Here is a 115,343-nt window from a genome sequence, read left to right as displayed (position 1 = left end):
TTTTGCACTTTAAGTATAAAGAAATTCCACCACAGTAAGTGTGATGGAATTATCTTTATTATTCTTATTGTAGAACTCTAATTATGCAATAAATCATGTGTAAAAACTATCATTAAAATACATAATTTTATAATTCTGCATCGATTTAAATCCTTTATTGAAACTAGCATTAATTATTTTTTAGTAAGTCTTAGTTGTTAACTTTTTGTATTTTCATCGACATAAAATAAGTTTATTAATTCCTCCAAAATCTCCCCTTCAGAAGTTAATTCATAATTTTCATCAAATCCATAAATATCTAGTTTATCGCAGCATAGATCCCGTATACTATCGGCTTCATCATCTGCTACATCAACATAATATAAATTATTTTTTTGAGTGATGTTTGCAACTATACTTAATAACTCACTATCATTTAGTAAGTTTTTCAACAAATATTCTTTTTGACTACAATTTAATTTTACTCTCACTTTTATTCCCCCGGAAACAACTTTAGTAATTTTGCGACTTTGCTTGAAGAAGTAGGATTTACAGAAATTATATTTCCGCTGTCTGGATTTAGTACAACTTCTGCAAATTTCCCAATCAATCTTTGACTTGGTCTTCCTAGCTCATCAAACTTAACTGTATATTAATGCTGATTAAATTTATAGCCTATTACTTATTAATCTGTTTTTTGTCTACTAATATTGCTCCTTTACTTATAGGATCAAATTCCTGAGGCCATTTAGTATATTCATCAAAATAAGTACCTTCAAAAATTGCTTCGTTAATTCTATGGCATAATAATTTTGCACCAAATAGTTTTGCACCTTTAAAATTTGTACCTCCTATATCAGCTCCAGTCAGATCTGCATATTCCAAATTAGCATTATTTAAGCATGCTCCGATTAATCTCGCATTAACAAGCCTTGCATTGCTAAGATTAGCGTTTTCTATAAATGCCACAATTAAGCTTGACTCTGACAAATCCGTATTGCTTAAATTTGCACTATCTAACTCTGCTCCTCTTAAATCAGTTTTTATTAGACTAGCATTTTGTAAATTTTGCCCAATTAATATTGCTCTATGTAAATATAGATTATCTAATTTTGCACCGACCAAAGATGAAATATCAAGAATAGTCGGTTCAATATGACTCTCAATTCTTATCATTTCATTCCCTCCTTATATCACCTATTTCCCCAATCCGTTGGATCTAGGAATATTTTTATTAAATCTATTGCCTGATTAACTCTTCCACCTGAATAAGCTTGTTGCTCAATCTCAACACCAACTATTCTGCTTGCAATATAACGATGATTACCATCAATAATTATGCCTTTATCAACCCGTATTGCAGGAGGTTGCTCTCCTTTTAAAAGCCTATCTACATATCTTTGTATCGCTGGTAAACTCACAGCTTTTTGTTGCGTTTTTAATGGAGCATCTTTAATTGCTTTCTTAGCAACTTCTTCAGTAACTTTAATGGCACCTTCTCCAACCTTACCAACAGTTGCAGCTGATGCTGGTGTCCCTCGAACAATATTGGTTACTGCATTCATAGCCCTCCAACCAGCAACCGTTACTGCAGCTCCAGCAGCATAATACGCATTACTAACCGCAGTGGCAATTGCAGGTATTACTCCTGGTGCAACTACTGCAACAGTAACCACTGCTACTACTGCAACTGCCACAATTGCCATAGTAGCCCACTTTGGCCAATATCCACTAGGGTCTTCTAAATTTATTGGATTGTTGAAACAATAGGCAAATACATTATGTGACAGAAGTTCTCCTACCTTTCCACCTACTGAATCAGCGTTCAAAAACCTTCCCCACTCCGGATTATAATACCTACTTTGTAGATAGTATAGCCCAGTCTCATTATCATACCTATAACCCCTATATCTATAAGGATTCTTATATCCAACATGGGTTTTATCAGTTATAACGTCCTTACCATCTTTGTCTTTAATGCTGATTAACTTACCCCAACTATCATAAGCATAACTTACTACCCTAACTCCATCACTATCTATTAACCCTATAATATCTCCTTGTGCATTTCTCACATAGAAATATTCTGCTCCATTTAGATTCATTGAAGTAAGGTGTCCAGTGGAATCATAAGTATAGTATATCTTATCTGTTCCGCTTTCTTCTAGTGTTACCTTATCTCCTTGAAGATAGTATTTTGTTACTACTCCATCTAAGGTTTTATCTGTTCTTATGCCTGAATCATTATATTTATAGGAGATATCCTTGTTATTTCCTTTTATTAAGAATATTTGTCTTCCAAATTCCCAAGTGTAGGCACAAATAATTTATAATTGATAATGGATAATTGCCTGTTTATACTTTCGCTTCATCTCTAAGTATTCTGAATTAGGCTGACGCCTTCTCACTTTTTCTCCCAAACTTTCGTTTCTTTTAAGCGAAAAGTCAACAGATTTTAAATATAACCTGTTGACTTTTTTTAGCTTTAATATATTATCAATGTTTTAAAGTATGTTTAATTGCTATTATTCTACTGGTTATATAAGATTTATTTCTATAGCCGCCTGTTCCTTTATTTCCCTAATTAAATCAACATCAACTTTTTTAGTCATTAACTTTAAGATAGCAGAAGTTATCTTTGAAAAAATTAGAATACTAGAACCTACATATCCATGTGCACCCAAATTGAATTGCAAAATTCCTGAAGGCAAGCCTCCAATTTCTTTGATAACACTTATAGATGTTTGCATTATCGAATGTGCATATTCTTCTGGTATGCCTACATGAACTTCATCTTCTGGCATAGCTATTGAATCTTTTGTTATATCTCCATTATATTGACTGACATCTACTTGAATTTCCAATAATCCTTTATTAGTTGGAGTAAATTTTGCTCCTAAAAGGCCATAGTTACTTGTATGTCTTGGCATAAGCAATAGCTCAAGTGTAATATTATAAATATTAATTTTATTGCAATTATTTGATTCAACAATAGTTTTAATAGTTTTAATAGTTGTACATTGAAAGTTAGGAAACGTATTTATCCATAACCTTCCTTTTCTAAACTCACCTAAATTATCAAGTATTATCATTATTTTATCCCCCAAAAGTTTCTCCATGCTGAATTAAATACTTCTGGCATTAGCCTTATAACATCTGGATGATATACGCTAAATGGAGAAACACCATATTTTTGTAATGAAGCAGCATGAGCCACATCATATTGCATGCCGTTTTTCATTAATGTAGATTCTGCTAATTCATGCATATAAAAACTAGCATCTGCTCCGGTAATCTTATTTCCTTTCGCCATTGCAGTTTCAAGTCTATTTATCATAGAATTATTTTCCGGAACATTTCCAAATCGTGAAATATGATTTTTCACAATATTGAGTCCTTTTTCAGATACATTTATAGCTTTACCTGCAAGTTTACCTAACCCATTACCAACTGAACTTGAATAGCCCGGGTTATACGCGCCTGTTGCACTGGCAGCTGCTACACTACCAGCTGCAACAGCAGTATATGCAACCTCTGCAAGATAGCCTACTCCTGCACCAACTAAAGCTCCTGCTGCTGCACCAGCCAACATATACTTCCAATCCCAATCTGTATATGCTCCTGCAATTACTGCACCCGCAACTGCTCCAATAACTGCTCCAACTATCTGCCATAGTTGACCGCTTGGGTCTTCTCGATTTACTGGATTATTTCCGCAATATGCAAAAGCATTGTGTGATAATAACTCACCTATTCTTCCACCTAAATTATCAGCATTAATAAATCTTCCCCACTCCGGATTATAATACCTACTTTGTAGATAGTACAAACTAGTCTCACTATCATACCTATAACCCCTATATCTATAAGGATTCTTATATCCAACATGGGTTTTATCAGTTGTAACGTCCTTACCATCTTTGTCTTTAATGCTGATTAACGTACCCCAACTATCATAAGCATAACTTACTACCCTAACTCCATCACTATCTATTAACCCTATGATATCCCCTTGAGCATTCCTCACATAGAAGTATTCAGCACCATTTAGATTCATTGAAGTAAGGTGTCCAGTGGAATCATAAGTATAGTATATCTTATCTGTTCCACTTTCTTCTAGTGTTACCTTATCTCCTTGCAGATAGTATTTTGTTACTGCGCCATCTACAGTTTTCTCTGTTCTTATGCCTGAATCATTATATTTATAGGATATATCCTTATTATTCCCTTTTATTGTGGCTAGTTGTCTTCCAAATTCCCAGATATAAGCATAAATAATTTATAATTGATAGTGGATAGTTGCCAGTTTTATGTTTTTAGTTTGTTAGTTTTTCTTTGTTGCTTTTTTATACTTTTGCTTCGGCTCTAAGTATTATGCATTGGGCTGACGCCCTATCACTTTTTATTGTAGTACTATAACTTTAATTATATAGAGAAAGCCAATGGAGTTTTTAATTTCCATTGACTTTATAGAGTAACCCTTTTTAGCCTTACTATGAACTTTTGTATTTCTATGCTGTACTTACTTGACATTCCTCATGCCCCCAAGCTTGCTTATGGTTACATAGTCGCTTTTTTTGGTATCTTTATCGTTGGTTTACTGTATTATTTAGATTATTCAGTCATCAAGCTTAGTACATTATAAAAATTTATTTTTTATATCATATAATACTCTTCATTAGATAAATGTGTCCACTTCACCAATATCTTGTATCCAGAATTTATACAACTAATAAAATATATTTATCATATTTATACCATTAATCATATAACTACATCCATCAGAATTTATGGATGCTAGAGCTTCATCAATCGGTAAGCCAAAAAACTGCCACTTATCTGATATTTTATGCAGAAACTCTTGAAATTGCATGTCATTTGGCGTACAAGTTAGAATTATAATAGTTTCTATAACATACATATCATCATATTTCCAATAAGGCTCTATCTTTATATTTTTCTCCTCTTCAATAAAGTTTCCTATTTTTTCAATGAATTCATTATACACTTTTATAGCCTTAACCTCAGTATCTGCATTAATAAATATTTTTATTAACAAGCTTTCACCCCTTTATTTATGTGTAATTCTTCCGTCCAAAGACACGTTTAGATGTGATCCATCTCTGCTAAACTGACCTAACTGACTTTGACCAGTTTTCGAAAGTTGGACATCCCATTCAAATGCCTGACCTGCTGTACGTGACGGTCCCTTAGTCCAAACATTACCGAACTTATCAATAAATCCACCATTCAGTTTAGGTAGAGGTTGTGAAGATGTCCAATTCTTAGGTGGTACATATCTTATCTTTCCTGCTGTTGGTAATTGAGCATTTTTCAATATTCCTTTTTTTGTCAACTTACTTGTTGCTTGTATTGCTTTATCAACAACACCTGATTTTTTAATTGCCTTTGATATTCTGCCTCCTCCGGCAGGTAATGCTGGAATAACAGCACTAGCAATGTCTATTCCTAAAGCAATTTTATCTCCTTCTTCTATCTCCATTGAAATAGCAGCTATATCAGTATGCAAATCAGGTGATGATAATACGGCTGTTGCCCAAGTAGCAAGAAACGCTACTACTGGAACTAAAATGAGCCATGGGAATTTTCCACTTGGATCACTCATATTTATCGGATTATTCATGCAATATGCAAACATATTGTGTGATAACAATCCACCAGTTACGCCAACCAATCCATCTGCATTCAAAAACCTTCCCCACTCTGGATTATAATACCTACTTTGTAGATAATACAGCCCAGTCTCATTATCATACCTATAACCCCTATATCTATAAGGATTCTTATATCCAACATGGTTTGTATCAGTTGTAATGTCCTTACCATCTTTGTCTTTAATGCTGATTAACTTACCCCAACTATCATAAGCATAACTTACTACCCTAACTCCATCACCATCTATTAACCCTATAATATCCCCTTGAGCATTTCTTACACAGAAATATTCTGCTCCATTTAGGTTCATTGAAGTAAGGCGTGCAGTTGAATCATAAGTATAGTATATCTTATCTGTTCCGCTTTCTTCAGTGTTACCTTATCTCCCTGAAGATAGTATTTTGTTACTGCTCCATTTACGTTTTTTTCTGTTCTTATGCCTGAGTCATTATATTTATATGCTATAGCTTTGCCTGTTCCATTAATTCCTGCTAGCTGCCTTCCGAATTCCCAAGTATAAGCACAAATACTTTATAATTGATAGTGGCTAGTTGCTTGTTTATACTTTTACTTCAACTCTAAGTATTCTGTATTAGGCTAGCGCCTTCTCACTAATATCTATATCGTCAAATAACACATCATTTTTAGATCTTTTCTTAAGGCTTAAAACCGCCCTTGCTTTTTACAAAGGCGGTAATACACAGGTTAACTGTTACGAAAATATATTTTACTTATTTTTATTAAACATCAGATAATCATCAATTAATGTTTTTTCAAAAGCAGACCAATGACAAGCTGGTATACTAATTTTATTTTCTGGAATATATTCATCCCTTGGTGTAGGTAAGTCAACGTAATTTCCTATAAATGTTAATCTCTTAGTTGGAATTACTCTTTTTGACGTAGATATCATTGTAGTTAAATATTTTGGTAATCCTTCTGATCTAGATGTTTGAATATATTCTAATTTTGAAACCTCATCCTTTGAAGTTGGTATTTTTTCATCTTTTGTTATTTGAACATATATAATTGGTACTGTATGCCCCGGCCACCAAACATCCTCATATGCTTTTCTAATAAGTAAATATTTATTACTTAATCCTTTTTCTTTTGCATAATCACTTTCTAGCTTATATGCAAAAATATCACCTATAGTCCATTCACATTTATACAGCTTATGTTGAGATACCTTTTTTTCTGGCGGCATTGGTGACATTATTTTTTGCTCTAATTCTTGTAATACTTTCTCTCTAACTTTATATTCTCTTTTATTAATAGCTTCTTTTTCCCATCTCGTTAAATTTATACCACTCTTTAAATATTCAAGAGCTTTTTCTTTTACAAATGGCAAAAGTCTTCCTAAATTCCATTGAGTGTCCGCTAATGCAAACCAAAACACTGGTGCCTCATCCTCATCCGAAATAATATCTTCATTATCCTTTATCAATTCTTTGGTTACTTCCTCATTTGTTTTTCCACGTTTCAATTGGTCTTTGTAATAATCTCTTACATCTTCTGCTAAATCATCTTGATACAATTTTGCTCCCCAAGATGCCATTTGTCACCCTCCTTACTTTCCAGTCCAATATAGTATTTCATTTGATATTTCGTTGCCTACATAATGTGCAAGTTGTCTTCCTGCCGCCATATAAATTTCTCTTCTACCATTGTTAGGACTAATACCATTTACAGAGTTCAAGAAATTCTTAGTGTTATATTCTAACATAGCTATCTGCTCCAATCCTCTTGCCTCAAAATAGGTCAAATTCGATGCTATTGGTGTAAACTCTAGTCCTGATGTTTTACTACCTTCAGCATTATGAGCATTTTTTCTTGCTGCTGGATTTTTTGTTCTACCTACATACTTTGTCTGCCCACTACTTTTGTCAACCAATTTATAAACAGTGTGCTCTCGTCGTGATAATTTATCTGATACATTTTCGACAACTTTGGCCGTGGTGGCGGCGACCCCTGCACCAATTGCTACAATTCCGGCTGCCATAGCTACGCCTGCAGCTGCTACAGCAACCACAGTTGCCACAACTGCCACAGCTGTTAATATTGTACTTAACTTTGGCCAATATCCACTTGGATCATCCATATTTACAGGGTTATTGAAACAATACTGGAACATATTATGACTTAGTAAATTTCCAACTTGGCCTACAGCAGCATCAGCATTAATAAATCTTCCCCACTCTGGATTATAATATCTTGAGTTTAGATAATACAGCCCAGTCTCACTATCATACCTATAACCCCTATATCTATAAGGATTCTTATATCCAACATGATTTGTGTCAGTTGTAACGTCCTTGCTATCTTTGTCTTTAATGCTGATTAACTTGCCCCAACTATCATAAGCATAACTTACTACCCTAACTCCATCACCATCTATTAACCCTATAATATCTCCTTGAGCATTTCTTAAATAGAAATATTCTGCTCCATTTAGGTTCATTGAAGTAAGGTGTCCAGTTGAATCATAAGTATAGTATATCTTAGCACTACCGCTTTCTTCTAGTGTTACCTTATCTCCTTGCAGATAGTATTTTGTTACTACTCCATCTACGGTTTTCTCTGTTCTTATGCCTGAGTCATTATATTTATATGCTATAGCTTTGCCTGTTCCATTAATTCCTGCTAGCTGCCTTCCGAATTCCCAAGTATAAGCACGAATAATTATTAATTTTATATAATTGCTTATTTACGCTTTCGCTTCAGCTCTAAGTATTCTGAATTAGGCTGGCGCCTTCTCACTTTTATATTATATATTCCAAGCTTTTGCAACTACATAGACTATAATGTATTTAATGAAATATGATTTTTAATTTCTTAGATAATTAATTTTAAAGGACTATCTTAAAATAAATAAAATGTACAAGAAGTATTGAAATAGCCTCAATATTATATAAAAAATAATAATTTAACATGATGATTTGGTAAGTAAAGTTATAATATCAATTAAGTAATGGAAACAGGGCTCTCACAATATATGCATATATCTTGAGACAGCCCTTTTCCTTATAAATATTTAACTTTTTTAAATGTTTTTTATTAATTAATGTATATTACCTTTAGACCACTCATCTAATGTTATTTGTGCCGTAAAACCCAAAAAACCAGGTTTTTTAGTAAGGCTTAGTAATGTTTGCTTAGCCTTAACTTCTTTATCTAAAAGTAAATACCTAGCACTCCATAATTTAACATAATCTGATTGATGCTCCAATAAGTTCTCTAACTCATCAATTCCCTTCTCCATTAACTTTAATTCAGTTATACTTTTTTCTATTATTATGTACTGCTTATTGGCTAATTTATAGTCTCCATCTTCCGTACATTTACCATGTTTTATTGATGCGTTTATATACTCTTCAACTAATTTTTCAATTTTACTCATCATTTTTCTCCCTTTACTTATCTTGAAAAAATCTAATAATTTTCATTCCAAATTCGTATTGCTCTTCAAAACTTTTAGAGCTTAACCATTGCCTTACTGTTTGACCATTTGTAAATGGTTGTATAGATGAATAATATCCGCTAATCTTGGCATGTATACTGCCTTTTCCATGATCAAGTTTCATTATATTAGCTATATTATGTATTAATGGGGCCGTAAATTTTCCAATGTTAGCTGGTGTTTGTTCTACAATATGATGCCATGCCTTACCAGCCCCTGCTGGACCTAAATATTTCTTCAATTTACGGAAAGAATTAAATCCATTAGGCTTATTATTATTAGAATTATTGGAAGCTCCACCACCGCCACCAGTTCCGCTAGATGCCTCTTCTACACTTCCACTATCTGTAACTTCTGCTGAATAGCTAGCTGAGCCCGAAGATGAAGTGTAATATGTATATACTGCATATCCTAAAAAGGCGGTTGCCATAATAGCTGCTCCTGCAATAACCACTGGTGATGATAATATTGTAGCAGCTGTTGTTAATATTCCTCCAATAACCTCTGCTGCAAAACTAATTGCTATAGCCCAATTCCCATTAGGATCTACCATATTCACGACATTATTATTACAATATGCAAACACATTATGCGATAATAATACTCCTATTTTCCCACCTAGGGAATCCATATTTATAAACCTTCCCCACTCCGGGCTATAATACCTACTTTGTATATAGTATAAACTTGTCTCAGCATCATAACGGTAACCACGATAACGATAAGGGTTCTTCACTCCTACAGTATTAGCAAGGGAACCAGTTACTCCATCTTTAATTGTATCATTAACATCATTTTTCTCTGCATCAGTTACAATTGGTTTGCCCCAACTATCATAAGCATAACTTATTACCCTAACTCCATCACCATCTATTAATCCTATAATATCCCCTTGAGCATTTCTTAAATAGAAATATTCTGTCCCATTTAGGTTCATGCTTACTAGGTGTCCTGTACTATCATAGGTATAGTATATCTTATCTGTTCCACTTTCTTCTAGTGTTACCTTATCTCCTTGCAGATAGTATTTTGTTACTGCTCCATTTACGTTTTTTTCTGTTCTTATGCCTGAGTCATTGTATTTATAGGAGATATTCTTACTATCGCTTATTCACACTTTCGCTACAACTTTAAGTATTCTAAAATTAGGCTAGCGCCTTCTCACTTTTTTGTTAGTTTAATTTATTTATTATAAAAATCGGCGATTATTATCGCCGACCTTCTATAATAAAATATTTTTCAAGAAAAGTTAAAAAATTATTTTTCTAAATATAAGTTTCTTAAATTCGATAAAAATTGTGTTTCTATCGACAAATAATATTTCATGTGACATTTTTGTATTATCTACTGGAAGTATCTCGCTATAAAGAAATGTATTATCATGTATATCATTTATTACGGATACATTTAATGAATATTTTGTAACACCAGTATACTTTATTAAATATTTAATATCATCTAAGCTAAGCTTTAGTTCAACACTAAGACAGTTTCTTTTCTTCTTTCCTTCTTTATAAAACATTATAGATTCAATATTATAATCATGAAAAGCATGTTTGTAATATTCTTTTATAAACCTAGACGGCAACCTATCTTGGTAATTCTTAAACTGATTCCAATAATCTGTTAAATTTTTTTTCCAAAGCTCATCAAATATTTCATATTCAGAATTGCTCATATTAGATGCCTTATCAAGCAATTCTAAGGTAAAGTATTTCATTTATATGTGCACCTCCATAAAACTCTATAATATTTACGGGAAGATAGGTATTGGCATTGGCATTGGTACTGGAGCAGACACCGGTGATAATACTGGCATAGGTAAGAACGGCAGTGGGCGGCTGTATACATCCTCAAACTGCACTTTAGCAGGCTTTATTTTTCCATCCCAATCCCAACCAGTCTTTTCCTTTAATTTCTTTTTTACGCTATTTCGAGGTTCTCCAGGCTTATTTTTTTTAGGATGATGTGGAGTACCATCATCATTTTGATTAGCTACCTCTTTCCCCTTTTTATAGATATGAACATGATCTTGATCATTCGCAACATGAGGTTTGTCAAATCTTGCTTCATATCCCTTATCTAAATCTATAAATTTTCCCCAAATAACTGTTGCCGCTCCTGCGATTGCATCCACTTCATCATCTTTTTTATTTCCACCAAATATATTATTGAAAAAATCCATTACTTTTTTCCAAAAATATCCGTTAGGATCTTTTATATTTATAGGATTATTTCCACAATATGCAAATATATTATGGCTTAGCAAATCCCCCACTGTTCCTGCTAATGCATCCGCATTCAAAAACCTTCCCCACTCCGGATTATAATACCTACTTTGTAGATAGTACAAACTAGTCTCATTATCATACCTATAACCCCTATATCTATAAGGATTCTTATATCCAACATGATTTGTGTCAGTTGTAACGTCCTTGCTATCTTTGTCTTTAATGCTGATTAACTTGCCCCAACTATCATAAGCATAACTTACTACCCTAACTCCATCACCATCTATTAACCCTATGATATCTCCTTGAGCATTTCTTAAATAGAAATATTCTGCTCCATTTAGGTTCATTGAAGTAAGGTGTCCAGTTGAATCATAAGTATAGTATATCTTATCTGTTCCGCTTTCTTCTAGTGTTACCTTATCTCCTTGAAGATAGTATTTTGTTACTGCTCCATTTACGTTTTTTTCTGTTCTTATGCCTGAGTCATTATATTTATATGCTATAGCTTTGCCTGTTCCATTAATTCCTGTTAGCTGTCTTCCGAATTCCCAAGTATAAGCATAAATAGTTGATAATTGATAGTCTACAGCTGTTAGTTTTATGTTTTTAGTTTATCAGTTTTGCATAGTTGATTATTTATACTTTTGCTTCATCTCTAAGTATTCTGAATTAGGCTGACGCCTTCGCACCTTTATAAAATAGCACTCAAACTCCTACGGAATTTATATAAAAAGTCAACAGATTTAAATATAACTGTTGACTTTTTTATTATTAGCTTCAATCAGCCCTGTTTAGCTTATAAATTTGCTTATTTTTTATGTTCAATCAGAGTTTTCAGAACACTTTTTCATCTGCCTATTGGTTTTTACTGCAGAATTCTAATTATGCAATATAGCTAAAAGGTACTTTGCTCAACAAAACAGAAAACTTGTGCCGTTCTTTCCACAATATTATTTTCCATCTAATTTTTGTAGTTACTTTTTACTTAAAATGATTTATTATACTCTAACTTCATCCCAAATTTCACTTAATTCCCTCGACTCAATTACAGCATTTTCCAACAAGTCTTCACAATCTTTAAACGTTTGATATTCTTGATTTCCGTACTTTGATAAATACCAGCCTTGAGTGTTGTGACTTATAGAATATAGTTCATCTTTATAATAAAACTCAACTTCTCCGCCACCCAAAAGATACACTTCTAGCTCCTCAAAAGTTTTGCACATTACTATACCTCCTCAAGCTTTTTTACTTAAACCAGTCCCACGTGTGCACATGCGGAACTATTGGATGTTGAGTTGGATTACCATGGTTTGTAAAATCTACATCTCTTAGTGCACGTCCTAACTCATCAAAAAATCTTCTTCTTATCAACTCACCATTATCGCCTAATTTGTCAATTGAAGAGCTTGGTGGTTGCCCCTCTATAGGTGGCTCAGATTTAGTAGTTTTATGATTACGACTAGGGGTTAATTCGTGTTCCCCTTCTGGTGGTCTACCCGGTTCACTTCGTTTGAAACGTGGCACTTTCTTTTTCTTTTTAGTATTGGTTTCTGATTTAGGTTGAGAATTAGCTGAACTATCAGAACTTTCTATTAGATTACTTATATCAGAAACAATAGGTTTTACAACTGTATAATAAGCGTATACTGCTGTTAATGTTGTTGCAACTACAATAATTGCCTTTACAATAAATGGTGCCGCTACAAGTGCAGCAATAATAGCAAATCTACCATCCGGGTCAGCCATATTTACTGGATTATTCAAGCAATAAGCAAACATGTTATATGACAGCAATTTTCCTTGTTCGCCTAATATTCCATCTGCATTCAAAAACCTTCCCTACTCCGGACTATAATACCTACTTTGTAGATAGTATAAACTTGTCTCAGCATCATAACGGTAACCACGATAACGATAAGGGTTCTTCACTCCTACAGTATTAGCAAGGGAACCAGTTATACCATCTTTAATTGTATCATTAGCATCATTTTTCTCTGCATCAGTTACAATTGGTTTACCCCAACTATCATAAGCATAACTTACTACCCTAATTCCATCACCATCTATTAACCCTATAATATCCCCTTGAGCATTTCTCACATAGAAATATTCTGCTCCATTTAGGTTCATTGAAGTAAGGTGTCCAGTTGAATCATAAGTATAGTATATCTTATCTGTTCCACTTTCTTCTAGTGTTACCTTATCTCCTTGAAGATAGTATTTTGTTATAACTCCATCTACGGTTTTCTCTGTTCTTATACCTGAGTCGTTGTATTTATAGGAGATATCCTTATTATTTCCTTTTATTGAAGATAGTTGTATCCCGAATTCCCAAGTATAGATATAAATAATTTACATTTTCACTACAGCTCTAACTATTCTGTATTAGGCTAACGCCTTCTCACTTTTTTTACCAACCTTTCGTTCCTTTAAGTGAAAAATCAACAGATTCTAATTGATATGCTCCTCCTCATGGTAACAGTTTTTATTATTTTAACTGTCTACCATAAGGGGAGCATATAATTCTATATAACCTGTTGACGTTTTGTTGTAAGCTTTAAGTAGCCATTATATGGAGTTTTTACTTAACTTTAATACAGTGTTACCATATATACTACACTTTATCTATCTCTATTGATTAATCATTAATACTCTACACAGCTTAAAACAAGTGTACAATTTCGATTTTTTTCTTAAAATAAAATTCTAGCTTAGGAAGAACTTTATGTAAAAAATCACCTTTATTTTTTTCTCTGATACTCAAACTGTTAAATTCATCATCTTCATTACTATTTAATATATATGTAGCTTCTTCTATGATACAATTATTAGGAATTAAAGCACAATTAAAGTTCTGTTCAATCTTTAAAGCATCTATAAGTTCCTCATTGCTTCTTACTATATACCAAATAATATTAGGACACTCATCACTAAAGAGGGGAGTATTACAAATCCACACCTTATTAGTTAATATGATTCTATCCCTTATAAAAGAACGATTTATTTCATATTCCTCATCATTAAAAAAATGTTCCTCAATCGGAAAAACAATTACACTATCATCTATAAAACAATTTATAATATTTACTATATTTTGTAGATAATCAGAATAATCACAAAAATCCCCTTCATCATATCCTTCAAGTCTATATGCTGAATCATAAATATATAATTTCATACTTTCCTCCCTTTATGGTAAATAATGCATAGAATCTCCATTTAAATGATAATGCTCTGGATAAACCCTACCTGTAGGGGTTTTAGTTCCATTAGAATTATAATTATATTCAGGTTGCCCTATATGCATTTCTCCAATTTGATTTCCATTACTATCTATCACTGGCTTCTTTACCATATCTCGAGATGGTAATTTTTTATTTCCAATACTAAATCCCTTAGGAAGAGGTCTGCTTTTCCATTTTTTTCTTCCATTTACATTCACAGTTGGTTTTGTATTTGTTCCAGTTTTAGAATTTGAACTATTATTTGAGCTATTACTTGAACTCTGCGAATTGCTATTGCTTGATACTGTTAATCCAGAACTATCAGCATATTGTACATGTGTTCTAGAATACCAATCATAAGCCATATACCCTATCCAACCAATTGTTGCTACCGTTACAACTGCTGCTACCACAACTATTTCTACTGGTATAAAAACTGCGCTAATAGCTGTTGCAATGAATCCCCAGAAATGTCCATCATGATCTTCTCTATTTATAGGATTATTATCACAATAGCTAAACATATTATGTGACAGTAATTCGCCTACTTTACCCATTACTATATCCGCATTAATAAACCTTCCCCACTCCGGATTATAATACCTACTTTGTAGATAATATAGCCCAGTCTCATTATCATACCTATAACCCCTATATCTATAAGGATTCTTATATCCAGCATGGTTTTTATCAGTTGTAACATTCTTGCCATCTTTGTCTTTAATGCTGATTAACTTCCCCCAACTATCATAAGCATAACTTACTACCCTAACTCCATCACCATCTATTAACCCTATAATATCCCCTTGAGCATTTCTTACATAGAAATATTCTGCTCCATTCAGATTCATTGAGGTAAGGTGTCCAGTTGAATCATAAGTATAGTATATCTTATCTATTCCACTTTCTTCTAGTGTTACCTTATCTCCTTGAAGATAGTATTTTGTTAATACTCCATTCACGGTTTTCTCTGTTCTTATGCCTAAATCGTTGTATTTATAGGAGATATCCTTATTATTTCCTTTTATTGAAGATAGTTGTCTCCCGAATTCCCAGGTATAAGCACAAATAATTTATAATTGATAGTGGATAGTTATCAGTTTTATGTTTTTAGTTTATTAGTTTTACATAGTTGATTGTTTATACTTTTGCTTCAACTCTAAGTATTCTGAATTAGGCTGACGCCTTCTCCCTTTGTTTCCCAAGATATCGATTCTTTTAGATAAAAAGTCAACAGATTTTAATAAAACCCGCTGACTTTTTATTAATTTGATTTAATTATTAAATATAACCTTTGTATATAAGTTCATTAATAACACTAATTATTAAACTTAAAATAATACTCTTAACAAATCAAGATACTCATAATTTATATCTTTTAATATAATCATAAAAATAGTCTCACTCTAGACCGACTTTCAATAACTAGAACTTCATGTTTGTTTTGTATCTATTTATTCATTGATAATACTCATTCCCTTGCATTTAGCCGTTATGGTATTATTCCAACTTTCTTTAATAAGACTAATATTACCACTATTACTACTCCAATTAATATTAAGATTAGTAATACTTTCGTGAATATTACTTCTCCTTTGTTTGCTAACTTAATATAATTAATAGCGCTTGATACAATCATAATTATAACTATAATACTTCCTAATAACATAATATACCTTCGATATCCTAAAAATTGAGGGTATTCATATATAATTATCTCATCTACAAAAAGTATAATAAATGTAAATAAGATTAATATACTTAACACTATCGAATTTTTACTATCTTTATTTTTTATACTTCGTATCGTATATAACATTACTACTAAAAATGCTATAATTATAAACAATAGCCTAAAACCTATTGGGAAACTCCCCAAACAAAAATATCCAAAGGCACCTCCTAAAATAGACAGTTTAGTCATTAAATCTTTCTTATTTTTCATATATATACTCCTTGCATTGGTATAATATTTTTATTATAGTAGCAAATAAAAACCTAGGTTTTCTAGAGTTTAACCCATAAATATTTTCAATTCATCTTTCAATGTCTTTTATGTACATTCCATCTTCACTTTATCATTTACTTCTAACAATATATTAAGCACTCCACAAAAACTTTAGTCATATTTTTTACTTCCGAATAAAGCATCTTTTCCAAATCCACTTATTTTATTTACAAGAAATCCTACCCCTACAGCAGCTGCTGTTCCCACAATAAAGCCAGTTGCTGTAGGCGCCCATATAGGAGCTGTCCATATAGCAAATCCAATCGTTGCAGAAAAACCAATTCCATCTATTACAGACCTACCTACAGCATCCCATGCGTTATAGTGCAAAATATTATCTCTTACACTTAATCCAAATGAAATTGAATTTAAAACACCCACTTTTCCTGCAAAACCCTTCGCATAAGCTATCTTAGGCTTCGAAAACAGGTAATCAATTGGTTTGGTTATCTTAGAAACAATTCTATCTATTCCTTGAGCAATACCTGAATCTCCTATTCCTCCTAAAGCATTCCCTTTATTACTTCCTAGTGCATTTGTAAAGCTATCTAAAATTCTATGTGTAGTAGAAGCTTTAGATACAGGTTCACTTACATCAGAACTAGGCATATATACAAAATAAGAAGTCCCACCCACATCTGCATATGTAACCATAAATCCTGTTGGATCAGATGCATTTATAGCATTATTTTCACAATATGCAAACAGGTTATGTCCTAATAAATCTCCTGTTTTTCCAAAAATTCCATCCGCATTCAAAAACCTTCCCCACTCCGGATTATAATACCTACTTTGTAGATAGTATAAACTTGTCTCAGCATCATAACGGTAACCACGATAACGATAAGGGTTCTTCACTCCTACAGTATTAGCAAGGGAACCAGTTATACCATCTTTAATTGTATCATTAGCATCATTTTTCTCCGCATCAGTTACAATTGGTTTGCCCCAACTATCATAAGCATAACTTACTACCCTAATTCCATCTCTATCTATTAACCCTATGATATCTCCTTGAGCATTTCTTAAATAGAAATATTCTGTCCCATTTAGGTTCATGCTTACTAGGTGTCCTGTACTATCATAGGTATAGTATATCTTATCTGTTCCACTTTCTTCTAGTGTTACCTTATCTCCTTGCAGATAGTATTTTGTTACTACTCCATTTACGGTTTTCTCTGTTCTTATACCTGAATCGTTGTATTTATAGGAGATATCCTTACCGTTTCCTTTTATTGAGGATAGCTGTCTTCCAAATTCTAAAATATAGGTATAAATAGTTATTAATTTTATATAATTGCTTATTTACACTTTTGCTACAACTCTAAGTATTCTAAATTAGGCTGACGCCTTCTCACTTTATTTCCAACCTTTCATTTCTTTTAAGTGAAAAGTCAACAGATTTTAAATACAACCTGTTGACTTTTTGTTGTTAGTTTTAATCATTTATAATTTAGAGCTTTTCTAACTAGCTTACAACTTCTCATTAAAGCATCCTAGTTGCTCTTCTTTTACAATTAACTAAACTCTATTGTTTTTTCTACCTAACAGTTAATCTTACTACAAGATTATAATTATGCAGATTTACTAGTATCAGCAAATCCACAGCATTACATAAATTTATATTATGTTTTCATTAAATTTTATAATTTTAGTTATTTGTAGTCAGTACTCACTATTTTATGAGGTTAACTATAGGTGTTTTCTGTATGTTTATTCTGTATAAGTCTTTTCAAATTTTTTGAGTATATCTAGCTATTTATCCCCCTCATGACATCTAGTATCAATGATTTATCAAAATCATTATCATATATGAATATTAAGTTGTCTCCATCATGTCCTTTTATGAATACTGAGTTAGCATATTTACTTTTAACAAAATCTATTGCTGACACTTCTGGCTTTTTTCTGTTGAATTTTTTATCAAAATCCTGCCAACTAAATGTAGAATTAGGATTGAAAAATACAAGTGTCTCAAAATATTTCCATAATACAATAATCTGATTATAAGTTTCTTCATTTATCGGCAGATATCCTATACTACGAAATCGGGTTTCATCAAGCTCAAATTTTACTTCATAGTGTCCATTTTCCTTGAGATACTGAGGTACTTCCCTTCTATATTTCACTAGTTCTTCTTCTTCCAAAAAGAAATTCTCTCTAACGAACTCAAAATAGAAACTATCACCTTTAGTTAATATTTTTATTATTTTCTTTAGATTTTCCATTGAGTTATCATCATAGGTTTTTATATCTCTTATAGTTAGTCTATTTAGATTATATCCATACTCTTCATGAATTAACTTCAACTTTATCACCTCATATTATTCATCTAAACTCTGTCCAAAGTTCCATGGCCATATACCTCTATGAGCGGTAAAGGCTGCTTTACCTGCTCCCCAATGCCCATGCATCCCATGTGCTGGATCCCAATCTATTCTCCATTTGGTTCCACTTAGCTTATTATTATACGCAACAAATGTTCCACCTGGACCACCGTCTGCATTTGGATTTGAATACAGAGCTTGTATATTCTTACTTGGCTTAAAACCCCAACCACCATTACCTTTAAATATTGCAGGTGCTTCAGTTCTTGTATAGGTATTATTTGCCGCCACACTCAGCATCCCCGTTCCCGCAATATTAAATGCTGCTTCTGTTACATTATAAGCGGTCTTATTACCTCGAAATACGGTTTTAGCTACATAGTTAGTTCCTGTAACTGCCTCTACAGCCCGATTAACTCCAAAGACTCCTATACCTACTCCAACACCGATAGCTGCTACTGAGACAATCGTTGATGTTGCGGCTATCGTTCCAGCCCCCAACGTCATTCCAGCTGCTATTGCTGCTGCACCTGCAACGGCTGGAGCAGCCAAAATAACTGATGTAACAACAACCGCCGTAACTGCTACAATTGCGGCAGCTTTAAATATTTGGCCTAATGTCGGCCAGTTCCCACTAGGGTCTTCCAAATTTACAGGATTATTAAAACAGTATGTAAACATATTGTGAGACAATAATATCCCAACTTCTCCACCTATACCATCCGCATTCAAAAACCTTCCCCACTCTGGATTATAATACCTTGATTGCAAGTAGTATAATCCAGTCTCATTATCATACCTATAACCCCTATATCTATAAGGATTCTTATATCCAACATGATTTGTGTCAGTTGTAACGTCCTTGCTATCTTTGTCTTTAATGCTGATTAACTTGCCCCAACTATCATAAGCATAACTTACTACCCTAACTCCATCACCATCTATTAACCCTATAATATCTCCTTGAGCATTTCTTAAATAGAAATATTCTGCTCCATTTAGGTTCATTGAAGTAAGGTGTCCAGTTGAATCATAAGTATAGTATATCTTATCTGTTCCGCTTTCTTCTAGTGTTACCTTATCTCCTTGAAGATAGTATTTTGTTACTGCTCCATTTACAGTTTTCTCTGTTCTTATGCCTGAGTCGTTGTATTTATATGCTATAGCTTTGCCTGTTCCATTAATTCCTGTTAGCTGTCTTCCGAATTCCCAAGTATAAGTAACATCTTTATATTTTACTGGGTTTCCTATGTCGTCATAGTCTATAGGGTCTCCATTATAGGAGGTTAATTTATCCTTCCAGTTAGCCTCTCCATAGCCGTAATTTATGGTGGAGGTAGCTGTGCCTAAGGCTCCTTCTGTGTAGTTATATTCTGACCTAGATAGTATATTTCCTCCTATGTCATAGCTATAGGTTATGGTTTTGTTTAATATTTGATTGTTTTCTCTCATCAATTCATTGAGCTCATTATACTGGTAACCTATAGCTTTGTTGGTTATAGTTCCATTATTGTTTATGGAGGTAGTTACGTTTTTGATATTGCCGTTTTGGTCATAAGTATATTTTACAGTTTCAGTACCGTTTTTAACCTCTGATACCTTTGTGGTAGCAGAGCCATTAGCTCCTGGGGCATATTGGTAGGTTGTATCAAAGGTAGCCTTAGTAGTGTTTATGGTTTTATTTTGAAGTCTGCCTAAGGTATCATAGCTATTTAGAACACTCATCATGGGTGTATCCTTTAAACTAGGTACTGTGGCATCTGTAAGTGCTCCTTTGAAGATGGAAATTTCATCTATCTCTCCCTTAAATAGATCTGAGGGGCTAGCGCCATCCCATTCTTGACCTATAAGCCATTTTCTGCCTTGGGTATCGTTAAATACTGCACCTATCTCTTGTTTCCAAAGCAATGTACCATCTCTAAATACCTTTACCTCTGATTTGCTATTATCTATCTTCCTTACTACCACCACCAGGTGCTGATATACATTTACTGTGGCTGATCCTTCATAATAGTCTTTATCCTTTATGGTTACATCGTAGCCGCCATTCCAGTAGCCAAAGTAGAATTGGTTGCCTCCATCATTGGTGTTTTTACCTATAAAGGCTTGAGCTTCCTTGCTTTCTGGTTTTATCAGCATGCTTATGGTGAAGCTTTCTGGAACATTTAGGTTATTTAGCTCTATCCATTGACCTAATCCATCCAGCTTTATAGCTTTTCCTTTAGGACTAGGCACAAAGATAGCATCTCCATTAATCACACCGGTGTTATCATTGCCGCTGGAGTCTGATGCGTCATTGTTGTCAAAGGTATAATGGGCTATAAGACTATTTTCAAGCTCATTATTGGTTCTGTTATACATCGTATTTAAAGGTCTATTATCTTTGTCATAGCTGTATCTGGTGACATAGTTAGTATTGTTTAAATTTTGCTTTAGTACATTTAGATTGTTATTTATGTCATAGCCATAATTTGTCTTATTGCCCTTGGAGTCTATTATCTCCCTTACTCTCTCTAGGAAATCATATTTATAGCTGTATTCTACACCATTTACTAAATCGTTATGCTTATTTATNAGTCTCATTATCATACCTATAACCCCTATATCTATAAGGATTCTTATATCCAACATGATTTGTGTCAGTTGTAACGTCCTTGCTATCTTTGTCTTTAATGCTGATTAACTTGCCCCAACTATCATAAGCATAACTTACTACCCTAACTCCATCACCATCTATTAACCCTATAATATCTCCTTGAGCATTTCTTAAATAGAAATATTCTGCTCCATTTAGGTTCATTGAAGTAAGGTGTCCAGTTGAATCATAAGTATAGTATATCTTATCTGTTCCGCTTTCTTCTAGTGTTACCTTATCTCCTTGAAGATAGTATTTTGTTACTGCTCCATTTACAGTTTTCTCTGTTCTTATGCCTGAGTCGTTGTATTTATATGCTATAGCTTTGCCTGTTCCATTAATTCCTGTTAGCTGTCTTCCGAATTCCCAAGTATAAGTAACATCTTTATATTTTACTGGGTTTCCTATGTCGTCATAGTCTATAGGGTCTCCATTATAGGAGGTTAATTTATCCTTCCAGTTAGCCTCTCCATAGCCGTAATTTATGGTGGAGGTAGCTGTGCCTAAGGCTCCTTCTGTGTAGTTATATTCTGACCTAGATAGTATATTTCCTCCTATGTCATAGCTATAGGTTATGGTTTTGTTTAATATTTGATTGTTTTCTCTCATCAATTCATTGAGCTCATTATACTGGTAACCTATAGCTTTGTTGGTTATAGTTCCATTATTGTTTATGGAGGTAGTTACGTTTTTGATATTGCCGTTTTGGTCATAAGTATATTTTACAGTTTCAGTACCGTTTTTAACCTCTGATACCTTTGTGGTAGCAGAGCCATTAGCTCCTGGGGCATATTGGTAGGTTGTATCAAAGGTAGCCTTAGTAGTGTTTATGGTTTTATTTTGAAGTCTGCCTAAGGTATCATAGCTATTTAGAACACTCATCATGGGTGTATCCTTTAAACTAGGTACTGTGGCATCTGTAAGTGCTCCTTTGAAGATGGAAATTTCATCTATCTCTCCCTTAAATAGATCTGAGGGGCTAGCGCCATCCCATTCTTGACCTATAAGCCATTTTCTGCCTTGGGTATCGTTAAATACTGCACCTATCTCTTGTTTCCAAAGCAATGTACCATCTCTAAATACCTTTACCTCTGATTTGCTATTATCTATCTTCCTTACTACCACCACCAGGTGCTGATATACATTTACTGTGGCTGATCCTTCATAATAGTCTTTATCCTTTATGGTTACATCGTAGCCGCCATTCCAGTAGCCAAAGTAGAATTGGTTGCCTCCATCATTGGTGTTTTTACCTATAAAGGCTTGAGCTTCCTTGCTTTCTGGTTTTATCAGCATGCTTATGGTGAAGCTTTCTGGAACATTTAGGTTATTTAGCTCTATCCATTGACCTAATCCATCCAGCTTTATAGCTTTTCCTTTAGGACTAGGCACAAAGATAGCATCTCCATTAATCACACCGGTGTTATCATTGCCGCTGGAGTCTGATGCGTCATTGTTGTCAAAGGTATAATGGGCTATAAGACTATTTTCAAGCTCATTATTGGTTCTGTTATACATCGTATTTAAAGGTCTATTATCTTTGTCATAGCTGTATCTGGTGACATAGTTAGTATTGTTTAAATTTTGCTTTAGTACATTTAGATTGTTATTTATGTCATAGCCATAATTTGTCTTATTGCCCTTGGAGTCTATTATCTCCCTTACTCTCTCTAGGAAATCATATTTATAGCTGTATTCTACACCATTTACTAAATCGTTATGCTTATTTATATTTCCTTTAGAGTCGTAGGAATAGGTAAATTTTGTCACTTCATTATACTTCTTTTCAGTAACCCTGTCTAAGGCATCATAGATGCTGCTGACCTTTTGTCCATTACCATAGGTTGAGGATAGAAGCTTTCCTGTTTTAGGTTCAAACTCGTTAGTTATTAGCTTTTTACTTCCCACTAATACCTCTTTATTGTTTCCTGCTAGGTCATAATTAAAGGTATATTTAACATCGCCCTCAGGTTTATCAGAGGTATTATGAGCTATGGTTTTTATTCTGTCATTTTCATAGGTATAGCTATTTCGGGCAGTTTGAGTGGATGTCAGACCTATAATTGTAGATTTAGTAACCTGCAGCAGCTCTTTCATGGTGCCATAGCCGTATTGTGTATAGCTGCCTTTGGCATCTTTAACTGTTCCTAAGGTGCCTTTTTGCTCATTATAGTTGTATTCTACGGTGTTGCCGGAGGCATCTGTCATAGTTTTAATATAATTACCGGTAGTTGTATAGGTGGCAGAAGAATCTATAAATAGGGTATCGTTGCCTACTTTAGCGGTCAGCGGATTTCCTGCTTCATCATAGCTAAAGGAGTACACCACATTTTCTGCTGAGGTAGCAGTCTTCACATTGTTTTTATCATCATAGGTGTATCCAAAAGAACTGCCCTTTGGATCTATGGATTTTGTCAGCTGATTGTTGCTATCATATTCTGCTTTAGCTTTCTGCTTCGATAGGTCCTCTGTGGATACCACGTTACCTTTATCATCATAGGTGTAGCTGTTTCCATACTCCTCCTTATAAAGCTGAAGCCCATCAAAATAAGCATCGTTAGCATTATTATAGTACATCACATAGTATACTAGCTCCACATAATCCTTTTTTGCTACTATAACATTAGAGGTATACTGCCACTCATTGGAATCCTCATTAAAGTATGCTCCTCCATACCATTCATAATCCCCATTAGCCATTTTAAAACCTAAGGATAAGCCAAAGTTTACTCCTCCCTTAGTAGGTATAGAGTCAGCCTTTGCCCAGCCTGACATAATATAGGTATCTCCTGCTTTTCCTCCCTGCTTTATGGTTTGGTATATAGCTTTTTGCTTATTACCTTGTCCCACCATCTTGAAGGTATTATTGTTTAGTACTAAAGGAGTATTGCTGGCAGTAGCAAGGTTGTCACTACCCTCTAACTGATTATTCCTATTCCAGTAGTTAAACCTTCCATAGTTAAAGTCTCCATTTTCTATGAGATTATATCTATTAGCGCTAGCAGCTTTTTCAAACTGAGCATTGTCATAATATACAGTTCCTTTAGAGGCATTTAGACATAAATATGCATATACATCATTAGTAGCTGCATCACTAGGCACCTTAAAACTTATCTCTTCCCTTCTCCAGTCCGTAACCTCGCTTATATACTTAGCTTGAAGCACCTGCCAGTTATAATTTTTGTCTACATAAGCCACAATAAGGGCTGCTCCTGTGTTAGGCCCATTGGTTTCTATATCAGATATTTTTACGTAGGAAGAGAAGGTATAATCCTTACCTTTATCTACAGTGAACTGCTGATAGTAGTTTCTTCCTCCAATATTGTTTGTGTTGTTTATTTTGATGCTTTGACTGCCTAGATATTTTTCTTCTAAAGTGTAGCCTTGAGTACCAGTATTTCCTCCCCAGTCCTGAGGTATCCAGTGCTCATTGGTTTCAAAGTTATGATTTAGAAGATAGTTTGATACCGTAGTTTGCAGCTTAGAGTTTAAGGATAGTTTATTATTGGTGTTACTTGTGTTCTTTTCATCCTCTATATATTTATAATATTCTGCTCTATCTTCCTCATCCTTTATGGATATGGTGTTTCCAGAGTAATTAAACTGGTATACATTTTTGTAGTTAGTATTTCCTTTAGCTTTTTTAACCTCATCTATAAAGGTGCTTTGGTTAAAGCCATAGGCTATGGATAAATCCGCACCATAGCTGCCATCGGATAGCTGCTCCCATATTCTGTTTACTCTGTATACGGAACCATTACCCATATAACCATAACCTATTTTATACCCATCTATATTGGCAGCTCCTAGCATGTAGCCGCTGGCATCATAGTTATAGGTAGACTTATTATTATCTGCGTAGGTTATATTCCAAAGCTGATTATTACCTCCATAACCATAGGTTAGGCGTTTTTCTCCTTGGTCATAAATAGCTGTAAGGATTCCACTAGTGTATTCTAGTGTTACTGCTCTTTGGGAAGGATCTTTTACTGTAGTTAGTAATCCTCCGCTATAAGTCAGTGTTATCCTATTTTGATTCTTATCTACTATCTGCACTAAGGCTCCAGTGTCATTAAATATAAGCTGATTCTTATCCTTATCCTCTATCTTATATTTTTCTGAAGCGGTGCTTCCTATGGTCATGGTAAGATCTATACCAGACTCTTCCTTGTATTTGCCTAAAGCGGCATCCCACCTAAAGTAGTGTCTTGTACCATCCTCGTCAATATACCTATAATAATCTATATCATTTATCTTTCCATGATAATTTATGGTCTGGCTTAGGTTTAATCTCCAACCCTTGCCATAGCCTATATTGCTTTCAAAATCATTGCTGTTATATATGTGCTTTATGTTTATAGGAAGTTTGTTGCCTGTCATAGCTATATCTTCATGGGCTAAAATAAGATTTCCGTTATAATCATTCACATAGCTGGTTCCAGCTCTTCCTATGCTTTGAGAATGGTATGTCCAATAATTTTCAAGACCAGAATTGCTCACATAGAAAAATTCCACTACAGGGCGTACATAGGAGTAAGTATCACTGACATCTGAGGACCAATAGGTGGTATGTCCTGAGGCTTCATCATGTCTCTTAAGCATTAGTCCATAGTTATTTCCTCCATTGTACCAATCTCTAGCTGCTGAGGTTATATCCCAATAATACCATGGGTTATTTGGTGCAGAGGATCTTTGATAATCTTCTATTTTATAATTGTAGCTAGGCTTATTATTCCAGTTTAAGCCATAAGCATTCCAGTCACTGGTTACTTTATGTACATCTACCTGGCCATCTGTGCCGCTTTCACTGCTTTCCTTAGCCAGCCATAATACCGCATTTATCACCATATCTCCTGGGGATAGCTTAGGCAGATTGACAAATCTTATAAAAGATCTGGTAGTATTTATTCCTGGATCGTTACCCACTCTTAAAAACATATTATTGCTTTTATCACTTAGGTCTCCATAAGCCACAAAGGTCTCCTTAATATCCTGCTGAGCTAAGGAGCTTTTTATAGGTGGATCTATGGTTATGGGATATTTTCTTTCACTAGCTTTAAGCCAGCTTTCCTCTGGTGTTATGGCTAAAATATATCCATTTCCTTTTTGAGTTAACTCTATTTTTATATTGCTGCTTTCTGCTCCATTAGCATCATACATATAAGGAGCTTCCATTCTAAATACTTCTTTATTATCCTTTGCATCATAAAATATGATCTCATTTTCCTTGCTAAGCTTTGGGATTAATTTCTTTAGGTTTAGATTAAAGGTAAACTTTACATTATCCTGAGGTGTCTTTAATACTATGTTTTCCTTTAATTCATTAGAGATTAAAGTATAGTTAATGTCTATATTGCCATAAACATCCTTATACTCTACAGAAGAAGATAGGTTGGGCAGTGATGTTTTTTTAAGCTTATCTATTTCCTCGGTATTTTCAGGGTTTATTCCTTTTAGTAAAGACTCTAAATCCTTCTCGGAATTTTTCTTGCTGTTTATAATTGCTTCCTTATTAGCTTTAATGTTCCAAGATATTTCGTAGCCATCCTTCTTGATGGAAACCAGCTTGTCTGCATTTAAATTCTTGGCAAACTTTACATTAAACTCACTATTATTGTTTTCATATATATTTTTGTCTACAGCTTTTTTGCTAGCTTGTAGAGTATTAAGCTGAGACTCTTCTATTATGGCTTGATCATTTGTCTCTTCCTTAATACTAAAGCTGGTGCTTTCTCTTAATAACTCCTCCTTAGATTCGTTAACATCTTCAGTGTCCTGTTTTTCCGTTAAAGAGTTATCTATATCCTCCCATTTGCCATTCTTGGAATAATGCACTGGACCTTTGTACATAACTGCTTGGTAGGTGCCATCAGACATTAAGAAATGCTTTACATTCTCCTCCCTTTTTTCCACCACTTCCTTTAGTATTTTTGCCTTACTGTTAAGCTTTTGGCTTTGTTCCTTGCTGCCTTTTTCATTTGGCGGACCAGTAAGCCCTGTAGCACTCACTGGTACTATGGTGGAAAACATAGTGATAGCCAGTATAAATGCTAATTTTGAAAAGTTTTTTTTCATACCTTATTATTCCCCCTTTTTTGGAAAGTATATGGTAATTATAAGGTATATTTAGCTCTCTTTTCATTATGATTCTAATGGGTGGTTGTCCATAATTATCCGTAAAAAAAGACAGCAAAATATGCTGTCAATACTGCTGCTATGAACTTTTTGCCTCGGTAACTCTAATTTCTTTCCCTTTAAATACAATGGCGAGCTTTATTAGATTGCTTATTCCTCTTTCCAATAATTCTGCCTCATATTTCTTGTCTTCTATTTGCTTTAATGCAGCATTAGTAGCCTCTTCTATAGTATAATTTAAGAAGTAATCAATTTTCTTAAATTCAATAATAATGCCCAATTTAGAAGTATCTTTTGGAATTATCATAACATCATATCTTCCATATCCGCTTTCTTTATTAGATTTAACTTCATAATCTTCAGAAAGTGAAACAAGCATTCCAAGGACAAAGGCGTGGTAAACTCTTTCTGGTTCTTTCCCTGATAAATCAAAATAACTTAAATTGTTTAGTACAAACTCTTTGAATAATCCTTGAAAAATTTCTATATCTCCATTTATTAGGGCACTTAGCATTAATTCATATCTTTGATTTGTCATGGATTCTTGAAACCATCTTTGAATTAAATTTTCATAAAATATATGAACTTCTTCATTAGGAATTTTAAGTTCACAGTGTAATTTCCCTCTTATATTTTCCATGGTTACCGGTTTTAAATATCCACTTAAGGTTAAAAAACTCCAAATATTTTCATTAGAATCTTCCACCTCTGCCATTACTATGCTATCATCAATTACTTTATTTATAGAATTTCCTTCTATGAGCTCTTCTAGTTCAATTTTTATATTATTATCACCTTTAATTAATAATCCTTTGATTAAATCATTGCTACTGCTATTAATCCAGTAAGGTATAAAACCTTCCTTTCTCTTTTTCAAATAATTTAGAACTGACCAAGGATTATATATTATTTTCCCGCCAAAGATATATCCATTATACCAATCTCTAATATTTCCCAAATCCCCCTCTGCATTATAGTACTTCAATAATTGTTCAATCTCATCTTCTATAAAGCCAAATTTATCATTAAAATCATATCCTAAAATAGTATTCACCTCTAGATTATTAAGTCCTGAGAAGATACTTTCCTTTGCTACTCTAAGTATTCCTGTGATCATTGATTTCTCTAAATATATATTATCCTTTAAAGCTGAGGTTAACAGATTCCTTATTAGAGACATCATTTCATCATAATACCCACGGATATAGCCTTCTTGAATTGGCACATCATATTCATCTATAAATAGCATTACTTTTTTTTCATAATGCTTATTTATATATCTCATAAGATTGCTTATCCCCTCTGATAAAAGAGCTATAGATGCACTTCTTGAAACTATCTCTTTAAAGTCTTTTTTATCAAATTCCGATAACTTATCACTATGTAATAAGTACTCATGATCCTTATATAGGTTTGACAGTAATAGTTTAATCCCCTCTTTAAAATCCTCATAGGTTAAATACTTTTGATTTTTAAAAGTAAGAAAAATAACTGGGTACTCTCCCTGAAGCTTCATTAATCCTTTTTCATTTTCTATTTTTAGCCCATTAAATAATTCTTTAGTTTCTTCTTTAGTCCTTATGTCAAAGAAATATTTAAGCATACTTAAATTTAATGTTTTACCAAATCTTCTTGGCCTAGAAGTTAAAATTATTTTAGCTCCATTTTCTAAGAATTCCTTTATTAATAAGCTTTTATCTACAAAATAATGATTTCCTTCTATTAATTCTTTGAAGTCAGATGCTCCTATTTGTATACTTTTCTTCATTTAATGCACCTTCTTTCTTTTCTGAACTTACTTTTATTATATCCAATGGTAACTCTATAAATCCACTCCTATATTTCTAGAAGATGACTGAAGTCTGTTAGCAAGCTTCAATTTAATAAACAGGTAAGGAGCTCCAGCAGTAGCCCAAAAGCCTATAATAGCATAGCGAAACACATCGCTTATCTGAGAAATTGGAAGTATCTCCTTGACAAAAACCTTTATTATAACAATTACACCTATGCCTAAGATAAGCTTTATGGCATGCATCCATAGTGCTCCTTGGACATTAAAGTTTATATATTTGCTTTCTACCAGGTATCCTCCATAAAAGCCCAGCATCACAGCCACAGACTTTGTATAATCAGCTATTTTAGAGTAATTAACATCTTTGATTAAAAACAGCCCTGCTATAGCCGGTAACATAATCCATAAGAATGCTAATCTATTGCCACTTTTCTCAACATGCTCAAATATAAAATTGCTTATGAACACACTGATTACTCCAAAAACAATGCCAGCTATTACGTCTCTAGGCCAGTGAACTCCTAGATAAAGCCTAGAAGCGGCCACTAGCATTATTATTATGCTTGCCAAGATATATATCCAAGCTTTCTTAAACTTTACCATCATAGAGGTAAAGAAGGTGGTAACCCCTTGGGTATGTCCACTTGGGAACGAATAGCCTGTAGCAGTATTAACTCTTAAAGAAAATATACCCTCAGCTTGAGTTTCAAAGGGTCTTAAAGCTTTAATGCTACATTTAACAGCTCCGTTTAAAGTAGTACTTATAAATAGAGCGAAGCCTAGCTTATATCCAAACTTTTTATTTAAACACCAAAATATTATGGATAGTACGACTACAAAAAATGTTTCCTCTCCTATTATAGTTATCCCTTGAGAAAGGTTGTCTAGAAAAGGGTTAGAAAATTGCTGCAAAAATTTAATTATTTCCATATATTCCTCCTTTGTAAATGCATAGCTTATAAAAATTACTTCTCATGTCTATCTCTAAGCTCTTATGCTATTCTTTGATCATTTCTTTATCCAAAATCATACCTTCATATCTTTTGATAGCGTAGCAAGCTTATTTATAGTTTTCCAATTGCGCACAGTTCCGGGAACATCTACCCTTTGAAGGTTGTTGGCTAACTTAGAGTTTCGAATGCTATTATGGAATAAAAGAAAGATATCTCGTCCTTGGGCTCTATATTCATTATTTTCATCACTGTAAGCATCTAAAACTTGAATTTTCTCTGGTGAAGGGCTATTAGTCAAAAGAGAAACATATAGACTTTCCCCTTTAGAAGAAGCTTCAGCTTCTAATACTGCCTCCTTTGAAAATGGACAATTATGAATAATCCTTTCTAATTCCTCAGCAGTTCTCAAAATAACTACAGTGGAAACTCCAAAAGCAGCCTTAATTTCCTCCTCAATTCTTTTTCGTAATACCTCTTCCTCTTCATTTGATTTAAATAGTACATTTCCACTTTGAATATATGTTTTCACTTCACAAAATCCCATTGCTTCAAGTACTCGTTTCAAATCAGCCATCTTAATTATGTTCTTTCCACCTACATTAATACCTCGTAACAATGCAACATAAATATTCACTATAATAATCTCTCCTTCTGATATAAATCCGCTGCCACACTTCAATTCCACCAAATATTAATACATATATTTTATTACACTTAAAATCATCTATTATTTTAAGATATCTTTAATAACTCGTCCATCTGTATTCTGCATGTTAATGCCTAATATTTTGCCTAAGGTAGGCCCTATATCTACAAGGTTTATTTCCTCTAACACTACCCCTTCTTTAATGCTGGCGCCGAAGGCCATGAAAAAGGTATTATAATTTAGCTTCATAGGGTCATAGCCATGAGTAGCTACATGCCTCTCTCCCTCAGACTTGGTCAAATCCTTGGCATCAATCAATGTAACCAACTCTTCTTTATCCCAATCCTTTGAAAAATAGTAGCCTTCCTTGGCTTCTACCATGAAATCAAAAGGACCATCTATTCTTTTCTTTAAAAATTCTTCTCTTGTATATATTTTCTCTATGCCATTACTCTCGTCCTGAGCAAAAGCTTTCAATATACTGCATACCTTCTTTTTTAATGCCTTATCCTCTCTATTCTTTAAATATATTTGAGCGGAACCATCACAGTAGTTGCAGTAGGCTTGCCAGCTTAATAAATTCCCATGCTCATCTACTTCAAGGAGCCCTTCTTTTCTAAAGGCAGTATTTAAATTTATTCTATATTTAACATCTAAGAAGCCATGGTCCCCTAAAATTACAAAGGTGGTATCCTCATATATACCTGCTTCCCTAGCAGACTTTACTATTTCTCCTATTCTTTCATCCGCTCTTAGCAGGGCTTTTTCTGATTCTTTTGAGAAGGTTCCATACATATGTCTAAAACTATCTAAATCAGTTAAATGTATAAGTGATAAATTAGGTTTCTTTCTTTTGATTAGATACTCTGCGGTCTTAGCTGTAAAATTATCTAAATTAGGCTGCTTTTTGCCGTTAAGCAGCTTTCCATATCTAAAAAAGGAGTCTAGGGCAAAGATTGGAGTAGATGCTTTTAGTACCTTTAATATCAAACCCTCTCTTTTCTTAGTGGGGAAGATTTCCGTTATATTATAATCTATATTGGCTTTTCCCATTACAGGCCAAAATAACGCTCCTACTCTCATCTGACTCTTCTTAGCCAAATCATATAAAGTAGGAACCTTTATATAGCTACTATACCAAAACCACTCCTGCTCATGAACCCCTGGTTGATTGAATTCATTAGAATAAACACCGTGCTTATCAGGATAAACCCCAGTAACAATACTAACATGGCAGGGATAGGTCAGAGAAGGATATATACTCCTCACTCTTTTAGCATAGGAGGCTTTTTCAAAATAGCTCTTAAAATTAGGAAGCCCTTTTATTATGTCTAAATCCTTGGCATTTAAGGCATCTAAGGATATAACCACTAAATATTTAGATTTTTTTATCTGCACCGCAAACACTCCCATCAAAAATCTTCCCTATATAAATTCTTTTTTTTATATAAAAATCCCTTCAAATTTTTGTAAACACAGTATGAATTTTTTACAATGCACACAATTCACAATTGAGAAAAATAAAAGAAGTGGCTTGCACCACTACTTTTATTTTCCTTTATACATATTTAAAACCAATGCTATTATTTGGTTTCCTAAAGAGAAATTCTTATATTGTTGATTTACCTTTATAACATTCTTACTTCTTAAGAAGAAATTGCTTCTCAATCTATAAATTATAAGCAGTGTAGCTAAAAATCTATCTCTCTCTGTAGTTTTGCTGCTTAATAAAGTATTTTGGATATACTCCTTTACGCATACTTCTTTTTCATCTAATTTAAAGGTTTCTGTAACATTCATGGTCATTCTTTCAAAGATGGCATTAGGTTTTCCATTTTCTATATATCTTTTGTTAAAATGACTATAATAAGCATCTATAACACTGGAGGCCGTATTTTCCTTACTCACCTTTAACTTCTCTTCTATAAAGTTTGCTATAGCTTGGGCATTGGCTACCCCGTCACAAGCTTTAGCTTCAAACATATCCCACATAAAGGCAAAGGTTTTAAGGTGCTCTAAATCATTTTTGTTAAGTAGATACTCTGGCTCTAGATAAGTATTAATCCACTTTAATTCATCAAATTCTATGCTATACATAAAATCACCCCTCCAATATATTTTTACTACAAAATTACCATTATTATACACCAAATTGAGCTTAGTTTCAACACTGAAAGCATTAACATTATTTGAATATTAAGTAAATTGCATTTAAGATTATTTAGATAAACAACTTCAACTATTAACTTATACATGCACCATAATGGCTTGAAGATGCCATTTTGGAACATGTATAAGTTAAGTTTACGTAATGTTTATCTATTGATTAAAGCACATTCAAGCTTTAGTTGAATGTGCTTTCCATTTCCATTGCTCCAATATTACTATTAAATATATGGAATTTATTAATTTTATTATAATCTTTAAGCTTTCCTTCGTATATAAGCTCTAAGTTGTCCAAAAGCCTGAAATCTGAAGGTTTAACCAAAGATGAAGGCTTTTCAAAGAGCCTTATGCCTCCTCTTTTAAGCATCTCCGCTGCAAACTGTGAACAAAAATAAGCATTATTTCTTGAAAGTGGTATGTTAAAAGCCACAGCCAATAACCCTAGCATATTATATCTATAATTATGAGCTATATCTTTAAATTGATCTATGGAATTTTTAAGATTTATATATTGCTCTTCGCTAATTCTTAGCTTGTACAATGCACAATGGGTATTTATAAACTTTAAATATAATCCTTTATTTATATCCTCACAGACAAACCCGCCTATTAAAGGATTGTTTATTCTCTTTCTGCCGAAACTATAAAGCTCTGTTAAATCCTCTCGAAAGCTTATAGAAACATGAGAAAAAGGTTCCCTAGTATAGGCTTTTATTATTCTTGAAGGAATGGTTCCTGTATGAGTAAGTAAAATATACACATCTCTGATATCTCTTACATCTTTTACAGATCTGTTATCTCTTAAATTTCTTACATCTCTATTTTTTCTCATATACCTCTACTCCCGTGTATTATTTTATATATTATAACATTAAATAATATGTTTTGTAATATAAATAATACACCAAAAAGGAGTTTTTTTTCCTTAAAATTACCTTAAATTATCATTAATAGTTATTTAATTTTTCTTAAATATCTGTTGAGCCATGGCATAAGACTCATGAGTACCTATATCATAGCACTGTCCCTTAAACCTATAACCATATACATCAATCTTCTTATGAAGCCAAGCCACAAAGTGCCCTGGAGCATCTGGATTGCCTCCTTGTTTTAAGTACTCATCAATGAATTCTATGGTAGCCTTATTATATATGTAGAAGGCGGTAACCCCTATGTTAGATTTAGGATTTTGCGGCTTTTCCTCAAAGTCTATGACTTTATCTTTTTCATCTAATAAAGCTACTCCCATTCTTCTCAGCATATTCATGTCTTCAATTTCTTCCACACATATGCAATCTTTTTTATGGATCATATAGTGGTCATAGAAATCCTTTAATTTAAAATCAAATAGTATATCCCCTGCAGTTATTAAGAGCTCATCCTCTATATTTTCCTTGTCTATTACTAGCTTTATATCCCCTATGGCTCCTAATCTCTCATCCACATTATTGGTGCCATCATCAATTATAGTTATAGGCTTTCTTGCTCCTTTCATTTCCTTCCAATTCTCAAACTGATGATAAAACTTATGATTTGAAATTATATATACTTGGTCTACAGCCTCAATTTCCTCTATTTCATCATAAACATAATCTAAAAGAGTCTTCTCTCCAACCTTAAGCAGTGGTTTTGCAGTAACCTCTGTGAGAGGATAAAGTCTTGTAGCATAGCCTGCGGCTAATATTATAGCTTTCATGTCATTTCTCTCCTTGCATTTATTAGGCATCTCCAAAAAATAACTAGTCATTTTTTTACGATGCCTTAGTGAATGTATTTTTTAAAACACTCATTTTTATTATTTATCATATTTATAAATTTTATGTTCTTTAAATAAAGTTTCATCTGATATTAATATATCATCTATAGGAGGATGTGAAAAAAGGTGTTCTATAGGTTTCCCTACACCGCTCGTGGAGCCCCACGAGCGGCCCGTGAAAAAGAACACCTATATTTTTCACATCCGCCTATAAATGAACATAAAAAATCCCTGTAGCATCTCCTATAAAGATAATGCTACAGGAATATATTTCTACAAAGCTTTTATAAACTCCTTTATTCTATATTAAAATAACTGTTTTGCTGCTTTACTTGCAAACTGACTGTTATAAAGCTCTTCATAAAATCCTTTTTTATCAATGAGCTCTTGATGTTTTCCTTGCTCAATAATCGTTCCCTTTTGCATTACTAAAATTAAATCTGCATCACGAATAGTAGACAGTCTATGAGCAATCACAAAGCTAGTTCTACCTTTCATAAGATTCTCCATTGCTTTTTGAATTTCTACTTCTGTTCTTGTGTCTATGCTGGAGGTGGCTTCATCTAGAATAAGAATGAATGGATTAGCAAGTATAGCTCTTGCTATGGTAAGAAGCTGTTTTTGTCCCTGAGACACATTGGATCCATCCTCGTCTAAAATTGTTTCGTAACCCTGGGGCAATGTTCGGATAAAATGATCAGCACGAGCCGCTTTCGCAGCAAGAACTACCTCCTCAAAACTAGCATATGGACAGCCATAGCTAATATTATCCTTTATGCTTCCGTGAAAAAGCCAGGTGTCCTGCAATACCATTCCAAACATAGTTCTTAATGAACTGCGGCTCATCTCCTTAATATCTACGCCATCAATGGTAATCCTTCCCCCTTGAATTTCATAAAACCTCATAAGCAAATTCACAAGGGTTGTTTTTCCTGCTCCTGTAGGTCCTACAATAGCAATCTTATCTCCGGCCTTTAAGTTGATATTAATATCCTTCATAAGAATAGCGTCATTGCTATAGCCAAATTTCACGTGTTCAAATACGACTTTTCCTTTAGGATCTTCAATATACTTAGTATTTGGTATATCTGGAGTTTCCTCTATCTCATCCATTATTTCAAAAACACGCTCTGAAGCTGCTACAGCGGATTGAAGCATATTTAAAATATATGAGATTTCTGTCATTGGTTCAGAGCACATGTTTACATATTGAAGAAATGCCTGAATACTTCCTAAGGTCATAGTCCCCTGCACAGCGAAAATACCACTGACAACGGCAATGATAACATAGCCAATTTTTTCTATAATCCTGATAAGAGGAGCAATGGAGTAAGTATAAAACTGTGCTTTTCTATTTGCATCATACAGCTTCTCATTCATGTTTCTAAAGGCTTCCAAGGACTCCTTTTCTCTGCTGAAGGCCTTGATAATAAGCTGCCCTGTAAATGTTTCTTCAATGGAGCTGTTTAATTCACCAAGAATCCTCTGGTTATCTGCAAAATAGCCTTCTATCTTATGGGAAATTCTCGTTGTTAAAACCATGGACACGCCAAGCATCATCATGGCAATTAATGTAATAATGGGATTGATTGCCACCATAATAATTATGGCGATGGTGATAGTGACCACGGAGGTAATAAGCTGCATAAGCCCTTCCTGCAGGCTATCAGAAATTCTTTCTAGGTCGTTGGTGGCACGACTTAATATATCCCCTTTTTTGTGGGAATCATAATATTTTAAAGGCAAATGATTGAGTTTATAGCTTAAATTCTTACGCAGGCTTAAGGTAAGATTTTGTGCTATCCCTGACATCATATATTGCTCGAAGTATTTAAATAGTGAAGTTAAAAGGTAAATTATCAGTAAAATACCAATGGTTTCTGTTATTCCACTGATACTCACGTTGAATTTTGTCCCATATTTAATAGATTCTTTAGTTACCTTATACAGCTGATCTATAGCTTTTCCCATGACCAAGGGCGCCGCAATGGTAAGGGAAGAACTGAGCAGCACTGAAATTAAGATCGCCAAGAACTTAAATTTTTGCTTTGATAAATGCTTTATCAGCCTTCTGGTAGTCTCTTTTGCATTTTTTGCCCTTTCTATTGAAATATCATCAATACCATTATCCGTTGTTTTGATTTCTTGATTTGTATTCTCTTTCATAATGACCTCCATTACTGCTCAGCCAGTTCAGCTTCGCTAAGCTGAGAAGCCGCTATCTGTTTATAAACATCACAGCTTTTGATTAATTCCTCATGTCTTCCCATACCTACGATTTTTCCATCCTCTAGTACAATAATTCTGTGAGCATCCATGATGGTGCTGATACGCTGTGCCACAATGATAACAGTGGAACTGCCAGTTTCACTTTTCAATGCTTTTCTAAGCTTTGCATCTGTCTTAAAATCAAGAGCAGAAAAGCTGTCATCAAAAATATATATTTCTGGCCTGCGAATCAGTGCTCGTGCTATTGACAAACGCTGCTTCTGCCCACCTGATAGATTATTACCGCCTTGTGCAACATAAGATTCATATCCCTGTTCCAGATTAGTAATAAAATCATGAGCCTGAGCCACCTTTGCCGCATGCTCTATCTCTTCTTGTGTGGCATCATTTTTTCCATATCTAATATTCTCTGATATGGTTCCGCTAAAAAGAAATGCTTTTTGGGGAACAAGTCCAATTTTATCTCGAAGCTCTTTTTGTGACATATTCCTGATATCTATACCGTCCACCATAATAGAACCATTTTGAATTTCAAAGAACCGTGGAATCAAGCTTGCTATAGTTGATTTTCCTGATCCGGTGCCTCCTATAATGGCTGTAATTTCTCCCGCTTTTGACTCAAAACTCAAATTGTTAAGCACTGGTTCCTCCGCATTAGGGTATTGGAAGGTAACATTGCGAAACTCAAGATGGGCATATTCTTTTCTTTCCAAGGCTTTTGACTTTCCATCTGTGATTTCAGTAGTCGTATCAAGTACTTCATTGATTCTGTCGGCGCAGACCTGTGCACGCGGAATATACATAAACATCATGACCCCCATAATAAGGAAGTACAAAATGAGAAAACAGTATTCTATCATAGCCATTATATCGCCAATCTGCATATTGCCATTCAATACTTTTTTTCCACCAATCCATAGAATAAAAATAACCCCCAAATTTATAATCATCATGACTAATGGAAGCAGAGCAGCAATTATTTTGTTTATTTTGATAGCATTATCTGCATAATCAGCTGCAGCTGCATCAATTCTATTTTTTTCATATTTCTCGCGGTTAAATGCACGAATAACGCGGACCCCTATAATCCTTTCACGAAGAATACGATTAATATTGTCCATTTTAACTTGTATTAGTTTAAACAGAGGAATAACCATTTTACCTAATAGAAGGGCAACCAACAGAAAAGCCATCATGGTCGCTACAATAATAAGAGCCATTACCTTATCCTTTGAAAAAGCGAGGAATAAGCCTGCTATGGTCATAACCGGTGCTGGCAGTAGCATTTGAAGAAGCATTATGGTAGTTTGCCCAATTAAGGTAACATCGCTGGTAGTTCTTGTAATTATGGAAGCCGTGCCTATTTTATTAAAATCATTCATGGAAAACTCCTGAGCCTTCATAAACATGGCTTCTCGAATATTCTTCGCAAATCCTGAAGAAACATCAGCAGACAGCTTTGAACCTAACACAGCAACTATTCCTGTTATACCTGCCGTCACCAGCATGAATAGTCCGATTTTCATAATATATGATATATCTCCTTTTGCAACACCGCTGTTCACAATTTCAGCAGTAAGGGTTGGGATATATAAGGTACCTAGTGTCTGTATAAATGTAAATATGAATACAGCTATGATTGATTTTTTATAAGGCTTTAAGAAATGAACCAATCTTAACATATAAAGCTCCTTTCTTGCTTTTGTTTGCTATGTATTTTATAATAAAGTATAACGTAACCAGACAGTCAAGAGGAGATGTGGAATTATGAATAAAAATTCACAGAACTATTTTTCTACTGGGGAATTCGCAAAGCTCTGCGATGTAAATAAGAGAACACTTTTTCACTATAATGATATAGGGTTATTTTGTCCTGCTTTCACAGATGAAAATGGCTACCGATATTATTCCCATCATCAGCTTGATGTTTTTTTAATAATATCTATATTAAAAGAATTGAAGGTTCCATTAAAAGAAATAAAAACATATCTTGACGAGAGAACCCCTAAACAGCTGCTTGATTTATCCAAACAAAAAATCTCCGAGATTAATAAAGAAATAGATAAGTTAAGCTATATGAAATACTTATTAGAAGAAACAGTTTCTTTTACAAATAAGGGAATAGCTGCTCCTTGTGATGAATTTATAGTTGAAGAGCAGGAAGAGGAATATATAGTCCGAAGCAATTTACTAAAGGATGAGAATAATAAAGATTATATAGAATGGATATCTGAGTATAAAAACTTCATAAACAATACTCAAGCAAAGGATATTTCCTTTATAGGTAAAATGCTTAGTAAAGAAAATATCATAATGGGTAACTATAACTATTACTCCTATTTTTTCTCAAAAACTAGCAGCAAAAATATAATTCCCCCAATTGCTGTAAAGCCAAAGGGAATGTATGCTATTGCTTATCACCATGGAAGTTATGAAACCACCTATAAAACTTACGATAAACTCTTAGATTTCCTTGAAAAAAAACACTTAAGGGTGAAGGGATTCGCCTATGAGGAATATCTTATAGACGAAGTTGCTGAGAAAAATGAAAATGATTATATTACACAAATTACAGTTTCAGTTGAAAATAAGCATATATAGGAGGATGTGAAAAACATAGGTGTTCTTTTTCACGGACCGCTGGTGGGCCTCCACGCGCGGTGTAGGGAAATCTCATAGAACACCTTTTTTCACATCCTCCTATAAATATACAAATTATATTGCTTTTAAAGAATAAAAAAGATTGATTCAAATTATTATCTGAGTCAATCTTTTTAGTATTTTTGTGCTCATATGTTTTATTATATTAATTGGTGATAAAACGAACTTATAGATAATGTGCATGCTTTATAATCAATTCATAAATATAACTCCATTATTTTGCACAATAAAATCACTTAAAGCATTTGCAATTTTATCTATTTTACCATAATCTAAAATATCTGGGGTATCTGTAGGCCTATGGATTGATTTCTCTATATTCTCTTGTGCTATATAAGCATTAGGTACTCTGGCATTTTCAAATCTAGTATGGTCACTTGAACCGAAGGCCGCTTTATCTGAAAAATCAATATTATTCTTTTTAAAGCTAGCTTTTAAAGCATCATATAGCTTATTAGATACCTTACTTATATTCTTTAAAGCAAGTTTCCCTTCTTCTTTAGATCCTATACAATCTATGTTGATATTATACATACTATAATATATACCGTTAATTTGGCTAACAAATGCATTGCTTCCACGTAATCCAGTTTCTTCTCCATTAAAGGCACAGAAGATTATATCAGCATCAAAGGATTTTTCTTTAGATTTTTCTTTTAGCGTATGGGCTATTTTTATTAAAGCTGATACTCCTGAAGCATTATCTAAGGCTCCTCTAATGATCTTTCCATCCTTATAGCCTATATGATCAAAATGTGCAGATACCACCACTGCCTTTGTGCTATCTTTGCCTTTTATGACTCCTGCAACATTATTAACCATTTTAAGTTTAGTATCACTTCCATCTCCTCCATAAGCACTTATAACTCCTTCATAATAATTTTGATAATAACTACCGTCAAAGTAAGGCTCTAACCCTATATCTTTAAAGGTTTTCTCAAGATATTCCCCAGCTTTTTTATTCCCTTCTGAACCTGATAGCCTTCCTTGAAATTCATCAGAGCATAAAGTATCAACTACCTCCTTGGTTGTGGGGATTTTTACAGGAGCTTGAGTTTGTATGGACTTCGATGATTGTCCATCACTATCAATAGATTTCTTGATTTTTTGATTATCTGAACAAGCTGAAAAAGTTATGGTTATAGCAAGAATTATAGCTAATTTTAATATGCGCTTTATAATAATCCCTCCTTACAATTTTATTTATGATTATTGCCATATCTTATATTATTATCCAGGCAATCTTGGGATTATTACTTATTTTACAATAGACAGTTTATTTGGAATTATAGGAGAATAGCTGAGCTACTATGCAGCCTAGGAGAAAAAATGTGAAATCCGTATAAGATGTTTCCCATAATTTCATAATCGAGAATTCTGTTTTATTCTCTGGAATTATTAACCACATTGCTTTATACTATAGTTAAGAAATTAGTTACTTCTACATATGGAGGAAAAACAATGGGTATATTTAATAGATTTAAGAAATCAAAAGAAAATACTAACGAAATAATAGAAGTTAAAAATTTAAAAAAGCTATTGGAGTTTTGCGCATGTAAAGATGCACATATTAAAGCAAGAAACCTTTACGAGGCCAAACACAAACCACAAGAGTTTTTTAATCATCATAAAGAATTGTATAATGTAATAGTTTATCCTTCTAAACATTTGTTTGTTGGGTTATTACAGCATTATTTAGAGGAAAACGGTAACTTATGCACTGTTGATTGGAAAGCTGGAGCAAAGTATTTTTATTACGCATTGGCAAAGTGTGGCATGCCACGTGAAATAGGTGAAAAGATCAATTTTGATAGTATGGAGCAATATGCCAATGAATCAATATTATGTAGGCTTGGTATATGGTTAGAGGAAAATACAGAGTATCGCCTTTTTATAGTGGCACATGAATTTGATGATAATGTTGTTTTAGGTTTTATACCTAAAGATGATATGAATATTCTTATTAACCTTGCTAAAGAAATAGACTTAACAATCAAATGTGTTAACAAGAATTATGCAGAAACAACAAACTGTAATTTAAATGAAAAGGCTGAAGAAAATCGTGAAGGGTTTGACAGGATTTACGAAAAGACAGATAAGAATGGAGAATGCATTGGTTATCTACTTGTTGAAAGTAAATATTGTGAAACCGGCAGAATTAAACTTGAAGAAACTCCACTTGGAATAAAGATGAGTCCGAAATGGATAAAAACAATCCTGACACATATGCCAGATACTGGAGCAGATATTCTAAAAGCCTATGAAGAAGGTAATGTTGATACTTTGTTATTAATTACAACTTCTCCTAATGCAGACCCTATTAAAATAGAAAATCCATATGAACGTTTTGGAGTATAAATATTTTAAAATATTCAATTACTTAAATAAAATTACTGGTATGCATATTAATTAGGCGATTTATTAATAGATCGCCCTAAACTTCCTTTAATCTTTGTTTCGTAAAATCTTACAGAGATGCCTTAACTTACCTCAAGGAATATTATACTAAATATTTCATTAAGATAGAATAAAGAGTGTAATATTTAGTTATTGAAGAATATTTTTTAAAAGCGACGTAATTTTTAACTAACGTCGCTTAATTAGAATATTGTTTATCATGCTTGTGTTGATATTTGATATGCATAATATGGGTTAGATACGTAAAACGACCTTCCAAAACATTTGAATCTCTTTAATATTTTTTAAGAGAGTATTTACATACATATATTTACGATGTGGTTTTACATAATGAGCAAGCCGTAGATTTTGGTTTGATAAAAACTAATAATATTTTTCTATTTCAAAAACTTATCTATAGCCATATTTAGCTTATTTAATGCCTCCGCATCATCATTTTTAGCAGCATCTATTATACAGTGATTTATGTGATCTTGTAATATAATTTTACCTACATTATTTAGTGCAGACTTAACAGCGGCTATCTGAATTAATATCTCACTGCACTCTTTTTCTTCTATACACATTCTTTTTATTGCTTCCGCATGTCCGATTATTCTTGATAATCTATTTATTACCTGCTTTTGATTTGGATGGTTATGGTTATGATTATCCATATTTAACTCTCCTTTAAACTTTAGTCTATCTTTACATATTTCCATTTACCGTTTAAGAATCTTAATAATAGTATTATACCTCTTACAACTATATCAAGGGAATAAGCTAACCAAATACCTACTAATCCAAATCTAAATACTATGGCAAATAAATATCCAAATACAACTCGTATCCCCCATTCAAATATCCCTGTATGGGGGATATTCGAATTATAAATCTTCTCTATAATTATTGTCAGCATATTACCATATACTAAATTTAACAAATATTTCGTACAACAACTGCAAATTTCTTATTGAGATTTATCTATATTGTTATCGCAAAAGCAGAGTATGTTACATTAAATTATGGTAAAAAGATATCTAACCCCATCAAATAAGCATATGCCTTTTATTGTGGAAACTACTGTAAAACCCTCTTTAATTTTATATATAATCATTGACAATAGTATTTTCAAATATTAATATATACCTATACCCCTATAGGTATAAAATAAATCTTATTATGTTGGAGGATAAAAATATGCGTCAATGTATGGACATTCCAAAGGTTCAAACAAGAATTAAAAAAATAGAAGGTCAGCTTAGAGCTATTTCCGAAATGGTAGCTAAAGATGTTCCTTGTGAAGATATTTTGATACAGATTAATGCTGCAAAAAGTGCATTACATAAGGTTGGTCAGGTAGTTTTAGAAGGACATCTACAACACTGTGTTCGTGATGGTATAGAGCATGGCGATGCCGACAAAACAATCGCTGAATTTGCTAAAGCAGTAGAACATTTTTCAAGAATGGGTTAGGTGACAAAATGAAAAAGTTAATAGATATTTTTAAAGTTGAAGATAAACGAGTTGTACTCTTTCTAGTAATCTCAGCTATATCATTAGTTATCAGCTTTTTACATATTGGTAGTTTAAAAATTGATGCAGCCTGGATAGCAATTATTCTCTGCGGTATACCTATAATTAAGGGTGCTGCAGAAGGTCTTATACAAGAATTTGATATTAAAGCAGACGTTTTGGTTGCACTTGCTCTTATTGCCTCTGTTTTGATTGGACAAACCTTTGCGGCAGGCGAGGTTGCGTTCATTATGACATTAGGGGCTTTATTAGAGGATCGCACCGTTGCAAAAGCTCGTGCTGGTATCGAAAAACTGGTACATCTTACTCCTCGTACTGCTAGAGTTATTCATGAGGGAGAAGAAAGCATAATACCTGCGGAGAAAGTTCAAGTTGGCGATACACTTCGCGTGCTTGCAGGAGAGACTATTGCTGTTGATGGTGTTATTATTTCTGGCCAAACCTCTATTAATCAAGCAGTAATGACCGGTGAATCTCTGCCCGTTGATAAAGGCGTTGGCGATGAGGTTTCCAGCGGTACAGTAAATCAATTTGGTACATTTGATATGAAGGCTACCAAGGTTGGTGAGGACAGCTCACTTCAGAGGATGATTAAACTTGTAGAGTCTGCTGATGCAAGTAAGGCTAAAATTGTTGGCATGGCAGATAGATGGGCCACTTGGATAGTTGTCATTGCTCTTTTATCTGCAGCTGGTACATGGTTTGTTTCAGGAGAGATAATTCGTTCAGTTACCATTCTTGTTGTATTCTGCCCCTGTGCCTTAGTACTCGCAACTCCTACTGCCATTATGGCTGGTATTGGTAACGCTACAAAATATGGTATTCTTGTCCGCGAAGGAGATGCATTAGAAAGACTATCAAAAGTAACTAGAATTGCCTTTGACAAAACTGGTACTCTCACTTATGGTAAACCTGCTGTTATAGCGATTGAAAGCTTTAATACGAATATAAGTTCAGAAAAGTTGTTGACACTTACAGCTTCTGCTGAACTTCGTTCCGAACATCCGCTAGGCAAAGCTATTGTTTCGCATTTTAAAAATATGTCCAGCATAACTTTAGAGGATCCACAGGAATTTGCAATGATTGCAGGTCGTGGCGTTAAAGCAATGGTTTCAGGTAATACAATTTTTGCAGGAAATGCAGAATTACTAGTTGAAAACTCAGTAGCAATGTCTCAGGATGTGTTGGGCAAGGCATCTGGCTACAGAAATGAAGGTTGTACAATTATCTATATTGCTATAGATGGCTGCGAGGCTGGTTTTATAGCTCTGTCTGATACATTACGTAAAGATTCTGTAGACATGATTAAAAAGCTTAAATCCATCAATGTAGAAAGCATACTGCTAACTGGTGATAACCCACAAGCGGCTTCTCATATTGCTAAGAGCGTTGGTATTACTAATTTTCATTCAGAATGCTTACCAGAGGATAAGATGTCTGCAATTGAAAAATATCAAAATGAAAATAATATGATTTGCATGGTTGGTGATGGTATTAATGATGCACCTGCTCTTAAAAAAGCATATGTTGGTGTTGCAATGGGAGGTATTGGTAGTGATATTGCTGTTGATGCAGCAGATATTGCCCTTGTTAGTGATGACATTAAATCTATTCCTCACCTATTAAGTTTATCACAAAAAACTATGAATACAATTAAATGGAATTTAGCTCTTTCCATGCTGCTAAATTTTGCGGCTATTATATTAGCAATGACAGGTATTTTAAATCCAATACTTGGTGCCTTAGTTCATAACGTGGGTTCTGTTGCAGTTATTATAAATTCAGCATTATTATTAAATTTTAAAAATAAATAAAAACTTTATTATATATAATAGTAGAGAAACAAGGTAGAAAAAATGCTCTATCTTGTTTTTATTAATTTTTAGCTAATCATACTATTTGTTATAAGTACTATTAATAATAGCAGGATAAATAGTTATATACTAAACTATCTATCCTGCTATCATTATACTATAGCGAACTTCAACAAGGAACACAATGAAGCCTAAATTCTGAGCATGAGATTATTGCTTTTTTGATCCTAATTATTATTCTAGTTAAATATTTAGTTATTCATTTCAGGTGACTTATAGTAGCTAATCAAAAGAGTAACGAATAGAATAATAAAAAAGATTTTTTCACAGGAAGGCACTACAGCTGCTGGAGTTTCTAAGTTTACTTTTCCACGTTATGATTTAAAAGTTAGAATCGATGACATTATATTAGATCCTGATTTGGCCCTCACTTCCTGGGTAGCATTTAGTCAATTACAAAATCACAGTATGATGATGGGGGATTTGGTTTTATTAGAAGATGAGGTTGATCCTGTCATGTCAAGCTTATTTGAAAGTGGAATTGAAGTAACAGGACTCCATAATCATCTATTGCATGAACTACCAAGAATTATGTATTTACACATTAAAGGTGAAGGAGATCCTATTAAGCTTGCCCAAAGTGTAAGGAGTGCACTTGCTTTAACATCAACTCCATTTAAAGCAAAACAACAACCCCAGTCTAAAATAAATTGGAGTTTAATAGAAAATATTTTAGGACAGAAAGGTTCTCATAAAGACAATGTGCTGCAGTTATCATTTCCTAGAACCACAATAATTTCAGAGGATGGTCATCAGTTATCGCCAGCAATGGGAATATCTCATTCTATTAATTTTCAATCTGTAGGAGAGAAAGTGGCTGCCACAGGTGACTTTGTTTTATTAGCTAATGAGGTTAACCCAGTTGCAAATATCTTAAAGAAAAATAATATTGCAGTAACCGCTATTCACAATCATATGTTAACAGAAATGCCACGACTTTTCTTCATGCACTTCTGGGCAGTAGATGAACCAGAACATATAGCTCATACTTTACGGTCGGCTCTTGATTTAGCAAAATAAATCTAATATATTTAATTAATAAAAATCACCTCTGGCAGCATCATGCTGCCGTTTTTCTTACAATCTCCATCTGCATGATCTATATATACTGTTACATAAATCCCATGCCTTTTTTACAATAATGCCTTCAACTATAATAGTTTCATAAAATTTATATAATATAAAAAATCTGTAGAACTATAATTATAATCCTACAGATTTTATTTATACATTCACTATATCACTTTTTCTATTTATATATAGAAAAAGCGTAAGCTTTTGACTTATACCTGCACCATAATATCTTAAAGATATCATTTCTAAAGCTTTTTTATATAGTTAATCCTCTATATATCCGCCCTTTATAGCAGAGTTAGCTAGTTTAGTGTACATCCCTAGTACTCCCCCCTTAAATCTAGGAGCTCTTGGTACTAGCTTTTGCCTTCTGCTTTCTAAGCATGTTAAAACCTCTTGAGGAGTCTTTTCTTCTCCCTTTATACCTACGATGTTTATGCTTCTATGATCTATATTTATGTTTATTAAATCCCCATCTTCTACTAGGGCAATAGGACCACCGCTGGCTCCCTCTGGGGATACGTGTCCTATAGCCGGCCCCCTGGTAGCTCCTGAAAATCTTCCGTCTGTGATAAGGGCCACGGTAGAGTTTAGACTTTCATCGGAAGCCACGGCCTCTGTAGTGTAAAACATCTCTGGCATACCGCTGCCTCTAGGCCCTTCATATCTTATGATTACCGCATCTCCAGGCTTTATATCCCTAGTTATCACAGCCTCAAAAGCATCCTCTTCTCTATCAAAAACTCTGGCCTTTAGGGTTATATCCCACATGGACTTTGGTAAGGCAGAGTGTTTTATGACGCAGCCCTCTGGAGCTAAATTTCCCTTTAGAACTGACACTGCCCCACTTTTGCTTATGGGATTTTCTATGTCAAAGATAACCTGCTTAGGATCAAAGCCCTGCTTAATCTTATAGTAATCTCCATAAGCCTCTTCTGGGTTAAACTCTTCAAGATTCTCCCCTAAGGTTTTTCCTGTAACGGTCATAACCTCTAAATTCAGATAAGACTTAAGCTTTTTCATCACAGCGGGCACTCCACCAGAATAAAATAAGTATTCTGCAGGCCAAGCTCCACTAGGTCTAAGATTTAGCAGGAAGGGAATGTTTCTATGAATTCTATCAAAGTCCTCTGCAGTTATCTCTATACCTAGCTCCTTTGCAATGGCTGGAATATGAAGCATGGCATTTGTAGATCCTCCTATGGCAGCGTGGACAATAATTGCATTTTCAAGAGCTTCCTTTGTTACTATATCTGAAACCTTTATCCCCTTATTCACTAGGCTTACTAGTGCCTTGGCAGATGCTTTTGCATAAAGCTTTAGTATATCTGAATTAGCTGGAAGCAAGGCTGCTCCTGGCAATGCTAAGCCTAGGGCCTCGCTCATAACCTGCATGGTAGCAGCGGTACCCATAAAGGAGCAAGCACCACAGCTAGGGCACGCATTTTCCTTATAGAAGCCATATTGCTCCTCTGTGATCTCTCCTCTTTTTAGCATAGCACTATAGGTGCCAATTTGGTTTAGAGTAAGTAAATCTGGGCCTGAAGCCATTACTCCCCCTGGTATGGCTATGGCAGGTATATTAACTCTAGCCATGGCTACTAAATTAGCTGGCATCCCCTTATCGCAGCTGGTTATAAAAAGCCCTCCATCAAAGGAAGTAGCATTGACATGAATTTCTATTAAATCTGCTATGATCTCTCTTGAAACCAAGGAATAATTCATGCCATCATGACCTTGAGCTTGCCCATCACATATATCTGTAGCATAATAATCTGCAGGTTTTACTCCAATTTCATATAGCTCCTCCATGGCTTCCTTTACTAATATATTTAAATGAGCACTGCCAGGATGGCTTTTTCCATAGGTACTTTCTACTATTATTTGTATCTTTTCTAAATCCTTTTTGCTCCAGCCCATGCCCATCCTTAGGGAATCCATCTCTGGGGCCATAGCTCTTACTTTCTGTGAATTTAACATTACCTCACCTACCTGTTAATAGAATTTTTACTATAAATTATATTGTCTATTTCCTCTAGACTTGCTATCATGTGATCTCCCTTAATGGTGCACTTTAAGGTGGCCGCAGCCACACCTCTATCTAAGCTTTCCTTTAAGGTACTGTTATTCATTATAGAATATATAACTCCTGATACAAAAGCATCACCGCTGCCCACTCTCTCCACCATCTTAGTGGTTATCTTTAGAGATTCCTCGAAGCTATCACCTAAGCCATAGGCATAATAGGTATTATTATCTTCAAAATCATTGATTCTTTCTGTGTGAAAGATATATTTAAAGCCATATTTGTTTTTTAAGCTTTCCATCCTATGCTTAATATTTTCTTTGGTAGCCTCTGTTCTATTAAACATATTAACATCTTCCTCATGTGCCATTATAGGTTCTATGCCAAAGCAAAGATCTACATAGGGTGCCAGCTCACTCATAAAGCTTTTGGCTTCTGCTGTACTCCACATCTTACTTCTGTAGTTTAAATCCATGGATATAAATATTCCTCTACGCTTTGCTTCTTTTACTAATGCCTTAAGAACTTCTCTTACGGACTCACTTACAGCCGCAGTTATACCGCTAAAATGAAACCATTCTACCTCATGAAATATTGTGTTCATATCTATATCTTCTAAAGAAAGCATTGAAAAGGAGCTGTGCTTTCTATCATAAATCACATTGCTTTGCCTAAGTCCTGTGCTTCTCTCCACAAAATAATAGCCTAGCTTGTCACCTTTTATAATTATATTATTCATTTCTACTCCAGTACTTTTAAAATACCTATAGGCCTTTTTACTCATATCATTATCAGGTAAAGCTGACAGCAAGGAGGTTTTAACTCCTAGGGAAGACAAAGTGGCCGCTATATTGGCTTCGGAACCTCCAAAGAAATATTCTAATTCATTGCTGTTTTCAAAGACATCATAGTTTTTGGGTGTAAATCTTATAAGAATCTCTCCAAAGGTTAAAAGCTTTCCCATACTATTCACCTTTAACCTTAGCTAGGAAGCTAGCTGCCTTTGCTTTGATTTTATCGTAGTTATTATCTATACCTTCAGTGAGCACGCTACCTAGTCCCACAGATTGTACTCCAGCCTTAAACCACTCCTCTATATTATCTAAATTTACTCCTCCTGTTACCATTATCCTCACCTCAGGCATAGGGGCCTTTATGGCCTTTACATATTTAGCCCCCACTAAATCCCCTGGGAAAAGCTTTATGATATCTACCCCTGAATTAACAGCCTTCATGATTTCCGTAGGAGTTAAGGAACCTGGTATATATAATACATTGTTACTCATACAAAATTCATTGATAGCCTCATCATAGTTAGGCCCTACTATAAATTTTGCTCCGCTTTCTAAGGCTGCCTTAGCTCTTTCTAGAGAAATGACGCTACCTGCACCAACTAAAGCTTTCTTGTTATTCTCACATAAATGCTTAATTATCTCTGAAGCATCCTTATTGGTGTAGGTCACTTCTATTAATTTTATTCCCCCTTCAATGCAGGCTTCTATTATATTTAAGGCTTCTTCCCTATCTTTTCCTCTAACCACTGCTACCAATTTATTTTCTAATATTTCTTTTAATACTTCTTTTTTGCTTATCATTATAAACCTCCTAATAACATAGCTTAAAAGCAAAGCCTCAGGCTAAATATTAGCCCAGCTTTGCTTCTAAATATTATAATTTTTTCGCAATGCTAATTAAGAAAAAATTTCCCTAATTGTGCATTATTATTTAAGCTCTGGCCAATATGCCTTGTTAGCTTCTATTAAATCATCTAATATTTGTTTTGCTTGGAAAGCAGATCTTACAGTTCTATTCATAGTAAAGGCTTGTAATGCCTTTTCATAAGAATTTTCAAGAGCCGCATCCACTACTAATTTTTCGCAAGCTAATTGTTGCTCTATTAAGCCCTTATAGAAGGTTGGTATTTCTCCTACTCTTATGGCCTCTGGGCCATTGGAGGTTATATAAGCTGGTATTTCAACCATAGCATCATCTGGTAAGTTCTTAACCGCTCCATTGTTCTCAACTATTACTAAAAATCTCTTTCTTAAATCAAAGACTAAGGACATAGCTACTTCCACTATAAATTGACCATGAACTCCTACATAGAAAGCTGAAAGATCCATTTCTCCTGTAGTATTAAACTTGTCTACCGCATCAAATATCTTCTTTTCTCTTCCTTCCATAACCTCATTAGCTCTTGTTCTTTCCTTATTCATATGAGCTACTATATGGTCTGGCAATAAATAATATTGCATATAAGGATTTGGAATATATTCTGGAAACATATCCACCATATATTTAATATTTCCATAGGTCTTTACCCAAGATGGCTCTGAGTGCTGAACATCAATCTTGGACATATCTTCAAGCAGTAAACCATGCTTTCTAGCATGCTCTCTTACCTCTGCTGTTCTGTCCTCTCCCTTTACCATTATCTTTGTAAACCAGCCATAATGGTTTAATCCAAAGTATTCTACAGTTAAGTCTTCTCTGCTACAGCCTAATATAGCTGCAATATTTCTCATTGTTCCCACAGGCATATCACAAATATTCATAATTCTAGCCCTTGGTCTTAATCTCTTTACCGCCTCAGCCACTATAGCTGCTGGGTTTGAATAGTTAACTATCCAGTGAGTTCTCTTAGCATATTTTTCTACTAGGTCTATAAGCTCTATCATTGGGAATATTGTTCTTAGTCCATAAGCCATTCCTCCTGGTCCACAGGTTTCTTGACCTACTACGTCATATTTTAGAGGGATCTTTTCATCAAGCTCACGCATCTTGTATCCGCCAACTCTCATTTGAGCAAATACAAAGTCTACATCCTTAAAAGCCTCCTCTGGCTCAGTGGTTAAAGTAACCTTTACCTCTGGGTCAAATTCCTCTACTACCTTTTTTACTATAACAGCTACCTTGCCTTGTCTCTCTCCGTCAATATCATAAAGTCTTAACTCTTCTAGCTTAAATTGCTCCTTGTTTAATAATAAGCTTTTTACAATACCTGGTGTATAAGTACTTCCTGCACCTGCTATTGTTAGTATGAATTTCTTCATAATTGCCACCTCTCTTGTTATATAAAAAATTTGTTTTTTGCTGCTAAATATAAACATTACGTAAACTTAATTTATATATGTTCTAAAATGCCAATCTTCACGGCATTTTAGAGCATGTATAAATCTATGATGGGCCTTATGCAGGCCCTTAACTCTACTCTGCTGAAATTCCTAAATATTTATCTACCACTTTTCTAACCCTTGTTACCTGAAGTCCATAAACTACTTGAACATTTTCACCCTTAACGATAACTCCGTTAGCTCCAGTTTGTTCTTTTAAAACTTGCTGATCTACTTTAGATACATCTCCAATTATGAGTCTCAGTCTTGTATAGCAGTTATCCACCTTTTTAATGTTGTCCTTGCCTCCAAGAGCATCTACAATAATTGCCGCCATATCCTCTTCGTTGTCTTTACTTAATGCCTCTCCTTCCGCCTTAGCCTTATAATCCTTCTTTGTATAAAGCTGTACATCTTCCTTCTTGTCTTCTCTTCCAGGAGTTTTTAAGTTAAGCTTTTCAATCAGGAATCTAAATACTACATAGTAAACTACAAATTGAACTAATCCAATAAGTATGAATTTAGGCCATCCTGTTTTTGCTATACCTAATGGTAAGTTATAAAGTAGGAAATCTATGAAACCATTTGGTCCTATGGCTCTAACACCGAAGATATTTAAAAATACCATTCCAAGTCCGCTTAAAACAGCATGGATTACAAATAGCAATGGCGCTGTGAACATGAAGGAGAATTCTATAGGCTCTGTAACCCCTGCGATGATAGAAGTAACCGCCGCTGGTAATATTAAAGCCTTTATTTTCTTCTTGTTTTCTGGTTTAGCAGTATGATATAAAGCTAAACAGGCACCTATCAAACCAAACATCTTTGATAGTCCACGAGCATCCCAGATTACAGAGCTTGAAAGCTGTGCTATAGATGGGTCTGCCATTTCTGCAAAGTATATATTTCTTGCTCCCTCAACTAACTTGCCACCAATAGTAGCTGCTCCTCCTAATTGGCTATAAAGGAAAGGAGTGTATACTAAGTGATGTAACCCTGTTGGTATTAAAAGTCTTTCTAAGGCTCCATAAGTGAATATTCCAAAGTTTCCTGTAGCATGAATAAAGTTTCCTAGGCTGGATATTCCACTTTGTATTGGAGGCCATATATAGGAACAGGCTACTGCAAGAAGCACTACTACTGGAATTAATATAATAAATACTAATCTTGAGCCACCATATATTTGCCAAGCTCCTTGGAACTCTCTGTTACAGAACTTGTTGTGAACATAAGCTACTAGTATACCTAGTATTATTCCTAAGAATACTCCCATATCAAGCACTTGTACTCCAAGCACCAAAGCTTGACCAGATCCTCTTAGCTTATCTACAGGTACTAGTTTTCCTGTGATACTTAAGAATATATTCATGGCGTTAATAAATACTAAATAAGATAATAGCGCTGTAAAAGCTGCATCTGCTTTTTTCTCTTTTGATAGTCCTAAGGCTAAGCCTACACAGAATATAATTCCTAAGTTTACTAACACGGATACTAAAGAACCAGATAGCATTTTACCAAAGCCATTGATTAAAGGACTCTTTAAAAATGGTAAGTAAGTTGCTAATCTAGCGTTAGTAAGTATATTTCCAATAGCTATTATGATACCTGCTATGGGTAATATTAATACTGGTACAAACATACCCTTGGAAAATTGTTGTAGTGAGTCTACAATTTTCTTTTTCATTGCTCCCCCTCCGAATCTAATAATATTTTAAACTGTTTTCATGAGTTCATTATAGAAGCTAAATTTATAGAATAAAAGGTTTTCAGGGCATAAAGAAACCTGTTACCATCATAAATAACAGGTTGTCATAAAACACATATTATTCAATTATTACTCCTGTTTATCATAATATTTATAAACTAAGTACTCCATGAGCATACAGGTATTAGGGAAAAAGGTATTGGGATACATATTTCTATCATCCAGCTTATGCATGTCGTACACCTTTAAGTTTATATCAGATAGCTCAGAAAGGCTGTTTTCAACTTCTCTTGTAAAGGATATAACCTTTATACCTCTATCTTTAGCTACTTTAACCTTATCCAAGGCTTCTTTGGTTTCTCCAGACTTTGAGATCACAATAAAAATCTCCATGCTGCTGATATTGTTTTCAAAAAGACCTATAGAATCGCAGAGAATACATCTTAAACCCATGGTTAAAAGCTTTCTGCTCAAGTATTCTGCAAGGATTTTAGAAAAGCCTGCTGCATATATGTATATAATCTTATCTTTAGCTTCTCTCAAGATTTCTATGCAATGGTTTATTTCTTCCTCAGAAGTATATTTTAATAGATAGGATAGGTCTACTCCCTGTAAACTTGCCACCCTTCCACTGGAAGGCTCTTCTCTATCCTTTACTAAGGGCATTATGTTATAAACCATATCCACAAAGCCAGTATATCCAAGCTTCTTAGCCAATCTCATTATGGTAGAGGTAGAAGTAAAATTCTCCTTAGCCACTCCTCTTACTCCCATATCCATAACTAAGTCTATATTTTCTATAATGTACTCCAGCACCTGTTGCTCTAGGGCTGTAATATCTTTATTTTTTACTATTTTCTTTAAATCGAATTTCATATGCGTTTCCCCTTTATCATAGAAACTTTTAATAATTATTATAGCATACTTTATCAACTTGCAATTTGCTTTCTCAGTGCATAGTGCCTATTAATTATTACCATTTTATTATAAACTATGCTAATAAAAAATCACTTGTAAGCCATGGTTGTTACAAGTGATCTTCTTTGAATTTAGGGTTATTGAATTGTTTATAAAAAATACTTTTCTCCAATGGAAGCTATTCTTCTTAAATGCCCCATAAGCTTTTCATAATTAAACCTCTTGGCAAGTCCGTATCTATCATAAGAACAATAGTGGCAAATAGCATCATTCATATCACATTCTGTACGACATTCTTTGCATACCCACATTTCCTTTTTGGTAAAAGCCCCTACTAACCTTGTCTTAACAGTATCATTAAAATTACCTTCAAAATAATCTATTAAAGCCTTTATGCCTTTAAAGGAATTTTCAGTTATGGTTTTAGGCAGTGCAAAAAGCACGTTAAAATATGGCCATAGCTCTTCCTTATTCTTTACCCTTTTAACGCCCTCTAGTATGGCTTCATAATCTAAAAGCTCAAAATACATAATAGCTCTAAAATTATCTTCATTAATATTACTGCATAAAGGTTTACTTATCTCATCATAGGGGAAAGTCTGAAAATATTCCTTTAGTACCTTAAGCTTCTTCTCCTTAGAGGAAGTCGTAAATTGAAGCTTTAAAGAGGGAAGCAGCTTTATTAATCCTTGAGCAACCTCCATATTTTTATAGGAAGTAATGGAGTACAATTCTTTTAATGTAGCTTTATTTAAATCCTCAGGAAACCTTACAATACTTTCTATACCCTTTATATTATTAAGCTCTTTTTTAATATTTTCTATTTTTATTTCCTCTTCTGTCAAAGGCGTCTCACGTTTTTTTCTAACTCTAGCCGCAGTTCCGCTGGCTGATAGTAAAAACATAGATGCACCTTGACCAAATATAGGCTCTAAATCTACTTTTATCCCTAGGACACAATTCATCCCTAGAGACCTAATCTTATTTTTTAATTCCTCTAATACCATATCCTTTAAAATTTCCACTTCCTCAGAATAGGTCTCAGATATACCTCCAGCTATTTCCCTAAAGGATGCTAAAAAATCTTGAAAAACAGAAGTAGCTGTCACCAATTCTACAGAAACAAAACCATGATATTTCTCAATTACATACTCATCACCTAAGGTTGGTGTAGTGGCTATCAATATATTTTCCATATTCATCCCCTCCCTTTAATAACCATATAATTTATTATACAACAATATACCTATCTTTGTATTAATTAACTTATATTTATATCTTATGTTATAATTAGTATATAATCAGTTCTAAAGATAGTAAATCATCTCTTTCTTCTAACCCTTATGATTATATTAAAGGCTTAGATAGTAATAAGGACTTTAAATATGTTGTTTCACAAGGTGAAAAGTCCTTAAATTATATGCTCAGTAAATTTGAAAACAGCAATAAGGATGGATTAGAAGAATATATTATGGCCATATCCTGTTCAGAGATACTTAAAGAAAATCCCTCCTCTAAAATCTGGACTTCAGGACGACAATGGTATGAGAATTATATAAAACAAAAGAAATAAACAGTAAAAGCCAAAGCCCATGGTGTTTTCCACATGGTCTTTGGCTTTTATTAATACTATATAGGGAAACAACTAAAGGGTTTCTCTATCGAAACTTAACTTATACATGCACCAAAATCACAGCTTTAAGTGATTATGGTGCATGTATAAGTTAATAGTTGAGTTAGAAACCCAATAAAATTAATCTAAACCATTTTATAGCTTAGCATAGCATCCTCTGACCCTTGTACTTCCTGCCCTGCAAGAGCTTCAATGCTGCTTACTATATCTTTATTGGTTATAAGCACTGGAATTATAAGAGGACATCCCTTTGATTTTATAAACTCTCTATCTATTTTAATTATAGGAGTGCCTTTTTTTACTCTAGTGCCTTCTTCTACTAAACGTTCAAAACCCTCTCCACCTAGCTTTACTGTATCAAGTCCTATATGAACAAGTAACTCTACACCATTATCTAGCTCCATGGCAAAGGCATGATTAGTTCTAAAAACTACTTTTAGCATACCATCCTCTGGAGCGCAGATTAAATCTCCTACACTGTCTATGGCAGCTCCGTCCCCCGCCATACCTTGTGCAAAAACTTCATCTGGCACTTCTTTTAATGGAATTACTTTTCCCTTTACAGGAGCATATAATTTATACTTTTTCTTAAATAATCCAAACATCTCTATTTCACACCCTTCCCTTTTTCTCAATTCACTTCTTCAATTCACAATTCACAGTGCACAATGCACAATTGAGGAAGATTTTTTCGTTACACGAAAAAATCGAACTAATTTTAATTTTAAATTTTTTCAGTTTCACTGAAAAAATTATCCTTAATTGTGAATTGTGAATTGTGCATTGTGCATTAGCTTAAGTCCTGTTTTACTCCTTTAACAAAGACATCATAAATATTAAAATCCGCATCTATAACTAGCATATCCGCATCCTTACCAGGCTCTAGGGTTCCTTTTCTGTCTATGACTCCCACATACTTTGCAGGGTTTTCAGAAGCCATAGTTACAATGTCTCCTATTGATGCATCGATATTTCTAACCACATTTTTTACAGAGCCTAGGAAGCTTAGTTCTAGTTCTCTTATAGTTTCTACATCTTTATGAGATATAAACTGCTCTCTTCCATCATCATATTTTAGCTTTATTCCGTCTCCTACAGGAGTGTAGGTACATTTTCTTATATAGTTATAGAAAGGCTCATTAGAAAAAGCTATGCCTGAGCAGTCTGTTGATAATATCACCTTTTCCTTACCTTTTAGCCTATACATTATATCAAAGGCCTCTGGTTTTACAGTTAGTCCTGTTTGTTTAGCGAATTCTACATACATATCTTTAAAGTACATAGCTGCTCCCACCACTCCAGGTCTTCTATGATGGAAGCCTCTCATACCGCTATAAACATGAGTAAAGCCACCTATGCCATAATCCTTTAATTCTTTTATATCCTCAAAGTCTGCAGAGGTGTGTCCTGCAGAAATTTGAATGCCTTTTTCCTTAGAATAAGCTATAACCTCTTTAGCTCCTGGAAGCTCTGGTGCTATGGTCATAAGCCTTACATTTTCCTCTCCAGAAGCCTCTAGTAATTCTTTGTATACTTGTAAAGAAGGATGGATACAATATTCTTCCTTTTGCATGCCTCTATATTCTTTGCTTAAGAAAGGTCCTTCTAAATGAAAGCCTATAGGTTCAGATCCAGTTTCAGGCGTCCAATCTTTTATAAATCTCTTGCCCTCTCCTAGCTGTCTTTTAGTTTTATTTAAATCATCTGCTCCAGTAGTAGGGAGGTAGGAGGTTACCCCTACCCTCACCAATTCCTTTGACATATTTGTTAAGGATTCATAGTCTCCGCGCATCCAGAAGGAACCTGTGGACCATCCATGAATATGAATGTCAATAAACCCTGGAATTATTATCTTATTTTCATAGTTTATTATCTGTCCACCCTCAGCCCTTTCATAAATATCCTTTATTTTCCCATCTTCTATTTTTAAATAGCCCTTGGTTACTCCCATGGGAGTGTATATTCTATTGGAATATATAAAAAATGTATTATCCATTATTTTAACCTCCAATAATCTTTATTTGCATTCATAAGATCATCTAAAACAGCTTTTGCCTTCACAGGATTTACAATAGTCCTGTTAAGAGTAAGTGCTTGCAGTGCTTTATTATAATCCTCTTCTAAACAAGCTTCCACTGTTAAAGTTTCATAGGCATATTGTCCTTCAATAAGTCCCTTATAAAAAGTTCCGATTTTTCCTACTTTATAAGGTACTACACCATATTTGGTTAATTCTCCAGCTACCTCTATCATAGCATCCTCTGGTAAATTGCTTATGATTCCTTCATTTCTTGTGATTATTACAAAAAGCTTCTTTAGATCATAAGCTATGGATTCTGCTACCTCTACCATCATGTTGCCATGAACTGCTCCAGTAAGCAGTGGAATATTCTCTAGAGATTGCTGCTCCTTAGCCTTTTGGCATAGATCTAATACCTGTTTCTCTCTTCCTACTAAAGCCTCATCCGCTCTAGTAAAATTAGGATCGCTCTCTTTAACTATCTCCTCTGGGAAGAAATAGTACTGGAGATAGGTATTAGGTATATAATCTGGGAAGAAGGATAGAATCTTATTTACATTTTTATAGGTATTTAACCAAGAAGCTTCCCTTTGCTCAGCATTATAAGGTTTAAAATCATGACCCTCCATAAGGAAATCCTTTAGCCTTGGCAATAAGTCCTCTCCTGTAGGAGTGTAATATAAATTAGTAAACCATCCAAAATGATTGAGACCGAAGTATCTAGGCTCTATATCATACATATCAACATCTAATATCTTTGCAAAGGATTTTATCATGGAGTAGGGCTGATCGCATATATTTAATATTCTCTTATCCTCTGGGAAAACCTTATCTAAAGCTACAGCTACTATGGCCGCTGGATTTGTATAGTTTAATATCCAAGCCTCAGGAGCATATTCCCTTACCTTTTTAACCATGTGAATCATGGCTCCTATGGATCTCATTCCGTAGGCGAAGCCTCCTGGTCCACAGGTTTCCTGGCCAACTAAATCATATTTTAGAGGAATTTTTTCATCAAAGCCCCTCATTTCAAAATTACCTGCACGCATATTGCATAGCACAAAATCCGTACCAATATAAGCTTCATCCTCATTATCAGTAAACAGAAGCTCTACCTCAGGATAATATTTCTTCATGGTGAGCTCAATATAATCCTTCATCAATTCCATACGTTTCATATCTATATCAAATAAGATTAGTTTTTTAAGAGGAAATCTGTCCTTATAATTAATAAGGCTTCCTATAAGGGCAGGTATTCTAGTGCTTCCACTTCCTACTATTGTTGCTACAATACTTTTACGATTCATACTCTCTACTCCCTTTCCTTGGTTATGTTCTATTATTTACTTAATTCATCATCCACTGCATTTCTAACAAATTCAACATGAGGTCCAAACACTACATGTATGTGATTTTTAGCAGGGAAGAATATACCTGAAGTACCTGAGTCCTTTATCTTATCTTTATCTACTAAGTTTTGATCCTTTAAGTCCACTCTTAATCTTGTTATACAGTTTTCCACATGTGCTATATTTCCCTTTCCACCTAGGGCTTCTATAACAATTTTAGCTATTTCATCATATTTCTTTTCTTGAAGCAATGTATTAGTTGTCATTTCCTCATCTTCACGTCCAGGAGTTTTAATATTCCATTTCTTTATAGCCCAAGTGAACACAAAGTAATAGATAGCAAACATTATAACTCCCACAATAAGGATGTTATACCATCTAGTGTTTTCATACATTAAACCAAAAATTGCAAAGTCGAAGATTGTACCTCTTATATAACCTACCGCAGTACCCATTAGATATAGCGCTACTCCAGATACTCCAAGCATTACAGCATGGAATAAGAATAAAGCAGGAGCTATAAATAAGAAGGAGAATTCCATAGGCTCTGTAACATTACCTAATACAGCAGTTAAAACTAAAGTTACGATTATACCTTTTACATATTTCTTGTTCTTAGCATAAGCTGATTTATACATAGCAAGTCCAATAGCTGGTATCATGAATAAAGTATTAACCATTTGAAGCTGTGCAGAATATCTTGTAAGTTTAGGCATAAGGCTCCAAGCTTCGTTAGTAGGTCCTAGCTTAAACAATATTTCATTCATAGCTGGCAATATTCCTACAAAAGTTTTTCCACCTATTACATAACTACCTCCAGCCTCAGTAAACCTTAACATAGAGTTCCAAACATGGTGAAGACCTAGAGGAATAAATATTCTGTTAACAAATCCAAAGAGGAATGTACCAATAATATCCTGAAGTAATACTTTAGAAAGATAAATTAGTGCTACAGTTAAAGCCTGCCAAACAAATGGTATTGTCAATCCACAGACAATAGTAATTACCATTGATATAATTGGAACAGATTTCTTACCACCAAAGAAGGCAAAAGCTAGAGGTAGTTCTAAATTATAATATTTATCTGCCGCCCAAGCTGCTATAAGTCCTGAAATAATACCTCCTAAAGCATCCAACCTTAAGGTTTGAATACCAAGCACCATGGCCTGTCCTTTATTAGCCATATCTGCTGCTGGTGCCAAATTTCCTGTAACAGTTAGCCAAACATTAATTGAAATATTTAATACTAAATAAGATAATACCGATGAGAATACAGCGATACCTTTTTCTTTTTTGGACATACCATAAGCCACACCCATCGCAAACATAAGAGGTATATTAGCGAATATAACATTTGCAATATCTCTTAAGCTTATTAATGCAGTGTTTAACGCTTTGTTTCCTAAGAAAGGCAACTTAGCGATCATATAGCTTTGAACCAAAGCACCTGCAAGTCCTAATACCATTCCTACAGGAGCCATGACAGCTATGGGTAATAATAGTGATCGACCAAAGCGCTGAATTTCTTCGTTAAACTTTTTTCTTTTTGACATTTTAACACCCCATCCTTATAAATTTTAACTGTCTTATAATTAATACTACTCTTTTTGATAACCTTTTCAATACATTAAGCCCACATAGTACCAAGTAAGCATTAAAGTACTTTGGTAAATTCTTGTGACCAAAGTAACTATTTTATCTTTAACATTTTCTATTCTTATATATAAACATATCTATTTGCAATATGATTTCCCCATAGACTCTTTTATTTTACAGGGTTTAATAGACTTAAGCCTTCTTCTCGGAAATATTGACACATTCACCTAAATACTGTATATTATAATAGGTTTTTGCAAATTTATAAGTTATTTATTTTGGAGGTATTATATGATTAATATTAGTTCTAGATATTATAAAGAATCTGGTAAAATCCCGCCTTTTGCACCCCTTATTATAATCTTAATAGGAATCCTTGCTGTTCCTATACTAAGTTTCATTTATAGCTATGCTACCTTTTACATTCCATTTATATACGCCAATTTATTTATAGCAATAGCTTTTGGTATTCTTATAGGTATAGTAGTTTCTTTTGCAGGCAAATTAGGAAAAGTAAGAAATAAAGCCCTACTTATCATTTTTGCATTATTATTTGCAATTTTAGCTGAATACTTTGCATGGGTAGCATGGATATATGCATATTCAAAGCAGACAGCTTTTATATGGCATCCTTTGGATGTTTTAGAAGTAATGAAATTAATACTTCCCGAAGGAACCTGGAGTATAGGAAGGTCACACGCTCCTGTAAGGGGAACATTCTTAGCCCTAGTATGGATAATTGAAGCTATTATAATTTTAGTCTCATCAATAATATTTCCTTCCATGACCTCCGTATTCTGTGAAGAATGCAATTGCTGGATAAAGGATGAAAAAACCCTGTCCCATTTAGAGCCTATAGAGAATGTAGAAGAATTTAAAAATCAACTTGAACAAAGACAATACTCAGCCCTATTAAATTTACAAAAGGTAGATGAGGGCAGTGCTGTTTATACTGAAGTTGACTTTGGTATCTGTGATAAGTGTAAAAATTTATCCTACATGACTGTAAAGACTATAACCGTAAAGAAGGATTCTAAAGGAAAAGAAAAGAAGAGCGAAGAAGATATAGTTGAAAAACTAATTATTGATACGGATACTTATAGAAGCTTAGAGGCTTTAATTAAATAGTATTATATAATAGTATAGGGTATAATTTTTTTGTAAAATGGTATGTTTTAGCCTACTAATATTTCACCATAAATCCCCTACTTCTCGAAGTTCGGGATTTATTTTTTTGCACAAAAAAGGAGCTACGCACTAATAACTTAGTTCGACAGCCCCACTTTAAAATATTAATGTTTACTTTATCATATTATCTTAATATTTATTTCTTTATTTTCCACTTACAAAAAATAGATAGCAACCCTTCATTATATTCCGCATAAATTATGCCCTTCATTTTATCCATAAGACTTTTTGCAATGGTCAAGCCTAACCCAGTATTATTAGCTGATCTAGAGTTATCACCTTTGTAAAATCTATTAAAGATTAAATCCACATCACTATGCTCCAAATTCTTAGCTGAATTAATGGTAGTTAATACCGCTCCATCCTTTTCTGCTTCTAAATTTATAAAAACTTGTCCCTCTGAGTGCTTTACTATATTAGCAATCAAATTTTCTATTACCCGTCGTGTTGCCACTTTATTTCCTAGCACTAGGATGCTTTCCTTTGGCATATTTATTTCCGGCTTTATATTTTTCTCAATGAAACCCTCATAAAAGGAGGTGATGACCTCGCATAAAATACTATTTAGATTTATAGCTTCAATCTGCAATTCATATTCTGGAGTTTCTATAACGGATAGCTCAAAGAAGTCACTTAATAAAACTTGTATGGACTTTGCTTGAGCTTCCACTATATTTATGTACTCACTCTCTACCACCTTTGGCAGTTCCTTGGATTTAATCATTTGTATATATCCTATGATAGAAGTAAGGGGAGTGCGCAAATCATGAGATATATTAGCAATAGCTTTTTTAAGCTGCTCTTCTGCCTGCTTCTGCTTTACTTGGGCCTCAAGGTTCCTATCCATATTGTCATTGATGCTGCAAGCCAGCTCTTCTAGTTCTTTGTTTAGGAGTGTAATATCTATATTCTTACGGGTTTTATTGCTATTATAATCCTTTAGCTGACTAATAATATTTTTAATTTCTTTCCTTATAAGAAATAAATGAGCAAGCAAAAATAGGCAGCAGATTATTAAAAATGCTATTATAAGCCAAATCATATACCTCCCCCTTCCTGTTTATTTTATATCTTGATTTTTAAAGATAATATTACCTAATAAGATTGTCCCCATAATTATAATACTGCAATTAATTATTAAAACATAAATAGTATGTGCACTGGGAGGAACCACACCAATATCCATAAGCATAAATAAAGGAGCATGTCTTTGATATTTGAATAAACTTGGAATCCCTCCTGTAAAAATACTTACAAGCACATAGGACATACCAAGCCCTACTAGTAGAGATTTTTTCCTTAAATAGATTCCTAATAACATATAAATGCTAACCATAGCCGCAAAAATGAAATATGATACCAAAATAAATTTCATCATTTCTAAAATAGCTTCTAGGGAAATAGACTCTAGAATGCCGCTTATAAAGGCTGCAAAAACTGTTCCAAGCAATAAAAAAGAAATCAGAATGCATACAGCTAACGATGTTACAAACAATTTTGACAGGTATATCTTTACTCTGCTATGTCCATAAGCCACTATATTTTTTACTGTGCCATTAGAATACTCATCCACAAGAGCTTCTCCTACTAAAAACATGGTCAATATTACTATAATAAGGCTGAAACCAAAGGCTGAATAAAGAAATTCTACTGCTTGGGGATGCAGTTTATCTTTAAAATTGTTAACCCAAAAGCCATATTCCCTATCATTTACTTGGAAATTAAATATCATCCATTTTGCTTGATTTTTGAAAAATAAGTTCACTGTATAAGCAATTAAGGCCGCCACGACTATAAGCGAATTCCTAAAGGTTTTGCTATGTCTTAATTTATAAAATTCAAATTTAACTAAATTGTACATTACTTATCTGCACCTCCTACCAAATTCATAAAATAACCTTCCAAATCCTCCCCCTTGGGCATAATTTGCTCAATTATAATTTCTGATTTAGTTAAGGTAGAAGATACAAGTTTTGCATTATCAGTATAGTCATAAAGGCTTATAGTTCCATCAGGCAACACTCTAAAATTCTTTGTGTTAAGCTCCCTTTCTAAAATAAAAACAGCTTTATTCAGATCATCAACCTTTATATTTAAACTTCTCTTACATTTTTCATCTAGTTCTTTTAAGGTAAGCTCCTCAAGCAGTCTTCCCTTATGAATAATGCCATAGCAGGTTGCAAGCTGGTATAATTCTGTTAAAATATGACTTGAAATAAGGATAGTTATGTTTTTTTCCTTATTTAATCTTTTTAAAAGCTCTCTAATCTCTATGATACCACTAGGATCTAAGCCATTTATAGGCTCATCCAATATTAAAAGCTCTGGATTACCTAATAAAGCCATAGCTAATCCTAGCTTTTGCTTCATCCCTAAGGAAAAATCCTTTACCTTTTTACTTTTGGTGTCCTCAAGGTTCACCATTTCCAAAGCTCTTGCTATGCTTTCTCTTCCTGGAATGCCCTTTTGTATCCTGCAAGCTTCTAAGTTTTCATAAGCTGTCATAGTTGGATAAAAGGCTGGTCTTTCTATTAAGGCTCCAATGCTCTTCCTAGCTCTACTTAACTCCCCTGGAGTATCTTGTCCAAATAATTCAATGGTTCCACTAGTAGGTGTCACAAGACCTGTTACCATACGAATCAAGGTAGTCTTTCCTGCTCCATTTTCTCCAATAAAACCGTAGATTTCTCCTCTTTTTACATTGACGTTTAAATCGCTGACTACAAAATCTTTTTTATACTTCTTGTTTAAGCTCTTAGTTTTCAAAACATACTCTTTCAATTTTATATCTCCCTTCTCTATGGTTTTATATAAAATATAAGCTTTAATTAATAAGTAACCATAAAGAAAATCTTAAGAAAGTCTTAAGTTTAAACATCTAGTTTATAGCCAATCCCCCAGATAGTTTGAATATATTCAGTGTTTGCTCCCGCCTTTAGCAATTTATTTCTTAGATTGCTTATATGAACCATCACGGTGTTATCATCGCATAAATACTGACTATCCCAAATGCTTTCAAAGATATTTGCCTTTGAAAAAACTTTTTTAGGATGGCTCATCAACAGCTCCAAAATATCAAACTCCTTTGAGGTTAAAATCACTTCAGCACCCTTTACAAATACTTCTCTAGTATCTTTATCAAGAGAAATTTCCTTGTATTTTAATATATTCTGAGCTGGCACTGTATAAAACTCCGTATATCTTCTAATATGCGAATCTATTCTAGCTGACACCTCTTCAATGTCGAAGGGCTTTGTTATAAAGTCATCGGCACCTATTCTAAGTGTTTGTATCTTGATATTTTTGTCTTCCTTAGCTGAGATTATTACTACTGGCATATTCCTAGTCCTTCTTATTTCCACTAAAAGCTCCTCACCGCTGATGCCAGGCAGCATTAGATCTAAAAGCACCATATCCCAATTCTGTTCCTTTAAATATATAAGAGCCTCTGTCCCAGAATAGGCAGGCTTAACAAAATATCCGCTGTCTTTTAACATATGGCATAATAATCTGCTTATATCACTATTATCTTCAACCAATAATATCTTAATATCTCTTCTCATCTCTTCATCTCCTAAAAGAGTTCCTTTAAACCCAATGATATGTTAATACGCTCCATTTATTTAATGCTATTAATTATACTCGCAGTTTATTCTATCATGTATATTGTTAACTTTAAAGTTTTTGAGATTCTTGATCTATAGGGAAACAAAGGTGAAACTTAACTTATACATGTTCCAAAATGGCATCTTCAAGCCATTATGGTGCATGTATAAGTTAATAGTTGAACTTGTTTCCCTATAAACACTCCTGTGTAATAAAACAAGCCATAGAGCGAAATTACTCTATGGCTTCTTTACAACAGGTTCTCCTTATGAGCTCAATTAAATCCCCATCTTTAATGTCTAAATTTCTTTGTGAATTTAATAGTTGCAAAAGATTAACTAAATCTCTTAGCTTAGCTAGTTCCTTATAATCCTCCGGTAACCTTTTATTAGCAGCTTCATTATAACTTTCAATAAATATATTTTCCTCTTCTCTAGATACTTGTTCTTCTATTCTTAAAAACTCACCTATATCTCCTAAACTATGTCCCGCCATGGATCCTTCCCAATCAATAAAATATGGGGTATCTTGTTTATCTACCATTATATTTATGGGACGAAAATCATTATGAACGAGAGTTATATCCTTCTCAATACGTTCAATGTTTTTATCATTGTCTTCTATATATTTTCTTACAGCCTCTGTTAATTCCTCCCCTAATTTTCTCATGGCATGTTCACCTAAAAACATAGGATACCATAACCTTAATTCCGGCAGCTTTTCGGCTACTTCTAGGTTATCATCGAAAAAGCCTCCCTCCTTATAAGAAGTACTATGGAGCAAAGCTAAATTATGCCCTATATCACTAAACACCTTCTTTTTATATCCTGCCTGTTTTGAATATTGGTCTAGGTTCAAGCCCTCTATATATTCAAATATAGCATAGGGCTTATCTATTATATCTAAGTTTCCATCTAACCAGAATAATTCAGGGGCTTTAACTTTTTCTTTTATATAATGATAAATTACTTCTTCTTTTTTCCACCAATTATCCTCTACTCCGTATATTCTTAAAAGAAATTTTTTGTCATCATATTCAACACAATAGTTACTGTTTCTCAATCCATTTCTTATCAAGCCTATATTTTTAATACTTCTTTTGGGTCTAATGGCTCCCATCATTTTTTCAGCAATGTTTTTATCTATTTCTATGTAAGGTTGTACTCTTTCCCATCTTGAGTCCATATTTTTCTCCTTTCTTCTCACGCTTACTTCAAGCCTGCAGTTTTTAGATATTTCTTAGTCCAAGGACACACTACAATGCACTTCCCACATATGGTGTGGTCTATTCCAATGGCTGAAGCTTTTTCTCGTGCTGTTTTCCGACATTCATAAGCATTGAAGAAGGTATCTCGCTCTTTATTAACGTTCCAATTGTCTCCTGAAGGAGCATTTCCAGGGCAATATAATTTACAATTACAGCAACTGCCACAATTCGATTCATTTATTGGAGTCCCTACCTTTAAGGGTGCATTTGTTAGCACAGAGGAAATTCTTATGCCCGATCCAAATTCCTTAGTGATAAGCAAAGCACATTTTCCTATCCATCCTAGCCCCGCTCTTGTAGCCACAGTTTTATGAGGTAAAATTGTTCTATTAGAATTTGGTTCAATAACTACCTCTGTGGTAGTCTTCAAAATTGCTTCATATCCAAAGCTGTTTAAAAGCTCCCCAGCATATTTAACTAAATCGTCTAATTGCTCATTAAGTCTTTTATATTCCTCATAGTACTCCTTTGTGGGCCCAGCTTCAATATTAGATATTATAGCTGGATTCAAGGCTACTGCTATGGATATCCCATAATCCATAGCATTTCTCTGTTCTTTTGGTAGTTCCCTTAAATCCGCAAATCCAACCAATGAAGCTCCTTTATCTACCAATGCTTTTTTTAATTTTAGAGTTAAGTCTTCCATATTATTTATCCCCCTCTCTTATGCCCTATGAATCCTTGATATTTCGCCATAACATATTTCGATAATACCTCTTCCTCTATTATAAAAATATCAAAAGAATTTAACCTGCGTCTTTGGTAATATTTGTTCTTCAATTGAATTCCTATAATTAAATTATAAGTTACATTTTTACATATTTCTATATATGCTATACTTTTATTTAATAAAATTAAATATAAAAAAATCACTTTAGAACAACATCCAGAGTGACTTTATTTTTATATTAATCCTTGGTATAGCAAAGTAGGCGGCTCCTCTCGAACCATCCTATCCTTTAGATTATACTCCTCTACAAAAGCCTCTAGCTCCTTCTCTTTTTCAAAGGCTTCCTCCAAGGAGGCTGCAGTTTTTTCTATCTCTAGAAGTAATGGATATTTCAAAGTATCACAGTACATTAACTTTATTGCCAAGTCCTCATTTTCATATTTTCCTAGGAGGCTTTTTCCTTCAAAGGTCATAAACTCCCTATAACCTAGAGTTTCAAATATCTCCATGACATTTAAAGCATCAACCGCTCTGCTCTCTCCATGGACACTTTCAAGAACCAAGCTCCTACGTACTCCCATGGTTATATCCTCATCCACTTCACTTCTTATATTACATACTCTGCCTTGGTCCCTGTCTTTATATCCTAAATATATTCTTCTTTCTCCCTTCTCAAACACCTCTGAAAATCTAAGAAGTTTACCTGCTTTAAATACCTCTAGCCCTAAGGTTTTTGTTTTCCATGCCACTTCCCTCTTAAATACTTCCTTTAAAAAGAGCAGTCTTTCAAAAACCTCTTCTTCTGAATTGAAATAAAATCTGGTTTCTACTTCATAAGATGTTACCATACCTTTCCTCCTATCCGTCTTATCATAAACCTTTCGACTATCTTACTAATAAGCATTCGTATAATAATTAATTCTATAACTATATTATTATATTATCAAATTTAATATAGTTACGATTTTAAAATTACTTAGAAATTTATCGTCTATAAATTAGTTGAAATCAATAAATGAAGTTGTTGTTAGGCTAATAGGTCTTTTTCTTTTATTTCTTATTATCTGATTTAATATTAGAAACTTTATTAAATATAAACTTATATATCCGTGATTAGCACTAGTATTTATGTGATATAATACCAATATAAATATATAAAATTTTAAATATAAGAAAGTTGGTGTGTTTATGGATATGGATATTAGATGGAAACAGCGATTTTCTAATTTTAGAAAGGCAACTATTCAACTAACGGAGTTTATACAAAAAGAAAGTTTAAATAAATTTGAAGTTCAAAGTTTAATACAATGTTTTGAATATACCTTTGAATTAGCATGGAAAACTATGAAGGACTACCTAGAACAAGAGGGTTTTGATGTTAAAAGTCCTAGATCAACTATACAAACTGCCTTTCAAACGCAATTAATTACAGATGGTCATTCATGGATTGATGCCTTGGATAAGAGGAATCTAATGGCCCATACTTACGATGAAGAAAAAGCAATAGAGGCTGAAAAGCTTATTAAAGAAAAATATTATATTATTATTAAGGACCTATGTTCTAAGCTGGAGGAAGCATTATGAATTTCGGTTTAACAGAAAGAGACTTAGACTATATAATAAATGCCATTAAAAACTTTAATGAGATAGAAAAAGCTGCGATTTTTGGCTCTAGGGCTAAGGGAAATTATAAACCAGGCTCAGATATCGATATAGCTATATGGGGAGACAATTTTAATTTTGATACCTTATCAGCCCTACATTCAAAGTTAGAAGATCAAAGCCCCTTACCTTATTTTTTTGATATTGTAGATTATACTCACTTATCAAGCAAGGATCTTAAAGATCACATTGATAGAGTAGGAAAATTTATTTTTATTAGAAAATTATAATTTGTATTTTTTGTCCTTACTTTAATTTCTCAAAGGCAAAAGTAAAAGCAAAAATCAATATATCAATAAAGAAATCCATGGATGCTTACAGATAGAGTTAAAGGTTTTATACGATTTTACAATAATAAATCATAGTAAGAGGTGATTATATTGAATGTAAAAGCCCTTATTAACAGAAGTGGAGTAATTATTTATATAACTATTATTGTTTTAGCTATCATATTCAATATGCTAGGTTTTGCCATAATCAATACCGCTGTTAGTAATGTTTTTAAGGTTTCATATTTCATTCTTTTAATAGGCGCCATTATGTCATTTTATAAAAGTGAAAAGAAGAATAGTGCTGCATTAATTTTTATTTTATTGCCAGTCCTTCTTTTGTTTACTGGAATACCTTTTAAAGTCGTTACTATGCTTATAGTATGTCCTTTATTTTTCTTTAAGGATATAAACTCATTGAGAAAAGCAGCAGGAATTTTAATTTATTCAATATTTATTACAATTGGAATATTAGGCTTGTTGATTAAGCTTGAACAATTTGGATCAAATACAACCATTGATCAACAATACTCATCTAATAAAGCCTATAGAACAGTAACAGTGGATAATGACCAAGGAGCATTAGGTGGAAATACCTTGGTTGATTTGGAGAAAATATATTTTGGAACTATTAAGAGACCTGTAAAAACTTTATATTATGGTCGGTGGGGTGAAAAACCAAAAGTCCTATGGTTAGATGAAAATATTGTAAGCATTAAGGGAAGAGAAATGGACATACGCACAAGTGAAGCTTGGGATACTAGAAAGTAATTTAAAAATCAACTTAAATTCTAAATATAAAAAGTATGCTAACGCATCAAGTTTAGCATACTTTTTAATTTTCAATTTTTCTCAACAATAGTTGAGAAAAATTTTCCTTAAATTGTGTACTGTGAATTGTGCATTGTTTCTAGTATCCCTTAGGATGATTCTTATGCCAATTCCACGCAGTTTCTATTATAGTTTCTAAGGAATTAAATTTAGGTTTCCAGTTGAGCTCCTCTAAGGCCTTTTCTGAAGAAGCTATAAGCACCGCTGGGTCTCCTGCTCTTCTTGGGGCCATGTCAGCTTTTATGTTTACTCCTGTAACCTTTCTTGCTACCTCTATAACCTCTTTTACAGAGAAGCCTTCGCCGTTTCCAAGATTATAAACTCTGCTTTCTCCACCCATCTTTAATCTATCTAAGGCTAGTAAATGGGCTGATGCTAAATCCATTACATGAATGTAGTCTCTCACGCAAGTACCGTCTTTAGTATCATAGTCATCTCCAAAAATCATAACCTTTTCTCTTTTTCCAAGGGCTGCTTCAAGTATTATTGGAATAAGGTGAGTTTCCGGGCTATGGTCCTCTCCTATGTTTCCGCTAATATGTGCTCCTGCTGCATTGAAATATCTTAGGGCAGTATACTTTATGCCATAAGCATTGTCGCACCATTTTAATATTTTTTCTACAGTAAGCTTAGATTCTCCATAAGGATTTGTAGGAAAGGTTTTGTCCTCCTCCATTATAGGAATTCTCTCTGGCTCTCCATAAGTAGCCGCAGTAGAAGAGAATACTATATATTTTACATTATGATCTCTCATAGCTTGAAGAAGGCTAACAGTACCCCCCACATTATTTTCAAAATATTTTAAAGGCTCATTAACGCTTTCTCCTACTAAAGAATCTGCAGCAAAATCAATAACAGAATCTATTTCATTCTCTGAAAACACTTTATCTAAAAAGCTTCTGTCTCTTAAATCTCCCACATAAAGCTTTCCACCTAATAGGGCCTCTCTATGCCCCTTTTGTAAATTGTCCACTATAACTACTTCTTCACCTTTTTCTAAAAGTGCTGCTACCATATGGCTTCCAATATAGCCAGCGCCTCCACATACAAGAATAGCCATTACCTTCATCTCCTTAAATTTTATTAAGTCATCTCCAAAAAATAACCAGCCAGTCTACTCGTCTATTTTTTTACGATGCCTAATTCTATTTCAATGTTAAAGTTTAATTCTTCCTTTGGGTGTAAAACATACAAAGCATTATTTTTTTCTGCAATATCAATGCTGTCATAATATCCATTACAAGGCTCTAAGGCACAATTGTAGTCTCCTCTAAAACCGCCCTCTGTAACCCAAAAACCCACATAAGGAAGTATCTCTTTATTAAAGTATACATTATAATGTACGTCTTTTGAAGGGTAATAGGCACCGCACTGCCCTTTTTCCACCTTACCTAAAGCATAATATTTTTCTGTATTATTTGAGCTTAGAGGAAGAACTTTATTTAAATTAAAAGCTTCTCCCTGTGTAGTCTTTGCTATAGGATAGCTATGCGCTGTACCTATTTCTCCTAAATGTTTACTTTGATGAACATTCAATACCTGTTCTGTGCCCTCTGGAAAAATTATCTCCATATCCTCTTCACAATTTATTAGACAATGAAAGGCCCATAGGCAAGGTATATCATTCTCTCCTGTATTTTTTATGCTATAGCTTACCTTTAACCTATCTTCTTCAAGTTCAAAACTCTTCTCATAGCTATACTCTAAAATCTTGCTATGATATTTTAATACTAATTTTTCTCCTTGGACTTCATAATCAAAAGCGGCAGACCATATCTCTCCATGGTCTGGATAAAGCACTTCTCTCTCCCCTACCATGACCTTACAGCTGTCAATGGTAGGGAAGGCGTCGTCAAAACCGGAAGCATCAAAAAGTTCAAAGGGGCCATACAATGTGGATTTTGTATAGATTTCTTCCTTGTTTTGAAAGAGAAGTTCAAAGGCTTTATCCTTTCTATATAAGGAAGCTACTTTACCTCCAATGTCAGGAAGTATTATAGCCTTTATAGCAGCGTTTTCTAATTCAAAGCTTTTTACACCTTTAAAAACAGATTCTCTAATCATTTTAACTCTTCTGCTCCTTCACCAATTCCGCTGAAATAAAAGTCTGGTGCATAGCCTATGATGTTTTCATAATTTGTTTTAACTTGAGCTATAAAATCTTCTAATAAAGCTTTATCTACTAAAGCTATGGCACAGCCTCCAAAGCCTGCTCCCGTCATTCTCGCTCCAATACAGCCTGGGGCTTTGATAGCTTCATAAACTAGGGTGTCTAATTCCTTTCCTGTAACTTCATATAAGTCTTTAAGAGAGTCATGAGATTGTATTAAAAGCTCTCCAAACTCCTTTAACGCTCCTTTATTTAAACAGTCATAAGCTTTTTTAACCCTTTCATTTTCATACACAGCATGCTTAGCTCTTTTTCTTACATTTTCTTTTTCAATATTATGAGCTAAGGCATTGAACTCTTCCACGGTTAACTCACAAAGAGCCCCTATGTTTTTTAACTTTTGTAATATGCTTAAGGCCTCATCACATTCTGCTCTTCTTTCGTTATATTTTGATTCACTTAGTGCTCTTCTTTTATTGGTGTTCATGATAACAAGAGAATAATCACCAATGTTCACCTCTGCATAATCATATTTTAGACTATTGCAATCCAATAAAATTGCCTTGTTCTTCTTTCCCATGCCTACTGCAAATTGATCCATGATGCCACAGTTTACCCCTACAAAATGATTTTCTGCCTTTTGAGAAAGCTTAACTATTTCAACCCTATCAACAGCTCCATTATTGAATAGCTCACTAATCACTACTCCCGTTAAGACTTCTAAAGAGGCTGAAGAAGATAACCCTGCTCCATTTGGTATGTTTCCACTGACAAGTATATCCATACCTCCTACTTTATAGCCTGCATCTACCATTACTTTCATAACACCCTTAGGATAATTTGCCCAATCATCTTTTTCATCATATATCAAATTATCTAGGTCTGCAGTTACCTTTAAATCAAAATTAGTAGAAGCTAAATTTAACTTATTATCCTCTCTTTTTCTAACACAAGCAAAGGTTCCGAAATCTAATGCGCAAGGAAATACATAGCCCCCATTATAATCTATATGCTCCCCGATTAAATTAACCCTTCCTGGTGAATGAAATACTCTTATCTTGCCCTCACCGTATAGCCTTATAAATTCACTTTTTAATGCGATAATATCCATTTTAAATCCCCCTTCTTTAATTCACAGCTCACAATGCACAACTGTGAACTGTGCATTGTGCATTGATTATAGACTCTTTTTAAACCCTAAGGTTTCAAAAAACTTATTAAAGGCTTCTCTGCCCTCTTCATCTCTCTTATATACTCCACAGTGCTCTAGTACCTTTAAAAATTTATTTCCCACTGCTTTTTTAACTAAGGCTTCTGCTTCTTTCATACTATTGATAGTGATATAGGTTCCTTTCAATTCTTCTATCCAGCCTAAGTGCTTAGCTAATTCTTCCTCTTCTCCAGCTTTTACTTTTTTATAAAGTTTTTCATCTCCAGAGATTATCCTTGCTATACTCTTGAGTTCCCCTTCTAGCCTTCCCGGCAGAACTGCTAGTCCCATAACTTCTATTAGTCCTATGTTTTCCTTCTTTATATGATGGAGCTCTTTATGTGGATGGAATATTCCATCTGGATGCTCTAGGCTTGTTCTATTATTTCTTAATACTAAATCTACTTCAAACTCTCCTAAAGCATTCTTTCTAGCTATAGGTGTTATGGTATTATGAGGTACTCTTTCTCCCTTAACTTCACTATAAGCAAAAATACCAGCCTCATTATCACTATACTCTCTCCAAGCACCTAATATCTCACAGCAAACCTTTTCTATAATCTTTCTATCATGAGAGCTGACTCTCAGCACAGACATAGGCCATTTTACTATACCAACTTTTAAATCCTTGTAATCATCGCTAATATAAACTGCCTCTATAGGAGCTTTTTCCATAGGAAATACATGTCTTCCTCCTTGGTAATGCTCATGGCTTAATATAGAGCCGCCTACTATAGGCAAATCTGCATTAGAGCCTATAAAATAGTGAGGATATTGCTCTAAAAAATCTAAGAACCTTACAAAGGTTTCTGGAGATATTTTCATAGGACAATGTTTTTCATAGAATAGTATGCAGTGCTCATTATAATAAACATAAGGTGAAAATTGAAGATACCATTGCTGCATACCTACTTGAACAGGAATAACTCTATGATTTTGTCTTGCAGGGTGATTTATATGTCCTGCATAACCTACATTTTCAAGACAAAGCAAGCACTTAGGATAATTAGCTTCAGGTCTTAATCTTGAAGCTGCTATGTCTTTTGGGTCTTTTTCAGGCTTTGAAAGATTTACTGTAATCTCTATATCTCCATAGCCTGTAGGTGCCAACCAATATAGATTTTTTTCTATTCTATCCATTCTTATATAATTTGAAGCCTTTGATATTTCGTAAAAATAATCTGTGGCCTCTTTTGGATTTCTTTCATATCTTTCAGCAAACTCTCTAACCACTTGTGATTGCTTAGGTATTAATATTCCCATAATTTTAGCATCTAGAAGATCTCTATAGGTGGTAGTGTTATGCTGTATAAGTACCTTTTCTGCGGCGTAATCTAAAAGCTTATTTAAAATAGGCACAGCACTTTCAAAAGCTATTTCTTCTAGTTCTCCATCGTAGGGCTCCTCTATTTGCAATAAATCTATAAGTTCATTTCTGGCGGGAATCACATCTAAAGGATGCAGCATATGTTGTTTTAGGGCAAATTTAATTAAATGCTCTAAGGCTTTTGATGGATTATTCATCTTTATGACCTCCTTTACAGAAAACCTTTTCTATTTTCATTATATTATTCTTAATTAAATTTGTCCATAATAAAAATGTTTTTAAAAACTTATTTTTTCAGAGCCGCCTTATCCTTAAGTTCTTTAAAGCACTGGTAGGTTAAAGTTAATAGCCTTATTAATTCTCTGCTATCCTTCTCCCCCAATGAAATAGCTAAATCTTTAAAATTATTTAAGAAATCTTCCCTCATACCATTAATTATATCTATACTCTTCTCTGTAGGCCTTACAAACACCACGCGTCTATCCTTTGGATCTGATAACCTCTCTACATATTGTTTTTTTTCTAAAGCATTAATCATATGAGTAACTGCCGCTGGTGTAATTTCAAGCTTTGAGCTTAACTCAGAAGGCTTAACCCCCTTGTCCTCTGGTCCCATATTATCCATCATGGTTCTTAGAAGCATAAATTCACTTTTTTTTATCTGTTTAAAGGCACTGTTATGCCATTGCAGCTTTTTAAATTGAGTAAAGGCATCCGCCAATTCCTTTGCCAGAATTGTTTTCTCATCCATTTGTACTCTTACTCCCTTTTCAATAAATATTTTATCACACTAAATATTTTACTATATAAATAGTATTCACCTAATAAACTTTTTTGTCAAGGCTTATAAAAATATATATACTAACTCGTTGATGGATATTCAATTAGTTATAATAGCTTGAAATGAAATATAGACATATTCTTCATAATAAATAGACCATCTTCAAGTGACTTTTAAATTATTTGAAGATGGCCTATTTTAAAGTAAATTAATATTATTTTGCACGCACTTTACTTTCAAATTTTCCTTGATGAGAACCGTCGCAATATGGTTTATTTTTTGATAAGCCGCACCTGCATAGATGAAGTTCAGAAGCAGTTTCAATAACCTTACCTTCCCCATCGAGTAATTCTACTTCACCTTTTACAATAAGTGGCGCATTGTCAAGTACTTGAATTTTAGCATTTGCCATTATTTTGTACCTCCTTAATTATTTGGTTATTAATATTCCTCAAATTTTTTTAACTATACTCCAATAATGTAATATAAGAAGATATCCTCAATTGTAAATTGATGCATTGATTAAAGTAACTAAATCATAAAAAAATTCATACCTTATAACTATAATAAATAATCTGAGGTGTTTTATGAAAATAGATGCTGTTTTTGAAGGTGGAGGAGTTAAAGGTATGGCTTTTGTAGGCTCTATCTGCTGTCTTGAAGAAAAAAACTACAGCTTTGAACGATTTGCCGGAACTTCTGCAGGCTCTGTAATAGCCGCTTTATTAGCCGTTGGTTACACTGGTAAGGAGATAAAAAACATAATGCTTAATACAGATTTTAGGCGCTTCATAAACAATAAAAAATCTATAAAAGTATATAAATTATATGGATTACTTAAGAATAAAGGCATTCACACTAACGATTATATAGAGCAGTGGCTTAGGGAATTGCTCTCTAAAAAGGGAAAGCTTAAATTTAAAGACGTAAGTGTAAAGGGGGAATCTAAATTAAAAATTATAGCTTCAGATATCACCAGACATGAGATGCTTATACTGCCAGATGATCTAAAAAACTATGGCTTAGATCCTATGGAGTTTGATATTGCAAAGGCAGTGAGGATGAGTACTTCCATCCCCTTCTACTTTGAGCCTTACAAGCTTTACTACAAAGATGGAGTAAGCTTTATAGTAGATGGTGGGCTTCTCAGTAATTATCCTATATGGATTTTTGATATAAAAGGTATTCCACGCTGGCCGACCCTTGGCTTTAACCTTATAGGTGAGGGGCAAAGTTTAACCTCTCAAGGCAAAAACGATATTTTTTCTTACTCCTTAGATATAGTTTCAACCATGCTAAACCGCAAGGAAGATATTTACATAAGAGAAAAGGATAGAGTGAGAACCATATATATTCCTACCTTAGGGGTAAAAACTACAGACTTTGATATCTCTAAGGAGACTAGTCTTAAGCTTTTTAATGAAGGCTATAGCTCCACAGAAAACTTTCTCACTAACTGGAGCTTCAGTGCTTATGTACGAAATCACAGGATGATATAAAAAATCCCCTTTAGCTGCGCTTCTCTGGCTAAAGGGGATTCTTTTATTTATTTCTCTGACTTATAAGTTCCTTTATTCCGCTAGTAGCATCTAGTAAAGGTGAAATAGATTTATCATGATTTAAATAATCTATAATATTAGCTATGAATTCAGACATATCCACTTCTCTAAACCAGGCCGCCCTTTTTACCTCTTCTGGAATATAAGTTAAATTGGTAGAATAAACTCTCTTAATTAGACCTTCTTCATAAAATCTATTAAACTTTTGAATACCTTCTGTAAATAAAGCAAAGGTAGCGGATACAAATATATTATTTGCTTTTCTCTTTTTTAACTCTCTTACTATGTCAAATACGGACTCCCCTGAAGCAATCATGTCGTCCACAATGAGTATATCTTGTCCTTCAACATCCCTACCTATATATTCATGTTGAACTATAGGATTCTTTCCGTTAACTACAGTGGAATGATCTCTTCTCTTATAGAACAACCCTATATCTAATCCAAGGACGCTGGAATAATAAATAGCTCTATCCATAGCTCCTGTGTCTGGGCTTATTACTATCATCTTATTTTTATCTACTAACAAGTCTTGTTCTTCTCTTAAAACAGTTTTTACAATCTCATAGGTAGGATATAAATTGTCAAAAGATATTAAAGGTATTGCATTCTGCACATTAGGATCATGAACATCAAAGGTTATGATATCATCTACCCCTAGTCTCTCTAACTCTTGAAGTGCTATAGCACAATCTAAAGACTCTCTGCCCTTTCTTCTATGCTGCCTGCTGGCATATAGCATAGGCATTATAACTGTTATTCTTTTAGCCTTACCACCAATAGCAGATAAAACCCTTTTTATGTCTTGAAAGTGATCATCCGGGCTCTTGTGGTTTTCATATCCAAACATCTTATATGTACAGCTGTAATTTCCTACATCGCATAGTATGTATACATCTTTACCTCTTACGGTATCCTCTAATACCAGCTTTCCTTCCCCATTAGAAAAACGTATTTCATTTACGTTTACCAAGAAAGAATTATCCTCTCCTCCAGCATTATAAGGGCTGCCTTCCCTTTTTCTAATCAGTAGTTGATTAATCTTGTGTCCAAGCTCCGCACTGCTTTCTAATGCGATAATACCTAGATTGCAATAAGGAACATTTGTGGGCGACTTTACCTTCATCATAAACCTCCTGCAAAAACTTTAAAATTAAAGTTAACTAATTGTACTATACCCCATAATTAAGGCCTAGTCCATAATTATAAAAATTTTGAGCTATTCCTACAAAATAAAACGTTTACATTTTGTGCATTTTATCTTTTTACGAAATCTTTATATTTCAATTATATTATATATCAAATTATATTAAATGGAATACTCAATATCACTTTTTTTACGTTAATTTGAGGCAAAATGCTAATAATGCATCATAAAAAAAAGCTTCAGAAAGAAAATTTTCTAACTAAAGCTTTTTCTATTGTATATTAATTTATGATTATAGTTTCTACCAAACATAATTATCCTCTAACTATACCGCTAAGCTATTTTGCATTGAAAACAAATTGTTAGAAGCCTCTAAAGCATACTTTTCATCCATTTCAAATACGTTATCTATAATCTCTATATCATTTTCAGTTGCTTCAAACATGTTTTGTACCTTTTCAAATAATCTCTTTAACATCTAAACCACTCCTCTAATTTAATCTATCTATAGGAGGATGTGAAAATCATAGGTGTTCTTTTTCACGGGCCGCTCGTGGAGCTCCACGCGCGGTGTAGGGAAACCTATAGAACACCTTTTTTCACAGCCTCCTATATCAATTAAGATTTTATTGCTTAATTCATCTTACAATATTATTATAGCGGTTTAGAGTTATTTGAACCATTTATCTAAATTACATTTGCTTCATTTTTCATTACAGTTTTGTAAGGATAAAAATTTTTCTATCATTCTTCTATGGCTCTTTACCATATTTTCTGGTAACTCATATATACTTATATACTCAAAGCCTAGAGATTCACTTTCATCTATTTTAAGCTTTCCACTTACTTCTTTAGTATAATAAGCAGCAGTAACGGAATAAAACTCGTCTCCATTAGGAAGTTTTAAAAAATTCTCTGCTCCAGAGAATATATCAATGAGCTTTAGATTACCAACAGTTAATCCAGTTTCCTCCATGACTTCCCTTCTAGCAGTTTCTTCCGTGGATTCTCCCAGCTCCATAAGTCCCCCAGGTAATCCCCATAGCTTAGGGGGTGAATTTCTCCTTTGAAGCAGTATTCTATTTTCCTCATCCATTATAATAACCACTGAGCCTACTAGGATAAGTGGTCTATGTCCCACTAGCTTTCTCAATTCCTCTACATAACTCATAGCAATATATCCTTCCTTTTAAACACCACTAAACTTAATATATAAAATATCAAACCTTCAACTAATACTACGAAAACACCGAAGATTAAGTGCGGTAGTCCTAAGTTAGAGGTGGCTAAATTATATATATTAAAATAGTTATTTATAAAAAATGGTGACAGCTTATGAAATATCTGGTTTGCCACAGAAAGCATAATAAGCAGTGCTACTCCCGTGCCTACCACAGTTCCCTCATTGCTAAAGGCCACTGCTAGCAGCAAAATAATCATGCCGAAGGACAGCAATGGAAGCAAGGAAAGAGAATATACTAATAATGTGAACATCACTCCATAGGCCGGTGATAGCTCTACCCCCTTAAGCATTAAGCTGTTTCCCCAGCCTAATAAAATTGCGCCTAAAATATATCCTAATAGCATTATATATAGAATTAAGATCATCAAAGTTAAGGCTAAGGCACCTACCTTACCAAGCAATAGCTCAGCTCTTGATACCTGACGAAGTAAGGAAAGCTTTAGAGATCCATCGGTATATTCACTGGTTACTATATCTGCTACCAGTATTATAATCATAATAGGAAGGACTAATCCCGCTAAGCTATCCAGTAAATTTATAGGGAAGGACTGCCCATTAACCCCGAGCTCCATAAAGGCTTCATTTTGAGCCATTTCCGCACTTTGATTTAGATTCCCTGAATTAAACATATTATTAGTGGCTAAGGTACTAATAGCTATAAATATAGATATAATTCCAATAACAGCCATGAATATATATATCTTTTTACGTGCAAATACTTTATATACTTCATTAAATAAAATATTAATCAAGCTGCTTACCTCCTTTGATGCTATCTATGAAAAAGGATTCTAGAGACTGTTTTTGAGGAATTATATAACTAACCTCTATATCCCTTGATACTAAACAACTGTTTAATTCAGAGCTATAGCCCTTTTCTATATCCAGTTTTATACCCCCATCAAACTCCTTAGAACTCTTAACAAAATGCAGCTTTCCTACCTCTTCTAAAGCTCTATCTATATGCTTAGTATGTATTTCAATGGTTTCAAAATCTTTATTGAGTAGATCCTTAACTTCTCCTTCTATAACTATGCTGCCTTGATGAAGAATGGATACTCTATTGCATATTTGTTCTACTTCATGAAGAAGATGAGTAGATATGAAGAAAGTAATATTTTGATTTTTAGATAAATCCACTATCATCTCTCTTATTTCCTTCATGCCTTGAGGATCCAAGCCATTGGTAGGCTCATCCAGTATTATAAGCTCTGGATTATTTAATAAAGCGTTAGCTACTCCTAACCTTTGCTTCATGCCTAAGGAATAAGTTTTTACTTTATCCTTTGCCCTATTTAGCAGCCCAACCATTTCTAATACCTGCTCTACTCTATCCTCATCTATATTAGGCACGAGATTTGCCATCAATTCTAAATTTTTTCTTCCTGATAAATAAGAATAAAACTTAGGGGTTTCCACTATAGCACCCACGGATTCAATAGCCTTACGAAAATCCTTTTTTACATCAAAATTCTTTATTTTTATAGTACCACCATCTGAATGTATAAGATTTAAAAGCATCCTGATAGTAGTGGTTTTCCCAGAGCCATTTTGACCTAAAAAGCCGTATATATCCCCCTTTTGTACCTTTAAGCTTATTTCATTAATAACCTTTCTCTTACCAAAATATTTTGTGAGATTATTAACTTCTAAAATATTATGGTTCATTGAAGCACCTCATCTCTCTTATATGCTTTTACTATAATTATAGACATAATAAGTTAATTATACTTTATTATACTTATATAATAAAAGTTAAATATACAATTTACTTTTTATTCAAATACATAAAATTCATACCAGTTCAAGCTTTTGTATTGCTACAATATTAAGAATACTATAGAATTTATTATATAAACATTTCCAATAGGACGTTCATCATACCTATGTTTCCATTAACTTCACCATATAGAGAAACCACTTCAGCTATTTGCTTGTACATACACCATAATGGCGTAAAGATACAACTTGGGAACATTTATGGGTTAAGTTCCGATACAGAAACCCTATATAGCGTTTCTAACTCAACTATTAACTTATATATGCACCATAATGACTTAAAGATGTCATTTGGGAACATGTATAAGTTAAGTTTCGATATAGAAACCCTATAAATAACAAAGGAGGATTTGTATGAAAAGTGCACTTAAGATTACAGCAAGAATAGCTCTATGCTTGTTTTTTTCCACCTTTATTATACTTGAAAATCTAGGCTTTAAATATAAATTATACAATTCTGAAAATGATCTTTCTCAAAAAGTCAGCGCCAAAATAAGTGAAGATAATTATGATTTGTTGATAAAAAAATGGATGACTACTCTTATACCTTTAGATATTAATATAGATATATATGATAAGGAAATTAAGGGCTCTATAGATTCCTTAGCAAAAAATGCTGATAGTTTATGGAAGTCCATGAATAAAGAATATAATAGAAACTACTTATGGCTCAATGCTTCCAGTACAACAAATGCCGCTCATATTAGTCTCAGCTATAGAAATCTCTTAGAAATGTCTAAGGCCTTTATGATTAAAGGCTCTTATCTAAAAGGTAATAAAGACTTATTAAAAGACATAATCTACGGCTTAGATTGGATGAGCAATAATCGTTATAATTCTAGTAACTACTATGGCAACTGGTGGGAGTGGGAGGTTGGAGCTCCTCAGCTGCTAAATAATATAATGGTATTGCTTTATGATTATCTTCCCTACGAAAAAATCAAAAAATATACAGACATTACAAAAGCTTATGTTTCTTCTCCCTACAAGCTATGGAAGGGGCAGTATGAATCCACCGGTGCTAATAGGGTAGACCTATGCAAGGTTGTAGCCCTAAGAGCAATCCTTACAAAAGATCCCTGGGAGCTAAATATTGCAAAGAATGCCTTAAAACCAGCTCTTCAATTAGTAACTAAAGGGGATGGCTTTTATGAGGATGGTTCCTTTATTCAACACGGCAACATACCTTATACAGGAACTTATGGTGCTGTGCTGCTAGAGGGTATGGGTGAAATGCTCTATCTTCTAAAAGACAGCAGTTGGTCCCTGGATGAAGCAGATGCCAATAGTCTATATAAACTTATAAAAAACTCCTTTGAACCCTTAATATATAAAGGCTTGATGATGGATATGGTAAATGGAAGAGCCATCTCTAGAGGAATAGAGGATTTTGGCTATGGTATAGGTGTGATAAGTCCTTTGCTTCTATACTATATACCTTCTATGCCAGAAATTACTAGAGATTATTACAGATCCATGATAAAAAACATCATAATTTCTAATAAATATAGAGATGTTAAAGCCTTCACCACAAACCTAAATTTTAAAACAGAGGTTAAAGAATTACTAAAAGATATGACCCTTAAACCCTATAAAGAGCCTACAGGTACCTTTAACTTTGCTAACATGGACAAATTTCTTCACAGAAGAGAGGATTATGCCTTTGCAATAAGCATGTACTCTGAAAGAACTGGAGCTTATGAAGGAGATATGAATGGGGAGAATCTAAAAGGCTTCCATACTGGGGATGGTATGACTTATCTATACAATGAATTAGATCAATTCTCCGGAGGCTTCTGGCCTACAGTAGACCCCTATAGACTACCTGGCACTACTATAGATACAAGGATGCTAAAAGCTGGAGATGGCACAGCTCTCTCTTCTCCAGAAAGCTGGGTGGGAGGTACAATTCTACAGAACGCCTATGGTACCGCTGGCATGCAATTAAATAAGCTATCTCCCCAGGGTAAAAATATTTTAGGTATGGACTTAAAAGCAAAAAAATCCTGGTTTATGTTTGATAATGAAATAGTAGCTCTAGGCTCAGGCATTAACAGCTCCAGTGAAAATCCTATTGAAACCATCATAGAAAATCGCAAAATCTTAGATAATAATCAAAATCAATTTATTATAGATGGTATTAAGCAATCTAATACCTTAGGGAAAAACTATAATATGCAGGGAATATCCTGGGCCCACTTATCTGGCAATACTACTTACACTGGCATAGGGTATTATTTCCCTAATAAATCTAATATAAATATAAAAAGAGAAGCTAGAACAGGCTCCTGGCAAGATATAAATTCTAATAAGTCTAAGGACTCTATCACAAGAAACTATTTAACTCTTTTGCTAAACCATGGCATAAGGCCTTATGATGGAAAATATGCTTACGTGCTGCTTCCTAACAGCACAAAGGAACAAACAGAGGCCTATGCCAAAAATCCGGATATAAGAGTACTAGCCAACGACTCTAGTGTACATGCCGTTAAAGAAAATAGATTAAATATAATAGGAGCTAACTTTTGGAACGACAAGGTGCATAAAATGGACATAATAACCGTAGACAGAAAAGCTTCCATCATGGTGAGAGATGCCTTTGGCTACACTGAAGTTTCTATTTCAGATCCCACTATGAAAAATAAAGGCTTCATAACAGTAGAATTAAATAAAATCAGCAGGGGAATTTTATCTAAGGATGATAATGTAGAGATACTACAAACCTTCCCTACTATAAAACTTAAGGTTAATGTTAATAATGCTAGAGGGAAGAGTTTTAATGTGAGGTTTAGATAATAATATTTATATATGGTGGTGAAACTATGTTAAATTTAAATTTTAATTCAGAAGTCCTATACTCTGCTGCCTTTAGCAGAATATCTGCAAGAAACTATAAAAAACACCCTCTATCAAAGGACGACTATAGCTATATAAAGGAAAAGGTGGATTATGTGAACAGCCTAAACACTGGCATTAAGGTGTGCTTAATTCATCAAAGTGGAGAAGATGTATTTAAAGGTATTATAGGCTCCTACGGAAAAATAAATAATGCTCCTAGCTATCTAATGCTAGTAGGTGAAACTGAAAGAGAAAACATTGAAACTATTATTGGTTTTCTAGGAGAATATCTAGTGCTAGAATGTGAAGCTAGAGCTGTGGGCAGCTGCTGGGTAGCCGGTACTTTTAAAAAATCAAATTTGCCAGAAGAAGTGATTATAAAAGATAATGAAAAATTATTTTCTTTGATAGCTTTAGGCTATAACGGTGATCCTGAAGAAATGGCTAAAAAAGCTGCTAATTCAAGAAAAAGAAAACCTCTTTCTAAAATAGTAACTAATTTTGAAGAGCTATCAAAAAGTCCAGACCCTATACAAAAAGCCATAGAGCTAGCGCAAATAGCTCCCTCTGCTATAAACCTTCAGCCTTGGAAATTTAAAGTGTCCACTAAATCCATAGAAGTGTTTATAGATCAGGGCTTGCTACCTATAGAAAGACTTAAAAACTTAAAAAAGATTGACTTAGGCATAGCTACTTTTCACATAATAACAGCCCTTCGCTACTTTAATGAAGAACCTGCCCTGTCCTTTGGTGATGGTGAGAGCTTTGCTAAAATTACAATATGAATGAAAAGCGACATTGGTCGCTTTTTTCGCGTTAATTATATAGAAGCAACTTAGTATATTTAATATGCAACTTAGTTATAACTATATTTACATTATAAATTTATAGGATTATATTTATAATATCAACATGATATAAGTTACTACTTAGCATAGATTAGAATATCTCTATATGTAGTACTTAGGGGGTGTTAAATTGAAGATAATTATTGAGGAAGCTTCGGAAAATAAAGAAATAGAGATAATAATCAGGTGCAGCGTTATTAACGAAGAATTGCAAAAAATCCTATCTCTGCTTAAAAGTACGGAGGAAAAAATTATTGGCAATCTAAATGGAACACTACACTTGGTAGAACCAACAGACATCTACTATTTTGAAAGTGTAGATAAAAAAACCTTTATTTATACAGAAACACAGGTCTTCGAAACCCCTATGAGGCTATATGAAATAGAGGATAAGCTATCCAAATACGATTTTTTTAGAGCTACAAAATCCACAGTAATAAATATATCAAAAATTAAAAAGCTTACTCCTAAATTTAATGGCAGATTAGATGCATTACTAGAAAATGATGAAACTCTTACTATTTCAAGACAATATGTTCCTGTAATAAAAGAGATATTAGGATTGTAGCGAGGTGAATTAAATGAAAAAAGTTATGGAATTCTTATTTCAATTTAAAATGGTGTGGGGGTTGTTTTTCGCTTCTACAGTTATCATTTATACCATTGTTAATATGCTGCTGGGCAAAACCTCCATGGAGCTTGTTGTAATATGGCAACTCTTTTTATTATCTATAGTACTGGTGGTTATTCAATATATAATATTTGGAGAATTTATGCTGACTAAGCTATCATTAAAGCAAAAATTCCTCATCCACTTTACATTATGCTATTTTACTATTCTTACATTTATAATCACCTACGGATGGATGGATTATAGAAACTTTTCTTCCTTAGGGTTATACAGTGCAGTATATACACTATTTTATCTTGGAATACTTAACTCTCTGCGTTGGTATAATAAAGCAACTGGAGAAGAGTTAAACAGCAAACTAGCAATTTATAAGCAAAAAAGGAATATTAATTAAGGCATGTTCAAAATGCCTAATATTATAAGGAGGCCCTACCATGAGCATTATTGAAATAAAAAATTTGACCAAAACCTATGGCAAAAGCCGCGGAATAGACAAGGTAAACTTAACAGTGAACAAGGGTGAAATTTATGGGTTTATAGGTCCTAACGGCGCTGGAAAATCTACTACTATTAAAACTCTTTTAAATCTAATTTTTCCTACTAGTGGTGAAGCTAAAATCTTCGGTTTAGATTGTGTGAGCCAAACTACTAAAATAAAAGAGGACATTGGTTATGTTCCTAGTGAAGTTAGATATTACGACAATATGTCTGTTAAGGAAATTATAGATTATGCTAAGTCCTTTAAGAAAAATGTGGACAATGGATATGTAGACGAATTAATCAAAACCTTTGATGTAGAGCTTCATAAGAAGATCTTCGAGCTTTCTCTTGGAAATAAGAAGAAGGTAGCAATTATACAGGCTCTGCTTCATAAACCCAAGGTATTAATACTGGATGAGCCTACCAATGGGCTAGATCCTTTAATTCAGCAAAAGCTATTTAATGAGCTGCTAGAATTAAAGAAACAAGGTTCTACCATATTCTTATCCAGTCATAACCTAGCAGAGGTGGAAGAATTCTGTGACAGAGTGGCTATTATTAAAGAAGGAAAAATCTTAGAGGTAAGAAAGATAGAAGATTTCGCTAAGAAAACCGTAAAAAAGGTTGCATTAAAAACTTCTAAAAATATAGAGGCAGAGCTTAAAAATATAGGTGGAGAAATAGTTAGTAACGAAAATAATACTATAGTTTTTAATTATAAGGAAGATATAAATAAGCTCATTTCTTTATTATCTAAATATAATATAGAAAACTTGATTATAGAAGAAAAGAAATTGTCAGAAGTATTTATGAGCTACTATGAAGGGAGGAAAAATAAATGAATATTTTTAAGATGGAGTTTAAAAAAGGCTTTAAGTCATTAATGCTATGGAGCATTATTTGCGTAGCCCTAACTATTTTGTTCATGTCCATGTTCCCTTCTATGAAGGACAGTGGAATGCAGGAGCTAGTAAACACCAAAATGGACGCCTTACCTCCTGCCATGCTTGAAGCTTTTAATTTAAAGGATATTCCTGATTTTACAAAACTAAATCAATACTTTGCTTACGTATTTCAATATATAGTTATCGCAGGATGTATTTACGCAGGAATGCTTGGCGCTAAAGCTCTTATTAAAGAGGAAAGTGAAGGAACTATAGAGTTTCTTTATGCACAGCCTGTGAGCAGAAACAAGATCCTAACCATGAAAATACTATCTTCCTTGCTTTTATTTTATGTCTTTATAATGATAACAGCGGTGGCCTCCATGGCAATAGCTTTAGCTGTAAAACCATCAGATTTAAAAGTAATAGATGTTATAATGGATTTTAAACTTCTATTTGGAAGCTTCTTCTTAATTGGAGTTGTGTTTATGGCTATGGGATTCTTGATTTCGGTTTTGATAAGGAACGTAAGAGCTGCTATGCCAATATCTACAGGAATTTTCTTTATAACTTATCTTCTAGGTATGTTCTCTGGTATGATAGATAAACTTGAGTTTTTAAAATACTTTTCACCTTTCCATTATGCTGTGCCTTCGGAGATTATTAAGAAGGGTATTCACACTACAAATATAGTATTATCTATCCTAATCATACTCTGCTCTATTGCTGCTACTTACTTTATTTATAGGAAAAAGGATTTTAAAATTTAAAGAGATGCCAATTTGGCACCTCTTTTTTAGCAGATAGTTTTTAAAGCTTGATCTAAATCACTTATGATATCTTCTATATTTTCTAAACCTACGGCAATTCTTATCATTCCATCGCTGATTCCAGCCTCTTCTCTCTCTTCTTTAGTGTATGGAGAGTGAGTCATGGATGCAGGATGTTGCACTAGGGTTTCCGCATCTCCTAAGCTTACTGCTAATTTGCATAGCTTAACATTATTTATTACCCTCTTACCTTCTTCCATACCGCCCTTAAGCTCCACGGCAATTACAGCTCCAGGTAGAGACATTTGTTTCTTAGCTAGTTCATATTGCTTAAAGCTTTCTAAGCCTGGATAATACACCTTATCTACCGCTGGATGACTTTCTAAGAATTTAGCTACTTTCATAGCATTTTTGCAGTGTCTTTCCATTCTTATTTCTAAAGTCTTCATACCTCTTATGATAAGGAAGGCATCAAAAGGACTTAAGGAAGCTCCTGTCATATCCTTTATTCCAAACAATCTTACATTTTTTATATATTCCGCACTTCCCACTACAAAGCCTGAAATTACATCTCCATGGCCATTTAAAAACTTTGTTCCGGAGTGAATAACCACGTCTGCACCAAGCTCTAAAGGTCTTTGAATATATGGAGTACAGAAGGTGTTGTCTACCATAACTAGACAGCCTTCTTTTTCGTGAGCTATTTTGCTTATAGCCTCTATGTCAGCAATATCAAGATTTGGATTTGCAGGGGTTTCTAGATAAACCACCTTAGTATTATCTCTCATGGCCTTTCTAACATTTTCTGGATCTGTGGAGTCTACAAAGGTTACCTCTACCCCATATCTGGTTAGTCCATGGCTTAAGTAAGCATAGGTACAGCCATATAAAGTCTTCGCTGCTACTACGTGATCTCCAGCTTTTAACGCTGTCCAGAAAGCAGAAGCCACTGCACCGATGCCTGAAGCTGTAGAAACTGCTGCCTCTCCGCCTTCTAGCATAGCCAGCTTTTCCTCTAGCTCTGTGTTAGTTGGATTTCCAAGTCTAGTATAAATGTAACCATCTTCTTTAAGCGCAAATCTGTTTCCGCCTTGCTCAGCAGAATCAAAAATAAAGGTTGCTGTTTGATGAATTGGAGTAGCTAAAGCTCCATACTGATCTTTCTTATGTCCCCCATGAATTGCTCTAGTGGCAAAGCCCATAGTTTTTAAAGTATTTTTATCCATAAATATCCCCCTTAAAATAAAGCTTTTTCCCTTATGCTTCTCAATAGAGCAATAGCCATGCCAACTAAAATAAAAATTAAAATTCAGTAGCTTATAATTCTTAAAATTTGTAGCAACATGAGCATTAGAGTATGTTAAAAATAAAACAACTTTCTTTAGTTAAACCTTTACAAAATAAAAAATGTAAATATTTATTTACACCACTCCATTTAAGTGTAAAAATATATTTACATTTGTAAAATAATATTTACATTTTGATATTATATTTCTTTATCTTATTCATTATGGTCGTATGAGACACCTTTAATATTTTTGCTGTCTTTCTATAGCTTCTATTACTTTTTAAAACCCTTGAAATGATTTCCTTTTCCTTCTGCTCTAGCTCGTCCTTTAGCGAAGGCTGTTCTTTTTCCATATTAGCTATGATATTTGGAACATAGCCTTGATTCTCATTTTTAAAATCAATAATCAATTCTTTAGTAGTTAAAAACTGTCCTTCACATAAATTCATAGCTCTCTCTACCACATTTTGGAGCTCTCTAACATTGCCCGGCCAGTGATATTTCATTAAATCGCTGATGAACTCTAGCTGCGCTCCTTTAATATCTCTTTTTATTCTTTTGTTAAGCTTATCTATAAAAAATTGTACTAAGCTAGGTATGTCCTCTAATCTCTCCCTTAGGCTTGGAATACATATAGGTATAACATTTAACCTATAATATAAGTCCTCTCTAAATAGTCCATGGCTAATCATGTCCTCAAGATTTTTATTAGTAGCAGCTATTATTCTTACATCCACAAATTCTTCTTTATTGCTGCCTATTTTTCTTATGGTACCTTCCTGTAATACTCTCAAAAGCTTAGCTTGAAGCACCATGGAAAGTTCCCCTATTTCATCTAAAAACAAGGTACCTTCGCTAGCCTCTTTAAAAAGCCCGTCCTTCCCATTTTGCATAGCACCAGTAAAACTTCCTTTCTCATAGCCAAATAGTTCACTCTCTAGTAAGCTTTCAGGTAAAGCCGCACAATTGATAGTAACAAAGCTTTTATTTTTTCTATCACTAGAATAATGAATAGCCTTTGCAAAAAGCTCCTTTCCGGTGCCGCTTTCCCCTCTTAAAAGTACCGTTGAATTGCTTTTAGCCACCGCGCCCGTGATCTTCTTAACTTTTTCAATGCTCTGACTGCTTCCTATGATATCCTTAAAGGCACTGTGCTCTACGGTGGAAATTATATCTACCAACTGCCTTGCTTTGTTAAAATCCTTTATAGAGGCCACAGCTCCTATTACCTCATCATTATCATTTTTTATGGTTCTTCCCGTAGATATATAATCAATCTCTCCACGATCATTTTTCAAATTAAACTCCAAATTGTCATACTCCACTCCACTTTTAATCAAGTTAACAATGGGGGTTTCCTCACCTATGAGTTTCCTTATATCTCTTCCTATAACTTCCTCTTTTTTATAGTTAAATAACTCTTCACAATAGTTGTTAAAAATGCTGATGTTAAAATTTCTATCCATAGAAATGATTCCTTCGTCTACTGAATCTATCACCGCTAAAAGCCGCCTTTCATCCTGTTCATGATACAGCAGTTCCATTTCATTTATGGAGATAACATCTTCAATTTCACAAAGCTCCTCTTTTAAAGCTCCCTTTATTTTCTCATCTATATCCTCTATCTTCACACATACTCTTTGAAAGAACACTTCCATAGAAATTAAATTAATATTTCTCTTATAGATTTTTTCTAATAGTTCTACGGTTATTCCTAACCTATCTCGGGTGATAATTTCAAATCTAATCATTTAAACCATCCTCTTAATATAATAAAAATCCAATTACTCCCGCTACCACAGTCATTAAAATAGGATCAGCCTTAAACTTATATGATGCTATAAAAGCCGCGGCAAAAATTATAATGCTTTTATAGTCTATAAAAGATCCCTTAGTAACTAATAGGGCCGCCGCTGCCACTAATCCTACTACCGCAGGGCGCAATCCTAAAAAGGCATTTTCTACATATTTATTATTTTTGAATTTGAAGAAGAAACGGCAAATTATAACCATTATTATTATAGAAGGCGCCACAACTCCTAAGGTAGCCAAGGCAGATCCAAAAATTCCTGCTGTTTTATAACCTATATATGTAGCACTATTAATGGCAATAGGTCCTGGAGTTACTTGAGATATAGCCACTATATCTATAAATTCCTTAACAGAAACCCACTGATTAGTAGAAGTTACTTCCTGCTGAATGAGAGGCAGCATGGCATAGCCTCCACCAAAGCTGAAAAGTCCTATCTTAAAAAAAGTTATAAAGATTTTTGTTAATAATCCTATATTCACTGCTGCCTCCTCCCTTTATACCAGCCATATATGTTGCCTCCTATAGCTGCTAATATAATTATATAAATAGCTGTTACCTTTAAAACTCCTACCACCACTGCAATCAAAATAGGTATTATTATGGTGTATTTATTTATTTTTGCACTTTTGCCCATCCTTATAACAGGAGCTGCTATAAGGGCTACCACTGCTGGCCTTATACCTTTAAAGATTCTCTCTACTACAGGGCTATCCTGAATGCCTACAAAAAATGAAGCAATAATCAGTATTATTATAAAGGAAGGCAGCACAGAGCCTAAGGTTGTAAATATAAGCCCTGGCACTCCTCCAACTTTATAACCCACAAACACTGCAGTATTTACCGCAATAGGTCCTGGAGAAGACTGGGCTAAGGCTAACATATCTACGAACTCCTCTTTTTCTACCCACTGTTTTTTATCCACTACTTCTTTTTCAATTAGAGGTACCATGGCATAACCTCCACCTATGGTAAATGCTCCAATCTTAAAAAAAACTAAAAACATATCTATTAATTTGTTCATAGTTACATCTCCTAAACATTATTTGTATATATGTTTACCATATATATTATACTTCTTTTACACTTTTATTTTACAGATAAAAAATGGTTAAATCTATATTAATATATATCTTATATATAGGTTAATATTCTTCCTTTGTTTTATTCCTGTTTTAATTCTTCCTTAGTCTGCCCTGTCATCTAATAAATAAACAACCTGTCTTATCTAATACGACATAAATTTTCCTTTATGGAATCAATATATATTTTTTCAAATTATTTCTGTGGATAACTCTTGTGGTTTTTTATACTTATCCACAAAACAATGCACACCTTGTGCACAACTTTTAATTTAACCTCTGATAAATCAATAACCCACATTACTATGTACAATTATCCACAGTTTGTGGATTCTATAGTGTATTATAAAAACAAAAATCCCCAGATAATATATCTCTGGAGATTTTTAGTCCACCACAAATAGACCTATGAAAAACAATCATAGGTATCCTCTATTTATAGGAGGCTGTGAAAAAAGGTGTTCTATAGGTTTCCCTACACCGCGCGTGGAGTCCCACGAGCGGCCCGTGAAAAAGAACACCTATGTTTTTCACATCCTCCTATATTTCTTTATTTTTTATTTATATAATTTCTCAGCATTATATTCTTCTTGTCCTAAGAGCATATTTTCTAAGCACCCAAAATCATAGCTTCTCTCTTCTATATTCCAATTGCTTTTCTTTGATGGATAATTATAGCCATAACCTTTATGACTTTGAGCTTTAGTATTCTTATCTTTCATATCCTTAACTTTTTCCACTAGAGCATTAACCTTTTGAGTCACTACTTTTAACATCACAGTATATAAATTTGATATGCTACCTCTTCGCTGCTTCTTCAAAAGCCCAGCATTAATAAGCTCTTCAATATATCTTTGAATAGTTCTTACAGATTTATTCAATTTCTCTGCCAAATAATTTTGTGAAGGAAAGCATTCTGTCTTTTCGTTATAGCACATGCTCTGAAGCAAGAAAAACAGCTTAAAAGCCCCATCAGATATATTAAAGCTCATTATACTATTATCTATATTAGTGTATGACATAAAAAAATCCCCCTTTTGCACTAGTGCTTGCTCTGTAACCTTAAAACAGAGTGTTATCACTTAGATATGCAGTTTAGGGAGATGTTGCAGAAATTTTTATAAACTTTTAATAAATTTTATTTATTATGCTGTCTTAGTTATAATAAACTCTTATATTTGTATAAAAATTTATAATTTGAATTATAACTATTTAAATACTATCATTATTACTGTACTAAATTAGGAGATGATTTTATGGAATGGTTCAAGGAACATATTATAGGAATATTTATATCACTATTATTGGCACTGGTTGCTACAAAATTAGGGTCTTTATTTCCCATTATAGGTGGTCCTGTATTTGGTATTGTAATGGGGATAATCATAAACAATACTTTGGGTAAGCCTAAAGCTGCCTCTAAAGGCATCGCCTTTACATCAAAAAAAATACTTCAATGGGCAATAATTGTATTAGGAGCTGGTTTAAACCTCATGCAGGTTTTAAATACAGGATTAAGTTCCTTTTCAGTAATGATATTTACGCTTTCCGCTGCCTTTATAACTGCTTATGTCTTTGGAAAACTACTTGGGATTCCTAAGAATTTAAGAAACTTAATAGGAGTAGGTACTGCTATATGCGGTGGTTCTGCCATAGCTGCAATTTCCCCCATTATAGAAGCGGAGGATACTGAAATAGCTTATTCTGTTTCCACCATATTTTTATATAATATAATAGCTGTATTAGTCTTTCCTCCTATTGGCCATATCATAGGCTTCTCTGATAAAGCCTTTGGCCTTTGGGCAGGCACTGCTATAAACGATACATCTTCAGTAGTAGCAGCAGGCTATGCTTTCAGTAACGTGGCTGGAGCTTATGCTACCATTGTGAAGCTTACAAGGACTACCATGATTATACCTATATCCCTTATTTTTGCCTTTATTACTTCCTATAAAAAGAAAAAAGAATCTACACAAGATTCAAAGGTTAATTATAATATCAAAAAGATATTCCCTTGGTTTATCCTAGGCTTTCTCCTAGCTTCCTTGCTTAATACTATGGGACTTTTTACTGGAGCTAGTATTAAGTATATAAACCTTACAGCTAAATTTATGATAGTGATGGCTCTTTCAGCTATTGGTTTAAATACTAACTTTAAAGCTATTATTAAAAACGGACTAAAACCCATGTTACTTGGCCTTATTGTATGGTTTTCCGTAGCTATAGTAAGCATATTGGTTCAGTTTTCTACAGGGCAAATATAATTTTTTCTAAGTGGTATGGATGTAGATCACAAACTATATCCTTCACCACTTTTTCTTTAAACTATTTATCCGTACTCTTTTTCCCAAAAATCTTATAGAGCACCTTATCATACTCTCCTAGCTTATCCGCTAGCATGTGCCAATTTTTATGTTCTGCATTAGCCACCTGTATTTGGTTAGCTTCTATATTCTCTACTCTTTCTTTAATTTCTTTTATGTCTGAAGCCATTTGCTCTAAAAGTGCCTTTATTTCATCCATTCTCATAAACCTCCTTAAAATACAAGTTAATTGTATTTATAATAGGTCATCTGTTTGATATTGTCAATTTATATAACGTAACAAATATGAATAAATCATTTTGGAAAGAATATCTATAATCATTCTTTCCATTGTATTAATCTTAATTTATAATTATAATTTTTGTAAGTATAATTAGATTAGTAAAATATTGAGAATAGTTAGAGGGGGTAAATAAAATAATGGAAATACGCTTTGAAGAATTTAAAGATGAAATTGATACTCTTGTAGAATTTCTAACCTCAGATACTTGGGAATTCTTTGGAACACCGAACCTAAAGCCAGAAAGGATCAGAGCAAGCTATGAAAACCATTATTATACTGGGGATGAATGCAAAACAATTTGGGTTATTTCAGACCAGGATACAAAAGTGGGAATGATAAGGCTTTATGACTTACAAGATAGCACTCCCATGTTTGATATAAGAATTTTGAGTAAGTACAAGGGCATGGGAATTGGACCAATTACTCTCAATTGGTTGGTTGATTATGTATTTAATAATTACTCTGACAAGGACAGAATAGAGGGTGTTACAAGACAAGATAACTATGCTATGAGATGTGTATTCCATAAGTGTGGTTTTGTTAAAGAAGGCCACCATAGAAAAGCATGGGTAGGTACTGATGGAATAGCATATGATGCCATTAGTTATGGCATTATAAGAGAAGATTGGCAAAACGGGCAACCTACGCCAGTAAATTGGAATGACTTTAAGTATTAAGTATATAGACTATAAGTGCTAAGTATATAAATATTAATATTCTTAAAACATGCATTAAGGGAAGTTTACTACTTCCCTTAAAAATTGTCCTAATATCAATACTATTTTAAAGCATAGCCTAATTTTTTTAGCAATCTCTATAAGCTATATTCGCAAAGCACTTTATAAAAAAAGCTTCATCCTTAGAGGGTTCTCTATGGTATGTGTCTGAAAATCTTTTAATGGCTTCTTCCACGGAAACACTTTCCTCAACTACTTGTCCGGTTATTCTTAATTGCTCCCAAAAATTCACTATTTCTTTTCTATCGCATAGCGACTCGTGAGACAGAATATAATATTCAGTATCATAGCTTTCAATAATATCTATCATGTCCAATAGTTTTTTTCTATGATATCCGTAGACTCCATCTTGAGTGCCGCCATAGGCACAATCTCCCATAAACATAACCTTTTCCTCAGGAATATAAATTATGCTGGAATCATCAGTATGAGGGCCACCAACTTTTTTTATAATACAGGTTATTCCTCCTAGATCTATTTCAATGCTATCCTTATAGGTTATATCTATATGTCCTAAAGCAAAATCCCCTCCTTCTGGAAACTCCGCTTTTATGCATTTAACAGAAAATTCATTAAAAATCTTGTCCTGCAAATACTTTTCTAAAGATGGCTCATCAAAATTTAAATTTTTTATTTTGTTTAATCTTTCTTTCGTGCTTTCATGAGCAATAGTTGTTAAATTCATCTCCCCAATACCAAAGGTATGATCCCAGTGATGATGGGTTATGGCTAAATACTTCACTGGTGGAATATCCATGGCTTCTAGCTCTGATAAAAACTCTCTAGCATGTCTAGGTGAATTACCAGAATCAACAATCAAACTATATCTATCCCCGCATACAACTCCTAAGGTGGGTCTATCAGTTTCATTACTATTTGGCATATAATAAATCCTGTCTGTCAATTTATTAAGCATATAAATCCTCTCCTTGTCTCTCTACCCTTTGTTTTAAATTCATCTTAAATATAATCCATTTATATTCTTATAACAAGCTAAATAATTATACATATTTGTTTTTTATCTTCTGTAGGATTTGTATTGCGGCATAAAAATACCGTAAAATTCTTTTGAATAATACGGTGTACTAGTAAATTATTCATTTTTTAGTTGTTACGTTAAATATGAATATGACGAACTAAAGATAAAAAATATCACAAAATCCATCCTGGATAGTGTGATATTTCGCTTTTCTATTTATGTTTATAAAATTATAGCAATAGTTTTTCTACTTCTCTCCAGTCAAAACATCTTTGCCCTGTCCAATTTTTATTCCAATCAAGTTCCTTTCCAAAACATATTTTTAATTTTGCATCACTACTTAAAAGATTTTCTGAGTGATCATCAATAAATATTGAATTCTTCATATTTACAACACTTTTATCAGTCTTTATTCCCTTTGCTTCCACAACATTAGCAAGTAATATAACATTATCTACAATAGATAAATTCTCTTTTATCCATTTGGCCTTAAAAGAAATATTTTCTAAAGTTCCAATAGAGCAAATTGCCAATTCATACTTACTTGCTAATCTTTCAATAACCTCCTTAGCATAAGGCATTAATTCTAAATTTCGAAAAAATTCTTCACTTGAAAATATAACTTCTTGATGATCTACTAAATTGCATTGATCCTTAAGATCGTATCTATTAACTTTATTATGATCAGCTTGTACAAATCCATCATGTTCTCTATAAAGGGAATTGTAAATGTTACAATATGTTTTAACTGAATCGGCAATAGTACAATCAAAGTCTATGAAAATTTTATTCATTCGTTGTTTTCAACCTTTCCTTTCTTGTTAGTCTCTTCATATGTGCCTGACTTAATCAATATTACAATTATATCATTTTTCTTTAAAACTTAATAAATTAATTTGTACTTTAATATTACTGAGATTTTCAATGAAAAACAAATAAAATCACAGGTCTAGCTATTACTATTCTACCTGTGATTTTATATACTATTTTATTGCTTTGCATCTTTTATTAAAAGCTGTCGTTACTAGAAGTCCCTCTTTATTTATTACTAATATACACTATTTTCTTAATACTAGCCAAAGACAAGCAATAAGCTTCTGCTAGGCGTTCTTTGCTTTCTCCGCCTTTATATCTCTTTCTGATCTCCATATTTCTTCTAGCTATATCTTCCCTTGCTCCAGACCTTTCGCCCCATTCACTTCGTATACCTGGCTCTCTTGGAATGTACAGATATTGGCCTTGAACATATCTTTGAATCTCTTCTACCAATCTCTTTGGTAATATATTTGATGCTGTAGTATATTTCATTTCCCTCTCTCCTTAGAAAAAATTCCATCCTAAGGGTACAAGGTCTACTTCAAAATATACTAGGCGATTATTTAAAATTAATCTATAATTCTATCGTCCTAATCTATTTAATAGACCTTGCACGATATGTCCTCGAAAGCATTCTTAGCATATAAATCCCCCTTTATAAACCTTATTTCAAAACTTATCCTTACACTTATAAATTATCCTCTATAGACTAGAATTAGTAAATAGCTTATTTTATCTTATATGAAAAATACCGCATTTAAACCATAAAGTTTGTAGCAAAATATATTACCTATTCTAATCCCTATCTCTTAATAGCACTGCCTTTATTCTTCTTACTCCTGAAGCTACGCTTTCCTCCTTAACAATTTTAAAATACCCAAGCTCTGAAGTATTTTCCACATGAGGTCCTCCACATATTTCCTTGCTAAAGTCCCCGATAGTGTATACTTTTACTACCTCTCCGTATTTATTAGCAAAGAGGCCTTCAGCTCCACTTTCCTTTGCCTTCTCATATGGTATTTCTTCACAGGTTATGCTCATACTTCTCTTTATAGCATTATTTACGATATCCTCTACGGTTTTTAATTCCTGTGAGGTAAGCTTTTGTCCATGGGTAAAGTCAAATCTAAGTCTTTCCTTTGTTATATTGCTTCCTTTTTGCTTTGCATGCTCCCCAAGAACAAGCTGTAATGCTCTATGCAATAGATGAGTTGCTGTATGGAGGGCAATAGTCTCTGAAGTATCATCTGCTAGCCCTCCTTTAAATTTTTCAGCTGCTCCCTGTCTTGATAGTTCCTGATGATTTTTAAAAAGCTCTTTAAAACCTTGTAAATCAATTTCTACACCATTCTCCTTTGCAAGTTCTCCAGTTATTTCTGGAGGAAAGCCATAGGTATCATACAGATTAAATACAGTTTTAGCATTTAAAATATTAATATTTTCCTTTTTAAGACCTTCAAGAATCTTATAAAGCCTTGCTTCACCCTTTTCTAAGGTAGTCATAAACTTGTCTTTTTCTTCTTGAAGAATATTAATTATATTCTCTTCATTCTTCTCTAGCTCTCCATACATATGCCTCAAGCTATTAATAACTACAGTAGCTAGTCTACATATATTATCTGGATTTATTTCGAGCTTTCTCATATAACGCACTGCTCTTCTGATAAGTCGGCGCAGTATATAGCTCTGATCCATATTACCAGGCAGCACCCCATCTGTTATGATAAAGCAAGCTGCTCTTATATGATCTGCAATTATTCTAAAACTTACCTCATCCTTCTTATTTGAAAGAAGCTTTATTTCTTCCATTACCTCTGAGAAAAGTTTAGTCTCATATATATTATCCTTATGCTCCATTAGCGCTGTAACCCGCTCAAGACCTAAGCCTGTATCAACATTTTTCTGCTTAAGAGGCGTAAAATTCCCCTCAGAATCCTTATAGTATTCCATAAATACATTGTTCCATATCTCCCAATACTTGCCGCAGTCACAGGATGGTCCACAGCCCTTAGAGCACCTTGGCTTTAAAGTATCATAAAATATTTCAGTGTCAGGACCACAGGGTCCTGTTACTCCTGCCGGCCCCCACCAATTATGCTTCTTCCCGTAATAGTATATATTTTCTTCTTTTACTCCAAGGCTTCTCCAAACCTCAGCTGCTTCTACGTCTCTAGCTGCATCCTGATCTCCTGAAAATACACTTACTGAAAGCCTCTCCGGATCAAGCTTCAAGCAATTAACAAGAAAGTCATAGCTCATCCTAATGGCTTCCTCCTTAAAATAGTCACCTAAAGACCAATTTCCAAGCATTTCGAAAAAGGTAACATGAGTATCATCACCCACCTCATCAATATCATCAGTCCTTAAGCATTTTTGATAATCAACAAGTCTCTTACCTAAGGGATGAGGTTCTCCAAGAAGATAGGGTACCAAAGGATGCATTCCTGCAGTGGTAAATAAAACACTAGGATCATTTTCTGGAATCAGAGATGCTCCTGAAATAACCCTGTGATTTCTTTCATTAAAAAATTCAATAAACTTGTTTCTGATTTCTAAAGCATTCATTTTTACTCCTCCTACTTTTCTTATTGTTTTAATTTTTAGCAAATAAAAAAACTCTCCTATCCCTATAAAAGGGACGGAAGAGTTTAAATCCGCGGTACCACCCTAGTTAGCCATACAGTGACTTTACCTGTAAGCTCGCTCAAACCAGTACTAACATACTGTGCCTTTATAACGTAAGGAAACGTCTCTCTCTACTGGCTGCACTTTGGAGAGGAAGCTCAAGAGCTGCGTTCAATATAGTCACCTGTTAGATTTTCACCAAACTCTAACTCTCTTTGAGGACTTCTATACCTACTCTTCTCTATCATAGCTTTTAGATTTTTACTTTTCATATCATTAAACTATTTCGAATTTTATGAATTTAATGTTTTTATTATTATATCTGGTTAATTTTATAAAGTCAACTACTGTTGTGTTTGAATCTATGATACTAGAAAGCCACCTGTTTAAAAGTTCACTAATCCAGCATTTTGCTATCTATCTCCTGCATAATTCTTGAAATAAAGTCTTCTAGTAAGCAGCTGCCTTCATCACCATTTTTCCTGCTTCTAAGAGATATGCTTGATGAGTTTTGTTCTTTTTCTCCTAAAATAATAATGTATGGCACTCTCTCATTTCTAGCATCTCTAATTTTATAGCCTATTTTTTCTGCTCTAGAGTCTAAGCTAACTCGGATATTTTTTTCTTCTAGCTTATTTATTAAGGCTTCGGCATAAGCATTATATTGCTCTGATATAGGCAGAACTTTAACCTGGACTGGTGATAACCATGTAGGAAACTTACCTGCAAAGTGTTCTATTAAAATACCGATAAATCTTTCTATACTGCCAAAGATTACCCTGTGTATGACGATAGGTCTATGCTTTTCTCCATCACTGCCGATATATTGCAGATTAAATCTTTGTGGAAGCTGAAAATCTAATTGTATAGTGCCGCACTGCCATGTTCTCCCTATGCTATCTTCTAAATGGAAGTCAATTTTAGGACCATAGAAGGCACCATCCCCTTCATTAATCCTAAAGTCCATATTCATTTCCTCTAATGCTCCTTGGAGTGCACTTTCTGCTAATCGCCACTCTTCATCGCTTCCCATAGAGTTTTCTGGCCTTGTTGAAAGCTCCACAGTATACTTAAAGCCAAATCTTTCATAAACCTCATCTATAAGCTTCACTACACCCTTTATTTCATCCTTAATCTGCTCTGGCAGCATGAATATGTGGGCATCATCTTGAGTAAAGGCTCTAACCCTCATAAGTCCATGTAAGACTCCGGATAGTTCGTGCCTGTGTACCCTTCCCAATTCTCCTGCTCTTATGGGTAAATCTCTATAGGAATGAGCTTCAGATTTGAATACAAGCATTCCTCCTGGACAATTCATGGGCTTTATAGCAAACTCCTCTTCGTCTATATTTACAGTATACATATTCTCTTTATAGTGAAACCAATGCCCTGATGTTTCCCAAAGGGCCTTGTTTAATATCATAGGAGTTTCTATCTCCACATATCCATATTTCTTATGAAGCTCTCTCCAATATTCAATTAGCTTATTTTTTAAAACTACTCCCTTAGGAAGAAAGAACGGAAATCCTGGCCCTTCCTCCATTAAAGCAAATAGCTTCAGCTCTTTTCCTAGTTTTCTATGGTCTCGCTTTTTTGCTTCCTCTAGCATATTTAAATATTCATCAAGCTCACTCTTCTTAGCAAAGGCTGTGCCGTAGATTCTTTGAAGCATTTTATTTTTTTCACTGCCTCTCCAATAAGCCCCAGCCACTGATAAGAGCTTGAAAGCTTTTACCTTTGAAGTATTCAACACATGAGGTCCTGCACACAGGTCTATAAAATCTCCTTGCTTAAAGAAAGTTAACTCTTCTCCCTTTGGTAAATCATTTATAAGCTCTTTTTTATAATCTTCTCCTTTTTCCTCCATAAGCTTTAAAGCCTCTTCTCTAGAGAGTACTGATCTTTCTAACCTTAAATCTTCTTTTACTATTTTCTTCATTTCTTCTTCAATTCTCTCCAATACCTCCATAGTAAAGGCTTCTTCCACATCAAAGTCATAATAGAATCCGCTTTCTATGGCTGGTCCTATAGCTAACTTAGCCTCTGGATATAATCGCTTTACTGCTTGAGCAAGTATGTGAGCAGCGGTATGCCTAAGTGCCTTTTTCCCTTCTTCTTCGTTAGCATTGATTACATTACCATCTTTTAAAACAACCTTTAACATAAATATTCCTCCTTCAAAAAATAATAAAACTCGCCCCTAGTAAGGGACGAGTATTTTCGCGGTTCCACCCAAATTACAGGAGTATATTAAAACAGCACTCCTATCTCTCATATAGGAGGCTGTGAAAAAAGGTGTTCTATAGGTTTCCCTACACCGCGCGTGGAGCTCCACGCGCGGCCCGTGAAAAAGAACACCTATGTTCTTCACATCCTCCTATAGATAAACACTACAAAAACTTACTTTATATATGTTGCAAAATAGCATCTTTAAGCTATTATGGGACATGTATAAAGTGATAGTCGAAGCTGTTTATCTCAATATCTTTAACGCAGATTTACGGATTGTACTTACTTAGGTTCAGTAATCAGCTCAGAGGTGGTTTTCAGTAACACTTGCTCAAGAAACCTTTCAGCCGGTGAGTCTCTCTCTCTTTTAGCAGTAAGTCACTTACTCTTCCTCTTCATAACTTTTAAATATTATTTTAATCATGACAAAAAACAAAAAACCCATCCCAAACTAAGGGACGAGTATTATCGCGATTCCACCCAAATTACAGAAGCATAGTTAAACTACTTCTGTCACTCAATACCATTAACGCTGGTTTGCGGATTTACCTACTTAAGTTCAGCAATCAGCTCAGAGGTGGTTTTTCAACAACACTTGTTCAAGAAACCTTTCAGCCGGTGAGTTTCTCTCTCTGTTAACAGTAGACTATCTACTTTTCCTCTTCATAGCTTTTAGTTTAAAACTATTCTATTCTAAAACCTTCTTATTGTCAACATATAGGAGGCTATGAAAAAAGATGTTCTATAGGTTTCCCTACACCGCTCGTGGAGCTCCACGAGCGGACCGTGAAAAAGAACACCTATATTTTTCACAGCCTCCTATAGCTTGAATTTTTTTAATCTTTATAATCTTTACATATTCTCAAGCTTACTTTCATCCACTATTGTTCTTTTTGAATAATAGAACCATGCTTTAATTCATCCTTCAGTAATTCATAAATAAAACTTGAACTTTCTTTGTATAATCCAGTTTCCTCATCTAATAATTTTTCAAATATTTGGGAATTATATACAACTCCCATAGCTGCCTCTATACTAGATTCTTCATCTTCACACAAAAATTTTATTAATTCTTGTATAATACCTTCAATTAGCTCTTTTCTTATATTCATATCATTTACCCCCGACTAATTTTAGATACTTTAATGATTTTTCCGTATGAAAAGAATATTGATTTGAAAATTTCTTGTATTTCATTTCTTTAACTAGTATATTAATATCTATTAATCCTCTTGTAAAAGTTCTAAATAATAATGCCAAATCATCATCAGCAACAGGCCCAACTACTAAATCATACTTGTTGTCATTATTGCAGTTTAGACTGTTGATATTAGAGAACTTTCTATCTCTGTTATTTAATACAAAAATCGCCCATTCTTCTGTAGTCCCATCAAATATTTTTACATTTAATTCTTTAGATTTATAAATCTCCTCATTAAAATCAAATTCATTTACATAGGGATTACCACCATAAATTTTAGCTACTCTTTTAGCCATTAATTCTGCTTGTTCTTTTATAGCAGTACAATAAAATCCTTTTCCAAAATCTTTATATGGTCTACACTTTTCTAAGTCAATAGCAGATATAATCATGTTAGAACCATGGTACAATTTCATATTAAATGTCCCCCATTATTTTTGGCAATTGTAGTAATATCATCTATTGCTTCTTCAATACTTAATGTATGCTCAATCTCATAATTTTCATTAAGAAATCTTATTGCATTAAATTTATTTAAATAGTTAAACGCATCCTTATAATTCATAATGAATCTCTCTGCAAATTCATTAACACATACTACCATATAATCTATTTTATTTTGCTCTTCCTTACTCATATAATCCACCTTCATCTAAAAATATTTTCTAAAATTATTATATCATAATTTATATTTATTATCTTTTGCACTACATTGTTTTTTAACCTAATAAATATAGGTTATTCATCCTATAATTTTCTTAGCATTACTTTTATGTAATATCCCTTACCTAATATTCTCAAACTTACTTCCATCCACTGTTTTCCCATACTTTTTTAAATTCTCAAAGTAGCTTTCTATTTCTCCCTTTGAATTATATAGGACTACATCCTCTATTTTTGAGGTAATATCTATGGTAAAATATTATTGTAATTTAGATGAAGAGAGGTTGATAGCTATGGTGGATGAAAATAAATATAACCTTAACATGGATATAAAATATGATTATCTTGAGGTAATAAAGGTTCCAGAGATAATTGAAAACTGCAAAGAGAAATGGTTTAACCAGACTCTTTGTAAAGTGAATTCATCTGTTTTAAGGCTTGGAATATTTGAAGGTGAATTTCATATGCATAAGCATGATAATGATGATGAAGTATTCTATGTTTTAGATGGTGAACTATTAATTGAAAGTGAAAAGGGCAGTTTTAAATTAGCAAAGAATGAAGGAATATGTATTCCAAAGGGAACTATGCATAGACCTATAGCAAATACTAAGACAATAGTTTTAATGATTGAAAATGAAGGTATAAAGCCCATAGGTGATTGATAAGCTTATTTAAATCCATGTTTTTATTGCAATTATGGAAACATACATTGTACGAGGTAATAGTAAAACGATTAAATCTTTAAGTACCATATTTTCAGAAATGATAACTATGGTATTTTTTTATGACCTTTATTTTTATTATAGTAAAAAATACTTTTATACTCTTCCCTTAAACCAATGTTTATAGTTATAAGACCTATAACTAATAAGATTAAATACATTTTGAAATCCATAAAAAAATCCATCTTGGTTTTATTAAGTACTCTATTCAAAAATATTACTGCAAATGCCAAACTTGTTTTACTCTTTATCTTAACTTCTTCTTTCCAAGGAACACTTACAAGTTTATTTAACTCTTTCATAGAAGGAAATATCATATAGATAGTCCCATCTACTTTCGCTATGTTACTTATAATAAATATAAAAAGAAAAGCCAATAAAAATATAATATTTACTTGAGTAGCTTTAAATCTGTTAGATATAAAATATATAAAAGTTAAAATAAGAAAAGATATAATGTTAGCAATGATTATCTTTCTTTTGTATAGGTTTATGATATTTTTATTCATAAATTCACATCCCTACATTACATTTTTATAAATTATACCATATATTTCAAATTAATGGTAGCCACTCCATAGAAATGAAGGTATTTCCCAGGAAAAATCATAAGTAGCTTCTTTTATATTTTACTTTTTTCTATCAACTTCTCTAATATAGCTTACATACTTCTGACATAACAACCCTACATCTCTCAACAATCCAATCCAGGCAGCGTTATCTGCTCATATTTATTTTTTTCTTCGAATTCATGAAGATAATTGAAGCATTCTTTAATGTCGATTAATATTCCATGCGATTTACAGGTACTTCTAATAATGCTCATTAACCGCTCATTGTTAGGACTCGGTATTTGATATGCATAGTTATACTTTTTAATATATTGATCCTTCATTCCCGGAAAATGCTCATCCAGCTTTTTATAGAAATATTCCCTGTTTCCTTCTCTTAAGGTCAATCCCATACCAAAACAAATGATTCCATGCACTTTAGCTTCTATACAATAATCTAAAATCCCCCGAATATTTTCCTCTGTATCATTAATAAATGGTAAAATAGGAGAAAGCCAAACCACGGTAGGAATTCCATTGTCCTGCATTATCTTCAGCACCTCAAAACGTTCTTTTGTAGTACTCACATTAGGCTCTATAATTTTACACAGATCTTCATCAAAAGTAGTAAGTGTCATCTGCACTACACACTTTGTCTTCTCATTGATTTTTTTAAGCAGATCCAAATCCCTTAAAATTCTTGCTGACTTAGTTTGTATGGCTAATCCAAATCCATAATCATGAATAAGTTCAATACACTTTCTTGTATTCCTAAGCCTTTCTTCCAAATGAATATATGGATCGCTCATTGCCCCAGTGCCTATCATGCATTTCTTCCTTTTCTTTTTAAGAGCTTCCTCTAAAACTTCTGGTGCATTTAACTTCACCTCAATGTCTTCAAAATCATGCTGCATCTGATAGCATCTGCTTCTTGAATCACAATAAATGCAGTTATGAGTACAACCCCTATATATATTTATTCCATTTTGAGCAGATAAGATACCTTTTACCTTTGTTTCATGCATAATGGCCTCCTTTTATCTACAATTATCTGACACAAGCATTTACTTTCTCAAAATATGCTCCAGTAATGCTTCACAGCCCTCTTTAATATCCTTATAGGTTTCATCAAAATTTCCAGTATACCATGGGTCCGCAATATCTCGAGGGTGGGTGGAAAAATCAAGAAGTCTATGAATTTTTCCATCTTTGTCCTCTCCAATAATTCTCAACACATTTTTAATATTGTAGCTCTCCATACAAATTATATAATCATAAATTTCATAATCTTTTTTTGTAAGTTGGACAGCAGTCTTCCCCTCACAAGAAATCCCTACTTCGCGTAGCTTACCTTTTGTTCCTGAGTGTACAGAATTTCCTATTTCTTCTCTGCTGGTAGCTGATGACGCTATATAAAACTTATCCGAAATATGTTTCTCCTCCACCATATGACGAAATACAAATTCAGCCATAGGACTACGGCAAATATTGCCATGACATACAAACATTATTTTCACCATGTTTTAACAGCTCCTTATTTAAAATAACGTACACCTTTCACGGCTTCACCTACTATATTTTGCTTTTTTCCAGCAACTTTTCCAAATAAACAGACTTTAATTGCTTTGAAGCCATAGCTCTTTTAAGAGGTGGCATTTTAAGTATGGCTCCTAAGATAGCCTTCATAGCTCTATGGCTTTTCAGTGCTTCATTATCAAAAATGAGATTTTGAAGCTGACCTTTTTCTATAGCCATGGATGCGATTCTATGAACAGAATTTACTGGAGTTATAACCCTTTTATCTCTTGCTTTTAATGTAATACTTCCTATTTTACAGTTTCTCAAACAAACGCCACAACCTATGCAAGCCTCTTTGTTTAATTCAATCCTCTTAGTGTTATTCTCCTTATCCTCCACTATATCTATGGCATCTACTGGACATACTTTCACACATCTTCCACATTTAACGCAGCTTTCATTATTAATGCTAGCTATAAAATTTGTGGTTTCCACAGGATGAAGCATACCTAATTTCCTTGTAGCTACAAAAGCTTCACAGCAGCAAGAGCAGCAGTTACACATAAAGCTTGGCATATTTCTTACATTTTCTCCACACTGCACTAAATTAGCTTCATAGGCTCTATGTAATACTTCCTTTGCCTCCACCACATCTATTTTTCTTGCATAAGAATTTTTAATCAAGGACTTTGCCGTATCATTAAAGGTCATACAAGTTTCCATAGGAGCGTCACAAACCGTTCCTAAATGATGATTTTTATGACGGCAATAGCACATAGAAAGCCCTATTTCTCTTGAATTTTCTATTATGTGAGTAGCTTTTTCATAATCTAAAATATGTAAAGTGTCGTCATTCCCGTTCATATCTAAAGCTGGCTCTTGAACAAAAGCTCTTCCTAATTTAGTTTCCGTAGACCAAAAAAGCTCCCTCACAAAATCTTCTTCCACGAAAATATACTGATGATATAACTCACTTAATAACTTTTGGTCTATATCCCCTCTGGTTCTCATAAGGGCAAACTCCATAAAACCAGCCATAGGAGGAGGAAGTACAAAGTGTTTAACTCCATCCTTTTCACTATCTAAAATCAATGCCCTTTTTGCTAACTCTTCTAAGATTATTTCTGCTTCCTTTTCTGAAGTATTCCAGATATAGCTTGCAGTCTTTAAAGTGAAAGGCCTTATGGGAAGTTTCGCCACTAGCTCTGCCTCTCGCTTTGTATATAACATCTCTAGTATTTTATATAAGGTTTCTGAAGGAGGTGCTCCTTGTGGAAATTTATTTAATCGTTCTTCTAAGCTTTTATAGGCTTCTTTGGCAACTATGTGGGACATATATTTTTCTCCTTATAATTCATCTTGATTTATAAGTATTTTCTATAAATACTATCTAGTTATTTATATTTCTTAGCTTTAACATTTCACTATTTTTTAAATCTTTAAAAATAATAATATTATTGTAAATAAATCAAATTTCAAAGTCTGCAATACCAAGCGGCTCTCCATTCCTTTATATCGCGCAATTGCAATTGAGCATATATTTCATTATATCATTATTGTATTATTTAACATAATTATACACAAACTGATTCTCAAATTTTAATGCTTAAAAACTTAAGAACTACCAAACTGATTTTGTTCAATTGGTAGTTCTCGCTAATGGTCTTTACTAAAATTTATACCCCTAGGGTTCTATACTATTAGTTCATTCCTTCTTTAATTTTTTCTATATCTTCTTTAGATAATCCGGTAGCCTTAATTACAGTTAATACGTCCACTCCCATAGACAATAGATTCTTTGCTATTTGAACTGCTTTGTTTAATTCCCCTTGTTCTATTCCCTCTTCTCTTCCTTGCTCTCTTCCTTGTTCTCTTCCTTCTTCTATTCCTTCTTCTCTGGCCTTTTCAAAAGTTTCTTTTATTGTCTTTGATATATTAGAAGTCATAATATTAACCTCCTCTTTGTTTGCTATTAAAATATTTTCTATTCCTTCTCCAATTTTATCTTTTATTTCTTCCGATAAAGTATTTCTTAACCAATGTCTTATTAACATCTTTTGTTCTTCATTTAAGTTATTAAAGTCTAAGGCTATATCTTTTACCCTTTCGATAAATTCTTCAATATCTACTTTTTGATCTAATAAAAATATTGCAGATGCTATATTCCCTAACTCCATTAATTCTTCTTTTTCATACTTATTTATATCTATAAGTATATACTCAAAATCTATTATATTATTTCCAAATAATTCACTTTTGTTTATAACATTCTTAAATTTTTTCTCTACTGTCCACTTATATTCCCCATTGTATAGCACTATAGGCACTATCGCCGGTAGTTTAAAATCTTTACTTCTGACTTGACTTCTTTCACTATTCCTTAAGACTTCTCTCCATATTTCTGACATATATAAGAATAATCTTATAGGCATGCTATAATCTACATAGGATTGAAACTCTAATAGTATATAAAATATTACTTCTTTATTATCTATGTTTGCTTTATAAACTACATCAGATTCTAGTTCTTCATAATCTGATAGAATATATGACTTATTTACTAATTCTATGTTATCCTTTGTAATTTCTTCTTTCCAAGAGCTTTTTACAAAGCTTTGAACCATAGTTGCTAAAATCTCTTTGTTAGAAAATAAATCTTTATAGCTTTTATCATGTATATTATGTATTTCTCTTTTTATTTTCATTTTAAAATATCACCTATCTCTGCTTTTCCTTATAATTATTATACCCTAACTCACTCCTTATTTAAACTCCTAAAAATTTAAAAACTACCAAACTGATTTTGTTCAATCTGTAGTTCTTAATACATGACTTTAAGTTTTGCTGATAAAGCTCCATTACCATCCTCTTAAGAATTCTCCTTAAAATCTTTTATATTCACCTACGAGATTCCTGGGAGGCAACTGAAGGTCAACTCTTTGATGATAAATTTAAATATATACTACGTTAAGGTTCAACAAATGCATATATGCTTCTTATCCTCTAAGAATACAATTTAAATACATCCTATGTTAAGGTTCAACTATAGTATGGGATACAGACACATCAAAAGTTCCTAAATTTAAATACATCTTATGTTAAGGTTCAACTTTCTAATCCTATAGCTCCTGTACTACTTAAGTCATTTAAATACATCTTATGTTAAGGTTCAACTTCTAGCTTTATAGCTACTTCAAACAGACCATTTTATTTAAATACATCTTATGTTAAGGTTCAACAACTTCATTTCATCATTGGTTAATTCAACTTTTTATTTAAATACATCTTATGTTAAGGTTCAACCTACTGTAGTTAATAAGGCTATCAATTTCTTAATTATTTAAATACATCTTATGTTAAGGTTCAACCTTAACTGATAATGAGGAGACAACCAACACTAGAATATTTAAATACATCTTATGTTAAGGTTCAACTTTATTGCAATATCAAGACCAAATATTATACTTAATATTTAAATACATCTTATGTTAAGGTTCAACCCACTATAAGGCATAATAGAGCAAGAGGAAGCCAATTTAAATACATCTTATGTTAAGGTTCAACTCATAAATGCTACTTTATAATTTAATCCCTCCATAATTTAAATACATCTTATGTTAAGGTTCAACCACACATAAAATAAAGATTTGAAAGTTTATTTAATATTTAAATACATCTTATGTTAAGGTTCAACCTTAGAGATTATGAGAAAAGGTAAGGCTGTAAGCTTATTTAAATACATCTTATGTTAAGGTTCAACTCAAACTTACAAAGACCAATAAAATGGGGAGTTTAATTTAAATACATCTTATGTTAAGGTTCAACTGTTTGCCATTTGCAAGGTCGTACATATATGCCATATTTAAATACATCTTATGTTAAGGTTCAACTTTATTCAATTTTGGCACCTCCTTATTCGCTATGATATTTAAATACATCTTATGTTAAGGTTCAACTAGTTATAGCTATGAGAAGCAAAATTTTAAATATAATTTAAATACATCTTATGTTAAGGTTCAACCACAGAACCATCCAGTGGTGGAAGTGATAGAGAAGAATTTAAATACATCTTATGTTAAGGTTCAACTGATTTTTGGAGAGATAAAAAGAGGTATTTAAAGCAATTTAAATACATCTTATGTTAAGGTTCAACATAAAAAAATTAATATACTTCAAATACAAAATTTAAATTTAAATACATCTTATGTTAAGGTTCAACGCATCATGAAGATAGAACAATATCTCCAACATGGTAATTTAAATACATCTTATGTTAAGGTTCAACCAACGAAAAAGAATTAGTAATAGACGTGAAATCTAAATTTAAATACATCTTATGTTAAGGTTCAACCACTGTAAAATCAACATTCTTTAATTCTATTATATCCATAAACCCATTGAAAATAAAGAGATTGATTAATTTTTTACCAGGCATCAAGCATTATTTTACTTTATTCAAAAAATCCCCTTTAAGCCTTTATCTCAAAGACTTTAAAGGAATTTAATTTTTTATGAGGTTGGTAAAATTAATTTTTAGCAAGACAGTACTCATACATTGGAAAATAAACTGTTACTGACATGATCCATGACTATATCCTTTAGATTCAGGCTATGTTAAAGAATAATATATCTGTTCATAATATAATAATTTTAGTTTATTACATTATAGTATACTTTTATGTCATTACTATTAAAGTATACGAGATCTCCTGTTTTTAAGTGCCATACCGCATTAAAAACTGTTGGATACTTTATTCCGTCCATATCTTTATAATTATTGCAAATTGCTGACCACTGTACCTTTTGTATGTTACCTTTACCATCATTATACTCTCTATCATCTGTAGTAAAACTTGTCATAGCACCTTTATCATCAAATTCAAAAATTCCACTTGCTGAAGTTCCATAATAAGTAATAGTAGCCTTCACATGAGTTTCGTCAATATCCTCCCAAGTAATAAAGTCTTGGAGAGCAGCATATGGCATCAGCAGACATTCTGCTAGGTAAGTAACAATACATGCCTTATTCATTACTTCACCCTTTTCATCAAATAAAGTTATAAGTTTTGATATTTGCCCCTTCATGCTCCCAATACCGTTTTGGTAAGAATCAATTCCCTCAAAAGGTATACCAAGTATACTGGTGTCAATTAATGCATACCTTGTTGGCTCAATCACAAAATTGTATAGTGTATATTTGATTTTGAGTTTCTTTGAAGCTTGTACAAAATCAACATCATTGAAAATTACTTTCATATTTGACATTTTAGGTTTACCAATATATCCGCAATAACGAAAGTATTTTTGCACTGGAAATGGCAATTTTGAAATATCTTCTTCAATAAAATTTTCATTTTGAATTCTTACTTTTGTTAATTGATTATTTATTAATTTTACAAATTCTGATTTGATTGGTGAATAAGAAAGATTAAACCATATTAATATTCCTAAAATAGATAGAGTAACAACTCCAAAAATTAAAATCATGAACTTTTACCTCCATTGAAAATATATAAGCGCGCAATAGTCTACCATCGCCCTCCTATTTTATTATAATGGGAAGATTAGCCTCTATACCTACAGAATTTAAGTATCCCTCATGCTAATATTAAATGTATATAAGTCACACTCTAAAAAATTAAGAAGTAAATTATTACAAATGAAAACATGAACAATGTTCTTTGAAAACTGGATAATACAGTATTATTATAACCTAACAATTTACTGATTAATATAGGCGTCTTATGCTATTATATGTAAAATATGATATAATTATCCTTAAGCTAAATCAGAATCGTAAAATATAACGTATTATCTCAGAAACTTTTTATTGAGAATACTAACTAACATAGGGAGGATTTATATGCATAAGAGATTAAAAACAAACAAAATATTTGTCTGGTTCATTGTCTTATTCGCATTTAGCTTTATTGGGTGCAGTAATTCAACAAAGGCGGACTCAAAGCCATTTAATCCAAATGATTATGCTAAAGAGATAGATGCTTCAGACCTCAGGGTTCAAGACTACTTTCCGAAGAAAAGCATGAAAAAGTATTTTACTGGAGGATTTGAAAACGGAGGTTTTAAACAAACCATTGACAAATTCAAAGGGGATAAAGTGCAGGTAAAGCAACTTGATACCGGAACGGGCGTTGCATTTGTTTATCAGCTGAAAAGGATATAAGAATAATATTTAGAATGGAAGTGAGCGATGAAAATTTCAAGGATGACTATATAGGAACAACTGAAGCCAATAGCAATGACATTATCTTAAAAGCTCCTTTAGTAGTTGGTGCAAAGCGGAATAACGATGGTGATGGCAAATATGAAATTACAGGAGTAAATGTTAAGGTACAAACCCTAGCAGGCACCTTCTACACTGTTGAGGTTACATATACAAACGGAGAATTTGTAAGTATACACAATTATGCTAAGGACTTGGGGTTAGTAAAAAGTTCAATAAAAGGATATAGCGATTCTTTACTTGTAAAAGTAGAATAATTTCTCAAAAAGAGACTAAATATAAATTTTTGAGTATAAGATTGTTCACTTTCTGAGAACATTACGAAACAAATTTAAGTAGGAATTATTGGTATAAAAGATTAAAATCTCAACATTATCAAAAGATACTATAGTTTTCGTAGAAGGGAGCTACAAGTAATTTTTAGCAGGATATTAGCAAGAAATACAAGACAGAATGTTGCTTATAATTCAGATAAATTATATTGAACTATAGTTAGCATGTATGTTAGGTATTTTAGTATACCTGAATTCTTTTTAAGAGGGGGATATTAAGTGAATGAACTTTTAAACTTGAAAAAAATAGGAGAGGGACAAGATTCAGAAGTATATTCTTTAGAAAATGGTAAGGTATTAAAATTATTTAGAAAATCTAACGCTGGCAAAATGGCTATTCGTGAGATAGAGATTTTAAAAACAATTTATAAAACAGGTATAAACATCCCTAAGGTTTATGAATACGTTTGTATATTAGATCGATCTGGTTTTATTATGGAAAAAGTTGAAGGGGATAGTATACTATCAATAAATGAAAAGAAGCCTTACTTAATGGTAAAAATGTCAAAAGTATTTGCTAAATCACATGCTGAAATTCACAAATTCGAGGCACCAAATGAAATTCCATTATTGAAAGAAGAAATAAAAAAGTGTTTAAAATCAGTAAAGTGTTTAGAAAAAGAAATTATAGAATATACACTTAATTTGTTAAATGAATTACCAGATGGGAATAATATTTGTCATGGTGATTATAATCCGTCAAATGTTATTTATGATTCCGTTAATCCTGTATTTCTTGATTGGAGTGGTGTAAGTAAAGGCGATACAACAGCAGATGTTGCACATACTTTATTGATAGTAAAGAATGGTCAATTTCCTCCCAATACTTCTATGATATTAAAGTTTATTTTTAAAATAGGAAGAAAAACATTTGCAAATATATACTTTCACACATATCAAAAATATAATCAATTAGATTTATCTCTTCTCAGTAAGTGGGAGATGATTAGGGCTGTTGGGAGACTTGCATATGGTGGTAATGATGAGAAGCCTGCGCTTTTAAAATTCATAAATAATTTTTATAAAAATAGAGATCAAGGTGAAGTTATCTTGTTTTAAGAAAATAAATATTAAATCTATGAAAATACCGTATTATTCAGAATGATATGCTCCCCTTAAGGTATACAGATTAAAAATAAAAATCTGTCACTAGAAATGGGAGCATATCAGAAATAAATAGGCGGTATTTTTATTTGGAGTTACGTCACATCTCAAAGAATGGTGTACTAATTTTGATAAATAATTAAGTTATTTTGTATCTTGTCAATAGTTATAACAAAATGATTATTTTTTAATAAGTCTGAATTGATTGCTAATCTTAAAGGATATTCAAATTTATATTTAAATCCAATTTTATCATGTTTTAAATTCTTAAATTTATATTTTTTATCTCCTAATTTTACTTCTACAGTAGTAGCCTTATTATTATCTTCAAGATTGATAAATGAACGATTTGAACCAGTATCTAAATATATTGTACTTTTTTTCCCATTTACTTCTCCTTGGAAAAACAATAAATCCTTATCATTACATGTATTGAGACTTTCAAGTGGTAATAAGGTATATTTATCATTTTGTAATTTATTATAATCTATAGGTTTATCACTTATTGCTATCTTTTTATTCTTATAATCTAAAGTTACTATCTTGTTCTTAAAATATTCTAAGCCAATTGTCCCATTAATTTTGAAAAATCCATACATTCTCCAAT

The 115,343-nt window shown here is 33.3% G+C and carries 108 protein-coding genes, 1 CRISPR repeat array and 3 other annotated features (1 of these 112 running past the window's edge); of the genes, 23 read left to right on the top strand and 85 right to left on the bottom strand.

The genetic code is table 11. The annotated features are described in order from the left end of the window. Positions 1–197 precede the first annotated feature (197 nt). The 32 genes from BN2665_RS05610 to BN2665_RS05455 form a co-directional block, all read right to left on the bottom strand. A complete protein-coding gene (locus BN2665_RS05610) occupies positions 198–470 on the bottom strand; it encodes a hypothetical protein (RefSeq protein ID WP_055666133.1) in 273 nt (90 codons plus the stop codon). A 187-nt stretch (positions 471–657) separates the two neighbouring features. Further along, positions 658–1,155, bottom strand: a complete 498-nt coding sequence (locus BN2665_RS05605; protein WP_055666132.1) for a pentapeptide repeat-containing protein — start codon at positions 1,153–1,155, stop codon at positions 658–660. Between the two features lie 17 nt (positions 1,156–1,172). Next, entirely contained in the window at positions 1,173–2,213 is a 1,041-nt protein-coding gene (locus tag BN2665_RS05600; protein WP_479723328.1) for an RHS repeat domain-containing protein, read from the bottom strand. 303 nt (positions 2,214–2,516) lie between these two features. Then, on the bottom strand, positions 2,517–3,071 hold the full coding sequence (locus BN2665_RS05595) for a hypothetical protein (protein ID WP_055666130.1): 555 nt from the start codon (positions 3,069–3,071) through the stop codon (positions 2,517–2,519). Further along, positions 3,071–4,213 carry an RHS repeat-associated core domain-containing protein gene (locus tag BN2665_RS26660; RefSeq protein ID WP_479723327.1) on the bottom strand — a complete coding sequence of 381 codons (1,143 nt, stop codon included), beginning with the start codon at positions 4,211–4,213 and terminating at the stop codon, positions 3,071–3,073. Before BN2665_RS26660 ends, BN2665_RS05595 begins: the two co-directional genes overlap by 1 nt. A 495-nt stretch (positions 4,214–4,708) precedes the next feature. Further along, on the bottom strand, positions 4,709–5,038 hold the full coding sequence (locus BN2665_RS05585) for a hypothetical protein (protein ID WP_055666129.1): 330 nt from the start codon (positions 5,036–5,038) through the stop codon (positions 4,709–4,711). A 12-nt stretch (positions 5,039–5,050) separates the two neighbouring features. After that, positions 5,051–5,965 (bottom strand): polymorphic toxin type 17 domain-containing protein, encoded by a 915-nt coding sequence (locus BN2665_RS27440; RefSeq protein ID WP_055666128.1) that lies wholly within the window; start codon positions 5,963–5,965, stop codon positions 5,051–5,053. 417 nt (positions 5,966–6,382) lie between these two features. Further along, positions 6,383–7,213: a hypothetical protein gene (locus BN2665_RS05575; protein ID WP_055666127.1), complete on the bottom strand. Its 831-nt coding sequence runs from the start codon at positions 7,211–7,213 to the stop codon at positions 6,383–6,385. Between the two features lie 12 nt (positions 7,214–7,225). Further along, positions 7,226–8,155, bottom strand: coding sequence for an RHS repeat-associated core domain-containing protein (locus BN2665_RS05570; RefSeq protein WP_479723326.1), 930 nt, complete (start codon positions 8,153–8,155; stop codon positions 7,226–7,228). Between the two features lie 561 nt (positions 8,156–8,716). Continuing rightward, positions 8,717–9,055 (bottom strand): hypothetical protein, encoded by a 339-nt coding sequence (locus tag BN2665_RS05565; RefSeq protein ID WP_055666125.1) that lies wholly within the window; start codon positions 9,053–9,055, stop codon positions 8,717–8,719. Between the two features lie 13 nt (positions 9,056–9,068). Then, positions 9,069–10,052 (bottom strand): RHS repeat-associated core domain-containing protein, encoded by a 984-nt coding sequence (locus BN2665_RS05560; RefSeq protein WP_055666124.1) that lies wholly within the window; start codon positions 10,050–10,052, stop codon positions 9,069–9,071. Positions 10,053–10,364: 312 nt separating this feature from the next. Next, positions 10,365–10,835: a hypothetical protein gene (locus BN2665_RS05555; protein ID WP_055666123.1), complete on the bottom strand. Its 471-nt coding sequence runs from the start codon at positions 10,833–10,835 to the stop codon at positions 10,365–10,367. 33 nt (positions 10,836–10,868) lie between these two features. Continuing rightward, positions 10,869–11,735, bottom strand: a complete 867-nt coding sequence (locus tag BN2665_RS05550; protein ID WP_479723325.1) for an RHS repeat domain-containing protein — start codon at positions 11,733–11,735, stop codon at positions 10,869–10,871. A 612-nt stretch (positions 11,736–12,347) separates the two neighbouring features. Further along, positions 12,348–12,575: a hypothetical protein gene (locus BN2665_RS05545; protein ID WP_055666121.1), complete on the bottom strand. Its 228-nt coding sequence runs from the start codon at positions 12,573–12,575 to the stop codon at positions 12,348–12,350. 22 nt (positions 12,576–12,597) lie between these two features. Continuing rightward, positions 12,598–13,182 carry an RHS repeat-associated core domain-containing protein gene (locus BN2665_RS27295; RefSeq protein ID WP_055666120.1) on the bottom strand — a complete coding sequence of 195 codons (585 nt, stop codon included), beginning with the start codon at positions 13,180–13,182 and terminating at the stop codon, positions 12,598–12,600. Between the two features lie 9 nt (positions 13,183–13,191). After that, entirely contained in the window at positions 13,192–13,482 is a 291-nt protein-coding gene (locus tag BN2665_RS27290; protein WP_055666119.1) for an RHS repeat-associated core domain-containing protein, read from the bottom strand. A 532-nt stretch (positions 13,483–14,014) separates the two neighbouring features. Further along, positions 14,015–14,530: a hypothetical protein gene (locus tag BN2665_RS05530; protein WP_055666118.1), complete on the bottom strand. Its 516-nt coding sequence runs from the start codon at positions 14,528–14,530 to the stop codon at positions 14,015–14,017. Positions 14,531–14,542: 12 nt separating this feature from the next. Further along, complete coding sequence (locus BN2665_RS05525) at positions 14,543–15,538, bottom strand: RHS repeat-associated core domain-containing protein (protein ID WP_055666117.1); 996 nt, start codon at positions 15,536–15,538, stop codon at positions 14,543–14,545. A 530-nt stretch (positions 15,539–16,068) separates the two neighbouring features. Continuing rightward, positions 16,069–16,521 carry a hypothetical protein gene (locus BN2665_RS05520; protein WP_055666116.1) on the bottom strand — a complete coding sequence of 151 codons (453 nt, stop codon included), beginning with the start codon at positions 16,519–16,521 and terminating at the stop codon, positions 16,069–16,071. A gap of 174 nt (positions 16,522–16,695) precedes the next feature. Then, positions 16,696–17,643 (bottom strand): RHS repeat-associated core domain-containing protein, encoded by a 948-nt coding sequence (locus BN2665_RS05515; protein WP_055666115.1) that lies wholly within the window; start codon positions 17,641–17,643, stop codon positions 16,696–16,698. A 692-nt stretch (positions 17,644–18,335) separates the two neighbouring features. Then, positions 18,336–18,893, bottom strand: a complete 558-nt coding sequence (locus tag BN2665_RS05510) for a hypothetical protein (RefSeq protein ID WP_055666114.1) — start codon at positions 18,891–18,893, stop codon at positions 18,336–18,338. A 15-nt stretch (positions 18,894–18,908) separates the two neighbouring features. After that, a complete protein-coding gene (locus tag BN2665_RS27945; protein ID WP_479723324.1) occupies positions 18,909–20,636 on the bottom strand; it encodes an RHS repeat-associated core domain-containing protein in 1,728 nt (575 codons plus the stop codon). Between the two features lie 841 nt (positions 20,637–21,477). Continuing rightward, positions 21,478–26,706, bottom strand: a complete 5,229-nt coding sequence (locus BN2665_RS05500; protein WP_423229848.1) for a DNRLRE domain-containing protein — start codon at positions 26,704–26,706, stop codon at positions 21,478–21,480. Between the two features lie 1,054 nt (positions 26,707–27,760). Further along, positions 27,761–29,449 (bottom strand): AAA family ATPase, encoded by a 1,689-nt coding sequence (locus BN2665_RS05495; protein ID WP_055666111.1) that lies wholly within the window; start codon positions 29,447–29,449, stop codon positions 27,761–27,763. A 54-nt stretch (positions 29,450–29,503) separates the two neighbouring features. Beyond that, positions 29,504–30,403 (bottom strand): phosphatase PAP2 family protein, encoded by a 900-nt coding sequence (locus BN2665_RS05490; protein ID WP_055666110.1) that lies wholly within the window; start codon positions 30,401–30,403, stop codon positions 29,504–29,506. A 96-nt stretch (positions 30,404–30,499) separates the two neighbouring features. Further along, entirely contained in the window at positions 30,500–31,060 is a 561-nt protein-coding gene (locus BN2665_RS05485) for a DUF1697 domain-containing protein (RefSeq protein ID WP_055666380.1), read from the bottom strand. Positions 31,061–31,153: 93 nt separating this feature from the next. Beyond that, positions 31,154–32,470 carry an alkaline phosphatase family protein gene (locus BN2665_RS05480; protein WP_195892661.1) on the bottom strand — a complete coding sequence of 439 codons (1,317 nt, stop codon included), beginning with the start codon at positions 32,468–32,470 and terminating at the stop codon, positions 31,154–31,156. Positions 32,471–32,620: 150 nt separating this feature from the next. Then, positions 32,621–33,169 carry a hypothetical protein gene (locus BN2665_RS05475; RefSeq protein WP_055666108.1) on the bottom strand — a complete coding sequence of 183 codons (549 nt, stop codon included), beginning with the start codon at positions 33,167–33,169 and terminating at the stop codon, positions 32,621–32,623. Positions 33,170–33,416: 247 nt separating this feature from the next. Next, complete coding sequence (locus tag BN2665_RS05470) at positions 33,417–34,070, bottom strand: hypothetical protein (protein WP_207643673.1); 654 nt, start codon at positions 34,068–34,070, stop codon at positions 33,417–33,419. 126 nt (positions 34,071–34,196) lie between these two features. Continuing rightward, positions 34,197–34,934: a nucleotidyltransferase family protein gene (locus BN2665_RS05465; RefSeq protein WP_055666107.1), complete on the bottom strand. Its 738-nt coding sequence runs from the start codon at positions 34,932–34,934 to the stop codon at positions 34,197–34,199. A 366-nt stretch (positions 34,935–35,300) separates the two neighbouring features. Next, positions 35,301–37,160, bottom strand: a complete 1,860-nt coding sequence (locus tag BN2665_RS05460) for an ABC transporter ATP-binding protein (RefSeq protein WP_055666106.1) — start codon at positions 37,158–37,160, stop codon at positions 35,301–35,303. An 11-nt stretch (positions 37,161–37,171) separates the two neighbouring features. Further along, positions 37,172–38,905, bottom strand: a complete 1,734-nt coding sequence (locus BN2665_RS05455) for an ABC transporter ATP-binding protein (RefSeq protein ID WP_055666105.1) — start codon at positions 38,903–38,905, stop codon at positions 37,172–37,174. An 85-nt stretch (positions 38,906–38,990) separates the two neighbouring features. Here BN2665_RS05455 and BN2665_RS05450 point away from each other — a divergent pair, with 85 nt between their 5' ends. Then, a complete protein-coding gene (locus tag BN2665_RS05450; RefSeq protein ID WP_055666104.1) occupies positions 38,991–39,824 on the top strand; it encodes a MerR family transcriptional regulator in 834 nt (277 codons plus the stop codon). Positions 39,825–40,076: 252 nt separating this feature from the next. On the opposite strand, the gene BN2665_RS05445 is transcribed toward BN2665_RS05450, so the two are convergent. Then, positions 40,077–40,706 (bottom strand): M28 family metallopeptidase, encoded by a 630-nt coding sequence (locus tag BN2665_RS05445; RefSeq protein WP_242865899.1) that lies wholly within the window; start codon positions 40,704–40,706, stop codon positions 40,077–40,079. A 639-nt stretch (positions 40,707–41,345) separates the two neighbouring features. Here BN2665_RS05445 and BN2665_RS05440 point away from each other — a divergent pair. Further along, a complete protein-coding gene (locus BN2665_RS05440; protein WP_055666102.1) occupies positions 41,346–42,242 on the top strand; it encodes a DUF6630 family protein in 897 nt (298 codons plus the stop codon). A 437-nt stretch (positions 42,243–42,679) separates the two neighbouring features. Here the strand turns inward: BN2665_RS05440 and BN2665_RS05435 are convergent, their stop codons facing one another. Together BN2665_RS05435 and BN2665_RS26900 are read right to left on the bottom strand one after the other, a co-directional pair. Then, positions 42,680–42,958, bottom strand: a complete 279-nt coding sequence (locus BN2665_RS05435) for a metal-sensing transcriptional repressor (RefSeq protein WP_055666378.1) — start codon at positions 42,956–42,958, stop codon at positions 42,680–42,682. A gap of 20 nt (positions 42,959–42,978) precedes the next feature. Next, on the bottom strand, positions 42,979–43,200 hold the full coding sequence (locus BN2665_RS26900) for a hypothetical protein (RefSeq protein WP_195892660.1): 222 nt from the start codon (positions 43,198–43,200) through the stop codon (positions 42,979–42,981). A gap of 281 nt (positions 43,201–43,481) precedes the next feature. Between BN2665_RS26900 and BN2665_RS05430 the strand changes: the two genes are divergently transcribed. The 3 genes from BN2665_RS05430 (at position 43,482) to BN2665_RS05420 (ending at position 46,711) form a co-directional block, all read left to right on the top strand. Beyond that, positions 43,482–43,757, top strand: a complete 276-nt coding sequence (locus BN2665_RS05430) for a metal-sensing transcriptional repressor (protein ID WP_055666101.1) — start codon at positions 43,482–43,484, stop codon at positions 43,755–43,757. Positions 43,758–43,765: 8 nt separating this feature from the next. Further along, positions 43,766–45,631 carry a heavy metal translocating P-type ATPase gene (locus BN2665_RS05425; protein WP_055666100.1) on the top strand — a complete coding sequence of 622 codons (1,866 nt, stop codon included), beginning with the start codon at positions 43,766–43,768 and terminating at the stop codon, positions 45,629–45,631. A 285-nt stretch (positions 45,632–45,916) separates the two neighbouring features. Next, positions 45,917–46,711, top strand: coding sequence for a DUF1259 domain-containing protein (locus tag BN2665_RS05420; protein ID WP_082435804.1), 795 nt, complete (start codon positions 45,917–45,919; stop codon positions 46,709–46,711). A 318-nt stretch (positions 46,712–47,029) separates the two neighbouring features. Here the strand turns inward: BN2665_RS05420 and ilvD are convergent, their stop codons facing one another. The 7 genes from ilvD to BN2665_RS05385 all read right to left on the bottom strand — a co-directional run bounded on the left by ilvD (position 47,030) and on the right by BN2665_RS05385 (position 55,723). Continuing rightward, the gene (gene ilvD / locus BN2665_RS05415) at positions 47,030–48,745 is read right to left on the bottom strand and encodes a dihydroxy-acid dehydratase (protein ID WP_055666099.1); all 1,716 of its coding nucleotides are present in this window, start codon (positions 48,743–48,745) and stop codon (positions 47,030–47,032) included. Between the two features lie 8 nt (positions 48,746–48,753). After that, positions 48,754–49,755 carry a sugar kinase gene (locus BN2665_RS05410; protein ID WP_055666098.1) on the bottom strand — a complete coding sequence of 334 codons (1,002 nt, stop codon included), beginning with the start codon at positions 49,753–49,755 and terminating at the stop codon, positions 48,754–48,756. 1 nt (position 49,756) lies between these two features. Continuing rightward, the gene (locus tag BN2665_RS05405; protein ID WP_055666097.1) at positions 49,757–50,386 is read right to left on the bottom strand and encodes a bifunctional 4-hydroxy-2-oxoglutarate aldolase/2-dehydro-3-deoxy-phosphogluconate aldolase; all 630 of its coding nucleotides are present in this window, start codon (positions 50,384–50,386) and stop codon (positions 49,757–49,759) included. A gap of 126 nt (positions 50,387–50,512) precedes the next feature. Further along, entirely contained in the window at positions 50,513–51,844 is a 1,332-nt protein-coding gene (locus BN2665_RS05400) for a 6-phospho-alpha-glucosidase (protein WP_055666096.1), read from the bottom strand. A 154-nt stretch (positions 51,845–51,998) separates the two neighbouring features. Then, a complete protein-coding gene (locus BN2665_RS05395) occupies positions 51,999–53,588 on the bottom strand; it encodes a PTS transporter subunit EIIC (protein WP_055666095.1) in 1,590 nt (529 codons plus the stop codon). A 150-nt stretch (positions 53,589–53,738) separates the two neighbouring features. Beyond that, the gene (locus BN2665_RS05390) at positions 53,739–54,485 is read right to left on the bottom strand and encodes a MurR/RpiR family transcriptional regulator (RefSeq protein ID WP_055666094.1); all 747 of its coding nucleotides are present in this window, start codon (positions 54,483–54,485) and stop codon (positions 53,739–53,741) included. A 191-nt stretch (positions 54,486–54,676) separates the two neighbouring features. Further along, positions 54,677–55,723 (bottom strand): heavy metal-binding domain-containing protein, encoded by a 1,047-nt coding sequence (locus tag BN2665_RS05385; RefSeq protein WP_055666093.1) that lies wholly within the window; start codon positions 55,721–55,723, stop codon positions 54,677–54,679. Between the two features lie 224 nt (positions 55,724–55,947). On the opposite strand from BN2665_RS05385, the gene BN2665_RS26895 reads away from it, so the two are divergent. After that, complete coding sequence (locus BN2665_RS26895) at positions 55,948–56,100, top strand: hypothetical protein (protein ID WP_154674866.1); 153 nt, start codon at positions 55,948–55,950, stop codon at positions 56,098–56,100. 185 nt (positions 56,101–56,285) lie between these two features. Here BN2665_RS26895 and BN2665_RS05380 read toward each other — a convergent pair whose 3' ends face one another. The 4 genes from BN2665_RS05380 to BN2665_RS05365 form a co-directional block, all read right to left on the bottom strand. Further along, a complete protein-coding gene (locus BN2665_RS05380; RefSeq protein ID WP_055666092.1) occupies positions 56,286–56,765 on the bottom strand; it encodes a PTS sugar transporter subunit IIA in 480 nt (159 codons plus the stop codon). A gap of 185 nt (positions 56,766–56,950) precedes the next feature. Next, positions 56,951–58,156: an N-acetylglucosamine-6-phosphate deacetylase gene (gene nagA, locus BN2665_RS05375; RefSeq protein WP_055666091.1), complete on the bottom strand. Its 1,206-nt coding sequence runs from the start codon at positions 58,154–58,156 to the stop codon at positions 56,951–56,953. Continuing rightward, a complete protein-coding gene (locus BN2665_RS05370) occupies positions 58,156–59,487 on the bottom strand; it encodes a family 4 glycosyl hydrolase (RefSeq protein WP_055666090.1) in 1,332 nt (443 codons plus the stop codon). Before BN2665_RS05370 ends, nagA begins: the two co-directional genes overlap by 1 nt. A gap of 32 nt (positions 59,488–59,519) precedes the next feature. Next, positions 59,520–61,082: a PTS transporter subunit EIIC gene (locus BN2665_RS05365; RefSeq protein ID WP_055666089.1), complete on the bottom strand. Its 1,563-nt coding sequence runs from the start codon at positions 61,080–61,082 to the stop codon at positions 59,520–59,522. Positions 61,083–61,416: 334 nt separating this feature from the next. Here BN2665_RS05365 and BN2665_RS05360 point away from each other — a divergent pair, with 334 nt between their 5' ends. Next, complete coding sequence (locus BN2665_RS05360) at positions 61,417–62,253, top strand: hypothetical protein (RefSeq protein ID WP_055666088.1); 837 nt, start codon at positions 61,417–61,419, stop codon at positions 62,251–62,253. Positions 62,254–62,449: 196 nt separating this feature from the next. Here the strand turns inward: BN2665_RS05360 and BN2665_RS05355 are convergent, their stop codons facing one another. From BN2665_RS05355 to BN2665_RS05320, 7 genes are all read right to left on the bottom strand, one after another. Beyond that, the gene (locus BN2665_RS05355) at positions 62,450–63,355 is read right to left on the bottom strand and encodes a sensor histidine kinase (RefSeq protein ID WP_055666087.1); all 906 of its coding nucleotides are present in this window, start codon (positions 63,353–63,355) and stop codon (positions 62,450–62,452) included. An 18-nt stretch (positions 63,356–63,373) separates the two neighbouring features. Further along, entirely contained in the window at positions 63,374–64,174 is an 801-nt protein-coding gene (locus BN2665_RS05350) for an ABC transporter permease (protein WP_055666086.1), read from the bottom strand. After that, positions 64,174–65,094: an ATP-binding cassette domain-containing protein gene (locus BN2665_RS05345; RefSeq protein WP_055666085.1), complete on the bottom strand. Its 921-nt coding sequence runs from the start codon at positions 65,092–65,094 to the stop codon at positions 64,174–64,176. Before BN2665_RS05345 ends, BN2665_RS05350 begins: the two co-directional genes overlap by 1 nt. Before the next feature lie 89 nt (positions 65,095–65,183). After that, positions 65,184–65,876 carry a response regulator transcription factor gene (locus BN2665_RS05340; protein WP_055666084.1) on the bottom strand — a complete coding sequence of 231 codons (693 nt, stop codon included), beginning with the start codon at positions 65,874–65,876 and terminating at the stop codon, positions 65,184–65,186. Between the two features lie 277 nt (positions 65,877–66,153). Continuing rightward, positions 66,154–67,104, bottom strand: coding sequence for an aminoglycoside phosphotransferase family protein (locus tag BN2665_RS05335; RefSeq protein ID WP_055666083.1), 951 nt, complete (start codon positions 67,102–67,104; stop codon positions 66,154–66,156). 23 nt (positions 67,105–67,127) lie between these two features. Further along, positions 67,128–67,832, bottom strand: a complete 705-nt coding sequence (locus BN2665_RS05330) for an epoxyqueuosine reductase (protein ID WP_055666082.1) — start codon at positions 67,830–67,832, stop codon at positions 67,128–67,130. A gap of 257 nt (positions 67,833–68,089) precedes the next feature. Continuing rightward, on the bottom strand, positions 68,090–68,704 hold the full coding sequence (locus BN2665_RS05320; RefSeq protein ID WP_055666080.1) for a hypothetical protein: 615 nt from the start codon (positions 68,702–68,704) through the stop codon (positions 68,090–68,092). A 340-nt stretch (positions 68,705–69,044) separates the two neighbouring features. Here BN2665_RS05320 and BN2665_RS05315 point away from each other — a divergent pair, with 340 nt between their 5' ends. From BN2665_RS05315 to BN2665_RS05305, 3 genes are all read left to right on the top strand, one after another. Continuing rightward, a complete protein-coding gene (locus BN2665_RS05315; RefSeq protein WP_055666079.1) occupies positions 69,045–69,440 on the top strand; it encodes a nucleotidyltransferase substrate binding protein in 396 nt (131 codons plus the stop codon). Beyond that, positions 69,437–69,748 carry a nucleotidyltransferase family protein gene (locus BN2665_RS05310; RefSeq protein ID WP_055666078.1) on the top strand — a complete coding sequence of 104 codons (312 nt, stop codon included), beginning with the start codon at positions 69,437–69,439 and terminating at the stop codon, positions 69,746–69,748. The genes BN2665_RS05315 and BN2665_RS05310 overlap by 4 nt, the downstream gene beginning before the upstream one ends. 150 nt (positions 69,749–69,898) lie before the next feature. Then, a complete protein-coding gene (locus tag BN2665_RS05305) occupies positions 69,899–70,558 on the top strand; it encodes a DUF5412 family protein (protein ID WP_055666077.1) in 660 nt (219 codons plus the stop codon). Positions 70,559–70,697: 139 nt separating this feature from the next. On the opposite strand, the gene galE is transcribed toward BN2665_RS05305, so the two are convergent. The 6 genes from galE to BN2665_RS05275 form a co-directional block, all read right to left on the bottom strand. Further along, complete coding sequence (gene galE / locus BN2665_RS05300) at positions 70,698–71,678, bottom strand: UDP-glucose 4-epimerase GalE (RefSeq protein WP_055666076.1); 981 nt, start codon at positions 71,676–71,678, stop codon at positions 70,698–70,700. A 62-nt stretch (positions 71,679–71,740) separates the two neighbouring features. Then, positions 71,741–72,682, bottom strand: coding sequence for a DUF5107 domain-containing protein (locus BN2665_RS05295; protein WP_055666075.1), 942 nt, complete (start codon positions 72,680–72,682; stop codon positions 71,741–71,743). After that, a complete protein-coding gene (locus BN2665_RS05290; RefSeq protein WP_055666074.1) occupies positions 72,679–73,839 on the bottom strand; it encodes a galactokinase in 1,161 nt (386 codons plus the stop codon). Before BN2665_RS05290 ends, BN2665_RS05295 begins: the two co-directional genes overlap by 4 nt. A 66-nt stretch (positions 73,840–73,905) precedes the next feature. Beyond that, positions 73,906–75,462 carry a UDP-glucose--hexose-1-phosphate uridylyltransferase gene (locus BN2665_RS05285; RefSeq protein ID WP_055666073.1) on the bottom strand — a complete coding sequence of 519 codons (1,557 nt, stop codon included), beginning with the start codon at positions 75,460–75,462 and terminating at the stop codon, positions 73,906–73,908. Positions 75,463–75,551: 89 nt separating this feature from the next. Further along, positions 75,552–76,016, bottom strand: coding sequence for a MarR family winged helix-turn-helix transcriptional regulator (locus BN2665_RS05280; RefSeq protein ID WP_055666072.1), 465 nt, complete (start codon positions 76,014–76,016; stop codon positions 75,552–75,554). A gap of 244 nt (positions 76,017–76,260) precedes the next feature. After that, positions 76,261–76,458, bottom strand: coding sequence for a CDGSH iron-sulfur domain-containing protein (locus tag BN2665_RS05275; RefSeq protein ID WP_055666071.1), 198 nt, complete (start codon positions 76,456–76,458; stop codon positions 76,261–76,263). 175 nt (positions 76,459–76,633) lie between these two features. Here BN2665_RS05275 and BN2665_RS05270 point away from each other — a divergent pair, with 175 nt between their 5' ends. Beyond that, on the top strand, positions 76,634–77,545 hold the full coding sequence (locus BN2665_RS05270; protein ID WP_055666070.1) for a patatin-like phospholipase family protein: 912 nt from the start codon (positions 76,634–76,636) through the stop codon (positions 77,543–77,545). Positions 77,546–77,588: 43 nt separating this feature from the next. Here the strand turns inward: BN2665_RS05270 and BN2665_RS05265 are convergent, their stop codons facing one another. The 5 genes from BN2665_RS05265 to BN2665_RS05250 form a co-directional block, all read right to left on the bottom strand. Beyond that, positions 77,589–78,731 carry a ribose-phosphate pyrophosphokinase gene (locus tag BN2665_RS05265; RefSeq protein WP_055666069.1) on the bottom strand — a complete coding sequence of 381 codons (1,143 nt, stop codon included), beginning with the start codon at positions 78,729–78,731 and terminating at the stop codon, positions 77,589–77,591. 346 nt (positions 78,732–79,077) lie between these two features. Next, complete coding sequence (locus BN2665_RS26890; RefSeq protein WP_154674865.1) at positions 79,078–79,230, bottom strand: hypothetical protein; 153 nt, start codon at positions 79,228–79,230, stop codon at positions 79,078–79,080. 225 nt (positions 79,231–79,455) lie between these two features. After that, positions 79,456–79,923 carry an NUDIX hydrolase gene (locus BN2665_RS05260; RefSeq protein WP_055666068.1) on the bottom strand — a complete coding sequence of 156 codons (468 nt, stop codon included), beginning with the start codon at positions 79,921–79,923 and terminating at the stop codon, positions 79,456–79,458. Next, positions 79,920–80,747, bottom strand: coding sequence for an ABC transporter permease subunit (locus BN2665_RS05255; protein WP_055666067.1), 828 nt, complete (start codon positions 80,745–80,747; stop codon positions 79,920–79,922). Before BN2665_RS05255 ends, BN2665_RS05260 begins: the two co-directional genes overlap by 4 nt. Beyond that, positions 80,740–81,663 carry an ABC transporter ATP-binding protein gene (locus BN2665_RS05250; RefSeq protein WP_074042225.1) on the bottom strand — a complete coding sequence of 308 codons (924 nt, stop codon included), beginning with the start codon at positions 81,661–81,663 and terminating at the stop codon, positions 80,740–80,742. Before BN2665_RS05250 ends, BN2665_RS05255 begins: the two co-directional genes overlap by 8 nt. A gap of 465 nt (positions 81,664–82,128) precedes the next feature. Here BN2665_RS05250 and BN2665_RS05245 point away from each other — a divergent pair, with 465 nt between their 5' ends. From BN2665_RS05245 to BN2665_RS05220, 6 genes are all read left to right on the top strand, one after another. Further along, positions 82,129–84,570 (top strand): polysaccharide lyase 8 family protein, encoded by a 2,442-nt coding sequence (locus tag BN2665_RS05245; protein WP_055666066.1) that lies wholly within the window; start codon positions 82,129–82,131, stop codon positions 84,568–84,570. Between the two features lie 26 nt (positions 84,571–84,596). Further along, positions 84,597–85,397, top strand: a complete 801-nt coding sequence (locus BN2665_RS05240) for a nitroreductase family protein (protein WP_055666065.1) — start codon at positions 84,597–84,599, stop codon at positions 85,395–85,397. 193 nt (positions 85,398–85,590) lie between these two features. Beyond that, the gene (locus tag BN2665_RS05235) at positions 85,591–86,028 is read left to right on the top strand and encodes a LytTR family DNA-binding domain-containing protein (protein WP_055666064.1); all 438 of its coding nucleotides are present in this window, start codon (positions 85,591–85,593) and stop codon (positions 86,026–86,028) included. Between the two features lie 13 nt (positions 86,029–86,041). Next, entirely contained in the window at positions 86,042–86,485 is a 444-nt protein-coding gene (locus tag BN2665_RS05230; protein ID WP_055666063.1) for a DUF3021 family protein, read from the top strand. A 40-nt stretch (positions 86,486–86,525) separates the two neighbouring features. Next, complete coding sequence (locus BN2665_RS05225; RefSeq protein WP_055666062.1) at positions 86,526–87,413, top strand: ABC transporter ATP-binding protein; 888 nt, start codon at positions 86,526–86,528, stop codon at positions 87,411–87,413. Continuing rightward, positions 87,410–88,225, top strand: coding sequence for an ABC transporter permease subunit (locus BN2665_RS05220; RefSeq protein WP_055666061.1), 816 nt, complete (start codon positions 87,410–87,412; stop codon positions 88,223–88,225). The genes BN2665_RS05225 and BN2665_RS05220 overlap by 4 nt, the downstream gene beginning before the upstream one ends. Before the next feature lie 26 nt (positions 88,226–88,251). Here BN2665_RS05220 and megL read toward each other — a convergent pair whose 3' ends face one another. The 5 genes from megL to BN2665_RS05195 all read right to left on the bottom strand — a co-directional run bounded on the left by megL (position 88,252) and on the right by BN2665_RS05195 (position 93,427). Further along, positions 88,252–89,451, bottom strand: coding sequence for a methionine gamma-lyase (gene megL, locus BN2665_RS05215; RefSeq protein ID WP_055666060.1), 1,200 nt, complete (start codon positions 89,449–89,451; stop codon positions 88,252–88,254). A gap of 247 nt (positions 89,452–89,698) precedes the next feature. After that, positions 89,699–91,264, bottom strand: a complete 1,566-nt coding sequence (locus BN2665_RS05210) for a sigma 54-interacting transcriptional regulator (protein WP_055666059.1) — start codon at positions 91,262–91,264, stop codon at positions 89,699–89,701. A gap of 13 nt (positions 91,265–91,277) precedes the next feature. Continuing rightward, positions 91,278–91,799, bottom strand: coding sequence for a chromate transporter (locus tag BN2665_RS05205; RefSeq protein ID WP_055666377.1), 522 nt, complete (start codon positions 91,797–91,799; stop codon positions 91,278–91,280). Between the two features lie 2 nt (positions 91,800–91,801). Further along, entirely contained in the window at positions 91,802–92,347 is a 546-nt protein-coding gene (locus BN2665_RS05200) for a chromate transporter (protein WP_055666058.1), read from the bottom strand. 615 nt (positions 92,348–92,962) lie between these two features. Then, complete coding sequence (locus tag BN2665_RS05195) at positions 92,963–93,427, bottom strand: helix-turn-helix domain-containing protein (protein WP_055666057.1); 465 nt, start codon at positions 93,425–93,427, stop codon at positions 92,963–92,965. Positions 93,428–93,661: 234 nt separating this feature from the next. Between BN2665_RS05195 and BN2665_RS05190 the strand changes: the two genes are divergently transcribed. Then, the gene (locus BN2665_RS05190; protein ID WP_055666056.1) at positions 93,662–94,669 is read left to right on the top strand and encodes a YeiH family protein; all 1,008 of its coding nucleotides are present in this window, start codon (positions 93,662–93,664) and stop codon (positions 94,667–94,669) included. A gap of 61 nt (positions 94,670–94,730) precedes the next feature. Here the strand turns inward: BN2665_RS05190 and BN2665_RS05185 are convergent, their stop codons facing one another. Continuing rightward, positions 94,731–94,928, bottom strand: a complete 198-nt coding sequence (locus BN2665_RS05185) for a hypothetical protein (RefSeq protein ID WP_055666055.1) — start codon at positions 94,926–94,928, stop codon at positions 94,731–94,733. A 221-nt stretch (positions 94,929–95,149) separates the two neighbouring features. Between BN2665_RS05185 and BN2665_RS05180 the strand changes: the two genes are divergently transcribed. Continuing rightward, complete coding sequence (locus BN2665_RS05180) at positions 95,150–95,689, top strand: GNAT family N-acetyltransferase (protein ID WP_055666054.1); 540 nt, start codon at positions 95,150–95,152, stop codon at positions 95,687–95,689. Positions 95,690–95,816: 127 nt separating this feature from the next. On the opposite strand, the gene BN2665_RS05175 is transcribed toward BN2665_RS05180, so the two are convergent. From BN2665_RS05175 to BN2665_RS05140, 8 genes are all read right to left on the bottom strand, one after another. Beyond that, positions 95,817–96,665: an MBL fold metallo-hydrolase gene (locus BN2665_RS05175; protein WP_055666053.1), complete on the bottom strand. Its 849-nt coding sequence runs from the start codon at positions 96,663–96,665 to the stop codon at positions 95,817–95,819. Positions 96,666–96,958: 293 nt separating this feature from the next. Then, on the bottom strand, positions 96,959–97,522 hold the full coding sequence (locus tag BN2665_RS05170; protein ID WP_055666052.1) for a 5' nucleotidase, NT5C type: 564 nt from the start codon (positions 97,520–97,522) through the stop codon (positions 96,959–96,961). A gap of 244 nt (positions 97,523–97,766) precedes the next feature. Further along, entirely contained in the window at positions 97,767–98,036 is a 270-nt protein-coding gene (locus tag BN2665_RS05165; protein WP_055666051.1) for a CD3324 family protein, read from the bottom strand. A 303-nt stretch (positions 98,037–98,339) separates the two neighbouring features. After that, complete coding sequence (locus BN2665_RS05160) at positions 98,340–100,109, bottom strand: alanine--tRNA ligase (protein ID WP_055666050.1); 1,770 nt, start codon at positions 100,107–100,109, stop codon at positions 98,340–98,342. A 66-nt stretch (positions 100,110–100,175) separates the two neighbouring features. Then, positions 100,176–100,426: a binding site (T-box leader), on the bottom strand. A gap of 140 nt (positions 100,427–100,566) precedes the next feature. Next, the gene (thrS, locus tag BN2665_RS05155) at positions 100,567–102,333 is read right to left on the bottom strand and encodes a threonine--tRNA ligase (protein ID WP_055666049.1); all 1,767 of its coding nucleotides are present in this window, start codon (positions 102,331–102,333) and stop codon (positions 100,567–100,569) included. Between the two features lie 39 nt (positions 102,334–102,372). Then, positions 102,373–102,806 (bottom strand) — a binding site (T-box leader). Between the two features lie 43 nt (positions 102,807–102,849). Continuing rightward, positions 102,850–103,074 (bottom strand) — a binding site (T-box leader). 205 nt (positions 103,075–103,279) lie between these two features. Beyond that, on the bottom strand, positions 103,280–103,510 hold the full coding sequence (locus tag BN2665_RS05150) for a hypothetical protein (RefSeq protein ID WP_055666048.1): 231 nt from the start codon (positions 103,508–103,510) through the stop codon (positions 103,280–103,282). A gap of 1 nt (position 103,511) precedes the next feature. Further along, positions 103,512–104,015, bottom strand: a complete 504-nt coding sequence (locus tag BN2665_RS05145; RefSeq protein ID WP_055666047.1) for a DUF3990 domain-containing protein — start codon at positions 104,013–104,015, stop codon at positions 103,512–103,514. Further along, on the bottom strand, positions 104,012–104,236 hold the full coding sequence (locus BN2665_RS05140; protein WP_055666046.1) for a DUF3791 domain-containing protein: 225 nt from the start codon (positions 104,234–104,236) through the stop codon (positions 104,012–104,014). The genes BN2665_RS05145 and BN2665_RS05140 overlap by 4 nt, the downstream gene beginning before the upstream one ends. A gap of 274 nt (positions 104,237–104,510) precedes the next feature. Here BN2665_RS05140 and BN2665_RS05135 point away from each other — a divergent pair, with 274 nt between their 5' ends. Next, complete coding sequence (locus tag BN2665_RS05135; protein ID WP_207643672.1) at positions 104,511–104,927, top strand: cupin domain-containing protein; 417 nt, start codon at positions 104,511–104,513, stop codon at positions 104,925–104,927. A gap of 107 nt (positions 104,928–105,034) precedes the next feature. Here the strand turns inward: BN2665_RS05135 and BN2665_RS05130 are convergent, their stop codons facing one another. From BN2665_RS05130 to BN2665_RS05105, 6 genes are all read right to left on the bottom strand, one after another. Next, positions 105,035–105,496, bottom strand: a complete 462-nt coding sequence (locus tag BN2665_RS05130; RefSeq protein ID WP_055666045.1) for a hypothetical protein — start codon at positions 105,494–105,496, stop codon at positions 105,035–105,037. A gap of 185 nt (positions 105,497–105,681) precedes the next feature. Further along, positions 105,682–106,563 carry an SPL family radical SAM protein gene (locus BN2665_RS05125; RefSeq protein WP_055666044.1) on the bottom strand — a complete coding sequence of 294 codons (882 nt, stop codon included), beginning with the start codon at positions 106,561–106,563 and terminating at the stop codon, positions 105,682–105,684. 39 nt (positions 106,564–106,602) lie between these two features. Then, a complete protein-coding gene (locus BN2665_RS05120; RefSeq protein ID WP_055666043.1) occupies positions 106,603–107,058 on the bottom strand; it encodes a low molecular weight protein-tyrosine-phosphatase in 456 nt (151 codons plus the stop codon). Positions 107,059–107,110: 52 nt separating this feature from the next. After that, positions 107,111–108,391, bottom strand: a complete 1,281-nt coding sequence (locus BN2665_RS05115; RefSeq protein WP_055666042.1) for a 4Fe-4S dicluster domain-containing protein — start codon at positions 108,389–108,391, stop codon at positions 107,111–107,113. A gap of 365 nt (positions 108,392–108,756) precedes the next feature. Beyond that, a complete protein-coding gene (locus BN2665_RS05110) occupies positions 108,757–109,761 on the bottom strand; it encodes an Rpn family recombination-promoting nuclease/putative transposase (protein ID WP_074042224.1) in 1,005 nt (334 codons plus the stop codon). Between the two features lie 243 nt (positions 109,762–110,004). Continuing rightward, a CRISPR array of direct repeats spans positions 110,005–111,407; the repeat unit is 31 nt; unit sequence AATTTAAATACATCTTATGTTAAGGTTCAAC. Positions 111,408–111,706: 299 nt separating this feature from the next. Next, positions 111,707–112,543: a DUF6544 family protein gene (locus BN2665_RS05105; RefSeq protein WP_055666041.1), complete on the bottom strand. Its 837-nt coding sequence runs from the start codon at positions 112,541–112,543 to the stop codon at positions 111,707–111,709. 376 nt (positions 112,544–112,919) lie between these two features. On the opposite strand from BN2665_RS05105, the gene BN2665_RS05100 reads away from it, so the two are divergent. From BN2665_RS05100 to BN2665_RS05090, 3 genes are all read left to right on the top strand, one after another. Continuing rightward, the gene (locus BN2665_RS05100; RefSeq protein ID WP_055666040.1) at positions 112,920–113,240 is read left to right on the top strand and encodes a hypothetical protein; all 321 of its coding nucleotides are present in this window, start codon (positions 112,920–112,922) and stop codon (positions 113,238–113,240) included. 14 nt (positions 113,241–113,254) lie between these two features. After that, positions 113,255–113,557, top strand: a complete 303-nt coding sequence (locus BN2665_RS05095) for a hypothetical protein (RefSeq protein WP_055666039.1) — start codon at positions 113,255–113,257, stop codon at positions 113,555–113,557. A gap of 294 nt (positions 113,558–113,851) precedes the next feature. Beyond that, positions 113,852–114,691 (top strand): aminoglycoside phosphotransferase family protein, encoded by an 840-nt coding sequence (locus tag BN2665_RS05090; protein ID WP_055666038.1) that lies wholly within the window; start codon positions 113,852–113,854, stop codon positions 114,689–114,691. Positions 114,692–114,858: 167 nt separating this feature from the next. Here BN2665_RS05090 and BN2665_RS05085 read toward each other — a convergent pair whose 3' ends face one another. Then, positions 114,859–115,343 carry the 3' portion of a hypothetical protein gene (locus BN2665_RS05085; RefSeq protein ID WP_055666037.1) on the bottom strand. 406 nt of this gene lie beyond the right edge of the window, so only the last 485 of its 891 coding nucleotides appear in the window; its start codon lies beyond the right edge, outside the window; its stop codon occupies positions 114,859–114,861.

The organism is Desnuesiella massiliensis (assembly GCF_001403615.1).
In the GTDB taxonomy this organism is placed as follows: Bacteria; Bacillota; Clostridia; order Clostridiales; family Clostridiaceae; genus Desnuesiella; species Desnuesiella massiliensis.
Note: the sequence above shows the minus strand (reverse complement) of the source record. Positions and strands in the feature narration are given on the sequence as shown.

Excerpts from the sequence above, each read along its gene's own strand:
- BN2665_RS05360 (WP_055666088.1), top strand. The coding sequence starts at position 61,417 with ATGATTAATATTAGTTCTAGATATTATAAAGAATCTGGTAAAATCCCG.
- BN2665_RS05225 (WP_055666062.1), top strand. The coding sequence starts at position 86,526 with ATGAGCATTATTGAAATAAAAAATTTGACCAAAACCTATGGCAAAAGC.
- BN2665_RS05095 (WP_055666039.1), top strand. The coding sequence starts at position 113,255 with ATGGAAGTGAGCGATGAAAATTTCAAGGATGACTATATAGGAACAACT.
- BN2665_RS05575 (WP_055666127.1), bottom strand. The coding sequence starts at position 7,213 with ATGGCATCTTGGGGAGCAAAATTGTATCAAGATGATTTAGCAGAAGAT.
- BN2665_RS26895 (WP_154674866.1), top strand. The coding sequence starts at position 55,948 with ATGCTCAGTAAATTTGAAAACAGCAATAAGGATGGATTAGAAGAATAT.
- BN2665_RS27945 (WP_479723324.1), bottom strand. The coding sequence starts at position 20,636 with ATGAGTGTTCTAAATAGCTATGATACCTTAGGCAGACTTCAAAATAAA.
- BN2665_RS05455 (WP_055666105.1), bottom strand. The coding sequence starts at position 38,905 with ATGTTAAGATTGGTTCATTTCTTAAAGCCTTATAAAAAATCAATCATA.
- BN2665_RS05175 (WP_055666053.1), bottom strand. The coding sequence starts at position 96,665 with ATGCTTAATAAATTGACAGACAGGATTTATTATATGCCAAATAGTAAT.
- BN2665_RS05565 (WP_055666125.1), bottom strand. The coding sequence starts at position 9,055 with ATGAGTAAAATTGAAAAATTAGTTGAAGAGTATATAAACGCATCAATA.
- thrS (WP_055666049.1), bottom strand. The coding sequence starts at position 102,333 with ATGTTAAAGGTTGTTTTAAAAGATGGTAATGTAATCAATGCTAACGAA.
- BN2665_RS05470 (WP_207643673.1), bottom strand. The coding sequence starts at position 34,070 with ATGAGAAAAAATAGAGATGTAAGAAATTTAAGAGATAACAGATCTGTA.
- BN2665_RS05395 (WP_055666095.1), bottom strand. The coding sequence starts at position 53,588 with ATGAAAAAGAAAATTGTAGACTCACTACAACAATTTTCCAAGGGTATG.
- BN2665_RS05435 (WP_055666378.1), bottom strand. The coding sequence starts at position 42,958 with ATGGATAATCATAACCATAACCATCCAAATCAAAAGCAGGTAATAAAT.
- BN2665_RS05605 (WP_055666132.1), bottom strand. The coding sequence starts at position 1,155 with ATGATAAGAATTGAGAGTCATATTGAACCGACTATTCTTGATATTTCA.
- BN2665_RS05115 (WP_055666042.1), bottom strand. The coding sequence starts at position 108,391 with ATGTCCCACATAGTTGCCAAAGAAGCCTATAAAAGCTTAGAAGAACGA.
- BN2665_RS05315 (WP_055666079.1), top strand. The coding sequence starts at position 69,045 with ATGGATATGGATATTAGATGGAAACAGCGATTTTCTAATTTTAGAAAG.
- BN2665_RS05105 (WP_055666041.1), bottom strand. The coding sequence starts at position 112,543 with ATGATTTTAATTTTTGGAGTTGTTACTCTATCTATTTTAGGAATATTA.
- BN2665_RS05185 (WP_055666055.1), bottom strand. The coding sequence starts at position 94,928 with ATGGATGAAATAAAGGCACTTTTAGAGCAAATGGCTTCAGACATAAAA.
- BN2665_RS05165 (WP_055666051.1), bottom strand. The coding sequence starts at position 98,036 with ATGAAATATACTACAGCATCAAATATATTACCAAAGAGATTGGTAGAA.
- BN2665_RS05150 (WP_055666048.1), bottom strand. The coding sequence starts at position 103,510 with ATGAATATAAGAAAAGAGCTAATTGAAGGTATTATACAAGAATTAATA.
- BN2665_RS05270 (WP_055666070.1), top strand. The coding sequence starts at position 76,634 with ATGAAAATAGATGCTGTTTTTGAAGGTGGAGGAGTTAAAGGTATGGCT.
- BN2665_RS05295 (WP_055666075.1), bottom strand. The coding sequence starts at position 72,682 with ATGATTAGAGAATCTGTTTTTAAAGGTGTAAAAAGCTTTGAATTAGAA.
- BN2665_RS05170 (WP_055666052.1), bottom strand. The coding sequence starts at position 97,522 with ATGAATAAAATTTTCATAGACTTTGATTGTACTATTGCCGATTCAGTT.
- BN2665_RS05100 (WP_055666040.1), top strand. The coding sequence starts at position 112,920 with ATGCATAAGAGATTAAAAACAAACAAAATATTTGTCTGGTTCATTGTC.
- BN2665_RS05400 (WP_055666096.1), bottom strand. The coding sequence starts at position 51,844 with ATGAAGAAATTCATACTAACAATAGCAGGTGCAGGAAGTACTTATACA.
- BN2665_RS05190 (WP_055666056.1), top strand. The coding sequence starts at position 93,662 with ATGGAATGGTTCAAGGAACATATTATAGGAATATTTATATCACTATTA.
- BN2665_RS05290 (WP_055666074.1), bottom strand. The coding sequence starts at position 73,839 with ATGGATATTATCGCATTAAAAAGTGAATTTATAAGGCTATACGGTGAG.
- BN2665_RS05365 (WP_055666089.1), bottom strand. The coding sequence starts at position 61,082 with ATGTCAAAAAGAAAAAAGTTTAACGAAGAAATTCAGCGCTTTGGTCGA.
- BN2665_RS05285 (WP_055666073.1), bottom strand. The coding sequence starts at position 75,462 with ATGAATAATCCATCAAAAGCCTTAGAGCATTTAATTAAATTTGCCCTA.
- BN2665_RS05425 (WP_055666100.1), top strand. The coding sequence starts at position 43,766 with ATGAAAAAGTTAATAGATATTTTTAAAGTTGAAGATAAACGAGTTGTA.
- BN2665_RS05450 (WP_055666104.1), top strand. The coding sequence starts at position 38,991 with ATGAATAAAAATTCACAGAACTATTTTTCTACTGGGGAATTCGCAAAG.
- BN2665_RS05370 (WP_055666090.1), bottom strand. The coding sequence starts at position 59,487 with ATGAATCGTAAAAGTATTGTAGCAACAATAGTAGGAAGTGGAAGCACT.
- BN2665_RS05410 (WP_055666098.1), bottom strand. The coding sequence starts at position 49,755 with ATGGGAAAGCTTTTAACCTTTGGAGAGATTCTTATAAGATTTACACCC.
- BN2665_RS05240 (WP_055666065.1), top strand. The coding sequence starts at position 84,597 with ATGTTAAATTTAAATTTTAATTCAGAAGTCCTATACTCTGCTGCCTTT.
- BN2665_RS27440 (WP_055666128.1), bottom strand. The coding sequence starts at position 5,965 with ATGAACCTAAATGGAGCAGAATATTTCTGTGTAAGAAATGCTCAAGGG.
- BN2665_RS05275 (WP_055666071.1), bottom strand. The coding sequence starts at position 76,458 with ATGGCAAATGCTAAAATTCAAGTACTTGACAATGCGCCACTTATTGTA.
- BN2665_RS05220 (WP_055666061.1), top strand. The coding sequence starts at position 87,410 with ATGAATATTTTTAAGATGGAGTTTAAAAAAGGCTTTAAGTCATTAATG.
- nagA (WP_055666091.1), bottom strand. The coding sequence starts at position 58,156 with ATGGATAATACATTTTTTATATATTCCAATAGAATATACACTCCCATG.
- BN2665_RS05440 (WP_055666102.1), top strand. The coding sequence starts at position 41,346 with ATGGGTATATTTAATAGATTTAAGAAATCAAAAGAAAATACTAACGAA.
- megL (WP_055666060.1), bottom strand. The coding sequence starts at position 89,451 with ATGGATAAAAATACTTTAAAAACTATGGGCTTTGCCACTAGAGCAATT.
- BN2665_RS05120 (WP_055666043.1), bottom strand. The coding sequence starts at position 107,058 with ATGGTGAAAATAATGTTTGTATGTCATGGCAATATTTGCCGTAGTCCT.
- BN2665_RS26890 (WP_154674865.1), bottom strand. The coding sequence starts at position 79,230 with ATGTTAAAGAGATTATTTGAAAAGGTACAAAACATGTTTGAAGCAACT.
- BN2665_RS05245 (WP_055666066.1), top strand. The coding sequence starts at position 82,129 with ATGAAAAGTGCACTTAAGATTACAGCAAGAATAGCTCTATGCTTGTTT.
- BN2665_RS05335 (WP_055666083.1), bottom strand. The coding sequence starts at position 67,104 with ATGGACTCAAGATGGGAAAGAGTACAACCTTACATAGAAATAGATAAA.
- BN2665_RS05430 (WP_055666101.1), top strand. The coding sequence starts at position 43,482 with ATGCGTCAATGTATGGACATTCCAAAGGTTCAAACAAGAATTAAAAAA.
- BN2665_RS05520 (WP_055666116.1), bottom strand. The coding sequence starts at position 16,521 with ATGAAAAATAAGAAAGATTTAATGACTAAACTGTCTATTTTAGGAGGT.
- BN2665_RS05380 (WP_055666092.1), bottom strand. The coding sequence starts at position 56,765 with ATGTTTGGATTATTTAAGAAAAAGTATAAATTATATGCTCCTGTAAAG.
- BN2665_RS05310 (WP_055666078.1), top strand. The coding sequence starts at position 69,437 with ATGAATTTCGGTTTAACAGAAAGAGACTTAGACTATATAATAAATGCC.
- BN2665_RS05230 (WP_055666063.1), top strand. The coding sequence starts at position 86,042 with ATGAAAAAAGTTATGGAATTCTTATTTCAATTTAAAATGGTGTGGGGG.
- BN2665_RS05140 (WP_055666046.1), bottom strand. The coding sequence starts at position 104,236 with ATGAGTAAGGAAGAGCAAAATAAAATAGATTATATGGTAGTATGTGTT.
- ilvD (WP_055666099.1), bottom strand. The coding sequence starts at position 48,745 with ATGTTAAATTCACAGAAAGTAAGAGCTATGGCCCCAGAGATGGATTCC.
- BN2665_RS05560 (WP_055666124.1), bottom strand. The coding sequence starts at position 10,052 with ATGAACCTAAATGGGACAGAATATTTCTATTTAAGAAATGCTCAAGGG.
- BN2665_RS05265 (WP_055666069.1), bottom strand. The coding sequence starts at position 78,731 with ATGAAGGTAAAGTCGCCCACAAATGTTCCTTATTGCAATCTAGGTATT.
- BN2665_RS05460 (WP_055666106.1), bottom strand. The coding sequence starts at position 37,160 with ATGAAAGAGAATACAAATCAAGAAATCAAAACAACGGATAATGGTATT.
- BN2665_RS05515 (WP_055666115.1), bottom strand. The coding sequence starts at position 17,643 with ATGAACCTAAATGGGACAGAATATTTCTATTTAAGAAATGCTCAAGGA.
- BN2665_RS05475 (WP_055666108.1), bottom strand. The coding sequence starts at position 33,169 with ATGTATAGCATAGAATTTGATGAATTAAAGTGGATTAATACTTATCTA.
- BN2665_RS05160 (WP_055666050.1), bottom strand. The coding sequence starts at position 100,109 with ATGAATGCTTTAGAAATCAGAAACAAGTTTATTGAATTTTTTAATGAA.
- BN2665_RS05135 (WP_207643672.1), top strand. The coding sequence starts at position 104,511 with ATGGTAAAATATTATTGTAATTTAGATGAAGAGAGGTTGATAGCTATG.
- BN2665_RS05180 (WP_055666054.1), top strand. The coding sequence starts at position 95,150 with ATGGAAATACGCTTTGAAGAATTTAAAGATGAAATTGATACTCTTGTA.
- BN2665_RS05260 (WP_055666068.1), bottom strand. The coding sequence starts at position 79,923 with ATGAGTTATGTAGAGGAATTGAGAAAGCTAGTGGGACATAGACCACTT.
- galE (WP_055666076.1), bottom strand. The coding sequence starts at position 71,678 with ATGGCTATTCTTGTATGTGGAGGCGCTGGCTATATTGGAAGCCATATG.
- BN2665_RS05595 (WP_055666130.1), bottom strand. The coding sequence starts at position 3,071 with ATGATAATACTTGATAATTTAGGTGAGTTTAGAAAAGGAAGGTTATGG.
- BN2665_RS05195 (WP_055666057.1), bottom strand. The coding sequence starts at position 93,427 with ATGTCATACACTAATATAGATAATAGTATAATGAGCTTTAATATATCT.
- BN2665_RS05385 (WP_055666093.1), bottom strand. The coding sequence starts at position 55,723 with ATGGAAAATATATTGATAGCCACTACACCAACCTTAGGTGATGAGTAT.
- BN2665_RS05125 (WP_055666044.1), bottom strand. The coding sequence starts at position 106,563 with ATGCATGAAACAAAGGTAAAAGGTATCTTATCTGCTCAAAATGGAATA.
- BN2665_RS05530 (WP_055666118.1), bottom strand. The coding sequence starts at position 14,530 with ATGAAATTATATATTTATGATTCAGCATATAGACTTGAAGGATATGAT.
- BN2665_RS05390 (WP_055666094.1), bottom strand. The coding sequence starts at position 54,485 with ATGAAATTCGATTTAAAGAAAATAGTAAAAAATAAAGATATTACAGCC.
- BN2665_RS05555 (WP_055666123.1), bottom strand. The coding sequence starts at position 10,835 with ATGAAATACTTTACCTTAGAATTGCTTGATAAGGCATCTAATATGAGC.
- BN2665_RS05545 (WP_055666121.1), bottom strand. The coding sequence starts at position 12,575 with ATGTGCAAAACTTTTGAGGAGCTAGAAGTGTATCTTTTGGGTGGCGGA.
- BN2665_RS05405 (WP_055666097.1), bottom strand. The coding sequence starts at position 50,386 with ATGATAAGCAAAAAAGAAGTATTAAAAGAAATATTAGAAAATAAATTG.
- BN2665_RS05280 (WP_055666072.1), bottom strand. The coding sequence starts at position 76,016 with ATGGATGAGAAAACAATTCTGGCAAAGGAATTGGCGGATGCCTTTACT.
- BN2665_RS27290 (WP_055666119.1), bottom strand. The coding sequence starts at position 13,482 with ATGAACCTAAATGGAGCAGAATATTTCTATGTGAGAAATGCTCAAGGG.
- BN2665_RS05110 (WP_074042224.1), bottom strand. The coding sequence starts at position 109,761 with ATGAAAATAAAAAGAGAAATACATAATATACATGATAAAAGCTATAAA.
- BN2665_RS05495 (WP_055666111.1), bottom strand. The coding sequence starts at position 29,449 with ATGAAGAAAAGTATACAAATAGGAGCATCTGACTTCAAAGAATTAATA.
- BN2665_RS05200 (WP_055666058.1), bottom strand. The coding sequence starts at position 92,347 with ATGAACAAATTAATAGATATGTTTTTAGTTTTTTTTAAGATTGGAGCA.
- BN2665_RS05250 (WP_074042225.1), bottom strand. The coding sequence starts at position 81,663 with ATGAACCATAATATTTTAGAAGTTAATAATCTCACAAAATATTTTGGT.
- BN2665_RS05490 (WP_055666110.1), bottom strand. The coding sequence starts at position 30,403 with ATGGAAATAATTAAATTTTTGCAGCAATTTTCTAACCCTTTTCTAGAC.
- BN2665_RS05210 (WP_055666059.1), bottom strand. The coding sequence starts at position 91,264 with ATGATTAGATTTGAAATTATCACCCGAGATAGGTTAGGAATAACCGTA.
- BN2665_RS26900 (WP_195892660.1), bottom strand. The coding sequence starts at position 43,200 with ATGCTGACAATAATTATAGAGAAGATTTATAATTCGAATATCCCCCAT.
- BN2665_RS05465 (WP_055666107.1), bottom strand. The coding sequence starts at position 34,934 with ATGAAAGCTATAATATTAGCCGCAGGCTATGCTACAAGACTTTATCCT.
- BN2665_RS05350 (WP_055666086.1), bottom strand. The coding sequence starts at position 64,174 with ATGTACAATTTAGTTAAATTTGAATTTTATAAATTAAGACATAGCAAA.
- BN2665_RS05355 (WP_055666087.1), bottom strand. The coding sequence starts at position 63,355 with ATGATTTGGCTTATAATAGCATTTTTAATAATCTGCTGCCTATTTTTG.
- BN2665_RS05130 (WP_055666045.1), bottom strand. The coding sequence starts at position 105,496 with ATGAATAAAAATATCATAAACCTATACAAAAGAAAGATAATCATTGCT.
- BN2665_RS05445 (WP_242865899.1), bottom strand. The coding sequence starts at position 40,706 with ATGGTTAATAATGTTGCAGGAGTCATAAAAGGCAAAGATAGCACAAAG.
- BN2665_RS05145 (WP_055666047.1), bottom strand. The coding sequence starts at position 104,015 with ATGAAATTGTACCATGGTTCTAACATGATTATATCTGCTATTGACTTA.
- BN2665_RS05320 (WP_055666080.1), bottom strand. The coding sequence starts at position 68,704 with ATGGTAACATCTTATGAAGTAGAAACCAGATTTTATTTCAATTCAGAA.
- BN2665_RS05330 (WP_055666082.1), bottom strand. The coding sequence starts at position 67,832 with ATGGAAGACTTAACTCTAAAATTAAAAAAAGCATTGGTAGATAAAGGA.
- BN2665_RS05340 (WP_055666084.1), bottom strand. The coding sequence starts at position 65,876 with ATGAGAAGAGATATTAAGATATTATTGGTTGAAGATAATAGTGATATA.